Genomic DNA, 109,092 nt, shown 5'->3' on the forward strand with positions numbered 1-109,092 from the left:
AGAAGGCGGCCGTCATACGCCGTTCTTCACGAACTACCGTCCGCAGTTCTACTTCCGCACGACGGACGTGACCGGCATCGTTTCGCTGCCGGAAGGCACGGAAATGGTCATGCCTGGCGATAACGTCACGGTTTCGGTCGAGCTGATCGTTCCGATCGCGATGGAAGAAAAGCTGCGCTTCGCTATCCGCGAAGGCGGCCGCACCGTCGGCGCCGGCATCGTCGCTTCGATCGTCGAGTAAGACGTAAGGCCTGAGGCCGCTGAAAATGGAAGGGCAGGGGTTCAACCCTGCCCCTCCGGTCTTTGAAAATTTAGCGGACTGGCCTTTCGGCAATTGTGTTTTCGTGTGCGTTCCGTTATGGAACCGCCAGAATCAAAAAGCGCGTATTCCCAGGAGAATCGCGCGGGTAACGAACTAAGGAAAAGTCGTATGAACGGCCAGAACATCCGCATCCGCCTCAAGGCGTTTGACCACCGGATCCTTGATGCCTCCACGCGCGAAATCGTGTCGACGGCAAAGCGCACCGGCGCAAGTGTCCGCGGTCCCGTTCCGCTCCCGACCCGTATTGAAAAGTTCACGGTCAACCGGTCGCCCCACGTCGACAAGAAGAGCCGCGAACAGTTCGAGATGCGCACGCACAAGCGCCTGCTCGACATTGTAGATCCGACCCCGCAGACCGTCGACGCTCTCATGAAGCTCGACCTTGCGGCCGGTGTAGACGTAGAGATCAAGCTCTAAGTCCGGCGTAAGCCGAAATAACAAGGAAGGTACGTGGCGTAAGCCGACGTCTTCTAAAAACGGGAAACCCGACGGCTCCAAAGCCCGAGTGGAATCCTTAAACCAAGAGGCATGACGGGACGTCACGATCCCGCCAGGACTTCTAAGAGGATTGAACCATGCGTTCAGGTGTGATTGCACAGAAAGTAGGGATGACTCGCGTCTATAATGACGCAGGTGAGCATATCCCCGTAACAGTATTGCGACTGGACAACGTCCAGGTCGTTGCCCAGCGCACGCAGGACAAGAACGGCTACACGGCCGTCCAGCTCGGCGCCGGCACCTCCAAGGTGAAGAACACGGCAAAGGCACTGCGCGGCCAGTTCGCCGCTGCAAGCGTCGAGCCGAAGGCGAAGCTCGTCGAGTTCCGCGTCTCGGAAGACAACCTCATCGACATCGGCGCGGAACTGACCGCGAGCCACTTTGTCGCAGGCCAGCTCGTCGACGTTACCGGCACCACGATCGGTAAGGGTTTCGCCGGTGCCATGAAGCGCCACAACTTCGGTGGTCTTCGTGCAACGCACGGCGTGTCCGTTTCGCACCGTTCGCACGGTTCGACGGGTAACAACCAGGACCCGGGCAAGGTCTGGAAGGGCAAGCGCATGGCTGGTCACATGGGCCAGACGCGCGTCACCACCCAGAACCTCGAAGTCGTCTCGACCGACGAAGAGCGTGGTCTCATCCTCGTCAAGGGCGCTGTCCCGGGCTCCAAGGGCGCCTGGATCGTCGTTCGTGACGCCGTCAAGTCCGGCACCCCGTCCGACGCGCCGCGTCCGGCCGCCGTGCGCGCCGCAGTCAAGTAAGGGAGCCTGATCATGGATCTCAAAGTCACGACCCTCGAGGGGAAGGACGCCGGCAAGGTCTCCCTCTCCGACGCGATTTTCGGCCTCGAGCCGCGCGAAGACATCATTGCCCGCGTCGTTCGCTGGCAGCTTGCCAAGAAGCAGCAGGGCAGCCACAAGTCGCTGACCCGCGCCGAGGTTTCCCGCACCGGCGCCAAGATGTACAAGCAGAAGGGTACGGGCCGCGCCCGTCACCATTCGGCACGTGCACCGCAGTTCCGCGGCGGCGGCAAGGCTCACGGCCCGGTTGTTCGCAGCCATGCCCACGACCTGCCCAAGCAGGTTCGCGCGCTCGGCCTGCGCCATGCGCTCTCGGCCAAGCTGAAGGCGGAAAACCTGATCATCATCGACGATCTGGTTGCTGCCGAAGCAAAGACGAAGGCTCTGGCTGGCGTTTTCGCCTCGCTCGGCCTCACCAATGCCCTCATCATCGGCGGCTCGGAACTTGACGGCAACTTCAAGCTCGCAGCCCGCAACATCCCGAACGTGGATGTTCTGCCGATCCAGGGTATCAACGTTTACGACATCCTGCGCCGCGGCAAGCTCGTGCTCTCCAAGGCTGCTGTAGAAGCCCTCGAGGAGCGGTTCAAATGACGGATCTTCGCCACTACGATGTGATCGTATCTCCTTCGATCACCGAAAAGTCGACGCTGGTCTCCGAAAACAACCAGGTCGTCTTTAACGTTGCCAAGCGCGCTTCCAAGCCTGAAATCAAGGCTGCGGTGGAAGCACTCTTCGGCGTCAAGGTCACGGCTGTGAACACGCTCGTCCGCAAGGGCAAGATCAAGCGTTTCCGCGGCTTCGCCGGCCGGCAGGGAGATGTCAAGAAGGCTATCGTCACGCTTGCTGACGGTCAGTCCATCGACGTCTCCACCGGGCTCTAATCGGGCAGTCGGCTGAAAGGAAACAGAAAAATGGCATTGAAACACTACAATCCGACCACCCCGAGCCAGCGCCAGCTGGTCATCGTCGACCGGTCGGGCCTTTACAAGGGCAAGCCCGTCAAGGCTCTGACCGAAGGTCTTTCCAAGAGCGGTGGCCGTAACAACCTCGGTCGCATCACTGCCCGCTTCATCGGCGGCGGTCACAAGCGTACCTATCGTCTGATCGACTTCAAGCGTCGCAAGTTCGACGTCGAGGGCACGATCGCGCGCCTGGAATACGACCCGAACCGCACCGCGTTCATCGCTCTGGTGAGCTATGCCGACGGCGAGCAGGCCTACATCCTGGCGCCGCAGCGCCTGGCAGCCGGCGACAAGGTCATCGCGTCCGACAAGGCCGTTGACGTGAAGCCCGGCAACACCATGCCGCTGCAGTACATCCCGGTTGGCTCGATCGTCCATAACGTCGAGATGAAGCCGGGCAAGGGCGGCCAGATCGCCCGTTCCGCCGGCACCTTCGTCCAGCTGGTCGGCCGCGACCAGGGCATGGCGATCCTTCGCCTGAACTCGGGCGAACAGCGCCTGGTTCACTCGTCCTGCCTCGCGACGATCGGCGCCGTATCCAACCCGGATCACGGCAACATCAACGACGGCAAGGCTGGCCGCACGCGCTGGCGCGGCAAGACCCCGCACAACCGCGGTGTCGTCATGAACCCGGTCGACCACCCGCACGGCGGTGGTGAAGGCCGCACCTCCGGTGGTCGTCACCCGGTATCCCCGTGGGGCAAGCCCACCAAGGGCAAGCGTACCCGCTCGAACAAGTCGACCGACAAGTTCATCATGCGCTCGCGCCACTTGAAGAAGAAGTAAGAGAGGTAGTCAGGAATGGCTCGTTCAGTATGGAAAGGCCCGTTTGTTGACGGCTATCTTCTCAAGAAGGCTGAGAAGGTTCGTGAAGGCGGTCGCAGCGAAGTGATCAAGATCTGGAGCCGTCGCTCCACGATCCTGCCGCAGTTCGTCGGATTGACCTTCGGCGTCTACAACGGCAGCAAGCACATCCCGGTGGCCGTCAACGAAGACATGGTCGGCCACAAGTTTGGTGAATTTGCTCCGACCCGGACCTATTACGGTCACGGTGCGGACAAGAAGGCGAAGAGGAAGTAACGATGGGCAAGGCTAAAGCCGAACGTCGGCTGAAGGATAACGAGGCGCAGGCCATCGCGCGCACGATCCGCGTCAGCCCCCAGAAGCTCAACCTGCTTGCTGCGCTGATCCGCGGCAAGAAGGTCGACCGGGCTCTCGCTGAACTTGAATTCTCGCGCAAGCGTAGCGCCGAGACCGTCAAGAAGACGCTGGAATCTGCAATCGCCAACGCAGAAAACAACCACGACCTCGACGTCGACAGCCTGATCGTCGCGGAAGCGTATGTCGGCAAGTCGATTGTCATGAAGCGTTTCCACGCTCGTGGCCGCGGCCGCGCATCGCGGATCGAGAAGCCTTTCTCGCATCTGACGATCGTCGTCCGTGAAGTCGAAGCCAAAGGGGAGGCCGCATAATGGGCCAGAAGATTAATCCAATCGGTTTCCGCCTCGGCATCAACCGTACCTGGGACAGCCGCTGGTTCGCCGACAACGCCGAATACAGCCAGCTGCTTCACGAAGACCTGAAGATCCGCGCTTTCGTCATGGAAGAGCTGAAGCAGGCCGGTATCGCCAAGGTCGTCATCGAGCGTCCGCACAAGAAGTGCCGCATCACGATCCACTCGGCTCGCCCGGGTCTGATCATCGGCAAGAAGGGTGCGGACATCGAGAAGCTTCGCAAGAAGCTTGCCGCGATGACGAACTCCGAAACGCACCTCAACATCGTTGAAGTTCGCAAGCCCGAAGTCGACGCGACGCTGGTTGCCCAGTCGATCGCCCAGCAGCTCGAACGCCGCGTGGCTTTCCGCCGTGCGATGAAGCGCGCTGTTCAGTCCGCCATGCGTCTTGGCGCCGAAGGCATCAAGATCACCTGCGGCGGCCGCCTCGGCGGCGCGGAAATCGCGCGTACGGAATGGTACCGCGAAGGTCGCGTTCCGCTTCACACGCTGCGTGCAGACATCGACTACGGTACGGCGGAAGCCAAGACCGCATTCGGCATCTGCGGCATCAAGGTCTGGATCTTCAAGGGCGAAATCCTTGAGCACGATCCGATGGCCTCGGAGCGTCGCGCAAGCGAAAGTGACAGCCAGGGTCCTGCAAGCCGCGAACGCGGCGATCGTGGCGACCGTCGTCGTGAAAACGCGTAACAGTCGCGTTTGGCAGCCAATATCGGAGAAGTAAAAAAATGTTGCAGCCAAAGCGTACCAAGTATCGCAAGCAGTTCAAGGGCCGCATCAAGGGTGTCGCCAAGGGCGGCTCCGACCTCGCTTTCGGCGAGTTCGGCTTGAAGGCTCAGGAACCGAATCGCGTTAACGCTCGCGAGATCGAAGCGGCCCGCCGCGCGATCACGCGCCACATGAAGCGTGCCGGCCGTGTGTGGATCCGTGTGTTCCCCGACGTGCCGGTCACCGCCAAGCCTACCGAAGTCCGCATGGGTAAAGGTAAGGGTTCGGTCGAATACTGGGCGGCCAAGGTCAAGCCCGGTCGTATGATGTTCGAGATCGACGGTGTCTCCGAGGAGATCGCCCGCGAGGCGCTTCGTCTCGGCTCGGCCAAGCTCTCGGTCAAGACGCGCTTCGTACAGCGCATTGCAGAGTAAGGAGCGAGTAGGATGAAATCCGTAGACGTTCGCGCGCTCAGCGCCGATCAGCTCAACGACGAGCTTGCCAAGCTGAAGAAGGAGCAGTTCAACCTGCGCTTCCAGAAGGCGACCGGCCAGCTCGAAAAGACCTCGCGCATCAACGAAGTCCGCAAGGACATCGCGCGCGTCAAGACCATTGCCCGCCAGAAGGCGGCAGAAGCCAAGGCCTAAGGACCGGAAAAATATGCCTAAACGCATTCTGCAGGGCACTGTAGTCAGCGACAAGAACGACAAGACCATCGTCGTTCGCGTCGAGCGCCGCTTTGCTCATCCCCTGCTTCAGAAGACCGTTCGCCGGTCCAAGAAGTACAAGGCACATGACGAAGCCAACCAGTTCAAGGTCGGCGACGTCGTTTCCATCGAGGAATGTGCACCGATCTCCAAGGACAAGCGCTGGACCGTCGTACTGGCCCAGGCTTAAAAACTCGAGATTTAGCGCCAGGCCCTTGCGTCTGGCGCGAAAATCTATATGAAGCAGCGCAAGGACGCTCGGAATCGCGAGCGTTCTTTTGCTTTTAGCGCACGGAAGGTCCATCGGTTTGCTGACGTCAGTCGGTTCATCGACGTGGAAACCACCCTGGCAACACACCGTCCCGCGCGAAAACACGAATTTCCATAAGCTGGAACAGGGGGCCCCTCCTCAATCAAGAGAGGCCCAACCGGTCCGGTAAAACAAGAAGGCGACCTGACATGATTCAGATGCAGACTAACCTCGACGTCGCGGATAATTCCGGCGCACGTCGTGTCATGTGCATCAAGGTGCTGGGCGGCTCCAAGCGTAAGTACGCTTCGGTCGGCGACATTATCGTCGTCTCGATCAAGGAAGCCATCCCGCGCGGCCGCGTGAAGAAGGGTGACGTGATGAAGGCGGTTGTCGTTCGCACCGCCAAGGACATCCGTCGCGCCGACGGCAGCGTGATCCGTTTCGACAACAACGCAGCCGTCCTGATCGACAACAAGAAAGAGCCCATCGGCACCCGTATCTTCGGACCGGTTCCGCGCGAACTTCGCGCCAAGAACCACATGAAGATCATCTCGCTGGCTCCGGAAGTACTCTAAGGAGCGATGGCTATGCAAAAGATTCGTAAGGGCGACAAGGTCGTCGTACTCACCGGCAAGGACAAGGGTCGTACCGGTGAAGTTGTTCAGGTCATGCCGAAGGAAGACCGTGCGGTCGTCAAGGGTATCAACCTGGTGAAGCGTCACCAGCGTCAGTCCCAGACCCAGGAAGCCGGCATCATCACCAAGGAAGCTTCGATCCACCTGTCGAACATCGCGATCGCCGACCCCAAGGACGGCAAGCCGACCCGCGTCGGTTTCAAGGTCGAGGGCGACAAGAAGGTTCGTGTAGCAAAGCGTTCGGGAGTGTCGATCGATGGCTGACACCAAGTATGAGCCGCGCCTCAAGAAGGAATACGTCGAGCGTATCCGCAAGGCGCTTCAGGAGCAGTTCTCCTTCGCCAACGAGATGCAGATCCCGCGTCTCGACAAGGTCGTCATCAACATGGGTGTTGGTGAATCGACGGGCGACTCGAAGAAGCCGACCGTAGCGGCCGGCGACCTCGCAGCGATTGCCGGCCAGAAGCCGGTCATCACGCGCGCCCGCAACTCGATTGCCGGCTTCAAGCTGCGCGAAGGCATGCCGATCGGCGCGAAGGTTACGCTGCGCGGCGCCCGCATGTATGAATTTCTGGATCGCCTCGTGAACATCGCGCTGCCCCGCGTACGCGACTTCCGTGGTCTGAACCCGAAGTCCTTCGATGGCCGTGGCAACTTCGCCATGGGTATCAAGGAGCACATTGTGTTCCCGGAGATCAACTACGACAAGGTTGATCAGATGTGGGGCATGGACATCATCGTTTGCACGACGGCAAAGACGGACGACGAAGCACGGGCTCTTCTGAAAGAGTTCAACTTCCCGTTCCGCGCCTGATCCGTAACGACAAGCGTAAAGAAGGATACTTGTTATGGCGAAAACGAGCGCAGTTGAAAAGAACAAGCGCCGCCGCAAACTGGTCGCCAGCCAGGCCGCCAAGCGTGCCGGCCTGAAGGCCATCATCCAGAACCAGTCTCTTCCCATCGAAGAGCGCTTCAAGGCGACCTTGAAGCTTGCCGAACTTCCGCGCAATGGTTCCAAAACCCGCATCCGCAACCGTTGCGAAGTAACGGGCCGTCCGCGCGCCTTTTACCGCAAACTCGGAATGTCGCGTATTGCGCTTCGTGAACTCGGCAATTCCGGCAAGGTGCCGGGCATTGTCAAGTCGAGCTGGTAAGGAGACGGGCACATGTCTATGACTGATCCTCTGGGCGATATGCTCACCCGCATCCGCAACGGCGCCGCACGCCGCAAGTCCAGCGTTTCGACGCCGGCTTCCAAGCTGCGCGCCCGCGTTCTGGACGTCCTTCAGTCCGAAGGTTACATCCGCGGATATTCGGAAGTCGAATTCGGCAACGGCAAGGCCGAGCTGAACATCGAACTCAAGTACTACGAAGGCGCATCCGTGATCCGCAAGATCGCTCGCGTCTCCAAGCCGGGCCGCCGGGTCTATGTCTCGGTCAAGTCCATCCCGCAGGTCGCGAACGGCCTCGGCATCACCATCCTTTCGACCCCGAAGGGTGTGATGGCCGATCACCAGGCACGCGAACAGAACGTTGGTGGCGAGGTTCTTTGCTCGATCTTCTAAGATCGAGCATGGATCTCCATAACGAACAGACAGGATAAAACAATGTCTCGTATCGGTAAGAAGCCCGTTCCGGTTCCCGCTGGTGTCACCGCGACCGTCGATGGTCAGAAGGTCACCGCGAAGGGCCCGAAGGGCGAACTGTTCTTCGTCGCAAACGACGAAGTTTCGGTGAAGCTCGAAGACAACGCTGTTGTCGTGCAGCCGGCAAACGACTCCAAGGATGCTCGTTCCAAGTGGGGCATGTCCCGCACGATGGTCGAGAACATCTTCAAGGGTGTGAAGGACGGCTACGAGCGCAAGCTCGAAATCAACGGCGTCGGTTACCGCGCGTCGCTGCAGGGCAAGAACCTGCAGCTGGCACTCGGCTTCAGCCACGACGTGGTCTACCAGACGCCGGAAGGCATCTCGATCGTTGTGCCGAAGCCGACGGAAATCGTCATCTCCGGCATCGACAAGCAGAAGGTCGGCCAGGTCGCAGCGGAAATCCGCGAATACCGTGGCCCCGAGCCCTACAAGGGCAAGGGCGTCAAGTATGCCGAAGAGCGGATTGTCCGCAAAGAAGGCAAGAAGAAGTAAGGATCACGCGAAATGGCTAGCAGGAAAGAAGCTCTCGTGCGCCGCGCCAACCGCGTGCGCCGTTCCATCAAGGCGGTCGCCAACGGCCGTCCGCGCCTGTCGGTTCATCGCTCGTCGAAGAACATCTACGTACAGGTCATCGACGACGTGGCCGGCACGACGCTTGCGTCCGCCTCCACGCTCGACACCGATCTGCGCTCGTCCTTGAAGACGGGCGCCGACACGGCAGCAGCCGCTGCCGTCGGCAAGCTCATTGCAGAGCGTGCCGTCAAGGCCGGCGTCAACGAGGTCGTTTTCGACCGTGGCGCCTTTATCTATCACGGCCGCATCAAGGCTCTCGCCGAAGCTGCCCGTGAAGGTGGTCTTAGTTTCTGATCTTTCGGCTGGGCGCGTAAAGCGCCTGCCGGTCAGCTCAGTGGGGTATTGGTCGCTTCCATTCCCTGAATGGGGGCGACTTTCGTCAATCTGCCGATTGCACCCGGAAAAGAAAAAGGAAAAGGACAATGGCACAGGAAAAGCGCGGTCGTGATGACCGCCAGAACCGCGAAGAGCGCGACAGCGAGTTTGTCGACAAGCTCGTCGCGATCAATCGCGTCGCGAAGGTCGTCAAGGGCGGCCGTCGTTTCGGTTTCGCAGCTCTCGTCGTCGTCGGCGACCAGAAGGGCCGCGTCGGCTTCGGCCATGGCAAGGCTCGTGAAGTTCCGGAAGCGATCCGGAAGGCCACCGAAGCCGCCAAGCGCGACCTCATCTTCGTACCGCTGCGCTCGGGCCGCACGCTGCACCATGACGTGCACGGCCGCCACGGCGCCGGCAAGGTTCTGCTTCGCTCGGCCAAGGCCGGTACCGGCATCATCGCCGGTGGCCCGATGCGCGCCGTCTTCGAAACGCTCGGCGTTCACGACGTCGTCGCCAAGTCGACCGGTTCGTCGAACCCGTACAACATGATCCGTGCGACGTTCGATGCTCTCAAGAGCCAGATGCACCCGAAGGACATCGCGGCACAGCGCGGCATGAAATACGCCACGCTGCAGGCCCGTCGTGTGTCCGCCGGCGTCGCTTCCGAAGAATAAGGGAGTTTGAACAATGGCTAAGAAAGAAACCGCAACGAAGACGGTGACTGTCGAGCAGATCGGCAGCCCCATTCGCCGTCCGGCCGTACAGCGCGCAACGCTGGTCGGCCTGGGCCTTAACAAGATGCATCGGGTTCGCACGCTGGAAGACACTCCGTCTGTCCGCGGCATGATCCGTGCCGTCCAGCACCTCGTTCGCGTCGTCGACGGGAAGTGAGGGGATAGATCATGAAGCTCAATGAAATCAAAGACAACGAAGGCTCCACCAAGAACCGTAAGCGCGTCGGTCGCGGTATCGGTTCTGGCTCCGGCAAGACCGGTGGTCGCGGTGTAAAGGGTCAGAAGGCACGTTCGGGTGTGGCCATCAACGGCTTCGAAGGCGGCCAGATGCCCATCTACCGTCGCCTGCCGAAGCGCGGCTTCAACAACATCTTCTCGTCCGACTTCGCCATCGTGTCGCTGGGCCGCATCCAGGTCGCCATCGACGCCGGCAAGCTCGACGGCAAGGCGACGGTTGATGCAGCAGCCCTCAAGGCAGCCGGCGTTATCCGCCGCGTCAAGGACGGCGTCCGCATTCTTGCTGACGGCGACCTGACGGCCAAGGTGACGTTCGAAGTCGCCGGCGCCTCCAAGCCGGCGATCGAAAAGATCGAAAAGGCCGGCGGCTCGATCAAGCTGCTCCTGGCAGCTGCGGAAGCCGCCGAATAATTCGACGAAATCTTCGCCCGGTGTGCTTCACACCGGGCGATTTTGCTCCCATATGTGAGCCTCACAACGATGGCCGGGAACCCCATCCCGCCGTTGTCCGGAATTTAAAACCAGCGTGAGGCCGGGATTGCTTGACAATCCGCGTTTCAACCGGTTTAGGCTCCATCCGCCGGGTTTGCCGCAATGGCAGACGGGCACGACGAATTTCAGCATGTGCAGTCGGTCCGAGGAGGGCCGGGCGCAAATGCCAAACGGATCAGCCATTCCGGACCTGGCCGGGCTCCCCGCCGCCGGATCGGCTTCGCGGAGAAATGCATGGCTTCGGCAGCGGAACAACTTGCCTCTAATCTCAACTTCTCGACTTTCGCCAAGGCGGAAGATCTGAAGAAGCGTCTCTGGTTCACGCTGGGCGCGCTGCTCGTCTATCGCCTCGGCACCTATATCCCGTTGCCGGGCCTCAATCCCGATGCCTTCGCCCAGGCCTTCCAGGGCCAGTCCAGCGGCATTCTCGGCCTCTTCAACATGTTCTCCGGCGGCGCCGTCGAGCGCATGGCGATCTTCGCGCTCGGCATCATGCCGTACATCTCCGCGTCGATCATCGTGCAGCTGATGACGTCGGTCGTTCCCTCGCTGGAACAGCTGAAGAAGGAAGGCGAACAGGGCCGCAAGATCATCAACCAGTACACCCGCTACGGCACGGTGCTGCTCGGCACGCTGCAGGCCTACGGCATCGCGGTGGGCCTCGAAAGCGGGGCAGGGCTGGTCAACGATCCGGGCTGGTTCTTCCGCATCTCCACCGTCATCTCGCTGCTCGGCGGCACCATGTTCCTGATGTGGCTCGGTGAGCAGATCACCTCGCGCGGCATCGGCAACGGCATTTCGCTGATCATCTTCGCCGGCATCGTCGCCGCCCTTCCGGGCGCGCTGGCCGGTACGCTCGAACTCGGCCGCACCGGCGCTCTGTCGATCGGTGTGATTCTCGCCGTCGTCGTCATGGCCGTCGGCGTGATCGCCCTCATCGTCTTCGTCGAGCGCGCCCAGCGCCGCCTTCTGATCCAGTATCCGAAGCGACAGGTGGGCAACCGCATGTTCCAGGGCGATACGTCGCACCTGCCGCTGAAGCTCAACACCGCGGGCGTCATCCCGGCGATCTTCGCGTCCTCGCTGCTGCTGCTGCCGGCAACGCTGGCGGGCTTCTCCAACACCGCGGAACTGCCGGCCTGGGCGACGGCGATCATCGCCGCCCTTGGCCACGGCCAGCCGCTCTACATGCTGCTCTATGCGGGCATGATCGCCTTCTTCGCCTTCTTCTACACGGCCATCGTCTTCAATCCGAAGGATACGGCCGACAATCTGAAGAAGCACGGCGGCTTCATTCCGGGCATCCGCCCGGGCGAGCGCACCGCCGAATATATCGACTACGTGCTGACCCGCATCACGGTGGTCGGCGCGGCCTACCTGATGTTCGTCTGCATTCTTCCCGAAATTCTCATCGCTCAGACAGGTGTGCCGTTCTACCTTGGTGGTACGTCGCTTTTGATTGTTGTCAGCGTGACCCTTGATACTGTAGCACAGATTCAGGGTCACCTGATTGCTCAGCAGTATGAGGGGCTGATCAAGAAGTCGAAGCTGCGTGGAGGAAAGAGGGGACGATGAGACTGATTTTTCTGGGGCCGCCGGGTGCTGGCAAGGGAACGCAAGCCAAGCTCCTGACGGAGAGGCACGGTATTCCGCAGCTTTCCACGGGTGACATGTTGCGGGCGGCCGTTGCCGCCGGCACGGATGTCGGCAAACGCGCGAAGGCCGTCATGGATGCCGGCCAGCTCGTCTCCGACGCCATCGTCAACGAGATCGTGTCCGACCGAATCGATTCGGCCGACTGTGCCAGGGGCTTCATCCTCGACGGTTACCCGCGCACGGTTCCGCAGGCCGAAGCCCTCGACCGGATCCTCGCCGGCAAGGGCATCGCACTCGATGCCGTCATCGAGCTGAAGGTCGACGAGGACGCGCTGGTCAAGCGCATGGAGAATCGTGTTGCCGAAACGGTCGCCGCCGGCGGCACCGTTCGCTCCGACGACAATCCGGAGGCCTTCAAGCGCCGCCTGACGGAATACCGCGAAAAGACCGCGCCGCTGTCGAAGTACTACGCATCGACCGGCAAGCTCCAGACGGTCGACGGCATGGCCAATGTCGACGTGGTGACGGCAGAGATTGCCGGAATCCTGGAGAACGCCTGATATCAGGTTAAAAAGGATTAGCCGGGGAGTTGACTTTTTAGCCGATTCCCCCTTATGACAGCGCCAACTCGCGACATACCATTGCGATCGGCGCGGACTTCCAAGAACGAAGTCCGGGTGCGGTCGTTTTCGACGTGTCACGGACATCAACTGAGCGACGCGGCTTTGAAGCCGCTTCAAATGAAGAAGACCACTTGCCGGATGGCAACTGGAAGCAAGGAGAACAGGCGTGGCACGTATCGCTGGCGTCAACATCCCGACTGCGAAGCGCGTTGTCATCGCGCTGCGTTACATTCACGGGATCGGCCCGAAGTTTGCACAGGAAATCATCGAGAAGGTCGGTATCCCGGCTGATCGTCGCGTTCACCAGCTGACGGACGCAGAAATCCTGCAGATCCGCGAAGCCATCGACCGCGACTACCAGGTCGAAGGCGACCTGCGTCGCGAGACCTCGATGAACATCAAGCGTCTCATGGACCTCGGTTGCTACCGTGGTCTGCGTCACCGTCGTGGCCTTCCGGTCCGCGGTCAGCGCACGCACACCAACGCCCGCACCCGCAAGGGTCCGGCGAAGGCAATCGCAGGCAAGAAGAAGTAATTTCCCGGAAACGGGGAATGGGAGGCTGGCGCGTTGCGCCGGCCTCTTTTGAGTTTCGAGCGGGGCCTTGCATCGTGCATGGGTCCCGGTCGGTGGAGCTGCTGGCACTACGGCAGTGACGATATCGCCGCATGCAGCGCCTTCGGGCCGGCGTGCAAATTTTATACAGGGCAGGGGGTAAGCCTCCGCCCGGTGGAGCCGCTGGAACTACGGCGGTGTCGAGATCAACGAAAGGACTACCCATGGCCAAGGAAGCCGCACGCGTCCGCCGTCGCGAACGCAAGAACATCACCTCGGGTGTTGCTCACGTCAATTCTTCGTTCAACAACACGATGATCACCATCACCGATGCACAGGGCAACGCCATTGCCTGGTCGTCGGCCGGTGCAAAGGGCTTCAAGGGATCGCGCAAGTCGACCCCGTTCGCTGCCCAGATCGCTGCTGAAGACTGCGCCAAGAAGGCCCAGGAACACGGCATGAAGTCGCTGGAAGTCGAAGTCTGCGGCCCGGGTTCCGGCCGCGAATCGGCTCTGCGCGCCCTCCAGGCTGCCGGCTTCATGATCACGTCGATCCGCGACGTGACCCCGATCCCGCACAACGGTTGCCGCCCGCGCAAGAAGCGTCGCGTCTGATCATCGCATTCGAATTGCTGCGGAAGCCGGCTTTCGGCTTTCGCAGATCTTCAGGGCTCGGCCGTCACGATTGGATGGTGGCGGCGAACGGAAGGCAAAACATATGATCCAGAAAAACTGGCAGGAACTGATCAAGCCGAACAAGGTGGAGTTCTCCTCCTCCGGCCGCACCAAGGCAAGCCTTGTTGCCGAGCCGCTGGAGCGTGGCTTCGGCCTGACGCTCGGCAACGCGCTGCGTCGCGTCCTCCTGTCGTCGCTGCGCGGTGCGGCTGTTACCGCCGTGCAGATCGACGGCGTACTGCATGAGTTCTCGTCGATCCCGGGCGTCCGCGAAGACGTGACCGATATCGTGCTGAACATCAAGGAAATCGCCATCAAGATGGATGGCGACGATTCCAAGCGTATGGTCGTGCGCAAGCAGGGTCCGGGCGTCGTGACGGCTGGTGACATCCAGACGGTCGGCGACATCGAGATCCTGAACCCCAACCATGTGATCTGCACCCTCGACGAGGGCGCCGAAATCCGCATGGAGTTCACGGTCAACAACGGCAAGGGCTACGTCCCGGCCGACCGCAACCGTTCCGAAGACGCGCCGATCGGCCTCATCCCGGTCGATAGCCTCTACTCGCCGGTCAAGAAAGTGTCCTACAAGGTGGAAAACACCCGTGAAGGCCAGGTTCTCGACTATGACAAGCTGACGATGTCCATCGAGACCGACGGCTCCGTCACCGGCGAAGATGCGATCGCGTTCGCGGCCCGCATTCTTCAGGACCAGCTCTCGGTCTTCGTCAACTTCGACGAACCGCAGAAGGAAGCCGAAGAAGAGTCGGTCACCGAGCTCGCCTTCAACCCGGCGCTCCTCAAGAAGGTCGACGAACTGGAACTTTCCGTCCGTTCGGCGAACTGCCTGAAGAACGACAACATCGTCTACATTGGCGATCTCATTCAGAAGACCGAAGCCGAAATGCTTCGCACCCCGAATTTTGGTCGCAAGTCGCTGAACGAAATCAAGGAAGTTCTCGCTTCCATGGGCCTGCATCTCGGCATGGAAGTGCCCGCATGGCCGCCTGAGAACATCGAAGATCTCGCCAAGCGCTACGAAGACCAATACTAAGACCGCACGCGCCCCGCGAGGGGCGCGTAAAGCTGGCCTTAGCATCTATAAACTGCGCATGTACCTGACATGCGCCACCATCAAACGGCAGGCAACTGCCTGCATGTGAAGGAGAACCGAGATGCGCCACCAGAATTCGGGCCGCAAACTCAACCGTACTGCCAGCCACCGCAAGGCGATGTTCGCCAACATGGCTGCCTCGCTCATCGAACATGAGCAGATCGTCACCACGCTGCCGAAGGCGAAGGAAATTCGCCCGATCGTCGAAAAGCTTGTCACGCTCGGCAAGCGCGGCGACCTGCACGCTCGCCGCCAGGCGATCTCGCAGATCCGTGACGTTGCCGTCGTCGCCAAGCTGTTCGACGCCATCGCAACCCGTTACGCCACCCGCAACGGCGGCTACCTTCGCATCATGAAGGCCGGCTACCGTCGTGGCGACAATGCTCCGCTCGCCGTCATCGAGTTCGTTGACCGCGACGCGTCCGCAAAGGGCGCGAAGGACCTCGCTCGCGTGGAAGCCGAAGCGCAGGCCGAAGCAGCCTGATCACCGGTTTACGGAATTGAATAAAAAGGCCGGGGCATGTCCCCGGCTTTTTCTTTGCGGCTATGTCGGCTTTCGCGCCCGCGCCATCAGCGTCCAGCCCCAGTCGCGCCGTTCCATGATGCTGCGCCAGGCATGGCCTATGGTGGGCCCCAGAAGGGCATTCAGCCGCCGGCCGGCGAGGATGTGGCGAAAGCCCTTGTGGGCGATGGGCGTGACCGAGACGAGGTTCTCGACGTTGAAATGCGGGCGCAGCAAGGCGTCGAGCTGCCACCGGTCCACCCAGTTTCGCAATTGTCCGGGGGCGGGCGGCGGTATCTCGCAATAGGTGCTGAGCACCGCCCTGTTTTGCGTGGCGAGCAGCAGCAGGCCGCCCGGGCGCAGGAGCTGGGCGATCCGCGCGATGAAGGCCTCCTGGTCGGCGACATGGGAGAGCACTTCCAGGCTGACGATGACATCGAAACTGGCCTCGCCAAGCGGCAAGGTGGCGAAGTCGCCGGCGATAAAACCGACGCCCGGCCAACGGGCCTGCGCGCGCCGCAGCACGTCGTCCGAAAGGTCCGTGCCGGTGACGCGGCCATACCGGGTGAGTTGCGGGCAGAACCAGCCCGTGCCGCAGCCGACTTCGAGAATATCGAGATTGCGGCCCGGCTGCTGGTCGAGCCAGCCGGTGACGACTTCCGCCTGGCGCCGCGAGACCTCGCTGATCCGGTCTTCCCGGTTGTCGGCGTTCCAGGTATTCCAGAACGTGCGCTGGCTTTCGAGCGTTTCCATCGCGGCAGGATGGAGCCGGTGGCTCTCCGGCGCCAGCTATCCATCTGTAGCCCGGAATATTCCATTGGTGGTAGGCGTGTCGGCTAGGCCGAGCGTTCCTGTCCGCGAACGGTGGTCGCCTGCGGTCTCGCCCGTTTCTTGCCGCGCAGGATTGGCCGTATCAGTCGGTAGGCGAGAAGCATCGCGACGAGGACGATATAGAGCCATTGCTCCGGCCCGACGACTTTTACGGCCATGGCGAAGTGCAGCGCGCCCGCAGCGGCGATGATATAGATCAGCTTGTGCAGCTTCACCCAGCGCGGCCCCAGCCTGCGGATCGACCAGTTGTTCGACGTCAGCGCCAGCGGGATCAGCATTACGAAGGCTGCCATGCCGATGGTGATGAACGGCCGTTTGGCGATGTCGGTGATGATGGCCGCGAAGTTCAGGTACTGGTCGAGCACCATATAGGTCAGGAAGTGCATCAGCACGTACCAGAAGGCGAGCAGCCCGAGCGCGCGCCGGTAGCGCACCCAGTTGATGCCGACGAGATCGCGGATCGGCGTGATGGCGAGCGTTAAGACGAGGAAACGCAGCGCCCACAGGCCGAGCAGGTGCTCGAATTCCTTGACCGGATTGCCGGGGAGGCGGCCCGTCGCGCCGAGATAGAAGCCATAGGCCGCCGGCAGCAGGCCGGCGGCATAGAGCAGCCAGATCGACGCCGCATGATATTTGCGGGGCAGGGCAGGCAGGCCAGCCATCAGAAATTCGCCCGAAGGTCCATGCCGGAATAGAGGCTTGCAACCTCCTCGCCATAGCCGTTGAAGGGCAGCGTCGGGCGGCGGTTCGCGCCGAAGAAACCGCCTTCGCCGATTCGGTTCTCGCTCGCCTGGCTCCAGCGCGGATGGTCCACCTCCGGATTGACGTTGGCGTAGAAGCCGTATTCGTTCGAGGCGGAGAGGTTCCAGGTGGACGGCGGCTGCTTGTCGGTGAGCGTGATCCGGACGATCGACTTGATACCCTTGAAGCCATATTTCCACGGCACGACGAGGCGGATCGGCGAGCCGTTCTGGTTGGGCAGCGTCTTGCCATAGACACCGACGGCGAGGATCGCCAGCGGGTGGCGCGCCTCATCGAGCCGGAGACCCTCGACATAGGGCCAGGGCAGCGGCTGGAAGTAACCGGACTGTCCCGGCATTTCCTCCGGCCGGACGACCGTCTCGAAGGCAACGTATTTCGCGTCGCCCAGCGGCTCCACCTTGTCGAGGAGGGCGGCAAGCGGAAACCCGATCCAGGGGATCACCATGGACCAGGCTTCGACGCAGCGCATGCGGTAGACGCGCTCTTCGAGCGGCAGGGCCATCAGCTCTTCCAGCCCGAATTCCTTCGGCTTGCCGACGAGTCCGTCGACCTTCACCGTCCAGGGCGTCGGTTTGAAGCCCGTCGCATTCGCCACCGGGTCGCCCTTGCCCGTGCCGAATTCGTAGAAATTGTTGTAGCTGGTCACATCTTTTTCGGGCGTCAGCGTCTCATCGACCATATATTGGCTTTTGGACGCCGTCAGGGACGCTGCGAAGGCGGACGAGCCTCCGGTCGCCAGCGCGCCACCCGCCGCAGCGGCGAGAAAGGTACGGCGGTTGAGGAAACAGTGTTCCGGCGTGATTTCCGAGGCGGCGAGGCGTGGCGGGCGGTAGAGGGACATGGCGGGGCTCGATCTGTTGGTTGCTTTCCCTGGTTCCTACGTAAACAAGGCTCGTGTTGTTTCAACGGCCGCAAAAGATTTCTCGCGACCACTTTTTCGTGTGTTGCGCATGCCGCCAATCATTCGGTGCGGCGCCGCGCGGTTTGCCTTTTTTCCTGCGAAATCCTATCTGATCGTGGCGCAGACACGAAGGAGACTCGTCCAATGCTGAAAGTACGCATCCTGCTTGCCGCCCCGCTGGTCGTTGCGCTTGCGTTGGTCACGCCCGCAACCGCTCAGGAGCGCACCGTGCCGCAGTCGCGCACGGAGATGCAACTCTCCTTCGCGCCGCTCGTCAAGCAGGTCGAGAACGCCGTCGTGAATGTCTATGCCGAACGCGTCGTCGAGCGCCGCTCGATCTTCGAAGGCGATCCCTTCTTCGAGCAGTTCTTCGGCCAGCGCATGCCGAACCGCAGCGAGAAACAGTCGTCGCTGGGCTCTGGCGTCATCGTCAGCACCAAGGGTTTCGTGGTGACGAACAATCACGTGATCGAAGGCGCCAGCGACATCAAGATCGCGCTGGCGGACGGCCGCGAATATGAAAGCACGGTGGTGCTGAAGGACGAGCGCATCGACCTCGCCGTGCTGAAGATCAAGGCGGACGCCGACTTCACGTCGCTACCGCTCGGTGACAGCGATGCGGTGCAGGTCGGCGACCTGGTTCTCGCCATCGGCAACCCGTTCGGCGTCGGCCAGACGGTGACGAGCGGCATCGTCTCGGCGCTGGCGCGCAACCAGGTCCGCTCCGGCGATTTCGGCTTCTTCATCCAGACGGATGCCGCGATCAATCCCGGCAATTCCGGCGGCGGCCTGATCAACATGAACGGGGAGCTGATCGGCATCAACACCGCGATCTTTTCGCGCGGCGGCGGCTCGAACGGCGTCGGTTTCGCCATCCCGGCCAATCTGGTGAAAACCTTCGTGGCGAGTGCCGAAAACGGCAGCGCCAGCTTCGACCGGCCGTTCGTCGGCGCGACCTTCGACGCGGTCACCTCGGAAGTCGCCGAGGCGCTCGGCCTGGAGCGGGCACGCGGCGCGCTGATCTCGCAGGTGCAGCCCGGCAGCCCGGCGGAAAAGGCCGGCATGAAGGCTGGCCAGGTCGTCACCGCCGTCAACGGCGTGCCCGTCGAACATCCCGATGCGCTCGGCTATCGCCTCACCACCGTCGGCATTGGCGGCACGGCGCGCATCACGGTCGTCAACAACGGAAAAGAAGAGGAACTGACACTCTCGCTCGACCGCGCGCCGGAAACGACGCCGCGCGACGAACGGCTGATCGAAGGCCGCAATCCCTTCTCCGGCGCCGTCGTCGCCAACCTGTCGCCGCGTGTAGCCGAGGAACTGCGCATGCCGTCCAACCGGGTGGCGGCCGGCGTCGTCGTCACGGAGATCAACCGCGGCTCGCCGGCCGCGCGCATCGGCCTGCAGCCGCGCGACATCATCATCGAATTGAACGGCACCGCGGTCGCCAGCACCGAAACGCTCGCCTCGCTCGTCAACGAGGATCCGTCCATCTGGCGCGTCGAAATCGAGCGTGACGGGCAGCGCATCCGGCAGTTCTTCCGATGAGCGATCTCTTCGCCCCGCGTGAACCGGAGGACATGGCGGCGAAGCGGCCTCTTGCCGATCGCCTGCGCCCCCGCACGCTCGGCGAAGTCTCCGGCCAGGAACACCTGACCGGCCCGGACGGCGTGCTCTCGCGCATGATCGAGGCGGGCTCGCTCGGCTCGATGATCTTCTGGGGGCCGCCCGGCACCGGCAAGACGACGGTGGCGCGCCTTCTCTCCGGCGAAACCGGGCTCGCCTTCGAGCAGACGTCGGCGATCTTCTCCGGCGTCGCCGAGCTCAAGAAGCTGTTCGACGCCGCCCGGGCGCGCCGCATGGGCGGGCGCCAGACGCTGCTCTTCGTCGACGAGATCCATCGCTTCAACCGCGCCCAGCAGGACAGTTTCCTGCCGGTCATGGAGGACGGCACGATCGTGCTCGTCGGCGCCACCACGGAAAACCCGTCCTTCGAGCTCAACGCCGCTCTTCTCTCCCGTGCCCGCGTGCTGACCTTCAAGCCGCATGACGAGGCCAGCCTGGAGGAGCTTCTGAAACGCGCCGAGGCGAGCGAGGGCAAGCCATTGCCGCTCGACGAGGAGGCGCGCATGTCGCTGCTGCGCATGGCGGATGGCGACGGGCGGGCGGTGCTGACGCTGGCGGAGGAAGTCTGGCGGGCGGCGCGCGCCGACGAAACCTTCGGCCAGGACGATCTCTTCCGCATCGTGCAGCGCCGCGCGCCGGTCTACGACAAGTCGCAGGATGGCCACTACAATCTCATCTCCGCCCTGCACAAGGCGGTGCGCGGCTCGGATCCGGATGCCTCGCTCTACTACCTGACGCGGATGCTGGATGCCGGCGAGGACCCGTTGTTCCTCTGCCGCCGCATGGTGCGCATGGCCGTCGAGGATATCGGTCTGGCCGATCCGCAGGCGCTCGTCGTCTGCAATGCGGCGAAGGACGCCTATGACTTCCTCGGCTCGCCGGAGGGGGAACTGGCGCTGGCGCAGGCCTGCCTCTATCTCGCCACCGCGCCGAAATCCAACGCCGTCTACACCGCCTACAAGTCGGCGATGCGCGCGGCGAAGGAAAACGGCTCGCTGCTGCCGCCAAAACACATCCTCAACGCGCCGACCAAGCTGATGAAGGGCGAGGGCTACGGCGACGGCTATCGCTACGACCACGACGAGCCGGACGCCTTTTCCGGCCAGGACTATTTTCCGGAAAAGATGGGTCGCCGGACCTTCTATGATCCGGCGGAGCGCGGTTTCGAGCGGGAATTGCGCAAGCGGCTGGAATGGTGGGCGAAGCTGCGCAAGGAAAGAGGCTAGGAGGCCGCGTTGAAGCGCGGCGCCGGCTTCTGCGGCGCCAGCGGCACGATCTTGATCGACGATTCCGCCTTGCCCGTATGCCCTTCCATGTCGATCACCACATGCCAATGGCCGCTCTCCGGTATCTTCAGCCGGATCGGCGATTGTTTGGCGACGCCGCCCAAGAACTTGTGCTGGCGGGCATTCTTGAACAGGTCGAAATTGGCGTGGCTCATCAGGCGCACATTGGCGACCGTCGAAAGCGTGATTTCGATCGTCGTGCCGCCGCGCTGCATGTCGAGATCGTAATGCGTGTAGGAAAAGCTGTGTGCCATGGCCTGCCCGGATGTATCTGGTTTTGCGCTAATGTTCGCACGCACCGGTTAATCTTCTCTTCCGCGCAGGCGGCGGCGAGTGCGCCTTGATTGCCTATTCTTTTCAATTGATTGCCAGGCAAACCGGATTCAATCCGGCAGCCGCTTGATTCCGTTTCTCAGGCTCCTTGCAAAAAAAATCACGCCGCTCTGTCGGCGCGGGCATGGGGCCGTCGTCCTTGAGGCATGAAACCGGCGGGCATGCCGGCCAGAACCCCGAGGAGAGAGACATGCCGAAAATGACCATCATCACCCTGGTGACCGCCGCCCTTGCCGCCTTCGTACCGGCGGCCGCCGTGCAGGCCGAGGAGATCAAGGAAAACCCGTTGCAGGGCGAGGCCGGCATGCCGGACAAGGCGGGCCATCTCGAGGTGAACGGCATCAACTATTATTATGAGATCCGCGGCGAGGGCGAACCGCTGCTGCTGCTGCATGGCGGCCTCGGACAGATCGAGATGTTCGGCGCCAACCTCAAGACGTTGCAGGACAAGCGCCAGGTGATCGGCGTCGATCTCCAGGGCCACGGCCGCACGCCGCTCGGCAATCGGCCGATCGATATCCCGGCGATCGGCGCGGACATGGCCGAACTGGTGACAAAGCTCGGTTATGACAAGGTCGATGTGCTCGGCTATTCCTTCGGCGGCGGCGTCGCCTTGCAGATGGCGGCGCAGGCGCCGGACAAGGTGCGCCGCCTCGTCATCGCCTCCGCGCCCTTCGCCCGGAACGGCTTCTTCCCGGAAATGCTGCCGCAGCAGGCGGCTGTCTCCGGCGCCATGGCGGAGATGATGAAGGAGACGCCGATGTACAAATCCTACGCCGCCGTAGCGCCGGATGTCTCGGAATTCCCGAAACTGCTCGACGCCATGGGTGCGGCGATGCGCGGCGACTATGACGCCTCCGATGCGGTGGCGAAACTCTCCATGCCGGTCATGCTGATCTTCGGTGACAGCGACATGATCCGCCCGGAGCACATCGTCGAATTCTACCAGAAACTCGGCGGCGGGCTGCGGGATGCCGGCTGGATGCGGGAGAACATGGCGAAGAACCGCCTTGCCATCCTGCCGGGCCTGACCCACTACGAGACCTTCGCGGCCCCGGCGCTCGTCAGCACCGCCTTGCCGTTCCTCAATGGTGAGACCAGCACGCAGAGCTGGGCCGGGCAGGTCGATAACAATTAATCTGGAAAAGAGAGAGAAGCCCGGATGCGAGGATCGCATCCGGGCTTCATCACGTCCGTGAGGCCGTCTGCCGGCGGCAGCCGCGCTCCAATCGACCCCAGATCGGGGCAGCGCTCAGTGGCAGACGCGGACGCGTTTGATGATCAGGTTGCCGTAATAGTCGTAGCTCTTGATCTTCTTGATGACGCAATAGGGCTGGTAGTCGTAGCTGTAATAGCCGGCCTGCGAGGGGGCGGCGAAGGAAGCGACGGCGGTGAGGGCGACGGCGGCGGCGAGAATGAAGTTGCGCATGGTGGGGTCCCTTCTGGTTCGGTTGGGATGGTTCGTTCCATCCAGTGACCGAACAATCCCATGGGACCGTTTTGCCCGCTGTTCCGCATGGAACAGGGTCTAGCCAAGTGTCTCCGTCCAGGCCTTGACCGTCTTCGCCATGGTGGCGAGATGGTCGGCGGCGGAGAAGCCGGAGATGCTCTTTCGCGGCTTGAGATCATGGTCGCCGTCTTCCAGCCAGAGCATGCGGATGGTGTCCGGCAGGCCGTAACCCGGCACCTCCTCCTTCGTGCCGAAGGGGTCGCGGGTGCCCTGGCAGATCAGGGTCGGCGTCTTCAGGCCCATCAGATGAGCGGTCCGCAGCTGCGCGGGTTTCTCCGGCGGATGGAACGGATAGCCGAGGCAGAGAAGGCCGGCGATGCGGCTCTCGGTGAAAAGATCGTCCGCCACCATGCTGGCGACGCGCCCGCCCATCGACTTGCCGCCGATAACGAGCGGCCCCTTCGCCCCGAGTTCCGCGATGGCGCCGAGAAATTCCGGGTTCAGCGTCTCGGCCTTCGGCGGCGGCCTGCGGCTGCCCTCGTTGCGCCGGGCGGCCATGTAGGAAAACTCGAAGCGCGCGACCCGCAAGCCCTCTGCCGCAAGCGCCGTGGCCGCGGCGGTCATCGCCGGCGAATCCATCGGCGCGCCGCTGCCATGCGCGAGAATCAGGGTGGTCGCGGCGTCTTCCGGGCCGGTGAACAGGAAGCGGGTGCTCATCGCTGCCTCACTTCGCATGGTCCTTCACGTCGCCGGGCGCGATCGGATCGCTTGCCGGAAAGGTCTCTTCGAGCGCCTCTTCCAGATAGTCGTCCTGCTCGGCCTTGGCGTCCTTGTTCTTCTGCCGGGCGCGCTCCGCTTCAAGCGAGGTCTTCGGGCTGTCCTTCTCGGTCGGCATCGTCATCTCCCGTGTTGGTTTCTTCCAAGATAGGGCATTTTCCCGTCGAGACGAGAGGCTTTCAGGTCTCCGGCAGGGTGAGTTCGGCAATGACGGGCAGGTGGTTCGAGCCGAAGGCCGGGCCGACGCGGCGCGCGCGCACGGAAATATCCGGCGAGACGGCGACATGGTCGATCGACGCGCCGATATAGGCAAGAGCGTCGAGTTTCAGGCTGAAACGCGTCACCGGCTGCAACCAGCCGCCAGCCGTAGAAGCGAGGCCGGCCTGTTTCAAAAAATTGCGGAAGAAGGGGGACCAGGTCGGCGTGTTCCAGTCGCCGGCGACGATGACCGGTGCCTTTTCGAGATCGCCCTTCACGGCGTCGGCGGCGGCCGAAAGATAGTCGTTGCGGTCGCGCCACTGCCAGAGCCGGCGCGGCGTTTCCGGGTGAAAGGCATAGAGGAAGAGCGGCTTGCCGCCCATGTCGAGCTCGAGGCGGAGTGGCTGCTTGTAGGCGCGCTCCTCGGTAAAGGCGCGTTTCAGCTCGGTCTCCGCCCGGATCGGCAGCGTGGAAAACACCTTCAGGCTGTCGCGGATGCGGGTGTCGACACCGCTTTCATAGGCGAACAGGCCGGAGGCGGAGAGCGCCTGCTCCCAGCGCGCCGTCGTTTCCTCCAGCACGACGATGTCGGGCTTTTCGCGGCGCAGCAGCTCGATGAAGACGGCCGGGTCCTCGCGGTTGTGCACATAGAGATTGGCGGTCAGCACCTTCAGGCCGCTCGTCGCAGAAGAGGCGCGGGCGGTCGGCACGTCGGCGGCCGGTATGAGGGCGATGGCAAGCCCGGCAAGCGCGATCACGATCGCCTTCAGGCGTCGCGTCACGACAGCGGCCACGACCAAGAGCGCGCCGGTGGCGACGATATAGGGCCAGGCGAAGGTGAGCAGGTCGACGAGCCAGAACCGGTCCCCGGCAAGCACGACGATGCTGACGGCGAAGAGATAGGCGATGACGCCCGGCAGGACGAGGACACGGTAGGCAAGGGCGATGGGTCCACCGCGCGGTACTGTCGGCATCGACTGTTCCTTCTGCATCACGGGATTCGCGGGAGGTCGATTCCCGTAACGGGAGGTTTGCATGTACCCCGCACATCCCGACGCTGCAATGACATCGTGCCCTGACAGCTACGCAGCCGACCCGAAATGCCGCACGGCCCAGCGCCGGCCATCGCTCGTCAGCGAGAGCAAACCGAGCGGCTCGACGTCGACACGCCAGACCGAGGTCAGCGGTGCGCCGAGAACATGCGCGAGAACGATCTTCAGGACGATACCATGCGTGACGGCCAGCCGGCGCCCTCCGGTCCCATGCAGCCCATCCAGCCAGGCGGCCGCGCGTTCGCGCACCTGTTCGAAGCTTTCGCCGCCATGCGGCGCCGCAGACGGGTCCGCCATCCAGCGCTGGAGATCGTCGGCCGCGACATCGGCCACCGCCAGCCCGGTCCAGCGCCCATGGTCGACATCCCGGAGCGCATCACAAACTGTCGGCTTCGACGAGAAGGCGGCCGCCGTTTCGGCCGCGCTGATCTCTGGGGCATGCAGCACGTCTTCGAATGCGGGAAGGGTGCGCGCGAGCTGCGTTGCGCGTTCGCGTTCCTTGGCGAGGATCGGCTCGTCGGAGGAAAACCGCTGCTGCTGGTTGGAGGCGGTCGCGCCGCGGCACAGCAGCGTCAGGCGGGTCGCCCGGATGCGGGTTGTTTTTCCGCTCACGTCTTGCACGGCTTGCCTGTCGTCGTCGGGTTTCTGCTTTGTTCCAAAAACACCTTCCGGGCAGTTGCCTGCCCGGAAGGAAATGTCATGGAGGTTCCGATCAGCTGCAGCCACTCGTGGCGCCGCAGGTGTCGCACTTCTCGCAGGTGCCGTTGCGCACCATCGTGAAGTTCTGGCACTCGGAGCACATGTTGCCCGTATACCCTTGCGCGATCGAGCGCATGCGGCGTTCGGCTTCGAGCTTCTTGGCGTCGGCCTTGGCGCTGGCGGCTTCGGCGGCGGCCTTGTCGGAGAACAGGGCGGTGATGCCCTGGTTCGCCTCTTCGGCGACATCGCCTGCGGCCTCATCGGCAGGTTCCGCCGCGCGCTCCTCGTAATCGCGCTTGAAGGCGACGATTTCGGAGGTGGAGACGGCGACGGCCGGCTCCAGCTTGCGCGCGGCATTGCCGGCAAACGAGGTGATGTTGCTGGCCGAGGATGCCTTGGCGGGGGCAGCGGTTGCGGCACCCTTCGGCTCGCCGAGCGAGCGTTCGCCGTTCTGTACGAGCGTCGGCTTGTGGCCGCGCGTCCAGCCGGTGGAGATCAGGTTGGTCTTGCCTTCCTGGATGCCCTTGCCGAGCGCGGTGTTGGAGAAGTCCGACGTATCGACATGGGCGAGGTCGTGGCGGCCGAGATAGGAGACGGCGAGTTCGCGGAACACGTAGTCGAGGATCGACGTGGCGTTCTTGATCGCGTCATTGCCCTGCACCATGCCGGCCGGCTCGAACTTGGTGAAGGTGAAGGCCTCCACATATTCTTCCAGCGGCACGCCGTACTGGAGACCCAGCGAGATGGCGATGGCAAAATTGTTCATCATCGCCCGGAAGGCAGCGCCTTCCTTGTGCATGTCGATGAAGATCTCGCCGAGACGGCCATCGCCGAATTCGCCGGTGCGCAGATAGACCTTGTGTCCGCCGACGACGGCCTTCTGGGTATAACCCTGGCGGCGGTTCGGCAGCTTTTCGCGGTCGCGGACCAGGCGCTCGACGATCCGCTCGACGATCTTTTCCGTGACGGTGACGGCCTGGGCGGCAGCCGGGGCCGCGATCAGCGCCTCGACGGCATCATCCTCGTCGTCCTCATCCTCGATCAGCGAGGAGTTGAGCGGCTGCGACAGCTTGGAACCGTCGCGGTAGAGGGCGTTGGCCTTGAGCGCGAGCTTCCACGACAGCATGTAGGCGTTCTTGCAGTCCTCGACGGTCGCCTCGTTCGGCATGTTGATCGTCTTGGAGATGGCGCCCGAGATGAACGGCTGGGCGGCCGCCATCATGCGGATGTGGCTTTCGACCGAGAGGTAGCGCTTGCCGATCTTGCCGCAGGGATTGGCGCAATCGAAGACGGCGAGGTGCTCGGTCTTGAGGAACGGCGCGCCTTCCAGCGTCATCGCACCGCAGACGTGGATGTTGGCGGCTTCGATGTCCTTCTTCGAGAAGCCGATATGCTCCAGCAGGTTGAAGGACATGTCGGAAAGCTGCTCGTCGGAAACCTTCAGCGTTTCCTTCAGGAAGTCGGCGCCGAGCGTCCACTGGTTGAAGGCGAACTTGATGTCGAAGGCCGCCTTGAGACCGGCGCTGACCGCTTCGATCTTCTCGTCGGTGAAGCCTTTGGCCTTCAGCGAGCCGGGGTTGACGGCCGGTGCCTGGTTCAGGTTGCCGTGGCCGACGGCATAGGCCTCGATCTCGGCGATCTGGCTTTCCGAATAGCCGAGCGTGCGCAGCGCTTCCGGAACGGCGCGGTTGATGATCTTGAAGTAGCCGCCGCCGGCGAGCTTCTTGAATTTCACCAGCGCGAAGTCGGGCTCGATGCCGGTCGTGTCGCAATCCATGACGAGGCCGATCGTGCCGGTCGGCGCGATCACGGTCGTCTGGGCGTTGCGGTAGCCGTGCTTCTCGCCGAGTGCGACGGCCTTGTCCCAGGCGGCCTTGGCGTGGACGATCAGGGTCTGGTCCGGGCAATCGCCATGGATGAGAGCGACCGGGTTGACCGAGAGAGCCTCGTAGCCGGTGGTTTCGCCGTAGGCCGCGCGGCGATGGTTGCGCATGACGCGCAGCATGTTGTCGCGGTTCGGTGCGAAATTCGGGAACGGGCCGAGCTCGCTCGCCATTTCGGCCGAGGTCGCATAGGAGACGCCCGTCATGATGGCGGTGAGCGCACCGGCAATGGCGCGGCCTTCCGTCGAGTCGTACGGGATACCCGACGACATCAGCAGGCCGCCGATATTGGCATAGCCGAGGCCGAGCGTGCGGTATTCGTAGGAGCGTTCGGCGATCTGGCGCGACGGGAACTGCGCCATCATCACGGAGACTTCGAGCACGATGGTCCAGAGGCGGACGGCGTGTTCGTAATCGGCGATGTTGATGTTCTTGGTGGCCGCATCCTTGAACTGAAGCAGGTTCAGCGAGGCGAGGTTGCAGGCCGTGTCGTCGAGGAACATGTATTCCGAGCACGGGTTCGAGGCGCGGATCGGGCCCGCGGCCGGCGAGGTGTGCCAGTCGTTCATCGTCGTGTTGAAATGCAGGCCGGGATCGGCCGATGCCCAGGCGGCATGCGAGATCTGTTCCCACAGGTCGCGCGCCTTCAGCGTCTTCATCACGCGGCCGTCCTTGCGGGCGGTCAGGTTCCAGTCGCCGTCATTCTCCACTGCGCGAAGGAAGTCGTCCTTCAGCGAGACGGAGTTGTTGGAGTTCTGGCCCGAAACGGTGAGGTAGGCTTCCGAATCCCAGTCCGTGTCGTAGGTCTTGAACTCGATATCCTTGTAGCCCTGCTTGGCGAACTGGATGACGCGCTTGACGTAGTTTTCCGGAACCTGGTCCTTTTTGGCAGCGCGGATTTCGCGCTTGAGGGCCGGGTTTGCCGCCGGGTCATAGCACTGGTCGCCATCGGCCGAGCAATTGATGCAGGCCTTCATGATGGCCTTGAGGTGCCTGGCGACGATCTTCGAGCCGGTGACGAGCGCCGCCACCTTCTGCTCTTCCTTGACCTTCCAGTTGATGTAGGCCTCGATATCCGGATGGTCGATATCGACCACGACCATCTTGGCCGCGCGGCGCGTCGTGCCGCCGGACTTGATGGCGCCGGCCGCGCGGTCGCCGATCTTCAGGAAGCTCATCAGGCCGGAGGACTTGCCGCCGCCGGAAAGCTTTTCGCCTTCGCCGCGCAGATAGGAGAAGTTGGAGCCGGTGCCGGAGCCGTATTTGAAGAGGCGCGCTTCACGCACCCACAGGTCCATGATGCCGTTTTCGTTGACGAGATCGTCTTCCACGGACTGGATGAAGCAGGCATGCGGCTGGGGATGCTCGTAAGACGACTTGGATTTCGTCAGCTTGCCGGTGAAGGGGTCGACATAGAAATGGCCCTGGCCGGGGCCGTCGATGCCATAGGCCCAGTGCAGGCCGGTGTTGAACCACTGCGGCGAGTTGGGCGCGACGCGCTGGGTGGCGAGCATATAGGCAAGCTCATCCTTGAAGGCGGCCGCGTCTTCCTCGGAGGCGAAATACTTGCCCTTCCAGCCCCAGTAGGTCCAGGTGCCGGCGAGGCGGTCGAAGACCTGGCGTGCGTCGGTTTCCGAGCCGTAACGCTCACCCTCGGGTAGAGCCTTCAGGGCGTCGGCATCGGCAACGGAACGCCACAGGAAGGAAGGAACGTCGTTCTCTTCGACCTTCTTCAGGCGCGCAGGCACGCCGGCCTTGCGGAAATACTTCTGGGCCAGGATGTCGGCAGCGACCTGGGAGAATTGCGCGGGCACGTCGATGTCCGCGAGCCGGAAGACGATGGAGCCGTCCGGGTTCTTGATCTCGCTCACGGCCTTGCGGAATTCGATCTCCGCATAGGCCGATTGATCGGGTTTGGTGAAACGACGTTCTATGCGCATTGTCCGTTGTCCTTTGCTGCCGCATCCTGCCTCAAAAACAGGGCGCAATTATTCCCGTCCGGCCGCAATGCCCTGCAGCCAGCTCAAATCTTTCAGTCCGTGCGGGAAACCCGATCGATCTCGAGTGTCCTGTATCTTGTGCTGAGTATGGCTGCAAAGACTAAATATAGTATCAACAGCTTCTTTTTTCCAGCCCCATCTGCTGCAATGGCGCGTCAGGAAATCGGGCGCAACAACCCTCGTGCGGCGAGTGGATCATCCACCCGGCCACATGCGCAGGAAACGCGATTTCGTGATGAGAACCGACCTCGTAACACTACGGTCCAGCCGCCGCCGCAACTTGGATTTCATTAACCTCATCCGGGCGATTCCCGTCAAGGGCTGGTTTGTGACGGAAGATTGAACCCTATATCTTGTGCCTGTCCCTGTGGAAAATGGGGACATCCTGCGAAGCCTGCAAAACCAGCAGGTTCACCCCGAACGGCGGTGCGCCGGCAGGCGTAACTGTGGACAAGTGAAAAAAATAATAGGTAAAATTCAGGGGTCTTTAAGGTCTCCCGACTTCCTGGAATAGCGGTCCCGGCCGAGTTGTGATCGGTGGATAAAGTGATTCTCTGCCGTGCACGTCAAAGCGCGTCGAGGTTCACACCGACGGTGATCGTGCCGATGACCGCGCCGGTCTTCGGGTCCGTGATCGGCAGGCTCGCCTGCGCCTGCATGAGCTGCGTGGACTCGTCGCGCTCCGCGTCCTCGATATAGAGCGTGCCGGTGGCAAAGCTCTTCTGCCACTTGGCCTCGTCGCCCTGCCAGTAGTCGGAGGTGATGTCGCTCTGGCCGACATTGAGGCCGCGATTGTCCATCACGAAGATTTCGGTGATCAGCCCCTCGGCCGCGCGCTGCCGGCCCTTGAGGATAAGCGAGAGCGTGTTGGAAAGCTGCGCCTCGATCATCGGCCGCTCGGCGTTTGAAAGCTCGGCGCGCCAGCGCGCATCGAGCGCGTCGATCTCTGCTTGGTCGAGTTCCGCATGCGCGGCGTTCTGCGCGACGAGGGCGTTGAGGATGGCCGGCTCGGTCAGCCAGGGCCGCACGTTGTTCTCGACGAATTCCGTGACGGCTACGGTGCGGATATCCTCGGCCGTCGCCTGACCCGGGCAGAAGAGGGTCGCGAGGAGAAGGGTCGCCGATGCGGACATGGGAATTCGCAGACCGCGCATCTACCCGCCTGAAGGGATCGAAAGGGCACGCCACGCCGGCGGGCCATATCAGCACTATCTGTTGGAGGCATTGCGGAATGATTAAGCCGGCGGGCAGGCTTGGCCCATCCGCCGGCTTTCCACGAAAAAATCGTCAAATCAGTCTGTTGCGACGCAGCATTGATTCTGTTTCAAGCGGCCCGCACAAACGATCTCAGCCGCGCTCGCCCTTGGCGATCGGCTCCTGGTAGGTGAAGCCCATGTCCCAGGGGAAATAGATCCAGGTGTCCTGGCTGACCTCGGTGACGAAGGTATCGACCAGCGGGCGGCCCTTCGGCTTGGCGTAGACGGCGGCGAAATGCGCCTTGGGCAGCATGGCGCGCACTTCGGCCGCCGTCTTGCCGGTATCGGTCAGGTCGTCGATGATGAGGATGCCTTCGCCGCCCTGCTGCGACAGCTCGGGCGAGATGCCCTTCAACACATGCATTTCGCCCTGCGAGACATAGTCATGGTAGGAGGCGACGCAGACCGTCTCGATGACGCGGATATTGAGCTCGCGTGAGACGATGGCCGCCGGCACCAGGCCGCCGCGGGTGATACAGACGATCGCCTTCCATTCTCGGTCGCCATCCGCCAGCCGCCAGGCGAGCGCGCGCGCATCGCGGTGGAACTGGTCCCAGGATACGGGGAAGGCTTTGTCGGGCAACGACATGGGGTGGCTCCTGATGGCAGAAAAACAGAGATTCCCTCTGTCTAAAGCACTTCGCCGCCCAAAGAAATCACCGCCCGGCCCTGGAGCCGGGCGATCCACAGCGAAGTCGGGTTACCTCGACATCAGCGTCGGCACGCGCGCGCCGCGCATCATCGCGACGGTGACGCCGCCGAACAGGCGCTGACGCAGCCGCGAATGGCTGTAGGCGCCCATGACGATGAGGCCGGCATCGATCTCCGTCGCCCGGCGGTTCAAAGCCTCGGCCACCGAATGGCCGTCGGAAGAGCCGGAGGCGACCGTCGTCTTGATGCCGTGGCGGGCAAGCGTCGCGGCAAGCTCGGCCCCGCAGAAATCACGCGACTGCGTGGCGTTTTCCGGCGGATCGATGGTGAAGATCTCGACATCCCTGGCGGCCGTCAGGAAGGGCAGGGCGTCGAAGGCGGCGCGCGCCGCTTCGCGCGAGCCGTTCCAGGCCAGAAGCACGCGTTCGATGGTTTCCGGGCCGGCCGGCGCATTGGCGACGAGATAGACCGGGCGGCCGCTCTCGTAGAGCAGATCCTCGATGTCTTCACGCGAGGGGCCTTCGATATCCGGATCGAACTGGCCGGCCAGCACGATGTCGGCGCCCCGGGCGCTGTCGATGATGCCGGCGGAAGCATAACCGGCGGTGCCGGTGAAAAGCCGCCATTCATAGGAAATGTCGTCGCGCTCGCAGCGCGACCGGAAGGCCTGCTCGACCTCGCGCGACTGGCGCTGGGCGCGCTCCTGCAGGTCCAGCACGGCGTTCGGATCGGGATATTCCATGGGCGCGATCAGCGTCACGACGACCGGCGCCTCGGCGTGGATGCCGATGACATGGCCGCCGGTCTTGCGCGCGAGCGCAAGCGCGTGGTCCGTCACCTTGCCGGCGTCATCGGCAGCGCTCAGCACTGCCACGATGGTCTTGTAGGTCATTTGGGCCTCCTGTCTGGTTCGTCGGAAACCTGCGCCTGCCGCCGCGGCAAAACCTTGATCCGGATCAAGAGGCGGCCTTGGCCACGGCGATTTCGGCGATCATCTGGAGTATATCACGTTCGGCCGCTTCCGCCGGTGCTTCTTCTCGGCTGCGGATGACGATCTCCGTCGAGAAGCGGTTTTCGGAAAAGCGCGGATAGGAGCCGATGCTGGTTTCCGGATGGTTCTTCTGGATCGCGGCGAGCGCGCTGCCGATATCGCCTTCGCCGAAGGGCGAGGCGACGGAGCGCGACAGCATGGGCACGCCGCCCGAAAGCGTCGGCACGACGGCGCTCAGCATGGCGGTAAAGACCTGCGGCACGCCGGCCATCACATAGACATTGCCGATGTTGAAGCCCGGTGCGGTCGAAACCGGATTTTCGATGTGCACGGCGCCCTCGGGCATGCGGGCCATGCGCTTACGGGCCTCGTTGAACTCCACGCCGCGCCGCTCGTACATGGCGCCGAGCAGCTGCATGGCGAGCGGATCGTGCAGGCAGGGCACGCCAAAGGCCTTGGAGATCGCGTCCGCCGTGATGTCGTCATGCGTCGGGCCGATGCCGCCGGAGGTGAAGACATAGGTGTAGCGGGCGCGCAGCGCATTCAGCGCCTCGACGATCGCCTCTTCGTCGTCGCCGACGATGCGCACTTCCTTCAGGTCGATGCCGACGAGGAAGAGCACGTCGGCAAGCTGGCCGATATTCTTGTCCTTGGTGCGCCCGGAGAGAAGCTCGTCGCCGATGGCGAGCATGGCGGCGGTGGCGATGGGGCTGGAACTCATGGGCGCTCTCTGGATTTAGGCTGGCAATGCGACCGGATCGCATGGCATTGTCAATGGCGGGTGAACAGTCTGTCGACCGTGCGGCTTCTGTCGCCGATCCCTCAAAGTGCTACATCCAAGCCGACGCCGCGATCAAGCGGAAAGCAACTTCGACCAGAGGAGACCACGATGGCGAAAGTACTGGTTCTTTACTACTCGGCCTACGGCCATATCGAGAGCATGGCCTATGCCGTGGCGGAAGGCGCGAAATCGGCCGGTGCCGAAGTGACGGTCAAGCGCGTTCCCGAACTGGTCTCCGAAGAGGTCGCCAAGGCCTCGTACTACAAAATGGACCAGAAGGCCGAGATCGCCACCGTGGCCGAACTCGCCGACTATGACGCGATCATCGTCGGCGCCGGCACGCGCTTCGGCACGGTCGCCTCGCAGATGCGCAACTTCTGGGACCAGACGGGTGGCCTCTGGGCACAGGGCAAGCTGGTCGGCAAGGTCGGCTCGGTCTTCACCTCCTCGGCAACGCAGCACGGCGGCCAGGAATCGACCATCCTCGGCTTCATCCCGACGCTGCTGCACCACGGCCTCGTCGTCGCCGGCCTGCCTTACGCCTTCCAGGGCCAGATGGGTGTTGAGGCCGTCAAGGGCGGCTCGCCCTACGGTGCCTCCACGATCACCGACGGCGACGGCTCGCGCCAGCCTTCCGAAATCGAACTCGAAGCCGCCCGCTACCAGGGCGCCCACGTCGCCAAGATCGCCGGCAAGCTTTCGGCCTGACGTTTTCCTGGAGCGTCACCGAAAAATGGGGGTGCGGTCCTGTAAGGGCCGCGCCCTTTTTGTTTGTGAAGTTTTAGATGCTGGTGCGGGCGGCGGGGATCGAACCCGCACAGCCAAGGCCGAGAGATTTTAAGTCTCTTGCGTCTACCAGTTTCGCCACGCCCGCTTGGCTCGCTTTTCAGTCAGTTGGGCCGGTTCGTCAAGGCGGCGTTTTGCAAAACCGCCTGTTTGCGAAAACCTTATTTGGTCGGCCTGACGAGCGAGATAACCCGTGGCTTGGAGGGCGCGTCGAGCCATTCGATCCACTTGTCGCGCTCCTCTATCGTGTCGAAGAACCGCCAGAGCTTGAATTCTTCCTCGGTGGTCTCCAGCATCTCGCCGATGGAGGCGAGTTCCAGGGGCAGCGTCACTTCGTTGCCGTCGAAACGCACGAAATAGACCCCCTCGGCCGCAAGACGGATGACCTGACCGGTGCCATAGCTGCCATCGGCGGCGTCGACCGTGAAGTACATGCCGGTGAGGGTGTCGAAAACCTTGTCGTTCATAGCTTTCCAATGCCAGTTCTGAAAAAACCGCGCGGGTTCCATCAGTCTCATTTAATGGACCGTGCCGGAACGTCAATCGCCCGCCTCTCTCCGCCGCGGCGACTTAGCCTCCGATAGCGCTGAACGTCAGGTAGAACAGCGCCGAAATCGCGGCGGCCGAGGGCAGCGTGACGATCCAGGCGATGACGATGTTGCCGGCGAGGCCCCAGCGAACGGCCGAGACGCGGCGGGCGGCGCCGACGCCGATGATGGCGCCGGTGATCGTGTGCGTCGTCGAGACCGGAATGCCGAGCCAGGTGGCGGCGAAGAGGGTGATCGCGCCGCCGGTTTCGGCGCAAAATCCCTGCATCGGGTTGAGGCGGGTGATCTTCGAGCCCATCGTGTGCACGATGCGCCAGCCGCCCATCAGGGTGCCGAGCGCCATGGCCGCCTGGCAGCTGATGACGACCCAGAAGGGGACGTGGAACTCGCTGCCGAGATAGCCTTGCGAGAAGAGCAGAACGGCGATGATGCCCATGGTCTTCTGCGCATCGTTGCCGCCATGGCCGAGCGAATAGAGCGAGGCCGAGATGAACTGCATGACGCGGAAGGTGCGGTCGACGGCGAACGGCGTCTGGCGCACGAAGAGCCAGGAGACGAGGAGCACGAGGACGAGCGCCAGGAAGAAGCCGATCGCCGGCGACAGGAAGATGGCGCTCGCCGTCTTGATGAGGCCGCTCCAGACGACGGCGTCGAAGCCGGTCTTGGCAAGGCCGGCACCGACGAGCCCGCCGATCAGCGCGTGCGACGAGCTCGACGGGATGCCGAAGATCCAGGTGACGACATTCCAGATGATCGCGCCCATCAGGGCCGCGAAGATGACGAGGGGGCTGACGATGCCGGGATCGATGATGCCCTTGCCGAGCGTTTCGGCGACATGCAGGCCGAAGAACAGGAAGGCGATGAAGTTGAAGAAGGCCGCCCACATCACGGCATATTGCGGGCGCAGCACGCGCGTCGAGACGATGGTGGCGATGGAATTCGCCGCATCGTGCAGGCCGTTCAGGAAGTCGAAGAGCAGCGCGATGCCGACGAGCGCGACCAGCAGGGGTAGGGCGAGGGTGGCCTCCATCAGACGTTCTCGATCACGATACCGCTGATCTCGTTCGCCACGTCCTCGAAGCGGTCGACCACCTTTTCCAGTTCGCCATAGATCTCGCTGCCGATGATATAGGCCATCGGATCGGTCTTGCCGTATTGCCTGAAGAGGTTCTTCAGTCCCTGCTCGTGCAGCTCGTCCGAGCGGCCCTCGACGCGGGTGACCTCTTCGGCGATCGCGCTGAGGCGCGTGGCATGCACGCCGACCTTGTCGAGCAGCGGAATGGCCTCGGCGATGAGATGCGCGGCCTTGACGACGGTCTCGCCCATGTCCTGCATGCCGGGCTCGAACTGCGTCTGCTCGTAGAGGCGGATGGTTTTCACCGTCTTGTGCATCATGTCGATGGCGTCGTCCATCGACTGGATCAGGTCCTTGATGTCGCCGCGGTCGAAGGGGGTGATGAAGCTGCGGCGCACGGCGAGCAGCACGTCGCGGGTAATATCGTCGGCCTGGTTTTCCAGTTCGACGATGCGGTCGCAATGTTTTTCCAGATCCGGCCCGCCCGCGAGCACCGAACGGAGGGCTTCGGCGGCGCCGACGACGGTGCGGGAATGCTGCTCGAAATAATCGAAGAAGCGGTCTTCGCGCGGCATGAGTTTGCGAAACAGCGAAAGCATGGAGGCCCCTTACCTGGCTGGGGTTGTCATGCGGCTGTCATAATTCACCGTCAAGGCGCTGGAAAGCCTGGATTCCGGCTTGTCACAATTCTCTGCCTGCCTGTGGAAAACTTGTTACGGTACGATCTTGAACGGCTGTTCGCTGATCGCCACGGCGCCGCTTGCGGCATCGCGGAAGCGGTAGCGCAGCACGTAGTCGCCGGCCGGCGGGCCGCTCAGGTTGAGCGTCAGCTTGGCAAAGACTTCCTGGTTGCGCACGCTGCCCTTGAAGTCGAAGGAGCCGAAGGCCTTCTGCTCGGCGAGCAGGGTGCCCTTGGGGTCGAGAAGTTCGAGATCGACGGTGAAATGCGATTCGAGCAGGCCGCCGTCGCCCGGGCGCCAGGTGAGGCCGACGGGTTCGACATAGGAGATCAGCGCCTCGCCGACCTTGAAGTCGGAGGCGGGGCGGACCGCGTACATGCCGTAGCCTTCCGGCGGGGCGGAAACGAAGACGGCCTTGCCGATGGTGAAGGGCAGGGTGGCGGCGAAGGTGCCGAAGGCATCGCGGATCGTGTTGTGCGCGCCCACCGTGTCGCCGGCGGCGGCCTGTTCCTCCGCCTTCTTCGCCGCGTCCGTAAGCGGTCCGGCAAAGGCGAAGGCCGGCGCGAGCGCGGCGATAAAGGTCAAACGCAACAGGGACTTCGACGCAAACATTCAGTCTTCCTCCAGCCTGATGGCGGCAGGATGCGGAGAAGCGTGACAACAGTCAAGAACGCCAAAGGCGGTACGCGGTCAGCTCTTCCAGAACAGCGGCGTCAGGATGACGAGCACGGTCAGGATTTCGAGACGGCCGAGCAGCATCAGGAAGGAGAGCAGGTAGAGCGCCGCATCGTGAAAAATCGCGAAGGTGCCGGCCGGGCCGATCGCCTGCGTGACGCCGGGGCCGACATTGGAGAGCGAGGTGGCGGAGGCCGAAATCGCCGTCAGCACGTCATAGCCGGCGAGACCCAGCAGGATCGCCCCGATGGCCGAGATCGCCACATAGGTGATGAAGAACAGGAAGACGCCGCGCTGAAGATCGACATCGACCGTCATCGAGCCGTAGCGCACGGCATGGATGCCGTCCGGATAGAGCAGGCGGTAGAGGCCGGTGCGGATGAAATTGAACAGGATGATCAGGCGATAGGCCTTGAGGCCGCCCGCCGTCGAACCCGAACAGCCGCCCATGAAGGTCGCGACGAAGGCGAGCGCCACGATGAAATGGCCCCATTGCGTATAGTCGTCGCTGGCAAAGCCGGTCGTGGAGAGAATGGAGGAGACGGTGAAGAAGGAATGCGCCAGCGCCTCGTGGAAATCGACGCCGTTTTGCAGCCGCTGGAACACGCTTGCGGCAATGGCGAAGGCCACGAGATAGCCGAGGAACACGCGGATCTGCGGATCGCGCCAGGCATCGATGCGCCCGCGCACGACGAAGAGGATGAGCACCGAGAAGGGCAGGCTGGACAGCGTCATGAAGAAGGTGGCGGCCCAGAGCAGCGGCAGGCTCTTGAAATAGCCGAAGGAGGCATCGTGCGTCGAAAGCCCGCCGGTCGCGACCGTCGACATGGCGTGGTTCAGCGCGTCGAAGCGGCTCATGCCCAGCGCCGCATAGGTAATGGCGCAGATGAGGGTGATCGCCACATAGATGGCGAGGAAGGCGCGCGTATAGCTCGCGATGCGGGCGAAGGGCTTGTCGGCGGTATCGGATGATTCGAGCTTGAAGAAGGACATGCCGCCGACGCGCAGATAGGGCATGATGAAGAGGCCGAGCGCGAGAATCCCCACGCCGCCGAGCCAGTGCAGCAGCGAGCGCCACATCAAGACGCCGGGCGGCGCATCGTCGAGGCCGACGATGACGGTGGAGCCGGTCGTGCTGATCGCCGAGACCGATTCGAAGAAGGCCTGCGCGAAGGTGAGGTTCAGCGACGACAGCCACAGCGGGATCGCGCCGATGATGCTGCCGGAAAGCCAGAGCATGTTGACGACGAGGAAGCCCATGCGCTTGTTGAAGGGCGGCGGGCCGGCCCGGGTCGCGGCGGCGGTGGCGAGCGACAGGCCGCCGGTCATGAAGGCGGAGAGAAAGAACACCTCCGAATCGGGATGGCCGTAATAGACGTCGATGAACGCCGGAACGAGCATCGCCACGGACAGGTAGATGCCGCTAATGGCGGCAATGTTGATGGCGGATCGGAAGATGGTGGCGTTCAAGTTCTGGTCTCGAAGAGGCCATGGGCGGCCAGGGCGGGTGGTAACCGTCGCGTCGATATGCCATAGCCTTTGCATTGTCCAAACTCAAGGATGGCTTCCGGCGCGGTCCACCTTGGTTTGGACCGGTTCTGCTGCGCGGCGTCGGAAAGGTTTGAAGAATGATCGGCTTCCCCTGCATCTGTCCTTCCTGAGGCAAGACAAGCAGCTTTCCATCGAACCCAGATCCCTATCGAACCCAGACTCCTATCGAACATGGACCAGAGCATGACATCCGACGTCGACGCGGCCATGGCGGCCTTGCGCGAGCTGTTTCCCGAAACGCCGCTCCAGCTGAACGAACATCTCTCCGCCCGCTACGGCGCGGAGATCTATCTCAAGCGCGAGGACCTCTCGCCGGTGCGCTCCTACAAGATCCGGGGGGCGTTCAACTTCTTCCGCAAAGTCCTTGCCGACGAGAACGGTGCGCGCAGCTTCGTCTGCGCCTCGGCCGGCAACCATGCGCAGGGCTTTGCCTTCGTCTGCCGCCATTTCGGCGTGCCGGGCGTGGTCTTCATGCCGGTGACGACGCCGCAGCAGAAGATCGACAAGACGCGCATTTTTGGCGGCGAATTCGTCACGATCAAGCTCGTCGGCGACTTCTTCGACCAGTGCTACAAGGCGGCCCGCGAGCATGCGGAGGCGACCGGCGCGCTGATGGTGCCGCCCTTCGACCATGTGGACATCATCGAAGGGCAGGCGACGGTGGCGGCCGAAATCGTGGCACAGCTTCCCGATGGCAAGCTGCCCGACCTCGTGGTGCTACCGGTCGGCGGCGGCGGGCTTGCCTCGGGTGTCACCGGCTATCTTGCCGACAGGATCGGCCCGTCCAGCTTCCTGTTCTGCGAACCGGCCGGCGCGCCGAGCCTCAAGCGCAGCCTCGAAAGCGGTGCCGTGGTGACGCTCGACCAGGTCGACAACTTTGTCGACGGTGCCGCGGTCGGACAGATTGGCGCCCTCAATTTTGCAGCCCTCAGCCGGTTTTCGGCCGATCAGGTCATGCTGCTGTCGGAAAACGCGATCTGCGTGACGATGATCGACATGCTGAATGTCGAGGGCGTGGTGCTGGAACCGGCGGGCGCCCTGTCGCTGACGGCGCTGGATGCGCTCGGCCGCGAGGCGCTGGAGGGCAAGACGGTCGTCGCCGTCGTCTCGGGCGGCAATTTCGACTTCGAGCGCCTGCCGGATGTCAAGGAACGCGCCATGCGGCATGCGGGGCTGAAGAAATACTTCATCCTGCGCCTCGCCCAGCGCCCCGGCGCGCTCAAGGATTTTCTCAACATGCTCGGCCCGGACGACGACATCGCCCGCTTCGAATACCTGAAGAAGTCCGCCCGCAACTTCGGCTCCATCCTCATCGGCATCGAGACGAAGGCGCCGGAGAATTTTGCGGCGCTGAAAAAGGCCTTCGACGGCGCGGGCATGCGCTACCAGGACATCACGGAAAACGAAATTCTCGCAAACCTCATCATCTAGGGGCAGGGGCTGGCCGCGCTCTCCTCTTGGAGGGCGCGGCGGCCTGTGTTAGCAATCGGCCATGGCATCGTTCTTTTCAAAACTCTTCGGTCGCGGCGGCGACTCGGCGGCCCCCGCGAAAATCGCGGAGGAAACCGAGGCCTACAACGACCTCACCCTCGTCGCGGCTCCCATTCCGGAAGGCGGCCAGTATCGGCTCGCCGGGCGGATCGAAAAGCGGGACGGCGACCGGGTCTTCACCCGCAGCTTCATCCGCGCCGATCTGTTCTCCTCGCGGGACGACACGGTCGCCTCGACCTTGCGCAAGGCGAAGCAGATCGTCGACCAGCACGGGCCTTCGCTGTTCAGCGACGGCGTGGACAGCCGGCAGGTCTGACCGCTGCCTGGCGATTTGTCGCCCGGGTCTGTGAAGAGTCGAACAAAAGAACGTGAACGCGCTGGAGAACCGGTGCGATTGCCTGTATCCGCAGGAAAAGACTTGTTGCGACTCTTGCCCTGCGTTTAGCTGTCGGGCCAGTCGAAGAATCTGCGGATCGCCCATGGGTACTGAAAATCTGATCCTGCTTCTCATCGAGGCCGGATTCTATTTCGTCTTCATGGTGGGAATCCTGCATCTGCGCCACCAGATCGGCATCGGCGTCTTCATCGCCGCGCTCGGCGTGATGCACTTCCTCGAAACCTATCTCGCTGCCGTCTTTTACATCGAGCTGCCCTTCGGCGTCATCTCGCCGGGCTCCTCCGTGCTGTTCTCCGGCAAGCTGATGATGATTCTCCTTCTCTATGTGAAGGAGGATGCCGCCGTCGTGCGCGCGCCGATCTACGGCCTGCTCGCCGGCAATTTCCTGACGGTCGGCCTCGGCTTCTTCCTGCGCCACCACCAGACGATCGGCGTGGTGCCGGGCCGCGTCGCGGATCTCGCCTTCATCGACGAGATGGGCTGGCTGATGCTCTGGGGCACGACGCTGCTCTATATCGATGCGCTGGCGATCATCCTGCTCTACGAACGGCTGGGGCGGGTGTTCAGGAAGCGCACGGCCATGCGCTTCTTCGTCGCCGGCGTCGTGGTGCTGACCTTCGACCAGATCGGCTTCTTCGCCGCTCTGCATTTGCTCAACGGTGCGCCGGTCGAAGTCTTCTGGGGCGGCTGGATTGCGAAGATGATGGCGGCCTGCGCCTATGCGGTGCTGATCACCATCTATCTCTCCTATTCGCGCATTTCCGCCATTCCCGTCTCGCCGCGGCCGATCTCGGACATCTTTGCCGATCTCACCTTCCGCGAACGCTACGAGGACCTGCTGGACCGGTCCGGCCGCGATGCGCTGACCGGCGTCTACGATCGCAGCCGCCTGGAATTCGAGGCGCCGCGCATGCTTTCCGCCATGCTGGTGGCCGGCAAGCCGATGGCTTTGATGATCATCGATGCCGACCATTTCAAGGACGTCAACGACCGCTTCGGCCACCTCGCCGGCGACGGCGTGCTGAAGGAGACGGCCGCCTGCCTGCAACGGGCGCTGCGCGGCACCGACCGCGTCTTCCGCTTCGGCGGCGAGGAATTCGTGGTGATCTGCGAGGATGTCACGCCAGAGGTCGGCGCCGAGCGCGCGGAAGCCCTGCGCCGCATCGTGGAGGTGGAGGTCCGCCGGCCGGACGGCGTGCCGGTGACGGTCAGCATCGGCATCGCCAACAGCTACAACGACGGCACGACGCTGAACGCCCTGCTTTCGGCCGCCGATGCCAGGCTCTATGCCGCAAAGAACGCCGGTCGCAACCGGGTTATCGCGAGCTAAATGCCGACATTCGGCCGGTCGATGATCTCGCGCAGCGCAAAGCTCGAATTGATCTTCACCACATGCGGCAGCGCCGACAGCCAGTCGCGGTGGATGCGCTCGTAGTCTTCCAGGTCCTTGGCGGCGACGCGCAGGATATAGTCGTATTCGCCCGACATCAGGTAGCAGACGAGCACGTTGGGGCAGAGCTTCACCGCGGATTCGAACTCGTTCAGCGTCTTGGCGAACTGGCCGGAAAGCGAGATGTGCACGATGGCGATCATCTTGTAGTCGAGCGCCTTCGGCGAGACGCGGGCGTGATAGCCGTTGATGACACCGGATTTTTCGAGAATGTCGAGCCGGCGCGAGCAGGCCGACGGCGACAGCCCGACGCGCTCGGCAAGCTCCGCATTGGAGATCCGGCCGTTCTGTTGGATAACCCTCAGGATCGCAGTATCGATTGCATCCAGATGCGCCATTCGAATTTCTTTCGAAATTTCCGCTGATATTCGCAGAATATTCGACAATCGTGCATTTCGCAAACCTGCTTTGCAAGGACATTGCACGCGTCCTCTGCTTCCATAGTGGTCCCCGCCGGCAAGCGGCGGCAATGAACGGGAACAGCACTGGGAGAGGAACGCGCATGCGTATCGGTTGTCCGAAGGAAATCAAGAATCACGAATATCGGGTGGGCCTGACGCCAGGGGCCGTGCGCGAATATGTGGCCCATGGCCATGAGGTTCTCGTCGAGACCAAGGCCGGCGCCGGCATCGGCGCAGACGACGACACCTACCGCGCCGCCGGCGCAAAAATCGTGGCCACCGCCGCGGATATTTTTCAGAAATCCGACATGGTGGTGAAGGTCAAGGAGCCGCAGCCCTCCGAATGGGCGCAGCTGCGCGACGGACAGATTCTCTACACCTACCTGCATCTGGCACCCGATCCGGAACAGACCAAGGGCCTGCTCGCCTCCGGCGTCACCGCCATCGCCTATGAGACGGTGACGGACGAGCGCGGCGGCCTGCCGCTGCTCGCACCCATGTCCGAAGTTGCCGGCCGTCTCTCCATCCAGGCGGGCGCCACCGCGCTGCAGAAGGCCAATGGCGGCCGCGGCATCCTGCTCGGCGGGGTGCCGGGCGTGCTGCCGGCCAAGGTCGCGATCATCGGCGGCGGTGTCGTCGGTCTCCATGCCGCGAAGATGGCGGCCGGCCTCGGTGCCGACGTGTCGATCGTCGATCGCTCGATCCCGCGCCTGCGCCAGCTCGACGACATTTTCGGCGGCCGTATCCACACGCGCTATTCGACGATCGATGCGCTGGAAGAGGAAGTCTTCTCCGCCGATCTCGTCATCGGCGCCGTGCTGATCCCCGGTGCCGCCGCGCCGAAACTCGTCACCCGCGAAATGCTCTCGGGCATGAAGAGGGGCGCGGTCATCGTCGATGTCGCCATCGACCAGGGCGGCTGCTTCGAGACCTCGCACGCCACCACCCATTCCGACCCGACCTACGAGGTCGACGGCGTCGTGCACTATTGTGTGGCCAACATGCCGGGCGCGGTGCCCGTCACCTCCGCCCATGCGCTGAACAATGCGACGCTGCATTACGGCCTGCAACTCGCCGACAAGGGCCTGAAGGCGATCGCCGAGGACCGGCACCTGCGCGCCGGCCTCAACGTGCACCGGGGCCGCGTGACCAACCGTCCGGTCGCCGATGCGCTCGGCTACGAGGCCTATGCCCCGGAAGCAGTGCTGAACGTCGCCTGATCCGGCCTGCATGCAATGAAGGAAGAAAGCCCGGAGCGATCCGGGCCTTTTTCATGCGCGCTCGACGCGGCACTGGTAACAATTGTTGCGCGCCGAGCGGATGTGGAGATAGGCGACATCCGCGCGCGCCAACAGCGCGGCGGCATAGTCGGGAATATCGCCGGTCGGCACCACGGCGCCGGTGCCGTAGAGGATGCGGTCTCTCGCCGAATAGCCGCGCACGATATAGTCGCGGCTGGTCAGCATCGGCGGCAGGTCCTGCGACGGACCATGGGCGGCGCAGGGCTCGGCATGCAGGAAGATCGGGCCGGTTTCCGCATAGGGCTGGAGGGCCGGGAAGGGGCGGTGCGCCAGGACGAGATAGGTCTCGCCGGCCCCCACGAGCCGCAGGCAGTGGCGACAGGGCACGCCGTCGCCGTCGGAGACATGCCGCTCCGGCACCATGCCATAGGCATCCTTGCCACCGCTCCAGTAGGCGGTCGCGGTTTCGGTCGGCATGGGCAGGAAACGAAGGGACATCTTTGGCGGCTCCGGTTGCAAGGTGCCGCAATCCTTCATCATTGGCCGCGATTGCGACACCCGATTCCCGTCAGACCGGTTTGCGAAACGCCTTGTCGCATTGCTCGAGCAGCCGGATCGGGTCGATCACCGGATCGGCAAGGCAGAGGCCCACCATGGTTTTCGCGATGTGCTGGTAGTAGGCCTCGTTCGCCTCGGCGGACGTGATGTTTTTCGCGATGGCCTCGCGCCGGTCTTTCAACCGCTTGCGCAGCGATGGCAGCGGCACAACCTCGGCGACGGAAAAAAGCCGGTCGCGGATCTTCAGGTGCCATATCCGCTGCCGCCGTGCGGCGAGCAGCCGGGTGGTGGCGGTGAAGACGAGATCCGGCGCGTGTGCCAGCCAGGTCGCGCGCAGGTCGGCGGCACAGGTGCCGAGATAACCGTCGAGCAGGCTGCGGCGCTGTGCGGTCTGCCGACAGAAGGGTCGCATCATCGTTGCGGCAAGCTCTATGCCCGAAATGTCATAGGTCATCAGTTCATAGTCGATCAGGCCGATCGCATGCTCGTCCTGCTCGATGATATTGCTGCCGTAGAGGTCGCCATGGGTCAGCTGGGTGGCCGGCAGGCGTCGCATGCGTGCCAGGCTCTCCTCGATCCAACGCCGCTCTTCCGGGCTGTGCAGGGCGCCGGACCGGGCGAGGTAACCCTCATGCGGCAGGACCGGCCGGCGGCGTTCGAAGAGCGCCCCGGTGGCGGCCCCCTCGATCGTGTTGAGCCTGGCGAGCGTGCGGCCAAGCGCTGCGAGCGCTGCCGGATGCGCCTTCTGGGTCAGCGGCTTGCCGGGCAGGTAGGAGAGCGCCAGCCAATGGCCGCCGGCCTTGATGGCGTCGGCCCACGACGCGGTGCCGGCACAGACATGCTGGGCGGATATGCCGGCCGCCTCCAGCCGTCCGACCGCGTCCTCGAAGCGGTCCTTCGTCGATTTCAGCAGGAAGAAATGCAGCACATAGGTCTGCTGCTCGAAGACGACGATGCGCTTCTGGATGCTGAGGCGCCGCTTGGTGTGCAGGACGCGCACCCGCTTGCCAAGCAAATCGCGAAGATCGGGGGTGGGGCTGTCCATGCGAGCGAAAAATTCCGTTTGTATGCCGATCGATCCGTCCACGGCTCCATCGCCTTCGGGAAATGCTCGTGACAGTCATATGACATAGTTGCCCGGTCGTTTCCAGCGCCGAAGTAGGCCGCCAAAACGACATCACCGCGAGAGCCTGCCGGCGCCCGCGGTGATGCTTTCAGGAGGGGAAATCAGCGCACGAACTCGTCGATGCGGCGCAGCGTCACGCGCCGGTTGCGCCATTCCTCGTTCTGCGTCGGCACCAGCAGGTAGTCCTCGCCGTAGCCGACCGTTTCGAGCGCGCGGTAGGGGATATAGAATTCCTGCACGAGCAGCCGCTTCAGCGATTCGGCGCGGCGCTCCGACAACACCTGGTTGGATGCGGCCGAACCGATGGCATCGGTATGGCCTTCGATGAGGAAGACGGCGCGGCGGCGGCGCTTGAGGAGTTGCTCCATGGCCCGCGCGATCTGGCGCACCTTGCCATATTCCGAGCGCGGAATATCCGCCGAACCGAAGGCGAAGTTGATCGACTGGATGTTGATCGAGGGTGCGGCACCGCGCAGGTCCGGACGGCGCTTGAATTCGCGCACGGTCACCCGTTCCTCTTCGCGCAGGCGGCGCGAGGGTGCCGCGTCGAGACGGCGCAGGATGATCTCCGAGGACGGGGTTTCCTGCGCGACAGCGAGGCCCGAAAAGGCGGGGACGGCAAGGGCGGTGGCGAACGCGGTCAGAAAGGCGCGGCGTTGCATGGCGATGTTTCCTGTTCGTTTGATCGTCTGTTGAACGGAAATTGCCATGGGCGGTCTGAAAGGGAGCTGAACCGGCTGTTGGCTCCCGTTCAGATTGATTAACGCGGCTCCGGCGGCAGCAGACAATCCCGCTTGGCGAGCGCCAGCAGCTCGGCGTCGGAGAGCGGAACGATCTCGGCATCCCGCGTGCCGACCGGCGAGAAGCCGAACATCTGGTAGAGCTGGAGGGCGCGCGGATGGTCGAGGTTGTTGGTGGTGACTGTCACGCGCTTCGGCCCGAGCGACCAGGCGGCATAGAGCGTCTGGAGCAGGAACCACTTGCCGATGCCGAGCCCGAGCGCGCGCTCGAACAGGCCGAAATGCGAGAGCTCGACCACGTCCTCGTCGATCTGCGACAGCTCGAAGAAACCGGCGGGCGCGCCGTTGACATAGAGCACCGTCACGCTGTTGCGCTTGTCGTAGAGCGTTTTGGCGAGCGTCTCGTCGTTCATGCGCAGCCGGTCGACCCAGTGCCAGCGGCTGCCGACCTGCCGATAGAGGAAGCGGTAGAAGGCGAGCGGGATTTCCGGCGCATTGAGGATCGCGGTGTGCACGTTGACCGGCACCGGCAGGCTCTGCTTCGGCGGCGCGGTCATTTCGAGCGCCGTGATATGCACGGCGATCGGTGCGGCCTGGGTCTTCTTCGCCATCAGTCTTTTCCCGTCACGACCGGCGTATCGTCCCGGCCACCCCACTCGGACCAGGAGCCGTCATAGAGCGTATTGTTGTCATGGCCGAGCGAGGTGAGCGCCAGCGTGATGATCGCCGCCGTGATGCCCGAGCCGCAACTGGTGACGACCGGCTTCGAAAGGTCGATGCCCGAATCCTCGAAATGTTTTCGCAGGCTTGCGAGGTCCTTGAACTTGCCGTCGACCGAGAAGGTGCCCGACGGCAGGCTCTTTGCGCCCGGCATGTGGCCGGAGCGCATGCCGGCGCGGGGTTCGGCTTCCTCTCCGGTGAAGCGCCCGGCGCCACGGGCATCGGCGATCTGCTTCGACCCCGTCGAGACGATGCCGCGCATCTCCTCGAAGGAGGTGTCGGCATAAGGATTGAAGTTGGTGTGGAAGACGGCGGGGGCGGGCTCCGGCAGGTCGGTCTGCAGGGGCCGGCCTTCATTCTTCCAGCCGTCGATGCCGCCGTCCATGACGAAGACGTTCTTGGCCCCCATCGTGCGGAACAGCCACCAGACGCGCGGCGCCGTGAAGATGCCGGGGCCGTCATAGACGACGATCGTATCCGTATCCGAAATGCCGAGCTTGCCCACTTCTGTGGCGAAGTAGGCCGGCGAGGGCACGGTATGCGGCAGGGGGCTCGAATGATCGGCGATCACGTCCTGATCGAAGAACACGGCGCCGGGAACGTGGCCGGCGGCATATTCCAGAGCGCCGTTGCGGTTCTGCGCCGGCAGATACCAGGACGCATCGACGATGCGGAATTCCGGCGCGCCGAGCTGCTTTTCCACCCAATCCGCCGAGACGACGAACCTGCTCTTGTCATTGGACATGGTTTTCTCCTTCAGGCCTCGGATCCGGGCGCACCGAAGCGGATGCGGAACCGGCGGTTCTCCTTGCCCTTCTTCTCGATCTTGCCGATGTGGATGGCGCCCACTTCCTGCGTTTCGGAGACATGCGTGCCGCCGCAGGGCTGGCTGTCGACCGAAGAATTTTCGCCGATGCAGACGAGGCTGACGCGGCCGAGGCCCATCGGCGGGCGCACGTTCTTCGATTTCACAATGCCGGGATTGGCGGCGAGTTCCGCATCGGTGATCCACTGCACGAAGATCGGATGGTTTTCCTCGACGAGCTTCATCAGCTTGTCCGTCACCTCCTGCCTGTCGATGGTCTCGCTCATGTCGAAATCGACCCGGCTGTCATCCTCGCCGACGGCGGCACCGGTGATGGGGTAGGGGCAGACGACGGAGAGCAGGTGGCAGGCGGTGTGCATGCGCATCAGCTTGTAGCGGCGCGCCCAGTCGATATGGGCGACCACCGTCTCGCCGACGATCGGCGACGCCTCGCCCTCCAGCGGGCGGTGGATGATGATCTCTTTCGTGCCGCCATTGACGGCCGGGCCGAGCGCGATGCGGGAACCGTCGGCGCGCTCCAGAAAGCCGGTATCGCCCGGCTGGCCGCCGGAGGTCGCGTAGAAACAGGTCTGGTCGAGCTCGATGCCGCCGTCCTCGTGCACCGCCGTCACCACCGCCTCGTTTGTCGAAAGATAAAAATCGTCGCGAAAGAGGGCAGTGGTTGGCAGGGACATGAGACCTATTCGACCGGCTGATAGGGGACCTTGATCCCCGATTTCGCCTTCAGCCACGCCGGAACCGGCAGGCCCTTCGAATCGAGGAAGTCCGCGTTGAAGAGTTTGGACTGATAGCGGTTAGCATAGTCGCAGAGGATCGTCACGATCGTGTGGCCGGGGCCGAGGTCCCTGGCAAGCCGGATCGCGCCGGCAATGTTGATGCCCGACGAGCCGCCAAGCGCGATGCCTTCCTTCTCGATCAGGTCGAAGACCAGCGGAACCGCCTCGGAATCCGGAATATTGTAGGAATAGTCCGGCGTGAACCCTTCCAGGTTCGCCGTGATGCGGCCCTGGCCGATGCCTTCGGTGATCGAGCTGCCGGCGGATTTCAGTTCGCCATGCGCATAATAGTTGTAGAGTGCCGCGCCATCCGGATCGGCAAGCGCGATCTTGATGTTCGGGTTTTTCGCCCTCAGGCCCGCCGCCACGCCGGCCAGCGTTCCGCCGGAACCGACGGCCGAGACGAAGCCGTCCACCTTGCCATCCGTGTCGCGCCAGATTTCCGGCGCCGTCGTCTCGATATGGGCGTCGCGGTTGGCGACATTGTCGAACTGGTTGGCCCAGATCGCGCCGTTCGGCTCGGTCCTGGCAAGCTGCTCGGCAAGCCGCCCGGAAAGTTTTACGTAGTTGTTCGGGTTCTTGTAGGGAACGGCAGGCACCTCGACGAGCTCTGCGCCGAGCAGGCGCAGCGCGTCCTTCTTTTCCTGGCTCTGGGTTTCCGGGATGACGATGACGGTGCGGTAGCCGAGCGCCTGCGCGACGAGCGCCAGCCCGATGCCGGTATTGCCGGCCGTGCCCTCGACGATGACGCCGCCGGGACGCAGTGCTCCGGAGCGTTCCGCCGCGCGGATGATATAGAGTGCGGCGCGGTCCTTGACCGACTGGCCGGGGTTCAGGAATTCCGCCTTGCCGAGGATTTCGCAGCCCGTCGCATCGGACGCCCCCTTGAGCCGGATCAGCGGCGTATTGCCGATTGCATCCAGAACGGACGGAAGAATTGCCATGGGACCCGAGCCTCGCGTTTTAAACCTAGATTAGGAAACGTCTTTTCGGCCGGCAAGCGGCGCTTTGCAAGAAATCGTGTTCCCTGAGAGTGAGCTTCCAGAGGGATTTTTTTTAACCTGCGCGTGTCAGGCGAGGGGACGGGTATAAACCACCTGCCGCACGTCGATGTTTCGCGCCCGAAAACCCGCTTCGCAATAGTAGAAGTAGAACTCCCAGAGTTTCCGGAAGCGCTCGTCGAAGCCGAGCGGCACGATGCGCTCCCAGGCCGCCCAGAAGCGGTGGCGCCATTCGGCAAGGGTGCGGGCATAGTCGTGGCCGAAACCGATGTCGGAGGCCGTCGACAGCCCGAACTGCCGGCCGAGTGACGCCAGATGCTCGCGGGTCGGCAGCATGCCGCCGGGGAAGACGTATTTCTGGATGAAATCCGGGTTCGCCCGGTAGTCGGCATAGGCTTCCTGCAGGATGGTGATGATCTGCAGGCCGGCGCGCCCGCCCGGCTTCAGGCATTCGTTCAGCTTGGAAAAATAGGCCGGCCAGTATTTCTCGCCGACCGCCTCGAACATCTCGATCGAGACGATGCGGTCGTAGGTGCCCGTCTCGTCGCGGTAGTCCTGGAACTTCAGCTCGACCCGGTCGGTGAGACCGGCTTTGGCCATGCGCTCGCGCGCAAAGGCGAGCTGCTCGCGGCTGATCGTCAGGCCCGTGACCTTGCAGCCGATCTCGCCGGCGGCGAACTCGGCAAAGCCGCCCCAGCCGCAGCCGATTTCCAGCACATGGTCGTTCGGGCCGATGCCGGTCGCCTCGGCAAGGGCGCGATATTTCGCGACCTGCGCGGAGGTGAGGTCGTTTGCGCCGCGCGAATAGAGCGCGGAGGAATAGGTCATCGTCGGGTCGAGCCACTGGGAATAGAAGTCGTTGCCGAGATCGTAATGCGCCGAGATATTGCGCTGCGAGCCGCGGCGGGTATTGGCGTTCAGCCAGTGGCGGAATTTTTCGACGAGCAGGAGCAGCCCGCGCGGGCCGTTCGTATAGTTGCTGACGATGTTCGTATTGACCAGGACGAGCTCGAGGAAGGTGCCGGCGTCCGGGCTTTCCCAATCGCCGTCCATATAGCTTTCGGCGACGCCGATCGTGCCACCGCTGACGGCGCGGTACACCAGGTTCCAGTTGTTGAGTTTCACGATTGCGTTCGGGCCGGGCGTCGTGCCGCGGATCACGAAGGTCTGGCCGCTCGGCACCGTTATGGCGAGCGCACCGGTTTCCAGTCCGAGCAGGCCGCGCAACACCATTTTCGCGCGGAACGGCAGTCCCTTCGCGCGGGTGGCGAAATTGGCCGTCGTCAACAGGTCGTGATCTGAAAATGTCTGTCCCGAAATCAACTCAGTATTCATCGATTGCCCCTCTGCCAACCCGACGCAAGGGTAAGCTAGCGTCAATGGTCCTGAACGCAAGACGTGAATCATGACAGGTCGGATCACAAAATTGCGCAAGGCCGGCCGAAAAGGCGTCGGGCTTTAACGACCTGTTAGGAAACATGGTTAATTTTGCGTCTATTCGGCGCGCGGGCGGGAACCGAAATCCTGTCTGGCCGTTCGGTGGGAAACGGGAGATACCATGATGCTTTTCGGATTTTTTCAGGTGAACCCGGTCGACCGCGACAACGACATGGCCACCGGCACCTATGCGGACGGGATAATCGGAACGCCGCTCGCCGACACCTCGGTGCGGCCGCGCGATCGCAGCCAGACCTTCCGCCGCGCAATGCCCGATCGCGATTATGGCCTCGCCCGCAGCGCCGGCCAGGCGGGTGCCGGAATGGTGGCCTGAGGGACCAAGCGCCGGGAACAAAGAACTGCCCGGCGCGTTTCTTCTCTGCTTGAATGCCGAAGCGAGGAGCCCGCCATGACGCACCACATCGACAATCGCCAGTTCAGTCCCCGCCAGACCCGCAATGTCCTGGACGTCATCGAGCATTGCCGCAAGAACGGATTGGACAAGGCGGAGGAGCGCAAGCTCCTGCTGCTCTTCGGCCGCTTCGCCAGCCGCCACGAATTGCAGATGAACGTGAAGCGCCCGCCGGCAAACCTGCGCTAGGCGGAAATCTCGAAGCACTGTTGGATCGATGAAAGAGGAGCCCGGTCCCGGCCCGGACGGCTCCTCGAATTTGCATGTGAACAAAAGCAGAAAGGCCGCGCTTTTCAGCGCAGCCCTTCTTGAATCTGGCTCCCCGGGCCGGATTCGAACCGGCGACCTGTCGATTAACAGTCGAATGCTCTACCGCTGAGCTACCAGGGATCATCCGCTCGCTGCGGAGTGAGCGCGTAATACAAATGCTGGATCGATTTGCCAAGCGCTTTTTGACAAAAAAATGCACCGGACTTGATTGATTGTGGAGAAGTCTCCAACTGGGAGGCAGGCAAGCCCTGGAAAACCGGGCTTTACAGCAAGTGGAAGCCGGATGACGACGCGAAAAACAAACATGCATTTCGGGATCGACCCGCGCACGCGGGAGATCGTGATCGGACGTTTTCGCATGAAACTGCCGGAATCCCGCTGGCTGCGCACCCTGATCGGCATTCTCCTCATTGTCGGCGGCATTCTCGGCTTCCTGCCGATCCTCGGATTCTGGATGGTGCCGCTCGGCCTGCTCGTGCTGTCGCACGATTCCCATTTCGTCCGTCGCCAGCGCCGCCGCCTTGCCGTCTGGTGGGCGACCCGCAAGGCCCGCCGCAACGCACGCTGACGTGCCCTCTCTCTTTATTGCATCGACGCTGCGGACCTGCTCTAAACCCCGGCAGGGCTTTTAAGGGTGAGGGAAGCATATGGAATTGTTGTTGAAGGGCGTCGCGATCGGCATCGGCGCGACCGTGCTGATGGATATCTGGGCGATCGTGCTTTGGAAAGTTTTTCGCCAGTCGCGGCCGAACTGGGCGCCGGTCGGCCGCTGGTTCTGGCACCTGAAGAACGGCACGGTCTTTCATGACGATATTAGCAAGGCGTCGCCCTATGCCAACGAGCTGGCGCTCGGCTGGATCGGCCACTACGCAGTCGGCATTCTCTATGGCGTGATCCTGGCGCTCCTCGTCGGAGAGGCATGGTTTGCCGCCCCGACCTTCCTGCCGGCCTGGATTCTCGGCATCGTCACCGTCGGGGCGGGCTGGTTCCTGCTCCAGCCGGGCCTCGGCATCGGCGTGGCGGCATCGAAGCTGCCGAATGCCAATACGGTGCGGGTCCTCAATCTGGTGGCACATACGGTTTTCGCGCTCGGGCTCTATGGGACGGCGCTGCTCATCCGTTGAAGGCTTAACAATGAAAACCCCACCGCAGATCGTCTGCGGTGGGGTTTTGTTCATTCAGCGGGCCGCTGAGACGCCGAGAATGACGCCCGTGGCGATGCTCAGCAGCAGGTAGTTGTTGTCGACCTTGACCCATTGCTGGCCGCGGTTGGGCTTGCGCAGGCCGTGGCGGTGATAATCACGCACGGCCGGCCGGCGCTTCCAGTCGGAATAACGCTCGCCCTGGTGCCAGGCGCGCCGCGTCACGACCTTCTTCCTGGTCTCGACTTTCTTCTTGTAGGTCTGCGAATAGCCGGGCTTGCGATCATGGCCGTATTGCTGCGCGGCCTGTGCCATCGGTACGGCCGCGACCGAGAGGGCAACAGTGGCAAGAAGCGTGCGGATGAAGATTTTCATGGGGTAGTTCCTCGTTGTCGATGCGCAGAGCCTAGGTCCGCGCCGATGAACGAGAAGTGAATGCAAGATTAAACTTCTGTAATGAAAACAGTTGCTTAATTGCCGAGTTTGCGCGAGCGACTTGGCGGCGCGTATCTCTCAAAAGGATGTTTGTTTCCCGGCGCCGGCAGGTCAGCAAGACGCCAAAACACGATGTCACGACGGGCAGGAAGTGGAATGGCCTGCCCCAAGGGAAGGTTCCATAAGCAAGCGACGTAAGTCTATGATAAATTGGGAATTGGAGGCCTCGCCGAGAATCGAACTCGGGTGCAAGGATTTGCAGTCCTCTGCGTCACCACTCCGCCACGAGGCCGTCCGTTTTGCTATAAAGCGAGTGATGCCGGGCGTTTAGAACGAATTTAGAAAGGGCGCAAGGGGCTTCCGGTGGATTGTGAATTTTTTCCCGCCGGCATGCGTGTCGTTCGCTCCTTTGGTGGAACAAAGGCTCCGCCAACCCCATCTACAGTCTGACGAAATCGATACGAACAGGAGAATGTCCGATGCGCACGATAAAGACCCTGGCGGCCATAGCGATGACGTTTGCGGTCATAAACTCCACCGCCTATGCCATAGAGCCGATCCCGGGCAGCATCACCTATAACGGCCAGCCGCGGAGCAAGCTCACGAAGGCGCCCATCGGCAGCACGTTCGAGCATTTGTTCCGCGACAATTTCGGGGATCGTTATGTCGAGACCTATCGGATCGCGCCGGACAGGTCACTACAACTGCTTTCCAGGCACAAGATCGATATTTTCCAGCGGTAGCAACCGGCCCGGACAACGAAGACAGGCGGCGCGCCCGAAGGCGCGCCTCGCTCCTATTGGGCTGCAGCCGGGGCGGCGCCTTCGAGGCCGACGAGCGCGATCTTGCCATAACCGGCGGCGCGCAGCAGGTTCATGACATCCATGACATTGCCGTAATCGACGGACTTGTCGGCGCGCAGCAGGATGCGCGTATCCTTGTTGCCGTCCGTCACTTCGTCGAGCTGCGGGCCGAACGTGTCGCGCCCGATCTCGCCATTGCCGATCGAGACCGTCAGGTCCTTCTTCAGCGTCATGAAGACCGGCTTGTCCTCGCGTGGCGTCGGCTGGGCGACGGAGGAGGGCAGGTCGACATTGATATCGACGGTGGCAAGCGGTGCTGCCACCATGAAGATGATGAGCAGCACCAGCATGACGTCGATGAACGGCGTCACGTTGATTTCGCTGTTCTCCTCCAGGTCGTCGCCGCCGCCTTCCTTGATCTTGCTCGCCATGGCGTCACCCGATCTTCACGACGGAGCCGCCGGCCCGCTCGCTGCGCGGCGCGGCGTGACGCACGGCACGGCGCACGTCGAGATCGCGGCTGGCGAGCCGTTCGATGGCGGCCGAGGCGTCGGCAAGGTTCTGGCGGTAGCCGGTGATGGCGCGCGCCAGGAAGTTGTAGATCACCACGGCGGGAATGGCGGCGACGAGGCCGATGGCCGTCGCCAGCAGCGCTTCGGCGATGCCGGGTGCGACGATGGCGAGATTGGTGGTTTGCGCCTTCGAGATGCCGATGAACGAGTTCATGATGCCCCAGACGGTGCCGAACAGGCCGACGAAGGGGGCGGTCGAGCCGATCGTAGCGAGCAGGCCGGTGCCCTTGGCGATGCGGCGGCCGGCATGAACTTCCATGCGGCCGAGACGCGAGGCGAGGCGTTCCTTCACGCCGCCGTCGGAAACGTGGTCGAGAACGGCCTCGGAAGCCTCCATTTCCTCGCGCGCGGCGCGGGTCATGCGGGCGACCACGCCGCGGTTGCGGCCGAGCGCCTCTTCGCCATCTTCCAGGCCGCGGGCGGCAACGAGCCGGCGCACGGCCCGGCTGGCGGAGCGCTGCGCGGCACCGAGTTCGGCAAGCTTCACGAGCAGCACGGTCCAGGTGACGACGGAGGCGAAGGCGAGGCCGATCATCACGCCCTTGACGACGATATCGGCCGCCATGAACATGCCCCAGGGGGAAAGGTCGTGCGGCAGGCCGGCCTGGCGCTCGCCCGCGGCGTCATCGACGGCGTCGAGCTCGGTCGCGTCTTCCTCGGCGGCCATGGCATCCGGGTCCGTCGCGGTTTCGGCGGCGCCTTCGGTCGTCGTCGGGCGTGCGGTCGTGTCCGTCGTCGAAGCGCCGCCTGTTGCAGCGCCCGTGGACTGGCCGGTCGTGCCCGGCTGGCCGACCGTCTGGACCGATGGTGTCTCCTCTGTCTGCGCCGGAACGGCGTGCGGGGCGGCAAGCGCCATCAGGAAGATCGCGAATAGCAGGCGAGACCGTTTCGGCACGGCGTATTCCTCTTACATATCTTACTTCAATCGAAGCCCGTTCAACAGAAACGGGCATGGTGCGGCTGCCTTGGCATCCGTAAAACCTGAGTGCTCAATACGACATTTACCATGGCGCAGGCAATAATATGTTGAGTATTTTATTCATGATAACCCTTGGAAATTCCGGGGGCACATGGTTCGAACCGGGCGGGCCGCGGTTTTTGCGCGCAACCCGTCGCCGCCACTGGACACCCGGCCCGAAACCGCACTAAGAGAATTGCGACGCATCCGGCATCGCAACCGGGCCTTCGTGCCGCGGTCTGCCGCTTACTCACAGGGCTAGAGATGATTGACTACAAAGCAGCGCGCACGAAGATGGTGGACAACCAGATCCGTACGACGGACGTGACGTCGCACGAGGTGCTCGACGCCTTCCTCACCGTCGCACGCGAAGAGTTCGTGCCTTCGGCGGTGAAGCCGCTTGCCTATATCGACAACGATATCCAGCTCGTGCCCGGCCGCTACCTGATGGAGCCATCGCCGCTCGCCAAGCTGATCCAGCTCGCCGAGATCGCCAATACGGACGTGGTGCTCGAAGTGGGCTGCGGCACGGGGTATGCCTCCGCGATCCTGTCGCGCCTCGGCAGCTCCGTCGTGGCGCTCGAAAGCGATGCCGACCTTGCCGCCACCGCGACGGACGCGCTGTCGCGCCTCGGCCACGACAATGTCGCCGTCGTCACCGGCGATCTCGAGGCAGGCTACGCGCCGGAAGCGCCCTATGACGTGATCTTCGTGCACGGCGCCGTCGAATTCGTGCCCGACGCGATCTTCGCGCAGCTTCGCGATGGTGGTCGCCTGGTCGTCGTCGAAGGCTACGGCAACGCCTCGCAGGCCCGACTTTATATCAAGGAGGGCGGCCGGGTTTCCGAGCGCAACGTCTTCAACACGGCCGTCAAGCCGCTGCCGGGCTTCCGCAAGGCGAACGAATTCGTCTTCTGAGAGAGCGCTGACGCGCTTTATGGCGGGCAGGCCCGATTTGTTGCACTTTCGCAACGGGCCTGTCCTATTGTCGTTACCAAATCCTTCCTGATGGGCCTGACGACTGTTCCCGAATGGGCGAAGAGGCATTATCGCGGTCGGCGCGGCACCGTCCGTGAAGGGCTGCCGCTGCCTGAAAGCGTGCCCGGCCTGCGGCCGGTGAGAATTGTGTAAAGGCAGCTCATGCGACGGGCTGGCCAGGATCGGAGTTTCGTACTGTGTCCATTCTTCGTCGAACCGCCCTTGCGCTAGCCTTCGCCACCGCCGTCCACCTCGTGCCTCAGGCGGCCTCCGCAGAAACGCTCGCCGGCGCGATGGCCAAGGCCTACGAGAACAACCCCGACCTGAACGCTGCGCGTGCGGCTCTGCGTGCGATCGATGAGAATGTGACGATTGCCAAGGCGGGGATGAGGCCGCGTGTGACCGGCGTGGCAGAAGCGGATGCCAGCCGGACAGACCTTGACGTAGGGCGTGCGAATCTTATTGGTCAGCACACAGGCAGCCGACGGACCGAGGTGATCACGTCGAGCTACGGCATCACGATCAGCCAGCAGATATTCGACGGTTTCCAGACGCTCTACCGGGTCAGGGCCGCCGAGGCAAATGTGCTGGCAAACCGTGAATCGCTACGCGCCCAGGAGATTTCCATTCTTCTGGCGGCGGTGGAGTCTTATGCCAACATCGCGCGTGACCAGACAGTCGTGTCGATCCGCAAGCAGAACATTGCCTTCCTCAAGGAGCAGGTGAAAGCAGCCAATGCGCGCCTGAATGTCGGCGAGGGTACGCGCACGGACGTCAGCCTTGCTGAAGCCGAACTTGCCGCCGCCAATGCTTTGCTGACCGCAGCCGTCTCGTCGCTGAAGCAGAGCGAGGCGGCCTATGTGCAGATCGTCGGCGAAACGCCGAAAGGCATCAAGCAGCCGTCGTCCGCCAAGAAGGCTATGCCGCGTTCGCTCGACAATGCAGTGGCGACGGGCATGCAGGAAAATCCGAACATCCTTGCCGCGATGCGCGGCGCAGATGCGGCCGGCTTCAACGTGAAGGAAGCGGAAGGCGCCATGTTGCCAGGTGTTTCCTTGCAGGGAAGCGTCTACAAGTCCGTCAATACGGAAGACGGACCGCAGGACAATCTCAGGGGCGCGGTATCCGCTCGCTTGACCGTTCCGATCTATCAGGGCGGTGCCGAATACGGTCAGATCCGCCAGGCAAAGGAACGGCTCGGCGAAAGTCAGTTGCTGGTGGATTCCGCGCGCATGGAAGTCCAGCGCACGATCGCTTCGGCGCATGCGCAATATGAGGCGGCGACCGCCTCCATAGCGGCTATCCGCGTGCAAATCAGTGCGGCCAACGAAGCGCTGAACGGCGTCATCGAAGAACGCAACGTCGGCCAGCGCACCACGCTCGACGTGCTCAATGCCCAGCAGAACGTGCTCGACGCACAGGAAGACCTTGCCGCCGTGCAGCGCAATGCGGTCGTGGCGAGCTATTCGCTGCTCGCCGCTACCGGTAGCCTGACGGTGCGCAGCCAGGGCCTCGACGTGGCGGAATACCGTTCCGAGGTGCATTTCGAGGCGGTCAAGGACAAGTGGTTCGGGCTCAGAACCATCGACGCCCGATAGGCCTTGCCCTTTGCAGGGCAAACAAATCTGTGCATCACTCGTAACACATGATTCGCGGCGATTTAGTTCGCCACCGAACTCGCCTAGGGTTTTCGGGATGTCCGGCAGGCTGGGAGCGGCAGGCCGTGGACGCCGCAGAGAACGGGGATAGAAATGGCTCAGCCAAATGTAGCGCGTGAACCGTCCATGGATGAAATCCTGGCGTCCATTCGCAAGATCATCGAGAACAACGAAGCCATGCCGGATCTTGCGTCCGATGCCGACGGCGACGACGGTTTCCATATCACGACGGACAGCCACCCCGGCAATCTGATGGACCACCCGGGGGTGGTAGAGCGGTTCCACAGCGAGGAGCACCGCCCCTCCGCAATCCAGCCGATCCAGCGCATGGAACCGGGCCAGGGCACGCAGCCGGCGCTGTCGCTTGCCGATGTCGCCGCCCGCGTGCGCGCCGCCTCCGAGCGGCATATTGCAAGCCGCGAGACGGAGGCGGACCCCGTTTCCATCGAGCCGGTGCAGATGCCGCTGCGCGAAGAAAACCCGGTCATGACCGCCCGCATGGCGGCGAATGCCAGCCGCTTCGTGGCGCCGGTCGAAGCCGTCGAGAAGCGCGAACCCTCTGCTGAAAAATACGAGCCCATTGCTGAAAAGCGCGAGCCGTCTTTTGAAAAGCACGAGACCGTGATGCCTCATGCCGAACCGGCGCCCGTCGTGGAAACGCGCATGGTCGAACCGGCCGCGGTCAACCGCGATCTCGCCGCCCTCGTTTCGCCCGCTGTCGGCGAGCGCGTGGCGCAGTCTTTTGGCGCGCTGGCGGAGGCGCTGGATGCCGGCCCGCGCCGGTCCTTTGACGAGATTGCGGAAGAAATGATGCGCCCGATGCTGCAGGAATGGCTCGACGACAACCTGCCGACGCTGGTCGAGCGGCTGGTGCGCGAAGAGATCGAACGGGTGGCGCGCGGCCCGCGCCGCTGACCGACGCCGCCATTCTCCTTAGAAATGGTTTGAGCCGCGCCGGACCCCCGGCGCGGCTTTTCTTCTGATATTGTTGACTTCACGCCGGCCATCCGGTTTAGAAAACCCTGACGACAAACAGCGGGCTTCGCACGAAAATGCTTGAAAAGAATTATGATTCCGCAGCGGTCGAGCCGCGAATTGCCAAGACGTGGGAAGATGCGGACGCGTTTCGCGCCGGCGAGGGCGCAAAACCGGGCGCCGAAACCTTCACGATCGTCATACCGCCGCCGAACGTGACGGGCTCGCTGCATATGGGCCACGCGCTCAACAACACGCTGCAGGACATCATGGTCCGCTTCGAGCGCATGCGCGGCAAGGACGTGCTGTGGCAGCCGGGCATGGACCATGCCGGCATCGCGACCCAGATGGTCGTCGAGCGCAAGCTCGCGGCCGACAAGCAGCCCGGCCGGCGCGAGATGGGCCGTGACGCCTTCATCGAGAAGGTCTGGGAGTGGAAGGCGGAATCGGGCGGCGTGATCTTCAACCAGCTGAGACGCCTCGGCGCGTCCTGCGACTGGTCGCGCGAGCGCTTCACCATGGACGAGGGGCTTTCCGAAGCCGTGCTCGAAGTCTTCGTCTCGCTCTACAAGGAAGGCCTGATCTATCGCGGCAAGCGGCTCGTCAACTGGGACCCGAAATTCGAAACCGCGATTTCGGACATGGAGGTCGAGAACAACGAAGTCGACGGCCACATGTGGCATTTCAAGTACCCGCTCGCCGGCGGGGAGACCTACACCTATGTCGAGAAGGACCCCGACGGCAACGTCGTCTTCCAGGAGGAACGCGACTACATCTCGATTGCCACCACGCGTCCCGAAACGATGCTGGGCGACGGCGCCGTCGCCGTCCATCCTCTGGACGAACGTTATGCGCCGATCGTCGGCAAGCTCTGCGAGATCCCGGTCGGCCCCAGAGAGCATCGCCGTCTCATCCCGATCATCACGGACGAATATCCCGAACGGGATTTCGGTTCCGGCGCGGTCAAGATCACCGGCGCGCACGACTTCAACGACTATCAGGTCGCCCGTCGCAACAATATCCCGCTCTACCGGCTGATGGACACGCAGGCCGCCCTGCGCGCCGACGGCGAACCCTATGCCGTCTATGCGGCGCAGGCGCTGGAAATCGCGAAGTCCGGCAACGTGCCGAACGAGGCGGAGGTCGACGACATCAACCTCGTTCCCGACGAATATCGCGGTCTCGATCGCTACGAGGCCCGCAAGCGCATCATCGATGCGATCAACGCCGAAGGGCTTGCGGTCACCGTCAAGGACGGCGAGGGCAACGACATCCCCTATGTCGAGAACAAGAAGGTCATGCAGCCCTTCGGCGATCGCTCCGGCGTCGTCATCGAGCCGATGCTGACCGATCAATGGTTCGTCGACAACAAGGCGCTTGCAGGTCCCGCACTGGATTCCGTTCGCGAGGGTCGCACCAACTTCGTTCCGAAGAACTGGGAAAAGACCTATTTCAACTGGCTTGAGAACATCGAGCCCTGGTGCATCTCCCGCCAGCTCTGGTGGGGTCACCAGATTCCGGCATGGTATGGTCCGGATGGCCAGGTCTTCGTCGAAAAGAGCGAGGAGGAGGCGCTGCACGCCGCCATCCAGCACTACATCGCGCATGAAGGCCCCTGGAAGGCCTGGGTCGAGGAGAAGCTGGAGAATTTCCAGCCGGGCGACATCCTGACGCGCGACGAGGATGTGCTCGACACGTGGTTCTCCTCCGCCTTGTGGCCGTTCTCGACGCTCGGCTGGCCGGAAAAGACGCCGGCGCTCGAGCGTTATTATCCGACGAGCGTTCTGGTAACAGGGTTCGATATCATCCCGTTCTGGGTCGTGCGCATGATGCAGATGGGTCTGCATTTCATGAAGGACGAGCTCGGCAACCCGATCGAACCTTTTCACACGATCTATATCCACGCCCTCGTTCGCGACAAGAACGGGCAGAAGATGTCGAAGTCGAAGGGCAACGTCATCGATCCGCTCGAATTGATCGACGAATATGGTGCGGATGCGCTGCGCTTCACGCTGGCCATCATGGCCGCGCAGGGGCGCGACGTGAAACTCGACCCGGCCCGCATTGCCGGCTACCGCAATTTCGGCACGAAGCTCTGGAACGCCACGCGCTTCGCCGAGATGAACGGGGTTGCGACCGATCCGAAGTTCGTGCCGGAAACGGCATCGCTGACGATCAACCGCTGGATCCTGACGGAACTCGCCCGCACGGCGCGCGACGTCACCGAGGCGATCGAGACCTACCGCTTCAACGATGCGGCGAGCACGCTCTACCGCTTCGTCTGGAACCAGTTCTGCGACTGGTATCTCGAACTGCTGAAGCCGGTCTTCATGGGCGAGGACGCGGCCGCGAAGGCGGAATCGCAGGCCTGCGCGGCCTATGTCCTGGAGGAGATCTACAAGCTCCTCCACCCGTTCATGCCCTTCATGACGGAAGAACTCTGGGCGCATACCGCCGGCGAAGGCAAGGTGCGCGACAAGCTGGTCTGCCATGCCGAATGGCCGTCGCCGGCCTATGCCGACGATGCCGCCGCCGACGAGATCAACTGGCTGGTCGAGCTGGTCTCCGGCATCCGGTCGGTGCGTGCCGAAATGAACGTGCCGCCGAGCGCCACGGCGCCGCTCGTGGTCGTCGGCGCCAATGCGCTGACGAAGACGCGCCTCGAAACGCACGATTCGGCCATCCGCCGTCTCGCCCGCGTGTCGGAGGTCGGCCTCGAAGACGCGGCGCCGAAGGGTGCTGCGCAGATCGTCGTCGGCGAGGCGACCGCCTGCCTGCCGCTCGGCAGCCTGATCGATCTGGCGGCCGAAAAGGCCCGCCTTGCAAAGGCGATCGACAAGGCGAAGGCGGAGGCCGCGCGCATCGAAAGCAAGCTGTCGAACGAAAAGTTCGTCGCAAACGCCAAGCCCGAAGTGGTCGAGGCCGAGCGCGAACGTTTCGCGGAGCTCGAACAGCAGCTTGCAAGCCTCGCGGTGGCGCTTGGCCGCGTCAGCGAAGCAGGCTGATTCCCCTAAAATTTGCTGGGAAGACGTAAAAACCGCGCCGGAAACCCCGGCGCGGTTTTTTGTTCGATGCTGCGGCCGCAAATTTCCGGCTGTGTCCATAATGTGACAGATCGTCGCCCCTAGGGAATGAATATCCATGGGGTCGGTAAAATCCTCGTGATATTGAAAAAATGTACCCTGGCTTGTTGGTGCTGAGGGTCTTCATAAAAACCTTACGTAATTTTCTGAATACTGTTTGGAAATCACAGGCAAGAACTGGGGTTTGCCAAGGAAGCGCGCGTCTTCGATAGTCATGGCGGAGAGGCGCGCGACAAAGGCAGTTGTCGTTAGCGCAAGACTTTGTGAGGGGGATTGCATGGGTAAGAAAACGATCGGCCGCGGCGTGATGGCTGCGATGGCATTGCTGACCGCGACATCGGCCCAGGCCGGCGGCCTGGAGCGCGGCGGCTACAATATCGACCTTCTGTTCGATCCTTCGGACTATGCGGCCGAGGCGACCGCCACCTATGTCAACCCGCAGCGAGACATGAAGAACGTCCGCGACAACGTGCCCGAGGACGGCGACCTCAACGGCCTGCCCAGGAACGGCATCCGCGATACCGAGGGCTACTGGGTGCCGCGCGTCGGCATCAAGGCGTCGATCGGCGATGCGATCGATTGCATGGCCGACTATTCCGAACCGTGGGGCGTGCACGTCAATCCCGGCCGCAACTGGGCGGGCGCCAACGACAACGTCGAGACCAAGATCGAAAGCCACAACTACGCGACGACCTGCTCCTATTCCTTCGACATGGGACCGGGTCGGTTCCGCGTGATCGGCGGCGGCTTCTACCAGGAAGTCTCCGGCTTCAAGGACCGGCTGGTCTTCGCCATGCCGGCCGGCTCGCCGTTGAACGGCATGGGCCGCCTGGAGCTCGAAGGCGAGGGCTGGGGCTGGCGCGCCGGTATCGCCTACGAGATCGAGGAATATGCGCTGCGTACGAGCCTGGTCTACAACAGCGCCGTGAAGCTTGACGACATTACCGGCACGATGGACCTGCGGCAGGTGCCGGGCGCCGTGCTGCCGGGCATTGCCGGCGTCAACACGCCGGTCTTCGGCTCGGCCGACATGCCGGATTCGCTGGAATTCAAGTTCCAGTCGGGCATCGCGCCGGACTGGCTGGCCTTCGGCTCGGTCAAGTGGACCGATTGGAGCCAGCTCCAGAGCCTGCCGTTCTGCCCGATCGCCACACGCGGCATCGAATGCCGCACCAGCGGCCCGACGGAAGTGACCTCGCTCGACCTGCTGTATCGCGACGGCTGGACCGTTTCGGGCGGCGTCGGCCACAAGTTCAACGACAAGCTGAGCGGCGCGGTGAGCCTCACCTGGGACCGCGGCACGAGCACCGGCATCGGCGCGCAGACGGATACCTGGACCCTCGGCACGGGCATTTCCTACGCTGCCAGCGAAAATGTCGAGTTCCGCCTGAGTGGCGCGCTCGGCATCCTCACCAGCGGTTCCTCCGGCCAGATCGTCAAGGACGGCCGTACCTTCGGCCGGCGCGTTTCCTATGATTTCGACACCGATCTGGTGACGGCAATTTCGACCTCGCTCAAGATCAAATTCTGATCGGCGGACCATCAAGGGATCAGAATCAGGCCCGGCGTCATCGCCGGGCCTTTTTTCTTGGTTAAGACTTCGTTGCTCCGGTTAAAGCCCTCTGGGGAAACCACAGCGAGGCGTCAAATTATGTGACGGAATCGCAACACATTTTTTTCCAGAGTTTGCTACACAGCTAGGCGAGCGACGAGATGTCCATTTCCCGCCACAAACGGGGCGCAGCGATAATGACAAGTAGACGCGTGAAACCGCGCCCAAGGAAACGATGAGCCAGCCGATGTCATTGCCGCCGGAGTTGCCGGAAATCCGCACGAGACCCGTGCCTTTCCGGTTTGGCACAGCGAACCAGGCTGGGCACGGAATTGTAGAAGTGATGCCCAAGTCCGAGTTGTCGCCGATGAAAATAGTGGTAATGGGTCTTTGCCTTTCGCTCTCCTTCGGAGCGGCATCACAGGCCCTCGCATTCGATCCCCAGTCCGGCGTCAGCAGGGAAAGCGGTCCCTTCGACCTCTTCAAGTTCGGTTTCTTCTCCTACAAGAAGGGTCGCAAGGAAGATGCCATCGAGGCCTATCGCTATGCGGCGGAAAAGGGCCATACCGGTTCGCGCTGGGCGCTTGCCAACATGTATGCCGATGGCGACGGCGTGCCGGAAAACGACCTCGAAGCCTTCAAGATCTACAGCGAGATCGCCCAGGCCGGCGTCGAGCCGGGCTCGGAAGATACCGGCTACTTCGCCAATGCGCTGATCGCGCTCGCCAGCTACTATCGTCGCGGCATTCCGGATAGTCCCGTGAAGGTCGACATGACCCAGGCCCGCCAGCTCTATTTCCAGGCAGCGTCCGCTTTCGGCATTCCGGAAGCGCAGTTCCAGCTCGGCCGCATGATGCTTTCGGGCGAGGGCGGCAATGCCAGCGTGCATCAGGCCAAGAAGTGGCTGAACCGGGCGCGCAACAACGGCCATGCAGGTGCTATGGGCCTGTTCGGCAACATCCTCTTCCAGGAGGGCCAGGCGGCCCGCGGTCTCGCCTTCATGACCGCAGCCCTCGATCACTGCCCGCCGAAGGACTGTGCCTGGCTTCAGGCGACGCAGGAGGAAGCCTTCTCCGTCGCAAGCGAAGAAGACCGCCGCAAGGGCGTGGCGCTCGCGCAGAGCATCCGCTTCAATCCCGACGAATAAAGCCTGTTAGGTTTTTGCCTCAGGCCGCGTAATCGAGCACGGCCACGACCGGCACGTGGTCGGACGGCTTTTCCCAGGCGCGCACATGCTTTTCGACCGCCGTCGAGACGAGGCGGTCCGAGGCTTCGGCCGACAGCATGAGGTGGTCGATGCGAATGCCGAAATTCTTCGGCCAGCAACCCGCCTGATAATCCCAGAACGTATAGAGCGGCACGGCATCCGATGTCGCGCGCACGGCATCGGTGAAGCCGAGGTTTTCGAGGCGGCGGAAGGCCTGGCGCGTCGGCGGCAGGTAGAGCGCGTCACGCTCCCAGACCTTGACGTCCCAGCAATCGTGCGGCTCGGGAATGACATTGTAGTCGCCGGCAAGGATCAGCGGCTCCTCGAGCGCCAGCCGGTCCTGCGCAAAGGCGATGAGACGCTCCATCCAGGAAAGCTTGTAGGGATATTTGACCGGATCGTCCGGCGGATTGCCGTTGGGCAAATAGATCGAGCAGACGCGCACGACGCCGCCTTCGACGGAGAACACGCCCTCGATGAAGCGCGACTGCTCGTCGCCCTCGCCACCGGGCAGGCCGCGGTTCACCTCGTCGGGGCGGATCTTCGAGAGCAGCGCGACGCCGTTGAAACCCTTCTGGCCATGCGTCTCGACGTGATAGCCGAGCGCCTCGATCTCGCCGCGCGGAAAAGACTCGTCGACCGACTTGATTTCCTGCAACGCGACGATGTCGGGATTGGATTCCTTCAGCCATGCGACCAGATTGTCGATGCGCGCCCGCACGCCGTTGATGTTCCAGGTGGCAATCTTGATCGGCATGCGGGTTCCGTTTCCGTTGGATAATTAGATCGAGAAGCTGGTGCCGCAGCCGCAGCTTGCAACCGCGTTCGGGTTCTTGATCTGGAAGGACTGGCCGAGCAGGTTGTCGATGAAGTCGATCTCCGACCCGTCCATATAGACGAGGGAGAGCTGGTCGATCAGCACCTTGGCCTTGTCTTTTTCGAGCACCAGGTCGTCGTCCTGCTGGTCCTCGACAAGGTCGAACTTGTAGGAAAATCCGGAACAGCCGCCGCCTTCCACGGAGACGCGCAACGCCTGTTTTTCCGGCGAGGAATTGAGGATCGACGCGATGCGCCTTGCGGCGGCGTCGGAAATACTTACGGACTTGTCGTTCATGTCTGCCTCCTGCCGGGGTCAAGATCCGGAGAGAATCGCTGTCGCGCACGGAAGGCGACTTTGTCGCCGACGGCAGGAGCGGCTGCGGAGCGTCTTGCGCAAATCCCTGAAAAGGCTTGCATTTCAAGCTCAGCTTGCAGCCGGACTTGCCGCTGTGCACACTATAGGTATGAAGGCATTGCGGCCGCGTCAATGGGCGGCGTGAATGCAGGTGACGAATGACACTGGACAGACATGCGCTGGGTTTTGGCGCAGGCCAACGCGCCATCTATGCCTCCGACCCCTGGGCGACCCGCGGGCGGCTTTATCCGGAGCCGGAAAGCCCCACGCGGTCGGACTTCCAGCGCGACCGCGACCGCATCGTGCACACCACGGCCTTCCGCCGCCTGAAGCACAAGACGCAGGTCTTCATCGCCGCCGACGGCGACCATTATCGCACGCGGCTGACCCACACGATCGAGGTGGCGCAGATCGCGCGTGCGCTGGCGCGGGCGCTGAAACTCGACGAGGACCTCGCCGAAGGCGTGGCGCTGGTGCACGATTTCGGCCACACCCCCTTCGGCCATACCGGCGAGGACGCGCTGGACGAGGTGCTGAAACCCTTCGGCGGTTTCGACCACAATGCGCAGTCGCTGCGCATCGTCACCAAGCTGGAGCGGCGTTATGCCGATTTCGACGGGCTGAACCTCACCTGGGAAAGCCTGGAGGGCCTCGTCAAGCACAATGGGCCGCTGATCGGCCCGACGGGCGAATGCACGCACGGCGACGACGTGCCGCGGCCGATCCTCGAATATTGCGCCGTGCACGACCTGGAGCTGGCGAGCTATGCCAGCCTGGAGGCGCAGGTGGCGGCGATCGCCGATGATATCGCCTACAACACCCATGACATCGACGACGGCCTGCGCTCCGGCTACCTGACCTTCGATATGCTGGAGGACGTGCCGTTCCTGGCAGGATTGATGCGCGAGGTGCGTGAGCGCTATCCGGACCTCGAAGCCTCGCGCTTCACCCACGAGATCATGCGCCGCCAGATCACCGCCATGGTGGAGGACGTGATCGGCTATGCGCAGCAGGCGATCCGCGAGGTGCGCCCGGAAAGTGCCGAGGACGTGCGCAAGGCGCGCCGGGTGCTTGCGACCTTCACCGACGAGATGGCCGTCACCGACAAACAGATCAAGCGCCTGCTGTTTTCCCGCATCTATCGCCACCCGGAGGTGATGCGCGTGCGCGCCAATGCGGCGTCCATCCTGACGGACCTCTATCACGCCTATATGGACGACCCGCAGCTGATGCAGGGGCACTATTGGGTGGACCGCATTGCGACCATGCCGGAATCGGCGCGCGCGCGCCATGTCGGCGATTATCTCGCGGGAATGACCGACAACTACGCGGTCAGCACGCACCGCCGGCTGTTTGACCATACCCCTGAATTGCGATAGTCAGCCGCCCACGGATCGCTTCGCGCGGATGGATGAGATGAACCTTTTTACAGACTTCGACAACAGAATCAAAAACGTACTCGAAGGACTTGAAATCGTCCGTGAGAAGCGTGCGGAGCTGGATTTCGGCCGCATCAGCGTCGAGCCGCCGCGCGACCAGAGCCATGGAGACGTCGCGACCAATGCCGCCATGGTGCTGGCAAAGCCGCTCGGCCTCAATCCGCGCGCGCTCGCCGACCTCATCGTCGCGGAACTGAAGAAGGACCCTGAGGTGGCCGAGGTCGGCGTCGCCGGTCCGGGCTTCATCAATGTGCGCCTCTCGGTCGCCTATTGGCAGGCGCTGCTCGCCGGTATGATCGGGCAGGGCGTGGACTATGGCCGCGGCTCGCTTGGCGCGGGGCGCAAGGTGAACGTGGAATATGTCTCCGCCAACCCGACCGGCCCCATGCATGTCGGCCATTGCCGCGGCGCGGTGGTGGGCGACACGCTCGCCAACCTGCTCGCGTTCGCCGGCTATGCGGTGACCAAGGAATATTACATCAACGACGCCGGTTCGCAGATCGACGTCCTGGCCCGTTCGGCGTTCCTGCGCTACCGCGAGGCGCTGGGCGAGGCGATCGGCGACATCCCGTCGGGCCTTTACCCGGGCGAATACCTCGTGCCCGTCGGCAAGGCGCTGGCGGAGGAATTCGGCACGACGCTGCGCGCCATGCCGGAGCACCAGTGGATGCCGCTCGTCAAGGACAGGACGATCGACGCGATGATGGCGATGATCCGCGAGGACCTCGCCGCGCTCAACGTCCGCCACGACGTCTTCTATTCCGAACGTTCTCTGCATGCCGGTAACGGCGCGCCGATCCGCACGGCGATCAACGACCTGACCTTCAAGGGCCACGTCTACAAGGGCGTGTTGCCGCCGCCGAAGGGCCAGCTGCCGGAAGACTGGGAAGACCGCGAGCAGACGCTGTTCCGCTCGACGGAAGTGGGCGACGATATCGACCGCCCGCTGATCAAGTCGGACGGCTCCTATACCTACTTTGCTGCCGACGTCGCCTATTTCAAGGACAAGTACGACCGCGGTTTCGACGAGATGATCTATGTGCTCGGCGCCGACCACGGCGGCTACGTCAAGCGCCTGGAGGCGGTTGCGCGTGCGGTGTCCGAGGGCAGCGCGAAGCTGACGGTGCTGCTCTGCCAGCTGGTCAAGCTGTTCCGCAACGGCGAGCCGGTCAAGATGTCGAAGCGCTCCGGCGACTTCGTCACGCTGCGTGACGTGGTCGACGAGGTCGGCCGCGATTCGGTGCGCTTCATGATGCTCTACCGCAAGAACAGCGAGCCGCTCGACTTCGACTTCGCCAAGGTGACGGAGCAGTCCAAGGACAATCCGGTCTTCTACGTGCAGTATGCCCATGCACGCTGCATGTCGGTGTTCCGCCAGGCGGCCGAGGCCTTCCCGGATCTCGACATCGCGTCGCTCGATCTCGCCGCGGCGATTGCGGGCAATGTCGCCGATCCCAGCGAGTTGCAGCTTCTCGCAAAGCTCGCAGAATATCCCCGTGTCATCGAGGGCGCGGCACTGGCGCAGGAGCCGCACCGCATCGCTTTTTACCTCTATGATCTTGCCAGTGCATTCCACGCGCATTGGAATAAAGGCAAAGAGCAACCGGAATTACGGTTTGTTAACGATAAAAATAGAGAATTGAGTATTGCCAGACTTGGGCTGGTGAATGCTGTCGCGTCTGTTCTTAAGTCCGGCCTGTCGATTACAGGCACGGCCGCCCCGGACGAAATGCGATAACGTCACCATTTCCCCACAATAAGCTGGCAAATGCGTTTTTGTAGCTTGTGAGTGGGAAGTAGCATGGCAGAGAAGAACTTCGCGCGAAGCGGAACCGCTGACACGGATCTCCTGGCGGACGACGATCCGCTGGCCGAACTTGCCCGTCTTGTCGGTTACGAGCCCCGTCCGGTCCAGGACGTCGGCAAGCCTTCCTCCGAACCGGTCGTCGATGCCGTCGAGACTGTCCCGCGACGGGACAATCCGGTGCTCGCCCTCGAGGACGAGCTGATGCGTGCCTTCGAGCAATATGACGCGCCGAGCCGCGTTGCGGTCGAGCGTGCGGCTCCGCGCCATGTCGAGCCTGTCTTCGGCGAGCCGGAGCCGGTTGCGCAAGACCACGACGCCGTTGTCGACGAAGTGCCGACGCGCGACGTCGCTGCGGGCGATATCGGTAGCCGCGAGCCTTCCTTCGAGGAGTCGTCCATCACTGAGCAGGCGTTCGAGCCGTCTTTCGAGGATGCGTTGATCGTCGGCGATCCGCAGTACGGTGCCACGCTGAACGATGTCGACTATCGCGAGCCCGTCTTCGAAGAGCCGGTGGTCGAGCCGTCTCTTGTCGAAGACGAAGTCTTTGCCGATGTCCGTCCGGCCGAGCCTGAGCCGGAACTGGAATTCGATCCCGCCCTGCTGCTGGCCGACGAGCTTGAAACGGCCGTGCACGAAGACGCGCCTTCCGTCGAGGCCGAGCCGACGGCGCATGCGGGCCTGAAATTCGTCGAGAGGCTGGAGCCGCGCTTCGAACAGCGCAGCGAGCCGGTGGTCGAAAGCTACAGCCCCGAGCGTACCGCTGCCGACGAGCGCCAGCCGGCCTTCCTCGGCTTCCAGCCGCATGCCGCGGATGAAAACCCGCTCGATGATGTCGGTCTCGACCTGGAGCGCGAGCTGGAACTTTCGATAGGCGAGGGTTTTGCCGACGACCTTTTGGCCGACGACCGCGCGCCGCGTGAGCACAGCGCCGAAGCCTCCTTCGTCGAGCCGCTTCCGGTGACTGTCGAGGCCGGCAGCGAGCCGAATTTCGACGGCTGGATGCCGGACGAGGCGGCCCGCGAGGATGCCGAGCCGTTCCATGCCGAACCGGTCTACGCCCGCGACGAGCCGCATTTCGTCGCTGAAATGCCCTTCGAAAACCGCGAGGACCGCGCCCGCGCGGTGGCGGAAGCCGAGACCCAGTGGCAGGCCGCAGAGCCCGCGCTCGATGCGGAGCCCGACTACCGGGTGGAATCCGTCGAGCCGGGCCAGAACGATGACCGCGATATGCTGCTGACCGAAGTCGAGCGTTATCCCGTGCCGGAAACCCGTTCCTCGTTTGCCGCCGTGACGGCAACGCCGCGCACCACCGGCAGCCTCTCCTCCATCTTTGGCCGTGCGACGCCCGTCGCACACCGCCAGCCGGTTGTTGAGCACCGCCAGCCGGTTGCCGAGACGGCGCGGACGTCCTTCGTCGGCGAGTCGGTCTTCGAACCCGTCCAGAGCTCGGTCGCCGAAACCCGTCATGAGCCGGTCGCGATCCCGACCCCGGTTGCCGCCGAGCCGGAAGTCGATTTCGAGAACCTGGACTTCGACCTGTCCGACATCGAGCTCGATCTCTCCGATTTCTCGCTGGACGACGAGCCGGTGAAGCAGGAGGTGAAGGCCGAGGTCGCAAGGCCGGTCGAGGTGGTCACGCCCGTGCGCCGCGAGCCTGTGGTTGCCGTTCCGGTTTCCACCTATACCGCGCCGCAGCCCGTCATCACCGAGACCGCCGACGGCGCGCTGCCCTTCGACCCGGCGATGATCGCCGATACCGACGAGGGCGTGTCGCCGGTCACCGAGCTCGACGTGCCGCAGCTTCCCGTCATCGAGAAGGAAAAGCCGCCGGTCTACCAGCCCGACTACGATTTCGACATCGACGCGGAAATGGCGCAGCTCTTCACCGAGCCGTCTGCGAAGGCGCGCACGGAGGACCTGCAGGCCGGCGTTGCCGCCGGCGCGGTTGCCGCGGCGGTCGCCCAGCCGACGGCGCAGATCAACGATGTCGACGATTTCGAGCGCGCGCTGGAAGAGGATTTCCGCCGCTCGCTGAGCCAGCCGGAGCGCATGGCGATCCCCGTCGATCCCGGCCAGGCAAGCACGCTCTATACCGGCGACGGTTATGATGACGAGCAGGCGCGTCCGCGCCGCGGCCTCCTGATCGCCGCCTCCATCGCGGCCCTGCTGCTGGTCGGCGGTGGCGGCGTCTATGCCTGGACCGCCTTTAGCGGCGGTGCGGCCGGCTCCGGCGAGCCGCGCGTGATCCTGGCCGACAAGGAGCCGGTCAAGGTCGTGCCGGAGGAAAAGGGCGGCAAGACCGTTCCGAACCAGGACAAGGCCGTCTACGACCGCGTGGCCGGCGATGCTGCCGCCACGCCGCAGCAGGAACAGCTCGTCACCTCGACGGAGGAGCCGGTCGACGTTGTGCAGCGCACGCTGACGCCGGAAACCCTGCCGTTCGACGGTCCGGAAGACGGCGTCGAAGCGGTCATCCAGGCGGACGATGAAAACCGCCTGCTGCCGGGCGTCGACGAACCCCAGACCGCAACGGCGGAAGGCGGCAAGCCGCTCGTCTCGCCGCGCAAGGTCAAGACGATGATCGTCAAGCCGGACGGCACGCTGGTCGCCCGTGAGGAAACCGTCACCGAGCCCGTCGTGGAAACGGCCGATATCGACGCCAAGGCCACGGCGACCACCGGCACCGCCTCGGGCGAAGCCGTCGCCACGGCAAATGCGACGGTCGATGCGAACGCATCGCTCAGCGCCGAGCAGGCGGCCGGCGAAGGCCAGCCGCGCTCGGCTCTTGCCGAAGTCGCGAATGCTCAGGTCGACGACACCGCGCCGGTGCGCACCGTAAAGACGACGACGATCGGCGCGACGGCGACTTCGACCGACGGCAACACGCCTGTTCCGGAAACCCGTCCGATCGACCAGCCGGTCACCGTCGTCGGCACCGTCACCGAAAACGGCAATGTCTCCGGCACCCAGACCGCCGAAGCAAAGCCCGCGGAAACCCGGCAGGCGGAACAGACGCAGGTCGCCGCCGTCGCCCCCGGCAGCTACGTCATCCAGATCGCCTCGCTGCCGTCGGAAGCCGAAGCGCAGAAGAGCTACAATTCGCTGTCCTCGAAATTCTCGAGCGTCATCGGCGGCCGCGGCGTGGATATCAAGAAGGCGGAAATCCCGAACAAGGGCACCTTCTTCCGCGTTCGCATTCCGGCCGGCTCGCGCGAAGAGGCGAATTCGCTTTGCAGTCGCTACAAGAGCGCCGGCGGCAGCTGCCTCGTCACCCGCTGAGGCTGACGCAGATTTTCCGGAGAGGCGCGGCAGGTCCGCGCCTCTTTGATTCCCGCGAAGGCGCAACCCTTCGTCTTTCCCCACCGAACCACTAAGATTGCGGACATGAGCGAATCGAAATCCTTCCTTTCGGGCTGCAAGGGCCTGAGCCTCACCGCCGACGAAAAGGCCTTCTTCCGCAGCGAGCGGCCCTGGGGCTTCATCCTCTTCGGCCGCAATATCGGCGAGCCGGCGCAGGTGGCCGACCTGACGGCGGAGATGCGCGACTGCATCGGCGGCGAGAGCGACATTGCGGTGCTGATCGATCAGGAAGGCGGCCGCGTCCAGCGCATCAAGCCGCCGCATGTGCAGCAATATCCGAATGCCGCAGCGCTTGGCGCGATCTATCGCGCGGATGCGGAGAAGGGGCTTCGCGCCGCCTGGCTGATGTCGCGCCTGCATGCTTTCGATCTCCTGCGCCTCGGCATCAACGTCGATTGCCTGCCGGTGCTCGACGTGACCGTGCCGGGCGTGCACGACGTCATCGGCAACCGCGCCTACGGCCAGGAACCGGAGATTGTTGCGGTGATGGGCAAGGCGGCGGCGGAAGGCCTCAAGGCCGGCGGACTGCTGCCGATCATGAAGCACATTCCGGGCCATGGCCGTACCATGGTCGATTCGCACCATGACCTGCCGGTGGTGCATGCGAGCAGGCAGGCGCTGGAGGCCTGCGACTTCGTGCCCTTCCGGCGCATGAAGGACGAGCTGATGGCGATGTCCGCCCATATCGTCTTCACCGCCATCGACGGCGACAATCCGGCGACGACCTCGGCCAGGGTGGTGAGCGAGATCATCCGCGGCCATATCGGCTTCGACGGGCTCCTGATGTCCGACGACGTGTCGATGAACGCGCTGAAAGGCGATATTGCTGCAAGAAGCCGGGGAATCATCGCCGCGGGGCTCGACATGGTGTTGCATTGCCATGGCATCATGGACGAAATGATAGCCGTGACCGAAAACGTGCCGCCGCTCACGGGCGATAGCCTGCGGCGGGCGAATGCGGTGCGCGCGGGCTTTCCGACGCCGGACGGGGCGGACGAGCAGGCGCTGCGCGAAGAATTCAACGCGATGATCGCGGTGGCTTAAAAACTCTAGAGGGGCGACGTGCAGGGAACGGGGCCGAAGCCACACAAGAAGGGTCGCGGTGCGGATGCGCCGATGGATGACCTGTGGCAGGAGGGTAGCGAGGAGCGGGGGCTTTCCGAGGAAAGCCTCGTCGTCGACCTTGCCGGCTTCGAAGGCCCGCTCGATCTTCTCCTGCACCTTGCCCGCACGCAGAAGGTGGATCTCACCCGCATCTCCGTGCTGGCGCTCGCCGAGCAATATCTCGTCTTCATCGACCGGGCGCGAAAAATCCGCATCGAGCTTGCGGCCGATTATCTCGTCATGGCGGCCTGGCTCGCCTATCTCAAATCGCGCCTTCTGATCCCCAAGCAGGCAAAGGACGACGGTCCTTCGGGCGAGGAGATGGCGGCAGGCCTCGCCTTCCGCCTGAAGCGGCTGGAAGCGATGCGCGATGCCGCGACACGGCTCGTCAACCGCAACCGCCTCGGCCGCGACGTCTTCGCACGCGGCATGCCGGAACATATCCCGGTCGAACGGAGCTCGACCTTCGAGGCCTCGCTCTACGACCTGCTCAACGCCTATGCCTCGCTGCGCCAGCGCCATGCCATTACGCAGGTCACCATCGAGAAGCGCACCGTCTGGTCGCTCGCCGAGGCGCGGGACATCCTGTCGCTGCTCATCGGCGAGTTCGAGGACTGGACGGCGCTCGACCATTTCATGCTGCGCTACCTGACCGATCCCGCAGACCGCACCACGGCGATCGCCAGCGCCTTCGCGGCGACGCTGGAAATGGTGCGGGAAGGGCGGCTGGAGCTTCGCCAGGACGGCGCCTTCCAGCCGATCTACCTGCGCCGCGGACCGAACCCCGAAGGCGACGAGGACGGGGAGCCGTGAGCGTGACTGAAGGCGAGGACGACGTACCGCACGACGCGGATGGCGGCACGATCGTCGATCCGCGCCGGCTGCACGAGGCCGCGCGCATTGCCGAAGCCCTGGTCTTCGCCTCCGCCGGGCCGGTGTCTACGGCCTATATCGCCGAGCGCCTGCCGCGCGGCGTCGACGTGCTGCATGTCATGCGCGAGTTGAAGGGGCTTTATGCCGGGCGCGGCGTCAACCTCGTGCAGATGGACGACAACTGGGCTTTTCGCACCGCGCCGGACCTTTCCTTCGTCATCCGTACCGACGAGACGGAGGTGCGCAAATTGTCGCGCGCCGCCCTCGAGGTGCTGTCGATCATCGCCTATCACCAGCCGGTCACCCGCGCCGAAATCGAGGATATCCGCGGCGTGCAGACCTCCAGGGGCACGCTCGACGTGCTGATGGAGGCGGGCTGGGTGCGTTTTCGCGGCCGCCGGCGCTCGCCGGGCCGCCCGGTCACCTTCGGCACGACCCGCGATTTCCTCGACCATTTCGGCCTCGAAGACCTGCGCGACCTGCCGGGGCTTGAGGAACTGAAGGGCGCCGGCCTCCTGACCGGCCGAATCCCCGCCAATTTCCAGGTGCCCATGCCGCTTCGCGAAGACGAACTGGCGGAAGACGAGGACCCGATCACCCAGCTCGACCTCGAGGAACTCGGTCTCTTGACACCGGGCGGAAAAGAAGACGAATAGACGAAGCTTATCGTCGGCACCGGTCGCCGGCGACTGGTTAGCGATTGGCCAAGGGACTTGAAAGACTTCGGAAATGGCTTCGGACCCGTCAGGCTCCAACGGTATCGAGACGAGACGGGCATCGGCGGTGATGTTCGGCGCGCGCCTGTCCTTCGATAATATCCATCACAGCTACCACAACAAGCAGACGATCCGCGGTATTTCGCTGACGGCGGAGCCCGGCGAGGTTCTCTGCCTGCTCGGCCCCTCCGGCTCCGGCAAGACGACGCTGCTGCGCATTGCCGCCGGCATCGAGGCGCAGACGGCCGGGCGCGTGCTCCTCAACGATCGCGAGATCGCCGGCCCGACCCTCTTCCTGCCGCCCGAACGGCGCGGCGTCGGCCTGATGTTCCAGGATTTCGCGCTGTTCCCGCATATGTCGGTTCTCGACAATGTGCGCTTCGGCCTGACGGCCCTGCCGCGGGCGGAAGCGGAAGCGGAGGCCCAGGTGGCGCTCGAGCGCGTCGGTCTGTCGCACTATGCCCAAAAGTTTCCGCATGTGCTGTCCGGCGGCGAGCAGCAACGCGTGGCGCTTGCCCGCGCGCTTGCGCCGCGGCCCTCGGTCCTGCTGATGGACGAGCCGTTCTCCGGCCTCGATTCGCGCCTCAAGGATTCGATTCGCGCGGACACGCTGGCGATCCTGCGCCATTCGCGTGCCAGCGCCATCGTCGTCACGCATGATGCCGAGGAGGCGATGCGCATGGGCGACCGGATCGCACTGCTGAAAGATGGCCGCCTTGTGCAGTTGGGCACGGCGGAAGAGCTTTATCTCCGCCCGAAAAACATCTTTGCCGCCGCTTTCTTCTCCGAAATCAACGAATTTCCCGGTCATGTGCGCGGCGGCGTCGTCGAAACGCCGCTCGGCAATGCCGACGGCAAGGAATTTTCGGACGGCCAGAAGGTGCATGTCGCCGTGCGCCTTTCGGGCCTGCATGTCATGGAAACCGGCGGCGACATCCCGGCGCGCATCCTGTCGCGGCGCTTTCTCGGCGTGGTCGAGCTCCTCGATCTCGCCGTGCCCGGCACCGATCGGCCGGTTCGTGCGCGGGTGAGGGCCGATCAATTGGCGGCCGGATTGCGCGACGTCACGCTTTCGGCTAACCAGCGCGACATACTAGTGTTTGAAAAAGACGGCTGAACGTCTTACATCGGGGTTCGAGTTCGAAAGGGAGTTACGCGAATGGGTTCTTTCAGCATCTGGCATTGGCTGATCGTTCTGGTGGTTGTGCTGCTGCTGTTTGGCCGCGGCAAGATTCCGGAACTGATGGGTGATGTCGCCAAGGGCATCAAGAATTTCAAGAAGGGCATGTCCGAAGAGGAAGCGGCCGCCGCTGACAAGGCGAAGACCGTCGATCACAAGGCTGACGAGGTCAAGTGACCGGCGTTGTAGGATGTGGATTTGCCAGGTCACTCCGTGCGGATTGATCTGGCGGCCGCGGGCGGTGGTTCGCGGCCCATGAGGACAATACCCAATGCTTGATGTCGGCTGGACCGAAATACTCGTCATCGCGATCGTCTTGATCATCGTGGTCGGTCCGAAGGACCTGCCGCAGATGCTGCGCACGTTCGGTCGCATGATGACGAAGATGCGTGGCATGGCGAGCGATTTCCGCCAGCAGTTCGACGAGGCGCTGCGCGAAGCCGATCTCGAAGATGTGAAGAAGACGATCGGCGACGCGCAGAAGCTCAATCCGCTGAACACCATCCGCGAGGCGGTCAATCCGCTGCGCCAGATGGGTAACGACATCAAGGCGGACCTGCAGAAGTCGGCCGGTTCCGTTACATCGTCGACAAGCACGAGCACGCCGGCGGAGGGCACACCGCTCGCCGTGCCGTCCGAGGCCAACAAGCCGGCCTCGGCAGAGCCGGTTGCGGCGGTTCCGCTGAAGGCGGGGCCGACGAGGAAGACCACGGCGAAGAAGCCCACTGAGACGGCCGCGAAGACCACGAAGCCGCGCAAGGTGGCCGCCAAGGTCGAGGCCGAGACGAAGGCCGCTGCCAAGCCGGCGGCAAAGGTTGCCGCGGCCAGGAAGGCCGCTCCCGCCAAGGCCAAGACGACGAAGACCAAGAAGGACGAGGCATGAGCGGCGATATCGAAGACAAGCCCCAGCCGCTGATCGAGCACCTGATCGAGCTCCGCCAGCGCCTGCTCTGGGCGGTCGGCGCCTTTTTCGTCGCCTTCCTCGTCTGCTTCTATTTCGCCAAGCAGCTCTTCAACCTGCTCGTCCTGCCCTTCAAATGGGCGGTGGAATGGGCGGGGCTGACGCATCGCAACGTGGAGCTGATCTACACGGCGCCGCAGGAATTCTTCTTCACGCAGATCAAGGTCGCCATGTTCGGCGCCTTGGTCATCGCTTTCCCGGTGATCGCCCAGCAGGTCTATAAGTTCGTGGCGCCCGGCCTCTACAAGAACGAGCGCTCGGCCTTCCTGCCGTTCCTGATCGCTTCGCCGATCCTGTTCCTGATCGGCGCCGCACTCGTCTATTTCTTCTTCACGCCCATGGTCATGTGGTTCTTCCTCGCCATGGAGCAGGGCGGCGGCGAGGGGCAGGTCTCCATTCAGCTTCTGCCGAAGGTTTCCGAATATCTCAGCCTGATCATGTCGCTGATCTTCGCCTTCGGCCTGGTCTTCCAGCTTCCGGTCATCTCGTCGCTCCTGGTGCGCGCCGGTTTCATCACGTCGGACACGCTGAAGGAAAAGCGCAAATACGCGATCGTCATCGCCTTCGTGGTGGCGGCCGTGCTGACGCCGCCCGATCCGGTTTCCCAGATCGGCCTTGCACTGCCGGCCATCCTTCTCTACGAGATTTCCATCTATACGGCCCGACTCATCGAACGGCAGCGGGCGAACGCCTCGAACGCGCAGGACGCGGAAAACGAGGTCGCAGCAACCCCGGGCGAGGCCGACTGAGGCTTTTCCCGCGGCGTTGCCGCAGGTCGCTGCCGGGCGGGGTGAGCCTTCATCCAAAGAACGCCTGGAACGACAATGCTTGATATCAAATGGATCCGCGACAATGCCGACGCCTTCGACGCCGCCCTGGCGAAGCGCGGCGCAAGCCCCCTCGCAAAGGCGCTGATCGATCTCGACGAGAAGCGCCGCAGCGTCATCCAGAAGGCGCAGGACATGCAGTCGCGCCGCAACGCCGCCTCCAAGGAGATCGGCGCGGCGATGGCGAGCAAGAACAGCGAACTCGCCGACAAGCTGAAGGCCGAAGTCTCCGCCATCAAGGACCTGCTTCCCGCAGCCGAAGAGGAAGAGCGCCAGGTCACCGCCGAACTCACCGACCAGCTCTCGCGCATTCCCAACATTCCGTCCGACGACGTGCCGGTCGGCTCGGACGAGACCGGCAATGTGGAAAAGCTGCAATGGGGCAACAAGCCCGGCTGGAACCACAAGCCGCTGGAGCATTACGAAATCGGCGAGGCGCTCGGCTGGATGGATTTCGAGGCCGCGGCCAAGATCGCCGGCTCGCGCTTCACCGTGCTGAAGGGTCAGCTCGCCCGCCTGGAGCGCGCGCTCGGCCAGTTCATGATCGACGTGCACACGGGCGAACACGGCTACACGGAAGTGCATGCGCCGCTGCTGGTGCGCGACGACGCCATGTACGGCACCGGCCAGCTTCCCAAGTTCGCCGACGACCTGTTCCGCACCACGGACGGCCGCTGGCTGATCCCGACGGCGGAAGTCTCGCTCACCAACCTCGTGCGCGAGGAAATCCTCGATCAGGACAAGCTGCCGCTGCGCTTCACCGCGCTCACCCCATGCTTCCGCTCGGAAGCGGGCTCGGCTGGCCGCGATACGCGCGGCATGCTGCGCCAGCACCAGTTCATGAAGTGCGAACTCGTCTCGATCACCGATGCGGACAGCTCGGTCGACGAACATGAGCGCATGACGGCCTGCGCCGAAGAAATCCTCAAGCGTCTCGGCCTGCACTACCGCGTCATGACGCTGTGCACCGGCGACATGGGTTTTGGCGCCCGCAAGACCTATGATCTGGAAGTCTGGCTGCCGGGGCAGGACACGTTCCGCGAGATTTCGTCCGTCTCGGTCTGCGGAGATTTCCAGGCGCGCCGCATGAATGCGCGCTATCGCGGCAAGGACGACAAGGCGACGAAGTTCGTGCACACGCTGAACGGTTCGGGCACGGCCGTCGGCCGCGCGCTGATCGCCGTCATGGAAAACTACCTGAACGAGGACGGCACGGTCACGGTGCCCGATGTCCTGCTGCCCTATATGGGCGGCCTGAAGAAGATCGAGAAGGCCGCCTGAGGCGGCGGGCGGAGACGAGATGCGCATCCTTCTGACCAATGACGACGGCATCCATGCCGAGGGCCTCGCCGCCCTCGAGCGGATCGCCCGCGAACTGACGGACGACGTCTGGGTCGTGGCGCCGGAGACCGACCAGAGCGGCCTTGCCCATTCGCTGACGCTCTCCGAGCCGCTGCGCCTGCGCAAGATCGACGACAAGCGTTACGCGCTGCGCGGCACGCCGACGGACTGCGTCATCATGGGCGTGCGCGAAGTGCTGGACGTGGAGCCGGACCTCGTTCTCTCCGGCGTCAATGCCGGCGCCAACATGGCCGACGACGTGACCTATTCTGGCACCATCGCGGGTGCCATCGAAGGCACGCTGCAGGGCATCAAGTCGATGGCGCTGAGCCAGGCCTACCACCATGCCAGCGGCCGCGTCGTGCCGTGGGAGGTTGCCGAAACTTTCGCGCCAAAACTCATCCGCCAGCTGATGGACGTCGAACTGCCGGACTGGACCTTCTTCAACCTCAACTTCCCGAACTGCACCCCCGCCGAACTGAAGGGCGTCGAGGTGACGAGCCAGGGCAAGCTTGATTTCGGTCTCACGATCGATGAGCGCGCCGATGGCCGGGGCTTTCCCTATTACTGGCTGCGCTTCGGCGAGCGGAAGGGCGATTTCCGCGTCGGCACCGATATCCACGCGGTCAGGAACCACAAGATTTCGGTCACGCCGCTGAAACTCGACCTCACGGATTATACCGTGCTCGATCGCGTGCAGCGCGTGCTCAACGGCGAGGATGCGGATTGAACACGGGACGGGTGATCGAGAAGGAAGGGTTTGCCGCGCTGGCGCTGCGCCTGCGCGGGCAGGGCATCAACAATCTCGACCTCCTGACGGCCGTGGAGCAGACGCCGCGCACGCTCTTCGTGCCGCCGCAGTTTGCCGGCGAGGCCTATTCGCGCCGCGTCCTGCCGCTCGACTGCGGCTCCTTCATGGAGGGCATCGACCTTGCGGTGCGCGTGCTGCATCTCCTGAGCCTCAAGGCCGGCCAGCGCATCCTCGAAGTCGGCACCGGCAGCGGCTTCACCGCCGCCGTCATGGGCCGCCTGACGGAGCGCGTGCTGACGGTCGACCGCTACCGCACGCTCGCCACCAATGCGCAGCAATCCATCGAGAAGGCCGGCATCCGCAACGTCATCGTGCGCCAGGCCGATGGCAGCAACGGCATGCCGGGGGAGGGCACCTTCGACCGCATCCTCGTCACCGCCGCCTTCCAGGCCCTGCCGCGCTTCTTCGCCGAGCAACTCGTCTCCGGCGGCATGCTGATCGCCCCCGTCATGGTCAGCGACACCGAGTGCCGCATGCTGAAGCTCACCAAGACCGGCAGCCGCTTCGACCGCGAAGACCTCTTCGACGTGCCCTACCTGCCGATCGTGCCGCAGATGGCGCAGGCGCTCTAATCAAACTCTCATCCTTGGCTTTTACGGCTTGGCAGGCGGCCGCCTGCTGAGTCTCGTGGCGTTTTTTGCCTGAAAATCAGCACCTCCAGCGCATGCGCCTCGGCGCACCGCCCGGATTCCCGTCGCGATTCCAGCGCGTTAACCTTTTGTTAACCAGCGCAAGCTTCGCGCAAGCTTCGGGGCGTAGGCCGATAGCGAAGCAGAAGTTTCCACACAGGACGCCGGTTTTTTAAGGCTGCTCCGATGGAGAGGGAAATGTACGTCTCGAACAGGATCACCAGCAGTTCGACCAGCGACAGCCTCGCCTATCTCGCGGGCAAGGCTGCGGGCAAGGCTGTCGAGGAGAATGCCGAGGCCGGCTCGACCGCGCATCTCGCCGGCGGCAGCTACGACCCGTCCTCCCATGTCGGCCTGACCGTCGATGCGCTGCTCGTGCTGAGCGTCGCCCGGGAAGAAGCGACCTCCAGCCTGCCGGCGCTGACCGCTGCCGAGCGCGACAACCTCGACACATCAGAACTCGAAAAACGCGAATATGCCGCCTTCGGTCATTTCCTGGAGAAGGGCGACCGAAAGGCCTATTACCGCGCCTATGTCGAATATTTCGACAGCATGTCGGCGCAGGACCAGCGCAGCGCGCGTTATGCCGGGACACGTGAGCCCGCCGTCGCGGCACTGCAAGCCATCGCCTACAATGAAAGCGCCCTCGACATGACGGCGCCCGACGCCGCCCTCGAAAACGCCGCCGTCCTCGGCGAGCGGGCCACACGCCGCGCGACGCCCATTTCGTCGATCTTCCAGCCGAGCCCGGCCGATATCGAGAATGTCGCCCGCGTCAACGGTCGCATCTCGCGCGCCGACAGCATGTACGCGACCGGATTCTGAGGCGTTTTGCCGTGGTGGAGGGCCGCCATGGTTATCAATTCATCAAAAACCTGTTGCGGGTAGCCCGTCTTTAACCGGGCAGTAACTCTAACGCGCTTTAATCGGTCTACATCAAGTAGCGTACCGATTGGGTAGTCTCATGCGTAAGAGTGTATCGCCGAGTTTTGGTAGGACCGCGACCCGCCTCGTGGCTGCCGCCCTGCTGGCAAGCGTAGCGACCGGGTGCAGCTCGGACGCCTCCCGTTTTGGCGGCCTCTTCTCCTCGTCCGGTTCGGACAATATCACTACGAGCTCGGTCCCGCGCCGCACGCTCTTCGGCAACAATGTCGTGCCGCGCGGCTCGGTCGGCAGCGGCCAGCAGGTCGTCATGACCGACCAGACGGGCACCCGCGATCAGGCGCTGAACCAGCCATTCCCGGATCAGGGCACGGTCTCCTACGACCCGATCAACACATCCACCACCGGCGGCTCCGGCACGCGGCTCGCCACGACGCCGATGACCGTCCAGCGCGGCGAACTCAACGACCCGACCGCCGGCGCCCGCCAGGAAGCCGAGCGCGAGGTCGCGATGGCCCAGGAGCTTCCCGAGCGCAAGGCCAGGGACGTCGACACGCTGACGACGGCGACCGTCAAGGGCAAGGCCGGCTGGTCGACGCAGAACGCACCGGTCGTCATGCTGCGCCAGGGCGAAAGCGTGAAGACGCTCGCCAACCGCTACGGTGTGCCGGAAAAGGAAATCCTCGCCGCCAACGGCCTGAAGCGCGCGGCGGATGCCGAGCCCGGCCAGAAGATCGTCATCCCGACCTTCAGCACGACGGCAAGTGCCGCCAAGGCCTCGACGGATCACACGCTGAAGGTCGGCGAAAAGCTGCCGACGCCGGAGCGCAAGGGCGAGCAGAATGTCGCCATCCTGCCCGGCACCTCCACCCGCGACAAGGTGAAGTCGGAAAGCGGCCAGACGAATTCGAAGGTCGCCGAAGCGGGCGAAGGCAGCGGCAAGGCCGGCTACGAAGTGCAGCCGGGCGACTCGCTCGCCAAGATCGCGCGCAGCAACGGCGTTTCCGTCGATGCGCTGAAGAAGGCGAACGGCCTGGAGACCGCATCGATCCGCATCGGCCAGAAACTGACGATCCCGGCCGGCGGCGCCGTTGAAACGACGACGGACAAGACGACGACGGCCTCGGTTCCGGTCAACAAGGAAAAGAAGGTCGAGACGGCGGAAAAGAAGCCGGAAGCCTACAAGGCCCCGGTGAAGACCGTTTCCGTGACGGAAGCGACCGAAAAGTCGGACGTGACGGACGAAGCGCCCGAATCGACCGGCATCGGCAAATATCGCTGGCCGGTGCGCGGTGCGGTCATCGCCGGCTACGGCGCCAATGTCGACGGCAACCGCAACGACGGCATCGACATCTCGGTTCCGGAAGGCACGCCGATCAAGGCCGCCGAAAACGGCGTGGTCATCTATGCCGGCAGCAGCCTGAAGGAACTCGGCAACGCGGTTCTCGTGCGCCACGACGACGGCACCGTCACGGTCTACGGCCATGCCGGCGACCTGAGCGTCCAGCGCGGCCAGAAGATCCAGCGCGGCCAGACGGTCGCCACCTCCGGCATGAGCGGCAGCGCCACCCGCCCGAAGGTCCACTTCGAGGTGCGCAAGAACGCCACCCCGGTCAACCCGATGACCTTCCTGGAATAGGGTTGATCGTCCGTAGGAAAAAACAGCAAGGCCCGGTTCGACCGGGCCTTGCTGTTTTTGATAAAACCGCCCAACCTCTCCTTCGTCATGGTCGGGCCTGACCCGACCATCCATCCACGGCCACCTACCGGATATGGATCCTCGGCTCAGGGCCGGGGATGACGACAGAGGGTGGGGCGAGGTTTACCGACCAAATGACGATGGTTTCGCCGCCTTGCTCACTTCACCAGCGGCTTGCCCAACCGTCCCGCCAGGTCCTGCACATATTGCCAGGCGACGCGGCCGGAGCGTGAACCGCGGGTCGTCGCCCATTCGAGCGCTTCGGCATGGAGCTGTTCCGTAGCGATGCCGAGATCGAAATGGCGGGCATAGCCGTCGATCATCTCGAGATATTCGGGCTGGCTGCACTTGTAGAAGCCGAGCCAGAGGCCGAAGCGGTCGGACAGCGACACCTTCTCCTCGACGGCCTCGGACGGGTTGATCGCCGTCGACTGCTCGTTCTCCATCATGTCGCGCGGCAGCAGGTGCCGGCGGTTGGAGGTGGCGTAGAGCAGCACATTGTCCGGCCGGCCTTCCACGCCGCCGTCGAGCGCCGCCTTCAGCGACTTGTAGGACGTGTCGTCATGGTCGAAGGAAAGGTCGTCGCAGAAGATGATGACCGGGGCGGGCGCGTCCTTTAGGATTTCCATCAGCGCCGGCAGCGTCGAAATATCCTCGCGGTGCACCTCGACGAGCTTCAGCCGGCTACCGGTCTCCTTGGCCGCAAGCGCATGCACCGATTTCACCAGCGACGACTTGCCCATGCCGCGCGCGCCCCAGAGCAGCACGTTGTTGGCCGGCAGGCCGCGGGCGAATCGCACGGTGTTGTCGACGAGGATGTCGCGCACATGGTCGACGCCGCGGATGAGGTCGATGTCGATGCGGTTCGGACGCTTCACCGGCTGGAGGTGCTGGCGCCCCGGCGACCAGACGAAGACGTCGGCGGCGTTCCAGTCGTTGACGGCGGGCGCGGGGCCGGCGAGGCGTTCCAGCGTGGCATTGATACGGCCGATTTCGGCGAGCAAAAGCTTGATGGGATCGTCCTGCAATTTCTCTCTCCTCATGCGTCCCTGCCGGGTAACATGCGGCGGCGGGTGGCGAAAAGGGGGAAAGCGCTTGAAAAGCGCCGGCTTCTCAGTCTCGTGTGTTGCATTCAAGGCCTGCTTGCCTATATTCCGGCAACCGAAATGGCCCCTCAGGCCGCGCAAATTCAAGATTTCAAGGAGTAGCTGATGTTCATTACCGAGGCCTTCGCCCAGACGGCACCCGGCGGAGCAGCTGGCGGCGCAGACATTCTCATGTCGGTCCTGCCGTTTCTGCTGATTTTCGTGGTGATGTATTTCCTCATCATCCGCCCGCAGCGTGCCAACATGAAGCGTCGCGAAGAGCTTCTGAAGAACATCCGCCGCGGCGACCAGGTCGTCACCGGCGGCGGCATCGTCGGCAAGGTCACCAAGGTCATCGACGACAACGAGCTCGAAGTCGAAATCGCCGAGGGCATGAAGGTGCGCGTCGTGCGTAGCGGCATCAGCGAAGTCCGCGTCAAGGGCGAACCCGTCAAGGAATAACTTGACCTGCCGCCTGGCCGGGCAGAAACCCGGCCGGACGGCCCGACTGGTTTTCAGCCGGCGTCCGTGCCGGGTTGTTTTTGTTTTTACGCAATGCCAGCAGGACCGCGTTCCGCCCTTTTGCTGAAGTTGCCGTAGGCGAGACCGCGATGCAGCAATCCGCCCGCTGGAAGACCGTTTCTCTCTGGCTCGTCCTCGTGGCGAGCCTTCTTGTCATTCTGCCCAGCCTTCTGCCCACGCGCACGGCCGCTCTTCTACCGGGCTGGCTGACGATGCACCGCCTCGAGCCCGGCATCGACCTCACCGGCGGCTCCCGCCTGGTGCTGGAGGTTTCGCGCAGCGACATCGCCGCCGACCGGCTGCGCGCTGCCGTGGAAACGATCGGCAATACGCTGCGCGCCGCGCGCGTTCCCTATAGCGACCTCAACGGCGCGGACGACACGATCGACGTGACCGTGACGGCCGCCGATCGCGTCGAGGCCGCCCGCACGGCGCTCGCCGGCCTCGATCTCGGCACGCTCAGCGAGCCGGAAACGAGCGCCTTCCGCCTCGTCCTGTCGGCCGCGGCCATCGACGATTCCGTTCGCGCCGCCTCGCTCGGCGCCGTCGATGCGGTCCGCCGCCGCGTCGAGAGCCTCGATATTCCGACCCTTGCCGTCGGGCGCGGCGAGCATGACCGCATCGTCGTCGCCATGCCCGGCCTCACCGACCCGCAGCGCGTCAAGGATATGCTGGCGCAGGTCGGGCGGCTCTCCGCGCGGCTGGTCGATGACAGCGTGCCGGTCAACACGGCGATGGAGGACGGCGCGCCGGCGGGCTCCGAAGTGCTCTACTCCACCGGCGAGCCGCCGGTCGGCTATCTGGTCCGGCAGGACGATCTCTTCACCGCATCGGATGTCGCCTCCGCGCAGCCGGCCGCCAATGGCGAACCCTTCATCGAATTCGTGCTGAGAGGCGGAGCGGCCGAACGGCTCGCCGCCTTTACGCGCGAAAACAGCGGCCGCACCATCGCCATCCTTCTCGACGGCCAGATCATCTCGACCTCGCGCATCCAGGGCGCCATCACGGATGGCGTCGGGCGGCTTTCCGGCGATTTCGACGCGGAGGGTGCCGGAAACCTCGCGCGCATCATCGCCAGCGGCCCGCTGCCCGCACCGCTCACCATCATCGAGGAGCGCTCGATCGAGCCGGCGCTCGGCACGACGTCGCGGGTCACGATGGCCGCCGCCCTCGTCGTCGCGGTCGGGGCCGTCGTCGCCTTCATGACCTTCTTCTACGGCGTGCTCGGGGTCATCGCCTCGCTGGCGCTGTTCTTCAACGTCATCCTCACCTTCGCCGTGCTGGCGCTGGTCGGCGCGCCGCTGTCGCTTTCCATGATCGCCGGCATTGTGCTCACCGTCGGCATCACGGTGGATGCCAGCGTGCTGATCTTCGAGCGCATCCGCGAGGAGGTGAAGGGCGGGCGCGAGCTCTCACGGGCGGTCCTGGTCGGCTTCCGCCGGGCCCGCGCCACGGTGCTCGATGCCTCCATCACCATGTTCATCGCCATCGCGGTCCTTTTCCTGCTCTCGGCCGCGCCGGTGCGCGCCTTCGCGCTTGCCGTCGGCATCGGCCTTCTGGCAACGCTCGTCACCACCTTCACGCTGACGCGCCGCCTTGTCAGCGCCTGGCTCAACCGCAGCCACGCGACGCACCTGCCGAAGGGCGTGCGCTCCGGCTTCTTCGACAGCCTCAATCTGCGCTTCATGGCGGTACGCAACGTCGTCTTCCTGCTGACCGCCGTCCTGTCGCTCGCCATTGCCGGCATGCTCGTTGCCGGCAAGCTGAAGCCCGGCATCGATTTCACGGGCGGCGCCGCACTCGAACTGCAGGCGAAGGCGGGCAATGCCGATCCCGACGATATCGCCGCGCGCCTGACGGATGCCGGCGTCGACGTGCTGAACGTCACCAAGCATCGCGATGCGCGCCACGCGCTGGTGCGGCTGACGTCGGCCGGCGAAGGCGAGAATGCCGAGCAGACCTCCGTGCTCATCGCCCGCGGCGAGCTTGAGGACGATTATGATTTCCGCCGCGTCGAGGCGGTCGGCCCGGCGATTTCCGGCGAACTGATCGACACCGCGACGCTCGGCTTCGTCGTCGGCCTCGTGGCGCTCGTCGCCTATATCTGGGTCCGTTTCGAGTGGCACTTCGCCATCGGCGCGATCATCGCGCTGGCGCATGACGTGTTCTTCACGCTCGGCTTCCTGGCGCTCGCCAGGATCGAGTTCAACATCACCGCCGTCGCAGCCCTCCTGACCGTCGCCGGCTATTCGTTGAACGACACCATGGTCGTCTACGACCGAATCCGCGAGAATCTCAGGCATTTCAAGCAGATGCCGCTGCCGATCCTGATCGACGACGCGATCAACCGCACGCTGTCGCGCACCGTGCTGACTTCGGCGACGACGCTGATCGCGCTTTCGGCGCTGGCGCTGTTCGGCGGCGAGGCGATCCGCACCTTCGCGCTGACGCTGCTTTTCGGGGTGGCGATCGGCACCATCTCCTCTATCTACATTGCCGGACCGATCCTCATCCTGTTCCGCCTGCAGCCGGAGCGCTATCGCCCCGGCAAGGGTGGCAAGGCACCGGTCACGGAAGCGACGGAAAAAAATGGCTAAAGGCATCGAAATCCGCGAGGCGCACTTCCCCGGGCGTGCGCCGATCGACGCATATGGCAATGGCGGTTTTCGCTTTGCCGACATGTCGCACCGCGGCTCCATACTCTGCCTGCCCTCCGGCATCCACGGCTGGGACAAGGAGGAGGGCGCGGCGCTGACGGTCGACGACCTCCAGCGCGTGCTGGACGAGGCGGGGGATATCGAGGTGCTGCTGGTCGGCACCGGCAAGGACATCCGCCCCCTGCCGGCGGATATCAAGGCGGCGCTCAAGGAGCGCCGGATCAGCTCCGACCCGATGAGCACGGGGGCCGCCGTGCGCACGTTCAATGTCATGCTGGCGGAAAGCCGGGCGGTCGCCGCGGCGCTGATCGCGGTGTGACGCGGAAGGCGGTTTTTTCGACGTGAGCGACAACCCCCATTACGCGCACTGCCTGACGGTGCTTCGCGAGACCGATCGCGATCGCTATCTTGCCTGCCTGCTGGCGCCGGTCGAAAAGCGCGGTGCGCTTGCCGCGCTCTATGCCTTCAATGCCGAGATCGCCCGCGTGCGCGATGTGGTGCGCGAGGCGCTTCCCGGGGAAATCCGCCTGCAATGGTGGCGCGATCTGCTGGAGGGCGAGGCCGACGGCGACGCCATGGCCAATCCGCTCGCCGCCGGCCTGATGGCCTGCGTGAAGGAGCATCGGCTGCCCGTCGCCGTGTTGACGGACATGATCGAGGCGCGCATCTTCGACGTCTATAACGACCCGATGGAGAGCCGCGCGTCCTTCGAAGGCTATGCCGGCGAGACGGCCTCCGCGCTGATCCAGCTTGCAAGCCTCATCCTCGATCCCGCCAGCGCGTCGAAATCGGCGGACGCGGCCGGCCATGCCGGCGTGGCGCAGACGGTAGCGGGAACGCTTCTGCTACTGCCAATCCACCGCCGCCGCGGGCAGGTCTACCTGCCGGGCGATCTCCTGGCCGCGACCGGCCTGACGCCGGAAGCGCTTCTCGGCGGCAGCGATGCCGCTGCGGCAACGCGGGCGGTGCAGGCTTTCGTGGGCCTCGGGCGCGAACATCTGGCCAAGGCGGGGGCGGCGGGCGGGGTCTCACCGGCAAATCGCCCGGCCTTTTTGCCGGTCGCCCTCGTTCCGCACATATTGGACGCCGCCGAGAAGGCGGGCGCTGCGGCGCTGGAACGCTCCCCTCAGCCGGCGCAGTGGCGGCGGCAATGGTGGATGTGGCGGGCGATGCGGCGCGGACCATTCTGAAAAATTGACGGGACGCAAAACTGGCGCAAGCCTTGTCCGCTACAGCGACAGGACGTTTTTCGCGGGGGAGTCGCGCTGATGCTCTGGACCATCACCATTGCCTGCCTGCTGTTGGCCGGTCTGGTCTTTCGTCAACTGTTTCGCCGTGAGGAAGAGCAGGAACTGGCGGGCGAGGATGCCGGCCTGGCGATCCTGGAATTCGGCCGGGCTTTTCCCGACGAGGCGATCCGGGAGATGATCACCACCGCAAACGGCCGCACGGTGTTCCTGCGGCTGCATGACGGCAAGGCCGGCTGCATGAACGCGCACGGCCATCACTATTCCTGCCATCTCATCGAACCCGGCACGGTGCGCGTCAACGGCGCCGGCCCGAAGCGCCTCGACGTCAAGTTCGCCAATGCCGCCTATGAGGGCGGCACCTTCGAGTTCCGCGACGAGCGGGACGCCGCGGAGGTCTCGCTGTGGCTGCTCGGCAGCTTCATGCCGAGCGTTGCCGGTCTCGACCCGCAGGCCGCAGGCCAGCCGCACTAAGTCAGCGGCTGAGCCAGCGCGCGCAGTCTTCCAGCGCCCTTGCGGCGGTCGCGTGTTTCTTGGCGATCGCCTTGTCCTTGCCGCGAAAGCGCTTCATGCCCTCGGGCTTGGTCACCGTGCCCGGCTCCAGCGGCGGAAACAGGCCGAAATTGACGTTCATCGGCTGGAAAGAGCGTTTTCCCGGCTCGTCGTCGGAAACGATGTGGCCGCCGGTAATATGGCCCAGCAGGGCGCCGAACGCCGTGGTTTCCGGCGGCAGCGACGGCGTTTCGCCCAGTCGCTCGGCGGCAGCGAACCGGCCTGCGAGCAGGCCGATGCTGGCGCTTTCCACATAACCTTCGCAACCGGTGATCTGGCCGGCGAAGCGCAGGCCCGGGCGGCCCTTCAGCGTCAGCGAGCGGTCGAGCAGTGTCGGCGAGTTGATGTAGGTGTTCCGGTGCAGGCCGCCGAGGCGGGCGAATTCCGCATTTTCGAGCCCGGGAATCAGGCGGAAGATTTCTGCCTGCGCGCCATATTTCAGCTTCGTCTGGAAGCCGACCATGTTGTAGAGCGTGCCGAGCGCATTGTCCTGGCGCAGCTGCACGACGGCATAGGCCTTGACGGTCGGGTTATGCGCATTGGTCAGGCCCATCGGCTTCATCGGGCCGTGGCGCAGCGTCTCGCGGCCGCGCTCCGCCATCACCTCGATCGGCAGGCAGCCGTCGAAATAGGGCGTGCCTTCCCATTCCTTGAAGCCCGTCGTGTCGCCGGCGATCAGCGCGTCGATGAAGGCGTTGTACTGCGCCTCGTCCATCGGGCAGTTGATATAGTCCTTGCCCGTGCCGCCGGGGCCGACCTTGTCGTAGCGCGACTGGAACCAGCAGATATCCATGTCGATGCTCGCCGTGTGCACGATCGGCGCGATGGCATCGAAGAAGGCGAGCGAATCGGCGCCGGTGCGCGCCTGGATCGCTGCGGCAAGCGATGGCGCAGTGAGCGGGCCGGTCGCGATGATCGCCTGGTCCCATTCCTCCGGCGGCAGCCCGGTCACTTCCTCGCGCGTGATGGTGATCAGCGGGTGGCTTTCGAGCGCGGCGGTGACGGCGGCGGAAAAGCCGTCGCGATCGACCGCAAGCGCGCCGCCGGCCGGCACCTGATTGGCATCGGCCGAGCGCATGATCAGCGAACCGGCCAGCCGCATTTCGGCATGCAGCACGCCGACCGCATTGCTGGTCGCGTCGTCGGAGCGGAAGGAGTTGGAGCAGACGAGCTCGGCAAGGCCGTCCGTCTTGTGGGCATCCGTGCCGCGCACGCCGCGCATTTCATGCAGGATGACGGGTACGCCGCGTGTCGCGATCTGCCAGGCGGCTTCGGAGCCGGCAAGGCCGCCGCCGATGACGTGGATGGGGGCTGGGGAGGAGGTGTTGGTCATGGCCGGTTCGTTACCACGGCGGCGTGCGGCTTTCCATCACCCCAAACTCAAAAGCCTGAATCAAAAACGGCACCAGATGGTGCCGTTTGAAGCGTTCCTCGCGCGTCGCCGTTTCCGGCCGCAGCGGGAAACCGGCTATGTCTTAGCGGAAGGAACGGGCTGCGATGTCGCGGATGTCGTAACGCGTCAGGCCGATGTCGGACAGCGTGTGGTTCGACAGGTTGCCGAGTTCGTTCATCGTGCGGCGGTAGGAAATCCAGTTCTTTGCAATGCGGATCGGGTTCATCGTCTTTGCTCCTCGAAGCGGTTGTCCGGGACGTCTGTCAACCGGTTTGTGATGCTTATATACGCGACACTCTTGTTAATGTGCAGTGCAAAGAAAATGCAGCTGCTATGCATTTGTGCAATAAGACGATCACGGATCGAGCAGTTGCGCCGCATGCGAGCAGAATAGGCAGAAAGTGCCGCTATTCCAGGCGGATAGGGATTTTCGCCGCTTTCGGAGCTGAAAAGCAGGCGCGTCGCAGGCGATGAATCGCGACATTGTGCGCCGCAATAAGTCGCGCACGGCAAAACGCCCTCCGGCGGGAACCGAAGGGCGTTCGAAAAGGACCGTTAAAGGTCGTTCGGCTTAGTTGGAAGCCTTGCGAGCGATGTACGGGATATCGCTGCGGCCGATGCCGAGGTCGCGAAGTTCACGGTCCGTCATACGGCCGAGTTCGCTGACGGTCTGACGATACTTGCGCCAGTTGTTAAAAGAGCGTGCCAGGTTCATGTGATTACCCCTTTCTTGGGCTTCGTACTGGGCGGCCGCTCGTCTTTGGCGCCGCCCTGATCTGATGAAACGGAATATACGCTGCGGCGCCGAAAAGAACAGCGCTGTTCCAGCACGGCACCCATGCGTTTTGTGCATGTCAAGCGGAAAGTTTGGCGAAATTCTGGCCAAAATCCGGGCTTTCGGCCACAAAGGTTAAAGCCGGTATGCATCTGTGCTGGTGCAGCGCAAAAAGAAACGCCTGCCGGGGAGGGAGATCCGGCAGGCGTTTCTGGTCTCGACCGGCAACCTGGGAGGAGGAAGAGGAGTGCCGATCCTGTCGGGGACGTTGGGAGGAGGAGATCGTCGCCCGACCGATGATCGAGATATAGGATGCCGCTGCCGCGTACAAAAGAGCCGGCTGGGAATGGCACCCATGCGCCGTGCGCATGCGTTCAGCGCCAGGTGCGCAAATCTACGGAGCGTCGGAGGATTTTGCCGGGAAAAGGCGGGGCGCCATGCGTCTGGCGTAAATAATAACGCCCGCTGGGGGAGGAGATCCAGCGGGCGTCATTGAAGGTGACTGGCAACTGGGAGGAGGAGTGTTGCCAATCGTATCGAAGCGACACTGGGAGGAGGAGTGCGTCGCTTCGAATTCATGTCGATCTCCGTTTCCGGATATCGGGTCTTCAGGCATCATGCCCGGCGTACAACCAGTTCGCCCTTCCGGTCCTCTGTCGCCTTACGATACGCGGCGCCTTGATTTCCGGGCCGGACCATCTTTGATCCGATGTCTGAACTATAACCGTGCACGTCGAATTTGTGCAGTGCAATATGGGCATGGATGATATGCGCCCGCTGCATGCCCGAAATCGCCGAGCCGATCGGCTCTTGAGGGCTAGAATTACCATGCGTTTCTTTATTTCTCGTTAATCTTGGTGGCCGCTCGCGCTCTTTCAAGAGGTTTTGCCACGAAGAATTGCCCATTTTCCGAATTTTCGCCCCGATTGCGAATTTCTCCGCAACCTATATCGTCCCTGTTGACAAGGCCGAAGTCGACTCGATCCGACGCCATTTTCCGAACGGAGCAGGAACGCATGTACAGGGGCAGGCTGGAGCGCGACCTCACACTCTGGACGGAGCAGGGCCTGATCGACGCTTCGACGGCGGGACGGCTGCTGAAAGAATACGATTCCCGCCCGAGTTCCTTCAGCCTCGGCCGCGTGCTGATGATCATCGCAGCGCTTCTCGTCGCCGCCGCGGTGCTGCTGCTGGTCGCCGCCAACTGGGATGCCATTCCGCGCCTCGTGCGGCTCGTCGGCATCGTCGGGCTGATCTGGGGTGCCTATCTCGCCGGCGCGGTGCTCATCACGCGTGGCGCGGAGCGGCTGGCCGCCGCCTTCCTGGTGTTCGGCACGCTCGCCTTCGGGGGCGCGATCGCGATGGTCGGGCAGATGTACCATCTGTCCGGCGATACGTTCCAGGCAATGCTCGTCTGGTTTGCGGGGGCGGTGGTGGCCGCGGCACTCTTCCGTTCCGGCGCCGTCACCGCCGTTGCGGGGGTCCTTGCCTTCGTCGTTTCCGGCGCGGACTGGTCGCAATCCTACAATGCCGACGAGACGGTGCTGCTCTGGCTGATGCCGCTGATGGCCGTCATCATCATTCTTCTGGTGCGCTACACGGATGCCGGGCGGGTCCGCCATCTCGCCTATCTGCTGCTCGTCGCCTGGCTCGCCTTTATCTATAGCGAATACGAGACGCCGACGACCGCCATCGCAATCGCCGCCTTCGGCGCGGTCGCCTATCTGCTGGCCGCCGTGCCGCAGTCGCCGCTTCATGCCTTCGCCCGCAGCGCCGGCGCCGCACCGGCCTTTTATTCCTACCTGGTGCTGATGGTCGGCCTTTTCGGCCTGCATGCCGAATTCGACACGGTCGGGGACCGGCTGTTCCTCGGCATCATCACGCTCGCCGCCGCCATTGCCGGCATCGCGCTGTCGGGCAAGGAGAACGGGGCGGTGCGCTATCTCGGCTACATCGCCTTCGCCGTCGAGACGCTCTATCTCGCCTCCGAAACGATCGGCTCGATCATCGGCACGTCCGGCTTCTTCCTCGTCTCCGGCCTGGTGGTCGCGCTGATCGCCTGGGGCGTCATCGCGCTGGAGCGGCGTTTTTCCAAGGCTGAAACCCAGGTGGAGGCGTAACCATGGCGATGTCCGGTTTCTTCCGCATTCCCCCGATCGCCGCCGCCATCGTCGCCGCGGCCCTCCAGACCGCCGTGCTCGGTTATATGGTCGAAAGCCGCGCCTCGATCCTGCGCAGCGGCGAGGATATCAAGCTGAAGACACTGCCCGTCGATCCGCGCGATCTCCTGCGTGGCGACTACGTCATCCTGTCCTACCCGATCTCGACGATCTCGAAGGATATCGTCACGGGCGAGATACCGAAGGACAGCCAGCAGGTGCGCATGGCGGTGCGGCTGAAGCCCGGCGCGGACGGCCTGTGGACGGCGAGCGAGGCGAGTTTCGGCGATCTCGCGCCGGCGGAAGGCAGCGTCGTGCTGCGCACGCTGCCCTTTGAATATTACTCGTCGGTGGACAATGTCCTGCCGGAAACGCTCTTCGTCAGCTACGGCATCGAGCGCTATTATGTGCCGGAAGGCGAGGGCAAGGTGCTGGAGGACGCCCGCAACCAGGAGGAACTGGAAGTCGAGGCGCGCGTCTCGAAAGACGGCACGCCGCAGATCGCCCGGCTCATCCTGAAGGGCGAGCCGATTTATGACGAACCGCTCTATTGACGAGAACGGGCTGGATCACGCCGATTTGCCCGCATTTTTCCTTTGATCCGCCGGAAACGGGTGATATAGAGACGCCGCGCTCGGAGGGCGCCACGGCAGCGGCCAGGCCGCCCGAGGCACCCTGGTTTCTGAGACGCGGGTATGGTGAAATTGGTAGACACGCCAGATTTAGGTTCTGGTGCCGCAAGGCGTGGGAGTTCAAGTCTCTCTACCCGCACCAGAGCCACGAACCGTGGAAATGGAGGTTTCCGCGGCTGTGGGTCATTGTAGAGCGCCATTTTGCTTGCCAAAAGGCCACGGAATTCAGTAAAGCCACCGCTGGCACATGGACCGGCGGGGTGCTCGCCATAACCGGCAGGCCGGTTTGAGCACCGCCAACTCGAAATTGAAGGTTTGAACATGCAGGTTATCGAAACGCTCGCTGAAGGGCTGAAGCGCGAAATCAAGGTCGTTATCCCGGCCAAGGACATGGAAGCTCAGATGAACGAGCGTCTTGAAGACGCCAAGGGCCGTGTCCGCATCAACGGCTTCCGTCCGGGCAAGGTCCCCTTCGCCCATCTGAAGAAGATGTACGGCAAGTCGATCATGGCTGAACTCGTCAACGAGATCATCCGCGACCGTCCGTCGGCGATCCTGTCCGAGCGCGGCGAAAAGTCGGCGACCCAGCCGGAAATCGCGATGACCGAGGACCAGGCCGAAGCGGAAAAGATCCTTGCCGCGCAAGCCGATTTCGAATTCACCCTGTCCTACGAAGTCATCCCGGCGATCACGCTGAAGGACGCTTCCGGCATCGCCGTCACGCGCGAAGTCGTTGAAGTCGACGCTTCCGAGGTCGACGAGCAGATCCTGAAGATCGCCGAAAGCGCCCGTACCTACGAGACCAAGAAGGGCAAGGCCGCCGACGGCGACCGCGTCACGATCGATTACCTCGGCAAGGTCGACGGCGAAGCCTTCGACGGCGGCAAGGACGAAGACGCGGAACTCGTCATCGGTTCCAACCGCTTCATCCCGGGCTTCGAAGAGCAGCTCATCGGCCTCAAGGCTGGCGACGAGAAGGTCATCACCGTCACCTTCCCGGCCGACTACCCGGCTGAAAACCTCGCCGGCAAGGAAGCCACCTTCGACATCAACGTCAAGGAAGTCGCTGCTGCCGCCGCCGTCGAGATCAACGACGAACTCGCCAAGACGCTCGGCCTCGAATCGGCCGACAAGCTGCGCGAAATCGTCCGCGGCCAGATCGAAAGCCAGTACGGCTCGGTCACCCGCCAGAAGGTCAAGCGTCAGATCCTCGACCAGCTCGACGAGATGTACAAGTTCGATTCGCCGGAACGCCTGGTCGACGCCGAATTCGAAAACATCTGGCGCCAGATCAACACGGACCTCCAGCAGTCCGGCAAGACGTTCGCTGACGAAGACACGACGGAAGAGGCAGCCCGCGAAGAATACCGCAAGCTCGCCGAACGCCGCGTCCGCCTCGGCCTCGTTCTCTCGGAAATCGGCGAAAAGGCCGGCGTCCAGGTGACCGACGAAGAGATGCAGCAGTCGCTTTACCAGCAGCTTCGCCAGTTCCCGGGCCAGGAAAAGCAGATCCTCGACTATTTCCAGAAGACCCCGGGTGCCGCCGCCTCGCTGCGCGCCCCGATCTTCGAAGAAAAGGTCGTCGATCACCTGCTCGGCGAGATCAAGGTGACGGACAAGGCCGTCTCCAAGGACGAGCTGATGGCCGAAGACGAAGAGGGTTCCGAAAAGGCAACCAAGAAGGCTGCGCCGAAGAAGAAGGCCGCTGCCAAGGCTGAAGCTGCGGACGGCGAAGAAGCCGCTCCGAAGAAGAAGGCCCCGGCCAAGAAGAAGGCCGCCGAAGGCGACGCCGAATAATCGGATCGACCCCATTGAATACGAAGAGGCCGCCCATTGGGCGGCCTTTTTGTTTGGCCGGATACCGCACGGCGATCTTGCCGTTTTTCACACCACCATCCACGCAGCGGTTTCCGCCCGTGGTTTTTCAAAGAACATCGGACGGGGCGCTGGAAGCTGCCTCGTTTGATAGTAAGTATGTGACACCTTTCAGCGCCCCGTTCGGCGGTTTTTGCCTGCGACTTCGATCCCTCTGCGATGGCGGGGTTTGTGGGAACAGTGGCGTGCCCTTCCGAGGAAGGCGCCATGCACGCTCTCAGGCTTACGATGCCGCAGCCATGGCTGCCGGTCGGCACCGTCTTCCACCTGCGCCGCGCGTCCGGGTCCTCAAAACCCGCGAACGCCGCGTGACGCTGTCCCGCCATCCTGTGTGCCGCACAGACACGCCCGGCTTTTCGGGAGAAACGACGGGTCGGTCCGACACCCCGTCATTCCCCTTGTCACCGGAAGGAGACCATTTTCCGCAGGCCCTTCGGGTACGGGCCTACGTCCGTCCCGTACCAAAAGCGCCGACCCCGCCTTACTGCCACGCCTGGCAGCGTATCCTTCGGCGGGATGGGGAGATTGTAGGCATGGATTTGATGGGCGGGGAAAATGGTGTGTGAAAAAAGGGCGACGGCGCGGTCGTCAGCCTATGGTCAGAAGCAGCGCCCGGTGATCGGAAACCTCGGGCGTTTCCACGACCGTGAACTCGGCGACCGGCACTTCCGCATTCACCAGCATGTAGTCCGCATGGCGGCCGGGCTTCTTGTAGAGCGAGGTTCGCGTGTCGGTGAAGCCGCGGGTCGTGACGAGGTCGGTGAGGCCGAGCTGTGCAAGTGTTTCGAAGGTGCGGCTGCCGGGCAGCAGGTTGAAGTCGCCGCAGAGCACGAGGGCTTCTTGCCCGCGATGCAGGCGCTCGATGAGCGCGACGAGGGTTTTTGCTTGCGCATCACGGACGGGAGAATCGCCCTTGCCGTCCTCGGTCCGCAGGCCGTGAAACTGCACGACGGAAAGCGCGCGGTCGGTCTTGTAGTCGTAAAGGCGGAAGGCTTGGGCGTTGCGGGCGCGGGGATGCGCGCCGAAACCGTGCGGGGAAAACGCGCCGTGCACGAAATCGACCGCCTGGCCGATGACCGCGATGTCCTGCCGGATGAAGGTGGCAAGGCCGAATTCCTGCCAGCAGGGCTGGTCGCCGTCCATCAGTTCGCCGCGCATGGCCGGTGCGAAGAAACCGTCATGGGCGGGAAGGGCTGTGGCGATTTCCCTATAGAGATTGCCGCGCTGCTGGAGTTCCACCGCGCCGTCGCGATAGGTGAGCCAGTCCGACCGCGCGGTAACCGCCCGCGGCACTTCCTGCAGGCAATAGACATCGGCATCGACCGCCGCGAGATAGTCGATGAGCGGCGCATGCAGCATGCCGCCCCAGACGTTCAGCGACAGGATCTTCATGCCGTCTGCGACAGGTCGCCCATACGGTTCCAGGCGTCGAGGCCGGCGATCTTGTAGGCTTCCGCGAGGGTGGGGTAATTGAAGGTGTTTTCGACGAAATATTCGACGGTGCCCTTCAGGTTCAGCACGGCCTGGCCGATATGCACGAGCTCGGTGGCGCCTTCGCCGACGATGTGCACACCGAGCAGGCGGCGGGTCTTCAGCGAGAAGATCATCTTCAACAGGCCGGAATTGAGCCCCATGATGTGGCCGCGCGAGGTCTCGCGGAACCGCGCCATGCCGCATTCATAGGGGATGCCGCGTTCCTTCACCTCTTCCTCGGTCAGGCCGCAGGTGGAGATTTCCGGCACGGCATAGATGCCGTAGGGGAAATATTTCGGCGGTTCCTTGGCGATGACGCCGACGGCGACGCGGGCGGCGATGCGGCCCTGTTCCATCGAGGTCGAGGCGAGGCTCGGGAAGCCGACGACGTCGCCGGCGGCGAAGATGTGCGGCACCTCGGTCTGGAACGTCTCCGGATTGACGCTGAGGCGACCGCGCGAATCGGCGGTGAGGCCGGCGGCGGCAAGGTTCAGGCTGTCCGTCGCGCCGACGCGGCCGGCGGCATAGAGCACCATGTCGCAGGTGACGTGGCGGCCGTTGTCCAGCGTGATCTCGCACTTGCCGTTGGGCAGTTTTTCCACCTTGTCGGCCTTCTGGCCGAGGATGAGCTTCATGTTGCGGTCGCGCAGCTCATAGATGAAGTCCTCGACGATCTCCTTGTCGATGAAATCGAGGATGGTCGGCTTCGGATCGATCACGGTCACCTGCGTGTCGAGCGCGCTGAAGATCGTGGCATATTCGATGCCGATGACGCCGGCGCCAATGACGGCCATGGAACGCGGCAGGTCCTGGATGTCGAGCAATTCGTCGCTGTCGAGCACGCTGACGCCGTCGAAGGGGATGCTCTCCGGACGATAGGGTTTCGTGCCGACCGCGAGCATGATGCCGGCGCCCTTGACATGCACGGTCTCGCCGTCGTCCTTGACGATCTCCATCGTGTCGGGCGTGACGAACTTCGCCTTGCCGCGGATGTGCTGCACGCGGTTGCGCGCGAACTGGTGCTCCAGCACGTCGACCTCGTGGTCGAGCGTGATCAGCAGGCGGCGGCGCAGGTCGTCGGCGCTGATTTCCTGCTTCACGCGATAGGAGCGGCCGTAGAAGCCGCGCTCGCGCCAGCCGGAAAGGTTCAGCGCGGTCTCGCGCAGCGTCTTGGACGGGATCGTGCCGGTGTGCACGGAAACGCCGCCGACTCGCTTGCCCTGTTCGATGACCAGAACCTTGCGCCCGAGCTTGGCGGCCTGGATGGCGCCACGGCGGCCTGCGGGGCCGCTGCCCACGACAACGAGATCAAATTCCTGCATGTGAGCGTGCCCCAGTCTTGTGCGGGAAGAATCATATTGCATCGCAGCAATTGTCTTCGCCTCGCATTTTTACGTCAACTCCATGTGACAGCGAACCGTTTCAATCGGATGAAAGCCGGTTCACCCGATCTTGGGATTTCACATAAGTCTCAGTCCCTTGAGACTGGCATGCCCATCCTTGCCTATGATGATGTGGTCATGCACCGTGATACCAAGCGGCCGCGCCGTTTCCACGATCGTTTTCGTCATGTCGATGTCCGCCCGCGACGGGGTGGGGTCGCCGGACGGGTGGTTATGCACCAGAATGATCGCCGTCGACGACAGTTCGAGCGCCCGGCGCACCACCTCGCGCGGATAGACCGGCGTGTGATCGACCGTGCCGTGCCCCTGCACCTCGTCGGCGATCAGCGTGTTGCGCTTGTCGAGGAAGAGGATGCGGATGTATTCCTTCGTTAGAAAATATCATTGAGTTTCATGGCCTTGGCGGGAACGTCCCCCAAACGTCCCCGCCGCGTCCCTTAGTCGTCGTTCTCGGTCCGTTTCTCCAGACGCATCATAGCCACGCGGCTGGTCTGTTTAATAGTGCCGCGGTTATACCGGGCGCTCGTCTGGCGGTTTTTGTGACCGGCCGATTTCATGACGTCTGTCTCAGTCGCCCCAAGGTCGTAAGCCTCAGTGATCGCTCCAGCACGCGCGTCCATGTTCCAGACGGTCTTTGGGATTCCCGCCTTATCAGCAACTTTCCGCCAGCGCTCCGTGAACTTGCGGTTCTTATACGGGACCCCGGTGCCTTCGGAAATGATCATTGGGCCTACCCTTTTCTCGGGCGGTACGAGCGCGATTTCTTCGAGGACAGAGGGATGCAACTTCAAATCATGTTCCACCATAAAACCGGTTTTCGTGTGCGCCTTGCGGAGGATGAACGCCTCGTCGATATCGGACCACAACAGGCCATTCTCCCACCGCGTGAGCTTGTAAGCGATGCCGCCTTCCTCCTTGTCGTTAGTCGGCACCCATTCCCCAACGACGTCCTTCTGCCGCATGGTCAGTGCGAATTGCAGGGCCGTCGCCAGTGAGATCGAGGGATAACCCTCCGCGTGGCCAGCATTACGGATCGCTGCAACGTGGTCCGCTGTCATCACCGACGTGCGAGCCGGTGGGGTCTTGAAGCGGATCTTCGACAGTATTGTATCCGCACGGAAGCAATCATCGAAGCCGAGAGTGACGCCGTAGCTGATTAGCTGGCGGGTGGCATCCATAGCGTGTTTGGCTCGCCAGGGGCGAGGGGGCTTTTCCGCCGATTTCGGCAATCCCCATGTCGTATGCCATCGCTTGAAGTCGGGGCCAAGCAACTTGCCAACCTGCCGATCGCCCACCGTGCGCTCTATGATGACAAGGGACTTCAGGACGTTTTCCCGGCTGTTCCACTTCATCGTTTTAAACGGAGAGTCGTCGTTCATCTGAAATAGGCGGGACAGGCTCTTAAGAGTGCCATCGTACCCCGGCTTCGATTTCCCTCCTTCTGTCGCCCACGACAACATTTCCGCCTGCAGGATCTGGCACCGCGCGGCAAGCTGTCTGCGGCCCTCCGGGGTGTCAGGATAATGAAGCCGGACAGAAGAAGGGCGGTAGCCACGTTTCGCGAGGTCGGCACGCGCTTCCCAGTATTCGCGGTATGTGCCGTCCTTATTGTGCTTTCGCTTGAGGCCCGGCGTTTCCGTCACGTCCAATTCTCCACACCATCGACAGATGCGGGCAGGGCAGTCTGGTGGACCCCGTGCCGGCGATCCAGCCATGTTCGGACTGCCGGCCAGTAACGGCATCCCGTCATGGGATCAATACGGGGCAGGCCTTCACGTTCCCAGGCGGCGGCGAGGGCGGCCCATTGCGTTTTCGCCTTTGCGCCAAGGACACGCGCAGCAATTGACGCCTCTGAAAGATAGAGCGGGTTGTTGTCGTTGGCTGCGCGCACAGGTTACCTCCGTTTTAGACAATGGAAAGCCGCCCGCCTTCGCTGGCGGGCGGCTCTAGTACCGTAAGAGGCCGCCCCCGCGGTGTGGGGCGGGTGGTGATGGGCGGCCTCCGGTGACTGCGAATAAAGGCCCCGCGCAGCCTATGGGCGCGCTGGGGCAAGGTGCCAGCCGAAACATGCGGTGAACGGCTGGCAGGAAAGTGTTAGGCCGCTTCGAGCTCTTCCTCGAGATCGACCACGGCGAGGGCCGCCATGTGCCTTTCCGCGGCCGCCCTCATCATGCCGGCTACCATTTCAAACCAAGCCGCGCCGCCAGAGATATTCTCGATCAGATCAAAGCCGGCGTCGGGTGTCGCGCGGTATCTCGCGATCATCGCGTCCTTGGTTTGGAACATGGATTTGTATGCAAAGTAGGCGTAGACGAACGGGCCGCTGTTCGCTGCTTCGGAGAGGTTGGCCGGCGTCATCTCGGCCTCCATGCCCGGCACCCATGGCTTGAAGTCGATCGCCGCCAGTTCGTGGAGCTTGGCGAGGGTTTCGGCGTCGTTTGTCATGCCGCCACCTGCATCTGTTCGGTGGCCTGAAGGCCGTCTTCCATCACGTGGCGCGTGCCGGGCTCGCCGGCCAGTTGAACCACGTAGAGGGCACGGCCGGCGGCTGTTCGTAATCTGGAGCGCACCGCGGCCGGATAGCCGCACAGGCTCACAGGCTGGCCCACCGCAAAGCGGTAGGCGGCAGTGTAGCTTCGTCTTAATCTTGGGTTTTGGGACATGGGTAATGGCCTCCTTGTTGATTTGATATTTTGTATTATGCGCAAAATAAAAATACCGTCAACCAAAAAATGCGTAGCGCGCAAAATTAACGAGTGATAGGGAAGATCTGGCGCTACCAACGCCGCTCACCACATGAGGAGAAAAGGATGGCCACGCCGAAAGAGCTGGTGGCAATGATATCGCTTCAAACCGGCGTCCCTGAAGGCACAGTGGTACTACATGACCGGAATTTGATGACGGCGGGATTGCGAAGCGAGGGACAACGCGGACGTGGAAAGTCTCGTGTCACCTTCACTGACGCAGCGAACCTTCTGATAGCTGTCGCCGGGAGCAGGAACGTAAAATCAAGCGCCAAGACCGTAGAGGAGTATGCGAAACTGAAAGCCTCCGACCCGCTTCGTTTTGGGGAAGTCGAACGCGGGCATACGTTCGGTGACGCGCTGGCGACCCTTCTCGAAGCGGTACCGGCTGATCGGGAAGCATACGCCGGCCGGGATCATGGTACTATTGAGGTCTGGCTATTCGGCCCCACCCCCTCCGCGCGCATTGAATGGGATGTGAGGAAAAGCTCTGGCCGGGTGGATTATCGTGGGGGGAAGCGCGAGGGCTTCGCGGACCTGCAGTTCATCGCGAAGTTCTCGCAGGTGACGATTGGGTATGTCGGGGAACTTGTGGCAGAAAAGGATGCAGGGTGAGGACCACCACTTCAGGGCTTCACCAACCCAGCTTGCCGTCGCACCAAACCGCTCGCCATAACTGGCGGGCGGTTTTTCGTTGTCGTGTGGAAACAACCAGCCGTGACTCATGCGTGACTCGGTGCGCCGAGAAAGCGTCGCCATTAACCGTGCTGTGTCTTCACAGTTACTTTCTCCGCCTTGGACTGCTATACTTAGCACCAAGGCGGAATATTACATGGACTGGCAAACTAAAGAGACCTCGCTTCTCGAAACGACGCCAATCCTGGTTGGCGATGCCGTCGAACTTGCAGCACACTTCAGACAGCTTGCTAACGAGATCGAACAAGGCATTCGCGTTGTTGAAGGAGCGCCATCCCAACTAGGGCCGCCGCTTCAACTTAACGGACGCATCGTGTGCCTCTGCATAATGTCGCAAGCGCGCGTTGCTGCAGCGAGGACAAGTGACGGCTTGCTGGCTAGACTGACTTCCCGACAGCGGGAAATCCTGCTGGCTTTGATGAATGGCCATACCGCGAAAGCCATCGCAACTATGCTAGGCATCCACCCGAGAACGGTAGAGACGCATGTGCACCATATCCATAAAAAGGCCGGCACCCACCGAACGGTCGAACTGATGGAAATCGCTTTCTCCCAGTTAGACTGATCGCCACCAGAAATCGGCTGACGAAAGATGCCGACACCAGCATCTTCCCGTTAACGCCGCCGTGCGCGGCCGATCACCAATGCGAAATCCGTGGACACTCGCCGCGCGGCATTACCGTCGCCGACGCTAGCGCGAGCTGGCCGCCCGTACTGGGCGGTAACCGGCGCAAAGCGTCGGCATTAACATTCCCAAAGCTTAGACTGACCGCAACCAGTTATGTCCATCGACTTCCCACGCGCGAAATGCAACATCACCGACGTCGAACTCACTACTAATCTGGGAAATGAACATGAATTTTAATAGCGCACGCTTGGGTTTTGTTGCTCTCGCCTTTGGTATCGCAGGAAATGCAACGATTGCCACTTCCGCAGGTGCGGCCGAGTTTTCCTTTACAGCAACAAACACCACCAATACAGGTATCACTGAAATATTGGTTTCCGAGAACAAAAAGGACTGGGGCTATTTTGATATCGGAAGCGGTATCAAGTCTGGAGCAACTGCAAATCTTGTGTGGGACCAAAGCACAAACAGCGAAAACTGTTCTCAGTGGGTCAAGGCAAGCTACGCGGACGGATCGGAATCCGAGCCTGCCAAGTTCGATTTCTGCGAAGACGGTCTTGAGATCAACTTTTAATCGCCTCACTGAATGACGGTGTACTCGGCAGGTCATTTCAGTGGCCTGCCGTTTATGTGTTCTCAACCGTAACGCGGCGGTGGAACCTACGTCCAAGATCTTCGTTTCGCCTCCGTTATTAAAACGGAGCTCATTATGAGAAATTTGATATTCGGTCTGGGTGCCGTCGCCCTCTGCGCGTTGCCAGCACAAGCCCAACAGCAGGCTGACAAGTCCTCTCCGCAGGCCGGGAAAAAACCATCGGAGATTTTGTCCCTTATCGAGGCCAGGCCCGACTTTGCGCGCCTCGACGAAATGTCGTGGAGCGATCGCGGGTATTACGAGATCCAGTACCGCACGAACGACAAGGCCCGTGTCGAAATCAACATTGATGTTGGCGGGAACCCAGTGGAGCAAGAGTAGGCCGCCTCTCTGTAGGAACAACCTGCTACCTTCGCGGTTAATTAGTGCGGCCTTGCAAGCCCGTTCGTATGAGCGTCTGTTTGCTGCGCGCGAAGGTCGTATTGGGGCCGCTTACCGCACGTCGGCGGCCCCTTTTAGCGCAACAGCCGCACCCGATTTCCGCCGACGTATTCGAGGCGCTTGTCATAGGCCAGGCTGTCCAGGGCGCTGACAATCTGCTGTTGGCTGTAGCCAGCCGCAACTAAGGTAGGACCAATGAGGTAAAGATCGACGGGCTTGTCGACAGTAGCACCGACTGCGATGGGCTCCGCGAGCACGGCGTCCTTACAGGGTTGGGTAGGTGGCATGATTCGTTCCTGAGACCCCGTCGGTGAAATAGCGCGACCGAGGCAGGGAACAAGTACGATGTTGCGAGGTTAGGACAACGCGGCCGGAACAGTGCTTCCCACCAAGCCCCTCCCAGCCGGCCGCTTTAGGGGCTGCGTCACATTGCGGGCGCAGCCCCTTTGTCGAAGCCGCAGGGCCGCTGGACTATCCAAAGCAACCCTGACCACATCGCTAATGGCGGCGGCGTGTGAACTGATTAAGCAGGATCGACCAGGTCTCGGCGTCAGCCTTTGCCATTTCCCACAGAAGACACAGCTTCCCGTCGACCTGTATCTCGACTGGGCCTTTCGTCCTGGCATCCACAACATGCCAAGTGCCGTTTTCGTCTTGATCCAGGTGATAGCGCGACAAGCTTTCCATACGGGAACTATACTCCCGGCACGGCGAAATCCAGAATGAATATTACTGCAGTCTAATGTAAAGTGAACGACAACTGAACGATTAGAGAGCGATTAGGGAATTGCCGCGGTGCACTACGTCTTTCGGACGAGGCGCACAAGGTGAGCTGGGTGACGCGTCATGCCATTTCGGGACATTCATCTCCGCGTCTTTCGCTAACGACTTCGTGCTCGCGAAGATGGGGCGGGATTGAGTGGCCTCGACAACATGCCTCTCTCGCCATAGGGTTGTAAATCGGAGAACGCAGACATTTGCCGACGAAGGCGTCCTTCCGCTTAACATCTTTTAACGGGACGATTGATCACCCATGAAACAAGAAACCCCACCGCAGCGCCTTCGCGAACTCAGGGACATGACAATTAGGTTCGCGTACGACAACGGCGCGGCACGTCCTCACTTTTTTGTCACTGAAGACGAATTGAGCAAGGGTATTGGCATTTCCCGCGACGAAATGTCGAAAGTTGCTATGTTGATGATGAACCAAGGTCTCATAGCTAGGTATGCGCCCGCGGGCACGATTGGTCTAAGCGACCTAGGACAAGCGGAGGCTGAACGACTGGGGCCGGCAGTCCTGATGCGCGAGCCTTCGCAAACTGGGGCTGTGGTTGTAAATGCCAGCTATAGTGTTGTTCAGATTGCAGGACATAACAGTACCCTGACAGCAAACTATAGCCTGAAGCAGTCTGAGATAGCGTCGGTTTTAGAAGAGATTGAACAGGAGCTGCCCCGTCTTAGTCTCTCGCCCGTAGCCGTGACCGAAGCCAAGGGGCTGATCGATGATTGCCGAAAAGGCATGGTCGGAAAAGTGGGATCGGCAGGTCTTCGGGCTATGGGCGCTTCACTATCGAGCTTGCTCACAAGCGGCGGCAGTGAATTGGGGAAGCGCCTTATCAGCCTGCTCGGCATTGGCAACTGACGAAAAGTCGTGCGGAAACGTGAGGACGCCACCGTCGAGATATGCGATCGACTTGAGCTCACGCCGGAATCCTGTCGCTGGGCAGTCTAGAAATGCCCTGAAACCACGCGATCCGTTTTCGAATACCATCTTGGTCATGCCCCCTCCTTTGACGCTTCTTCACAATGCTCAACAGCCACCCGCAACAATTCCGCCTCCATCACGGCTGACAGCGGCGCCGCCCTGGTCTCGCCCGGAGCGCCTATCCGTGGCACCGACAACCCATAGCCATCGCCACGTCGAATAAGCGCACAACCGGGCAGCACCAAGCCGCCAACCTCGGCCGTGAACGTGCAGGCAAGCCGGCCGGGCAGCCGGTTCATGTTCGTGATTTTAATCAAGACCCCTCCCATCTCAAGGATCGTACCGCCCCGCAAACCGCCACGCGGGTCGTGACGCCCGGCACCCGTCCAGGCACAGAGTCAAAAGTTCGGCAACGGGTTGCCGCCGAGCCAAAATGCTGAATTCAAGGCATTTGCGGTGTTGCCGTCTCCACGACCTGTCCGCCCCGGATGTCGGCCTTGCCGGCAAAGAAGATCGCAATATCCGACTTTGAGCCGTCCTCATGGATAAGCTGAATGTCGAGCGTGTCGTATCCGCGCTTCTCGTCGACAATTACCTTGACGTCGGCATGCGTGATGTCGTGAAAATACTGCGCGTGTGCTAGCTTCATTCAGGAACCTATGGGGGAAATGATGGCGGGAGATGGCGGGTACGCCAAGGCTTGGCGGCACTATGTGAGCGTCGCGAATTTCGTCGATGCCGGTAGCTACGTAAGAAAGGTCTCGCTTGATCTGGTAAACCTCCAGCATCAGGTTGATCTCGACGGAACAATGCGAGCAGCCATCGACTCTGCAGCGAAATCCACCGTCCGCTACCTAACCAGCCTGGATCCGCTAAAGCTGGCTGGCGACACCCCGTTGCGAGACGCTGCCCTGGTCGCAATCGATCACATGGAGGCAACGCTAAAGGTCGCCACCGGGCGCTACGACTAATTCTCGTCCGTGCGCCCATACCGACGGGTATTCGTCCACTCGGTAGGCGTTGCCGGCGTACCGTCCGGCGCGTTGTCGGCGACCTTGTCTTCGGTGGCGGAACCAGTGGTCCCACCCTCTCCGTCCGACGCACCGCTTTTCGAGCCACCCGACTTCCCGTCGTAGAGCTTGGCGCTGATCGCGGTGCGGTAGCCTTCGCCCTTGCTGTAGGAGTGCGTCGCCGTGTCGATGATGTAAGGCACTCCGTCCAGGCCAGGCCGCACGCCCTCGAAGAGCAGCGGAGCGCCGGCGACGATTGCCGTGTCCCCGATGACCGTGACGGACGCCGCACCCTCTCCGCGCTTTAGGTCCTTCGCCTTGGACTGCGCGGCCTTGTCGGCCTCCGCCGCGTCGGCGTGGGGCTCAGCGATGCGATAGACGCTGTCGCCATCTGCATCGCTGTCGGCTTCGACCTCAACGCGCTTCGCCTTGTCCTTGTCCTCGTAATACGAGACGACCTTCTTGTACTTGGTCCGGTCGTTCGCTTCGAAGGTGCAGGTGCCCTGGATGATCCGTGGCGGCGTGACGACAACCGAGCCCATGAATGAGCCGGAAGCTGCATTGCCGGAGCCGCGGGCGGAGAAGACGAGCTTGCCGTCCTTGACCTTGAACAGACCGTTATGGCGCTCGGCCAGGCGCCGCAGGACATGGATAGGGGTTTCGTCCTGCTGGCCGAACCACTCGTATTCATGCTCGCCGATCTCGCTGTCTACGGACGCGGACAGGCCCATGTCGCCGGCGAGGTCAGACACGATGTCCTTGACCTTCTTCTTGTCCCAGTGCCGCTCCTTGCGCTCCTTCGCCTTGCTGTCCCGCATATCGCGAGCCTTGCCGGAGATCGAAAGCGAGTACGGCAGGCACTTCCCGCTGACCTTGTCGACGACATAGGTGCCCAGACTGCGGGCGGCGCCGTAGCCTATCCGGATATCGACGATGGCGCCTTTTCGCGGGATGGCGAGAAACTGCGGCGGGCCGTCGTTCAATTCCATCTGGAACGTGTCGGACGCCAGCCCCTCCTTGTCCGTCACCGAAATGGAGACAAGGCGTTCGTAGAAACCGCCGGCAACAGGATTGCCGTCGACGGTGATTTCGACTTTGGGGTTCATGGTGTACCTCGAAGGGGGGAGTTGACGACCGACGGCCGACGCTGTTTTCTACGCGCCGAGTGGGAGATCTAGTATGAGTTACGATTGGACTGGAGAGCGCACTAGGCGCATGAGGACCGCGCGACGGGCCGTTGCAGCGACGTTTTTCCTGATGCCGCTGCTTGCCGTAGCGGCCGCGATGTTGAATTTCGCCGGTGGGTGAGCAGCTAGTCCGTATCGGCCGCTTCGACGGCGGACTTCACGGCACCACCAAGATCGGCCATCACCTCGGCGGCCACGCCTTTTCCGCTGCTGGCTTCCGTGATGTTGAAGTTATTCGTGATCTTGATTTCCGGCGGTTGCTTATTTGTCACGCGGACGTCGGAAACGCCGCGAGTGGGGCCTAGCAACTGCCCGATGGTGCCGCTGTCCAAGGTGATGGGCCTATCGCCTGGCTGTGGACCAGCGCCAAGACCTGCACGGTGACGGCCGCCCTCGAAGTGGGTGCCTTCCCACTGCCGGCGCTCTCTATCGAGATTAGGCAGCAGATCGGGGTTGCCCCGTGTCGCCGACTCCATCGTCGCGTGAGGGACCGCATCAAGGGCGCGGTACGTGACCTCCCCAACCATGGCGGGCGTGCCGGCAATTCGTGCCGCGCCCTTGCCGAGCCATCCAAGGGCCGTGCCGAACTTGCCCGTGAACTTCCCGATCTGCTCGAATGCAGTTAGCCCAGTGGACTTCCGCCCCGAACTCACGAGGTCTTGCACACCCTGTCCGCCGAGCCAGCGGGCAAGCCAGCCTCCGCCTTTTGAGGCCGCTGCGGTGGCGGCGCTGGCACCCCTGCCTTTGCCGGTTGTGGCAACGGCGGTAGCGGCGGCTCCACCACCAACGCCGAGGGCTGCGGCTACGCCGCCGATGCCCTTGATGGCCGCCAAGATGGTCGATGCGCCGGACAGCAACATCATCGCGGACGCCAGCTTGCGGATAGCGCCAGCGACCAGGATGAAGCCCAGGCTCCATTTTAGAGCGCTCACATAATAAGGACCAAGATCCTCAAAGAACTTCACGATCGGGTTTTCGCGAACGTCTTCCCCGAACTTCTTGATGGAGCGCCCATATTCTTGGAACTGGCCGAACAGCCTGCCGTATTT

Annotated in this window: 123 protein-coding genes, 4 tRNA genes and 2 pseudogenes (1 of these 129 only partly in view); 77 read left to right on the forward strand and 52 right to left on the reverse strand. The window is 63.1% G+C overall.

Annotation, left to right across the window (positions count from 1 at the left end):
• From tuf to rplQ, 28 genes and pseudogenes are all read left to right on the forward strand, one after another.
• Positions 1-241, forward strand: a pseudogene (tuf, locus tag VGN93_RS06625) (elongation factor Tu); the annotation flags it as partial.
• A gap of 189 nt (positions 242-430) precedes the next feature.
• Complete coding sequence (rpsJ, locus tag VGN93_RS06630; RefSeq protein WP_003507767.1) at positions 431-739, forward strand: 30S ribosomal protein S10; 309 nt, start codon at positions 431-433, stop codon at positions 737-739.
• A gap of 158 nt (positions 740-897) precedes the next feature.
• Positions 898-1,581 (forward strand): 50S ribosomal protein L3, encoded by a 684-nt coding sequence (rplC, locus tag VGN93_RS06635; protein WP_256116162.1) that lies wholly within the window; start codon positions 898-900, stop codon positions 1,579-1,581.
• A 12-nt stretch (positions 1,582-1,593) separates the two neighbouring features.
• Positions 1,594-2,214 carry a 50S ribosomal protein L4 gene (gene rplD / locus VGN93_RS06640; RefSeq protein WP_256116161.1) on the forward strand — a complete coding sequence of 207 codons (621 nt, stop codon included), beginning with the start codon at positions 1,594-1,596 and terminating at the stop codon, positions 2,212-2,214.
• Complete coding sequence (locus VGN93_RS06645; RefSeq protein ID WP_256116160.1) at positions 2,211-2,504, forward strand: 50S ribosomal protein L23; 294 nt, start codon at positions 2,211-2,213, stop codon at positions 2,502-2,504. Before rplD ends, VGN93_RS06645 begins: the two co-directional genes overlap by 4 nt.
• Positions 2,505-2,534: 30 nt before the next feature.
• Positions 2,535-3,371, forward strand: coding sequence for a 50S ribosomal protein L2 (rplB, locus tag VGN93_RS06650; RefSeq protein WP_319319483.1), 837 nt, complete (start codon positions 2,535-2,537; stop codon positions 3,369-3,371).
• 15 nt (positions 3,372-3,386) lie between these two features.
• A complete protein-coding gene (gene rpsS / locus VGN93_RS06655) occupies positions 3,387-3,665 on the forward strand; it encodes a 30S ribosomal protein S19 (protein WP_023517272.1) in 279 nt (92 codons plus the stop codon).
• Positions 3,666-3,667: 2 nt separating this feature from the next.
• A complete protein-coding gene (gene rplV / locus VGN93_RS06660; RefSeq protein WP_117372288.1) occupies positions 3,668-4,057 on the forward strand; it encodes a 50S ribosomal protein L22 in 390 nt (129 codons plus the stop codon).
• Positions 4,057-4,788 (forward strand): 30S ribosomal protein S3, encoded by a 732-nt coding sequence (gene rpsC / locus VGN93_RS06665; RefSeq protein ID WP_319319473.1) that lies wholly within the window; start codon positions 4,057-4,059, stop codon positions 4,786-4,788. The genes rplV and rpsC overlap by 1 nt, the downstream gene beginning before the upstream one ends.
• Positions 4,789-4,826: 38 nt before the next feature.
• Positions 4,827-5,240, forward strand: coding sequence for a 50S ribosomal protein L16 (gene rplP / locus VGN93_RS06670; protein WP_319319470.1), 414 nt, complete (start codon positions 4,827-4,829; stop codon positions 5,238-5,240).
• A 12-nt stretch (positions 5,241-5,252) separates the two neighbouring features.
• The gene (gene rpmC / locus VGN93_RS06675) at positions 5,253-5,453 is read left to right on the forward strand and encodes a 50S ribosomal protein L29 (protein WP_319319467.1); all 201 of its coding nucleotides are present in this window, start codon (positions 5,253-5,255) and stop codon (positions 5,451-5,453) included.
• Between the two features lie 13 nt (positions 5,454-5,466).
• Positions 5,467-5,703 (forward strand): 30S ribosomal protein S17, encoded by a 237-nt coding sequence (gene rpsQ, locus VGN93_RS06680; RefSeq protein WP_319319464.1) that lies wholly within the window; start codon positions 5,467-5,469, stop codon positions 5,701-5,703.
• Positions 5,704-5,972: 269 nt separating this feature from the next.
• Positions 5,973-6,341 carry a 50S ribosomal protein L14 gene (gene rplN / locus VGN93_RS06685; RefSeq protein ID WP_003495199.1) on the forward strand — a complete coding sequence of 123 codons (369 nt, stop codon included), beginning with the start codon at positions 5,973-5,975 and terminating at the stop codon, positions 6,339-6,341.
• 12 nt (positions 6,342-6,353) lie between these two features.
• Entirely contained in the window at positions 6,354-6,665 is a 312-nt protein-coding gene (rplX, locus tag VGN93_RS06690; RefSeq protein ID WP_069059026.1) for a 50S ribosomal protein L24, read from the forward strand.
• Positions 6,658-7,215: a 50S ribosomal protein L5 gene (rplE, locus tag VGN93_RS06695; protein WP_023517484.1), complete on the forward strand. Its 558-nt coding sequence runs from the start codon at positions 6,658-6,660 to the stop codon at positions 7,213-7,215. Before rplX ends, rplE begins: the two co-directional genes overlap by 8 nt.
• A gap of 34 nt (positions 7,216-7,249) precedes the next feature.
• Positions 7,250-7,555, forward strand: coding sequence for a 30S ribosomal protein S14 (gene rpsN, locus VGN93_RS06700; protein ID WP_319319274.1), 306 nt, complete (start codon positions 7,250-7,252; stop codon positions 7,553-7,555).
• Positions 7,556-7,567: 12 nt separating this feature from the next.
• Entirely contained in the window at positions 7,568-7,966 is a 399-nt protein-coding gene (gene rpsH / locus VGN93_RS06705) for a 30S ribosomal protein S8 (RefSeq protein WP_319319272.1), read from the forward strand.
• A gap of 42 nt (positions 7,967-8,008) precedes the next feature.
• A complete protein-coding gene (gene rplF / locus VGN93_RS06710) occupies positions 8,009-8,542 on the forward strand; it encodes a 50S ribosomal protein L6 (protein WP_319319268.1) in 534 nt (177 codons plus the stop codon).
• 12 nt (positions 8,543-8,554) lie between these two features.
• Positions 8,555-8,917 (forward strand): 50S ribosomal protein L18, encoded by a 363-nt coding sequence (gene rplR, locus VGN93_RS06715; RefSeq protein ID WP_319319266.1) that lies wholly within the window; start codon positions 8,555-8,557, stop codon positions 8,915-8,917.
• Between the two features lie 128 nt (positions 8,918-9,045).
• Complete coding sequence (gene rpsE, locus VGN93_RS06720; protein WP_319319263.1) at positions 9,046-9,612, forward strand: 30S ribosomal protein S5; 567 nt, start codon at positions 9,046-9,048, stop codon at positions 9,610-9,612.
• Between the two features lie 13 nt (positions 9,613-9,625).
• Positions 9,626-9,829 carry a 50S ribosomal protein L30 gene (rpmD, locus tag VGN93_RS06725; RefSeq protein ID WP_319319260.1) on the forward strand — a complete coding sequence of 68 codons (204 nt, stop codon included), beginning with the start codon at positions 9,626-9,628 and terminating at the stop codon, positions 9,827-9,829.
• Between the two features lie 11 nt (positions 9,830-9,840).
• Positions 9,841-10,320, forward strand: a complete 480-nt coding sequence (gene rplO, locus VGN93_RS06730; RefSeq protein WP_319319258.1) for a 50S ribosomal protein L15 — start codon at positions 9,841-9,843, stop codon at positions 10,318-10,320.
• A gap of 315 nt (positions 10,321-10,635) precedes the next feature.
• The gene (gene secY, locus VGN93_RS06735; RefSeq protein WP_319319254.1) at positions 10,636-11,976 is read left to right on the forward strand and encodes a preprotein translocase subunit SecY; all 1,341 of its coding nucleotides are present in this window, start codon (positions 10,636-10,638) and stop codon (positions 11,974-11,976) included.
• On the forward strand, positions 11,973-12,557 hold the full coding sequence (locus tag VGN93_RS06740; RefSeq protein ID WP_319319252.1) for an adenylate kinase: 585 nt from the start codon (positions 11,973-11,975) through the stop codon (positions 12,555-12,557). The genes secY and VGN93_RS06740 overlap by 4 nt, the downstream gene beginning before the upstream one ends.
• 229 nt (positions 12,558-12,786) lie before the next feature.
• A complete protein-coding gene (rpsM, locus tag VGN93_RS06745) occupies positions 12,787-13,155 on the forward strand; it encodes a 30S ribosomal protein S13 (RefSeq protein WP_064329867.1) in 369 nt (122 codons plus the stop codon).
• A gap of 242 nt (positions 13,156-13,397) precedes the next feature.
• On the forward strand, positions 13,398-13,787 hold the full coding sequence (gene rpsK / locus VGN93_RS06750; protein ID WP_023513823.1) for a 30S ribosomal protein S11: 390 nt from the start codon (positions 13,398-13,400) through the stop codon (positions 13,785-13,787).
• Between the two features lie 103 nt (positions 13,788-13,890).
• On the forward strand, positions 13,891-14,901 hold the full coding sequence (locus VGN93_RS06755; protein ID WP_256116145.1) for a DNA-directed RNA polymerase subunit alpha: 1,011 nt from the start codon (positions 13,891-13,893) through the stop codon (positions 14,899-14,901).
• A gap of 121 nt (positions 14,902-15,022) precedes the next feature.
• Positions 15,023-15,445 carry a 50S ribosomal protein L17 gene (gene rplQ / locus VGN93_RS06760; RefSeq protein ID WP_319319226.1) on the forward strand — a complete coding sequence of 141 codons (423 nt, stop codon included), beginning with the start codon at positions 15,023-15,025 and terminating at the stop codon, positions 15,443-15,445.
• A 60-nt stretch (positions 15,446-15,505) separates the two neighbouring features.
• On the opposite strand, the gene VGN93_RS06765 is transcribed toward rplQ, so the two are convergent.
• The 3 genes from VGN93_RS06765 to msrP all read right to left on the reverse strand — a co-directional run bounded on the left by VGN93_RS06765 (position 15,506) and on the right by msrP (position 17,897).
• The gene (locus VGN93_RS06765; RefSeq protein WP_327506856.1) at positions 15,506-16,216 is read right to left on the reverse strand and encodes a class I SAM-dependent methyltransferase; all 711 of its coding nucleotides are present in this window, start codon (positions 16,214-16,216) and stop codon (positions 15,506-15,508) included.
• Between the two features lie 83 nt (positions 16,217-16,299).
• The gene (msrQ, locus tag VGN93_RS06770; RefSeq protein WP_327506857.1) at positions 16,300-16,956 is read right to left on the reverse strand and encodes a protein-methionine-sulfoxide reductase heme-binding subunit MsrQ; all 657 of its coding nucleotides are present in this window, start codon (positions 16,954-16,956) and stop codon (positions 16,300-16,302) included.
• On the reverse strand, positions 16,956-17,897 hold the full coding sequence (msrP, locus tag VGN93_RS06775; protein WP_327506858.1) for a protein-methionine-sulfoxide reductase catalytic subunit MsrP: 942 nt from the start codon (positions 17,895-17,897) through the stop codon (positions 16,956-16,958). The genes msrQ and msrP overlap by 1 nt, the downstream gene beginning before the upstream one ends.
• A gap of 204 nt (positions 17,898-18,101) precedes the next feature.
• On the opposite strand from msrP, the gene VGN93_RS06780 reads away from it, so the two are divergent.
• Together VGN93_RS06780 and VGN93_RS06785 are read left to right on the forward strand one after the other, a co-directional pair.
• A complete protein-coding gene (locus VGN93_RS06780) occupies positions 18,102-19,505 on the forward strand; it encodes a DegQ family serine endoprotease (RefSeq protein ID WP_327506859.1) in 1,404 nt (467 codons plus the stop codon).
• The gene (locus tag VGN93_RS06785) at positions 19,502-20,809 is read left to right on the forward strand and encodes a replication-associated recombination protein A (RefSeq protein ID WP_327506860.1); all 1,308 of its coding nucleotides are present in this window, start codon (positions 19,502-19,504) and stop codon (positions 20,807-20,809) included. The genes VGN93_RS06780 and VGN93_RS06785 overlap by 4 nt, the downstream gene beginning before the upstream one ends.
• On the opposite strand, the gene VGN93_RS06790 is transcribed toward VGN93_RS06785, so the two are convergent.
• A complete protein-coding gene (locus VGN93_RS06790; RefSeq protein WP_327506861.1) occupies positions 20,806-21,123 on the reverse strand; it encodes a DUF1883 domain-containing protein in 318 nt (105 codons plus the stop codon). The two genes, VGN93_RS06785 and VGN93_RS06790, sit on opposite strands and share 4 nt — an antisense overlap.
• A gap of 269 nt (positions 21,124-21,392) precedes the next feature.
• Between VGN93_RS06790 and VGN93_RS06795 the strand changes: the two genes are divergently transcribed.
• Positions 21,393-22,340, forward strand: coding sequence for an alpha/beta fold hydrolase (locus VGN93_RS06795; RefSeq protein ID WP_327506862.1), 948 nt, complete (start codon positions 21,393-21,395; stop codon positions 22,338-22,340).
• Positions 22,341-22,454: 114 nt separating this feature from the next.
• Here VGN93_RS06795 and VGN93_RS06800 read toward each other — a convergent pair whose 3' ends face one another.
• From VGN93_RS06800 to VGN93_RS06845, 10 genes are all read right to left on the reverse strand, one after another.
• On the reverse strand, positions 22,455-22,631 hold the full coding sequence (locus VGN93_RS06800; protein WP_256116135.1) for a hypothetical protein: 177 nt from the start codon (positions 22,629-22,631) through the stop codon (positions 22,455-22,457).
• Between the two features lie 99 nt (positions 22,632-22,730).
• On the reverse strand, positions 22,731-23,369 hold the full coding sequence (locus tag VGN93_RS06805) for an alpha/beta family hydrolase (protein WP_327506863.1): 639 nt from the start codon (positions 23,367-23,369) through the stop codon (positions 22,731-22,733).
• Between the two features lie 7 nt (positions 23,370-23,376).
• Positions 23,377-23,547, reverse strand: a complete 171-nt coding sequence (locus tag VGN93_RS06810; RefSeq protein WP_319319195.1) for a hypothetical protein — start codon at positions 23,545-23,547, stop codon at positions 23,377-23,379.
• Positions 23,548-23,608: 61 nt separating this feature from the next.
• On the reverse strand, positions 23,609-24,601 hold the full coding sequence (locus VGN93_RS06815; protein ID WP_319319192.1) for an endonuclease/exonuclease/phosphatase family protein: 993 nt from the start codon (positions 24,599-24,601) through the stop codon (positions 23,609-23,611).
• Positions 24,602-24,709: 108 nt separating this feature from the next.
• The gene (locus tag VGN93_RS06820; RefSeq protein ID WP_327506864.1) at positions 24,710-25,291 is read right to left on the reverse strand and encodes a histidine phosphatase family protein; all 582 of its coding nucleotides are present in this window, start codon (positions 25,289-25,291) and stop codon (positions 24,710-24,712) included.
• Positions 25,292-25,391: 100 nt separating this feature from the next.
• Positions 25,392-29,201 carry a vitamin B12-dependent ribonucleotide reductase gene (locus tag VGN93_RS06825; protein ID WP_327506865.1) on the reverse strand — a complete coding sequence of 1,270 codons (3,810 nt, stop codon included), beginning with the start codon at positions 29,199-29,201 and terminating at the stop codon, positions 25,392-25,394.
• Between the two features lie 626 nt (positions 29,202-29,827).
• Positions 29,828-30,415, reverse strand: coding sequence for a PDC sensor domain-containing protein (locus VGN93_RS06830; protein ID WP_327506866.1), 588 nt, complete (start codon positions 30,413-30,415; stop codon positions 29,828-29,830).
• A 193-nt stretch (positions 30,416-30,608) separates the two neighbouring features.
• The gene (gene gpt / locus VGN93_RS06835) at positions 30,609-31,106 is read right to left on the reverse strand and encodes a xanthine phosphoribosyltransferase (RefSeq protein WP_319319182.1); all 498 of its coding nucleotides are present in this window, start codon (positions 31,104-31,106) and stop codon (positions 30,609-30,611) included.
• Between the two features lie 111 nt (positions 31,107-31,217).
• The gene (locus VGN93_RS06840; protein WP_327506867.1) at positions 31,218-32,060 is read right to left on the reverse strand and encodes a universal stress protein; all 843 of its coding nucleotides are present in this window, start codon (positions 32,058-32,060) and stop codon (positions 31,218-31,220) included.
• A gap of 64 nt (positions 32,061-32,124) precedes the next feature.
• Positions 32,125-32,880 carry a competence/damage-inducible protein A gene (locus tag VGN93_RS06845; protein WP_327506868.1) on the reverse strand — a complete coding sequence of 252 codons (756 nt, stop codon included), beginning with the start codon at positions 32,878-32,880 and terminating at the stop codon, positions 32,125-32,127.
• A 168-nt stretch (positions 32,881-33,048) separates the two neighbouring features.
• On the opposite strand from VGN93_RS06845, the gene wrbA reads away from it, so the two are divergent.
• A complete protein-coding gene (gene wrbA / locus VGN93_RS06850; RefSeq protein WP_319319174.1) occupies positions 33,049-33,648 on the forward strand; it encodes an NAD(P)H:quinone oxidoreductase type IV in 600 nt (199 codons plus the stop codon).
• An 81-nt stretch (positions 33,649-33,729) separates the two neighbouring features.
• On the opposite strand, the gene VGN93_RS06855 is transcribed toward wrbA, so the two are convergent.
• The 6 genes from VGN93_RS06855 to VGN93_RS06880 form a co-directional block, all read right to left on the reverse strand.
• A tRNA-Leu gene (locus tag VGN93_RS06855) sits at positions 33,730-33,814 on the reverse strand.
• A gap of 73 nt (positions 33,815-33,887) precedes the next feature.
• Positions 33,888-34,193 (reverse strand): hypothetical protein, encoded by a 306-nt coding sequence (locus tag VGN93_RS06860; RefSeq protein ID WP_319319170.1) that lies wholly within the window; start codon positions 34,191-34,193, stop codon positions 33,888-33,890.
• Positions 34,194-34,296: 103 nt separating this feature from the next.
• Positions 34,297-35,304, reverse strand: coding sequence for an inorganic phosphate transporter (locus tag VGN93_RS06865; protein WP_327506869.1), 1,008 nt, complete (start codon positions 35,302-35,304; stop codon positions 34,297-34,299).
• Entirely contained in the window at positions 35,304-35,948 is a 645-nt protein-coding gene (locus tag VGN93_RS06870) for a DUF47 domain-containing protein (protein ID WP_327506870.1), read from the reverse strand. Before VGN93_RS06870 ends, VGN93_RS06865 begins: the two co-directional genes overlap by 1 nt.
• Before the next feature lie 114 nt (positions 35,949-36,062).
• Positions 36,063-36,641 (reverse strand): hypothetical protein, encoded by a 579-nt coding sequence (locus VGN93_RS06875; protein WP_327506871.1) that lies wholly within the window; start codon positions 36,639-36,641, stop codon positions 36,063-36,065.
• 78 nt (positions 36,642-36,719) lie between these two features.
• Positions 36,720-38,174, reverse strand: coding sequence for a TrkH family potassium uptake protein (locus VGN93_RS06880; protein WP_319319159.1), 1,455 nt, complete (start codon positions 38,172-38,174; stop codon positions 36,720-36,722).
• A 264-nt stretch (positions 38,175-38,438) separates the two neighbouring features.
• Here VGN93_RS06880 and ilvA point away from each other — a divergent pair, with 264 nt between their 5' ends.
• The 3 genes from ilvA (at position 38,439) to VGN93_RS06895 (ending at position 41,473) form a co-directional block, all read left to right on the forward strand.
• On the forward strand, positions 38,439-39,686 hold the full coding sequence (gene ilvA, locus VGN93_RS06885; RefSeq protein ID WP_327506872.1) for a threonine ammonia-lyase: 1,248 nt from the start codon (positions 38,439-38,441) through the stop codon (positions 39,684-39,686).
• 61 nt (positions 39,687-39,747) lie between these two features.
• Positions 39,748-40,062: an HlyU family transcriptional regulator gene (locus VGN93_RS06890; protein ID WP_319319154.1), complete on the forward strand. Its 315-nt coding sequence runs from the start codon at positions 39,748-39,750 to the stop codon at positions 40,060-40,062.
• A 163-nt stretch (positions 40,063-40,225) separates the two neighbouring features.
• Positions 40,226-41,473, forward strand: a complete 1,248-nt coding sequence (locus VGN93_RS06895) for a GGDEF domain-containing protein (protein ID WP_319319152.1) — start codon at positions 40,226-40,228, stop codon at positions 41,471-41,473.
• Here VGN93_RS06895 and VGN93_RS06900 read toward each other — a convergent pair.
• Positions 41,470-41,931 carry an Lrp/AsnC family transcriptional regulator gene (locus VGN93_RS06900; protein ID WP_256116110.1) on the reverse strand — a complete coding sequence of 154 codons (462 nt, stop codon included), beginning with the start codon at positions 41,929-41,931 and terminating at the stop codon, positions 41,470-41,472. The two genes, VGN93_RS06895 and VGN93_RS06900, sit on opposite strands and share 4 nt — an antisense overlap.
• A gap of 164 nt (positions 41,932-42,095) precedes the next feature.
• On the opposite strand from VGN93_RS06900, the gene ald reads away from it, so the two are divergent.
• Positions 42,096-43,214, forward strand: a complete 1,119-nt coding sequence (ald, locus tag VGN93_RS06905) for an alanine dehydrogenase (RefSeq protein ID WP_319319148.1) — start codon at positions 42,096-42,098, stop codon at positions 43,212-43,214.
• Between the two features lie 51 nt (positions 43,215-43,265).
• Here ald and VGN93_RS06910 read toward each other — a convergent pair whose 3' ends face one another.
• The 8 genes from VGN93_RS06910 to VGN93_RS06945 form a co-directional block, all read right to left on the reverse strand.
• Entirely contained in the window at positions 43,266-43,733 is a 468-nt protein-coding gene (locus tag VGN93_RS06910) for a DUF1203 domain-containing protein (RefSeq protein ID WP_327506873.1), read from the reverse strand.
• 70 nt (positions 43,734-43,803) lie between these two features.
• Entirely contained in the window at positions 43,804-44,838 is a 1,035-nt protein-coding gene (locus VGN93_RS06915; protein ID WP_327506874.1) for a phosphotransferase enzyme family protein, read from the reverse strand.
• Positions 44,839-45,020: 182 nt separating this feature from the next.
• Complete coding sequence (locus tag VGN93_RS06920) at positions 45,021-45,581, reverse strand: OmpA family protein (protein ID WP_327506875.1); 561 nt, start codon at positions 45,579-45,581, stop codon at positions 45,021-45,023.
• Between the two features lie 98 nt (positions 45,582-45,679).
• A complete protein-coding gene (locus VGN93_RS06925; RefSeq protein WP_327506876.1) occupies positions 45,680-46,270 on the reverse strand; it encodes a GNAT family N-acetyltransferase in 591 nt (196 codons plus the stop codon).
• On the reverse strand, positions 46,270-47,124 hold the full coding sequence (gene sseA / locus VGN93_RS06930) for a 3-mercaptopyruvate sulfurtransferase (RefSeq protein WP_327506877.1): 855 nt from the start codon (positions 47,122-47,124) through the stop codon (positions 46,270-46,272). Before sseA ends, VGN93_RS06925 begins: the two co-directional genes overlap by 1 nt.
• 11 nt (positions 47,125-47,135) lie before the next feature.
• Positions 47,136-47,873 carry an alanyl-tRNA editing protein gene (locus tag VGN93_RS06935; protein WP_319319825.1) on the reverse strand — a complete coding sequence of 246 codons (738 nt, stop codon included), beginning with the start codon at positions 47,871-47,873 and terminating at the stop codon, positions 47,136-47,138.
• Between the two features lie 11 nt (positions 47,874-47,884).
• On the reverse strand, positions 47,885-48,925 hold the full coding sequence (locus VGN93_RS06940; protein WP_319319132.1) for a cysteine synthase A: 1,041 nt from the start codon (positions 48,923-48,925) through the stop codon (positions 47,885-47,887).
• Between the two features lie 126 nt (positions 48,926-49,051).
• Positions 49,052-50,317, reverse strand: coding sequence for a cyclopropane-fatty-acyl-phospholipid synthase family protein (locus tag VGN93_RS06945; RefSeq protein ID WP_327506878.1), 1,266 nt, complete (start codon positions 50,315-50,317; stop codon positions 49,052-49,054).
• A gap of 223 nt (positions 50,318-50,540) precedes the next feature.
• On the opposite strand from VGN93_RS06945, the gene VGN93_RS06950 reads away from it, so the two are divergent.
• Both VGN93_RS06950 and VGN93_RS06955 read left to right on the forward strand, forming a co-directional pair.
• Positions 50,541-50,753, forward strand: a complete 213-nt coding sequence (locus VGN93_RS06950; protein ID WP_327506879.1) for a hypothetical protein — start codon at positions 50,541-50,543, stop codon at positions 50,751-50,753.
• Positions 50,754-50,828: 75 nt separating this feature from the next.
• A complete protein-coding gene (locus VGN93_RS06955; RefSeq protein ID WP_319319125.1) occupies positions 50,829-51,020 on the forward strand; it encodes a hypothetical protein in 192 nt (63 codons plus the stop codon).
• 126 nt (positions 51,021-51,146) lie between these two features.
• Here the strand turns inward: VGN93_RS06955 and VGN93_RS06960 are convergent.
• Positions 51,147-51,221, reverse strand: a tRNA-Asn gene (locus tag VGN93_RS06960).
• 163 nt (positions 51,222-51,384) lie between these two features.
• Here VGN93_RS06960 and VGN93_RS06965 point away from each other — a divergent pair.
• A complete protein-coding gene (locus VGN93_RS06965; protein ID WP_327506880.1) occupies positions 51,385-51,669 on the forward strand; it encodes a hypothetical protein in 285 nt (94 codons plus the stop codon).
• Positions 51,670-51,748: 79 nt separating this feature from the next.
• Positions 51,749-52,225 carry a DUF2938 domain-containing protein gene (locus VGN93_RS06970; RefSeq protein WP_327506881.1) on the forward strand — a complete coding sequence of 159 codons (477 nt, stop codon included), beginning with the start codon at positions 51,749-51,751 and terminating at the stop codon, positions 52,223-52,225.
• Positions 52,226-52,279: 54 nt separating this feature from the next.
• Here VGN93_RS06970 and VGN93_RS06975 read toward each other — a convergent pair whose 3' ends face one another.
• Positions 52,280-52,618, reverse strand: a complete 339-nt coding sequence (locus VGN93_RS06975; protein ID WP_327506882.1) for an RcnB family protein — start codon at positions 52,616-52,618, stop codon at positions 52,280-52,282.
• 278 nt (positions 52,619-52,896) lie between these two features.
• Positions 52,897-52,970: transfer RNA gene (locus tag VGN93_RS06980), tRNA-Cys, on the reverse strand.
• Between the two features lie 187 nt (positions 52,971-53,157).
• On the opposite strand from VGN93_RS06980, the gene VGN93_RS06985 reads away from it, so the two are divergent.
• A complete protein-coding gene (locus tag VGN93_RS06985; protein WP_327506883.1) occupies positions 53,158-53,421 on the forward strand; it encodes a hypothetical protein in 264 nt (87 codons plus the stop codon).
• A 53-nt stretch (positions 53,422-53,474) separates the two neighbouring features.
• Here VGN93_RS06985 and exbD read toward each other — a convergent pair whose 3' ends face one another.
• On the reverse strand, positions 53,475-53,912 hold the full coding sequence (gene exbD, locus VGN93_RS06990; protein WP_327506884.1) for a TonB system transport protein ExbD: 438 nt from the start codon (positions 53,910-53,912) through the stop codon (positions 53,475-53,477).
• Between the two features lie 4 nt (positions 53,913-53,916).
• Positions 53,917-54,909, reverse strand: coding sequence for a tonB-system energizer ExbB (exbB, locus tag VGN93_RS06995; protein WP_414714060.1), 993 nt, complete (start codon positions 54,907-54,909; stop codon positions 53,917-53,919).
• Between the two features lie 369 nt (positions 54,910-55,278).
• On the opposite strand from exbB, the gene VGN93_RS07000 reads away from it, so the two are divergent.
• The 6 genes from VGN93_RS07000 (at position 55,279) to exoR (ending at position 64,404) form a co-directional block, all read left to right on the forward strand.
• Positions 55,279-55,929, forward strand: a complete 651-nt coding sequence (locus VGN93_RS07000) for a protein-L-isoaspartate O-methyltransferase (RefSeq protein WP_327507003.1) — start codon at positions 55,279-55,281, stop codon at positions 55,927-55,929.
• A 353-nt stretch (positions 55,930-56,282) separates the two neighbouring features.
• Entirely contained in the window at positions 56,283-57,587 is a 1,305-nt protein-coding gene (locus VGN93_RS07005; protein WP_414714057.1) for a TolC family outer membrane protein, read from the forward strand.
• 153 nt (positions 57,588-57,740) lie between these two features.
• A complete protein-coding gene (locus tag VGN93_RS07010; RefSeq protein ID WP_327506887.1) occupies positions 57,741-58,562 on the forward strand; it encodes a PopZ family protein in 822 nt (273 codons plus the stop codon).
• 137 nt (positions 58,563-58,699) lie between these two features.
• Positions 58,700-61,627, forward strand: coding sequence for a valine--tRNA ligase (locus tag VGN93_RS07015; protein ID WP_327506888.1), 2,928 nt, complete (start codon positions 58,700-58,702; stop codon positions 61,625-61,627).
• Between the two features lie 355 nt (positions 61,628-61,982).
• Entirely contained in the window at positions 61,983-63,236 is a 1,254-nt protein-coding gene (locus VGN93_RS07020; protein WP_327506889.1) for an OmpP1/FadL family transporter, read from the forward strand.
• Between the two features lie 364 nt (positions 63,237-63,600).
• Entirely contained in the window at positions 63,601-64,404 is an 804-nt protein-coding gene (gene exoR / locus VGN93_RS07025; RefSeq protein WP_319319014.1) for an exopolysaccharide production regulator ExoR, read from the forward strand.
• Positions 64,405-64,423: 19 nt separating this feature from the next.
• Here exoR and xth read toward each other — a convergent pair whose 3' ends face one another.
• Positions 64,424-65,215, reverse strand: coding sequence for an exodeoxyribonuclease III (gene xth / locus VGN93_RS07030; RefSeq protein ID WP_327507004.1), 792 nt, complete (start codon positions 65,213-65,215; stop codon positions 64,424-64,426).
• A 30-nt stretch (positions 65,216-65,245) separates the two neighbouring features.
• Positions 65,246-65,578 (reverse strand): iron-sulfur cluster insertion protein ErpA, encoded by a 333-nt coding sequence (erpA, locus tag VGN93_RS07035; RefSeq protein ID WP_327506890.1) that lies wholly within the window; start codon positions 65,576-65,578, stop codon positions 65,246-65,248.
• A 218-nt stretch (positions 65,579-65,796) separates the two neighbouring features.
• Here erpA and VGN93_RS07040 point away from each other — a divergent pair, with 218 nt between their 5' ends.
• The 15 genes from VGN93_RS07040 to VGN93_RS07110 all read left to right on the forward strand — a co-directional run bounded on the left by VGN93_RS07040 (position 65,797) and on the right by VGN93_RS07110 (position 83,207).
• A complete protein-coding gene (locus tag VGN93_RS07040) occupies positions 65,797-67,017 on the forward strand; it encodes a deoxyguanosinetriphosphate triphosphohydrolase (protein WP_327506891.1) in 1,221 nt (406 codons plus the stop codon).
• 37 nt (positions 67,018-67,054) lie between these two features.
• A complete protein-coding gene (gene argS, locus VGN93_RS07045; RefSeq protein ID WP_327506892.1) occupies positions 67,055-68,815 on the forward strand; it encodes an arginine--tRNA ligase in 1,761 nt (586 codons plus the stop codon).
• A gap of 63 nt (positions 68,816-68,878) precedes the next feature.
• Entirely contained in the window at positions 68,879-72,163 is a 3,285-nt protein-coding gene (locus tag VGN93_RS07050) for an SPOR domain-containing protein (protein ID WP_327506893.1), read from the forward strand.
• 105 nt (positions 72,164-72,268) lie between these two features.
• Positions 72,269-73,288, forward strand: a complete 1,020-nt coding sequence (nagZ, locus tag VGN93_RS07055; protein WP_327506894.1) for a beta-N-acetylhexosaminidase — start codon at positions 72,269-72,271, stop codon at positions 73,286-73,288.
• A gap of 72 nt (positions 73,289-73,360) precedes the next feature.
• On the forward strand, positions 73,361-74,161 hold the full coding sequence (locus tag VGN93_RS07060; protein WP_327506895.1) for a ScpA family protein: 801 nt from the start codon (positions 73,361-73,363) through the stop codon (positions 74,159-74,161).
• A gap of 2 nt (positions 74,162-74,163) precedes the next feature.
• Positions 74,164-74,877, forward strand: a complete 714-nt coding sequence (gene scpB / locus VGN93_RS07065; RefSeq protein ID WP_327507005.1) for an SMC-Scp complex subunit ScpB — start codon at positions 74,164-74,166, stop codon at positions 74,875-74,877.
• A gap of 73 nt (positions 74,878-74,950) precedes the next feature.
• Positions 74,951-76,054, forward strand: coding sequence for an ABC transporter ATP-binding protein (locus tag VGN93_RS07070; protein WP_413818667.1), 1,104 nt, complete (start codon positions 74,951-74,953; stop codon positions 76,052-76,054).
• Between the two features lie 42 nt (positions 76,055-76,096).
• On the forward strand, positions 76,097-76,294 hold the full coding sequence (locus VGN93_RS07075; RefSeq protein ID WP_256116053.1) for a twin-arginine translocase TatA/TatE family subunit: 198 nt from the start codon (positions 76,097-76,099) through the stop codon (positions 76,292-76,294).
• Positions 76,295-76,388: 94 nt separating this feature from the next.
• Complete coding sequence (tatB, locus tag VGN93_RS07080; RefSeq protein WP_327506896.1) at positions 76,389-77,000, forward strand: Sec-independent protein translocase protein TatB; 612 nt, start codon at positions 76,389-76,391, stop codon at positions 76,998-77,000.
• Positions 76,997-77,827, forward strand: coding sequence for a twin-arginine translocase subunit TatC (gene tatC / locus VGN93_RS07085; RefSeq protein ID WP_319318989.1), 831 nt, complete (start codon positions 76,997-76,999; stop codon positions 77,825-77,827). The genes tatB and tatC overlap by 4 nt, the downstream gene beginning before the upstream one ends.
• Positions 77,828-77,902: 75 nt before the next feature.
• Complete coding sequence (gene serS / locus VGN93_RS07090; protein ID WP_327506897.1) at positions 77,903-79,186, forward strand: serine--tRNA ligase; 1,284 nt, start codon at positions 77,903-77,905, stop codon at positions 79,184-79,186.
• Between the two features lie 19 nt (positions 79,187-79,205).
• Positions 79,206-79,976, forward strand: a complete 771-nt coding sequence (gene surE, locus VGN93_RS07095) for a 5'/3'-nucleotidase SurE (RefSeq protein WP_327506898.1) — start codon at positions 79,206-79,208, stop codon at positions 79,974-79,976.
• Positions 79,973-80,629 (forward strand): protein-L-isoaspartate(D-aspartate) O-methyltransferase, encoded by a 657-nt coding sequence (locus VGN93_RS07100; protein WP_319318981.1) that lies wholly within the window; start codon positions 79,973-79,975, stop codon positions 80,627-80,629. Before surE ends, VGN93_RS07100 begins: the two co-directional genes overlap by 4 nt.
• Before the next feature lie 255 nt (positions 80,630-80,884).
• Positions 80,885-81,511 carry a hypothetical protein gene (locus VGN93_RS07105; RefSeq protein WP_319318978.1) on the forward strand — a complete coding sequence of 209 codons (627 nt, stop codon included), beginning with the start codon at positions 80,885-80,887 and terminating at the stop codon, positions 81,509-81,511.
• Between the two features lie 139 nt (positions 81,512-81,650).
• Entirely contained in the window at positions 81,651-83,207 is a 1,557-nt protein-coding gene (locus VGN93_RS07110; RefSeq protein WP_327506899.1) for a peptidoglycan DD-metalloendopeptidase family protein, read from the forward strand.
• Positions 83,208-83,425: 218 nt separating this feature from the next.
• Here the strand turns inward: VGN93_RS07110 and VGN93_RS07115 are convergent, their stop codons facing one another.
• Positions 83,426-84,295: an ATP-binding protein gene (locus tag VGN93_RS07115; protein WP_319318972.1), complete on the reverse strand. Its 870-nt coding sequence runs from the start codon at positions 84,293-84,295 to the stop codon at positions 83,426-83,428.
• Positions 84,296-84,478: 183 nt separating this feature from the next.
• On the opposite strand from VGN93_RS07115, the gene yajC reads away from it, so the two are divergent.
• From yajC to VGN93_RS07140, 5 genes are all read left to right on the forward strand, one after another.
• Positions 84,479-84,814: a preprotein translocase subunit YajC gene (gene yajC / locus VGN93_RS07120; RefSeq protein WP_327506900.1), complete on the forward strand. Its 336-nt coding sequence runs from the start codon at positions 84,479-84,481 to the stop codon at positions 84,812-84,814.
• Positions 84,815-84,963: 149 nt separating this feature from the next.
• Positions 84,964-87,471 carry a protein translocase subunit SecD gene (gene secD, locus VGN93_RS07125; protein WP_327506901.1) on the forward strand — a complete coding sequence of 836 codons (2,508 nt, stop codon included), beginning with the start codon at positions 84,964-84,966 and terminating at the stop codon, positions 87,469-87,471.
• Positions 87,464-87,850 (forward strand): Mth938-like domain-containing protein, encoded by a 387-nt coding sequence (locus tag VGN93_RS07130; RefSeq protein ID WP_319318963.1) that lies wholly within the window; start codon positions 87,464-87,466, stop codon positions 87,848-87,850. The genes secD and VGN93_RS07130 overlap by 8 nt, the downstream gene beginning before the upstream one ends.
• 22 nt (positions 87,851-87,872) lie before the next feature.
• Positions 87,873-88,721, forward strand: a complete 849-nt coding sequence (locus VGN93_RS07135) for a phytoene/squalene synthase family protein (protein WP_327506902.1) — start codon at positions 87,873-87,875, stop codon at positions 88,719-88,721.
• 78 nt (positions 88,722-88,799) lie between these two features.
• On the forward strand, positions 88,800-89,252 hold the full coding sequence (locus VGN93_RS07140) for a hypothetical protein (protein WP_327506903.1): 453 nt from the start codon (positions 88,800-88,802) through the stop codon (positions 89,250-89,252).
• Between the two features lies 1 nt (position 89,253).
• Here the strand turns inward: VGN93_RS07140 and trmFO are convergent, their stop codons facing one another.
• The 3 genes from trmFO to VGN93_RS07155 form a co-directional block, all read right to left on the reverse strand.
• The gene (gene trmFO, locus VGN93_RS07145) at positions 89,254-90,663 is read right to left on the reverse strand and encodes a methylenetetrahydrofolate--tRNA-(uracil(54)-C(5))-methyltransferase (FADH(2)-oxidizing) TrmFO (RefSeq protein WP_327506904.1); all 1,410 of its coding nucleotides are present in this window, start codon (positions 90,661-90,663) and stop codon (positions 89,254-89,256) included.
• Between the two features lie 142 nt (positions 90,664-90,805).
• Positions 90,806-90,949 (reverse strand): DUF1127 domain-containing protein, encoded by a 144-nt coding sequence (locus tag VGN93_RS07150; RefSeq protein WP_023511883.1) that lies wholly within the window; start codon positions 90,947-90,949, stop codon positions 90,806-90,808.
• A 345-nt stretch (positions 90,950-91,294) separates the two neighbouring features.
• On the reverse strand, positions 91,295-91,438 hold the full coding sequence (locus tag VGN93_RS07155) for a DUF1127 domain-containing protein (protein ID WP_242222746.1): 144 nt from the start codon (positions 91,436-91,438) through the stop codon (positions 91,295-91,297).
• A 1,076-nt stretch (positions 91,439-92,514) separates the two neighbouring features.
• Between VGN93_RS07155 and VGN93_RS07160 the strand changes: the two genes are divergently transcribed.
• From VGN93_RS07160 to tig, 4 genes are all read left to right on the forward strand, one after another.
• Positions 92,515-93,618, forward strand: coding sequence for a DUF2157 domain-containing protein (locus tag VGN93_RS07160; RefSeq protein ID WP_327506905.1), 1,104 nt, complete (start codon positions 92,515-92,517; stop codon positions 93,616-93,618).
• A 2-nt stretch (positions 93,619-93,620) separates the two neighbouring features.
• Positions 93,621-94,211, forward strand: coding sequence for a GDYXXLXY domain-containing protein (locus tag VGN93_RS07165; RefSeq protein WP_327506906.1), 591 nt, complete (start codon positions 93,621-93,623; stop codon positions 94,209-94,211).
• A 135-nt stretch (positions 94,212-94,346) separates the two neighbouring features.
• A tRNA-Leu gene (locus tag VGN93_RS07170) sits at positions 94,347-94,431 on the forward strand.
• A 179-nt stretch (positions 94,432-94,610) separates the two neighbouring features.
• Positions 94,611-96,086, forward strand: coding sequence for a trigger factor (gene tig / locus VGN93_RS07175; RefSeq protein WP_327506907.1), 1,476 nt, complete (start codon positions 94,611-94,613; stop codon positions 96,084-96,086).
• Positions 96,087-96,752: 666 nt separating this feature from the next.
• Here the strand turns inward: tig and VGN93_RS07180 are convergent.
• From VGN93_RS07180 to VGN93_RS07210, 7 genes and pseudogenes are all read right to left on the reverse strand, one after another.
• Complete coding sequence (locus tag VGN93_RS07180) at positions 96,753-97,556, reverse strand: endonuclease/exonuclease/phosphatase family protein (protein WP_327506908.1); 804 nt, start codon at positions 97,554-97,556, stop codon at positions 96,753-96,755.
• Complete coding sequence (gene sthA, locus VGN93_RS07185) at positions 97,553-98,959, reverse strand: Si-specific NAD(P)(+) transhydrogenase (RefSeq protein WP_327506909.1); 1,407 nt, start codon at positions 98,957-98,959, stop codon at positions 97,553-97,555. Before sthA ends, VGN93_RS07180 begins: the two co-directional genes overlap by 4 nt.
• A 138-nt stretch (positions 98,960-99,097) precedes the next feature.
• Positions 99,098-99,412, reverse strand: a pseudogene (locus tag VGN93_RS07190) (JAB domain-containing protein); the annotation flags it as partial.
• Positions 99,413-99,477: 65 nt separating this feature from the next.
• Positions 99,478-100,683 carry an integrase gene (locus VGN93_RS07195; RefSeq protein WP_327506910.1) on the reverse strand — a complete coding sequence of 402 codons (1,206 nt, stop codon included), beginning with the start codon at positions 100,681-100,683 and terminating at the stop codon, positions 99,478-99,480.
• Complete coding sequence (locus tag VGN93_RS07200) at positions 100,680-100,931, reverse strand: hypothetical protein (RefSeq protein WP_327506911.1); 252 nt, start codon at positions 100,929-100,931, stop codon at positions 100,680-100,682. Before VGN93_RS07200 ends, VGN93_RS07195 begins: the two co-directional genes overlap by 4 nt.
• Before the next feature lie 203 nt (positions 100,932-101,134).
• On the reverse strand, positions 101,135-101,485 hold the full coding sequence (locus VGN93_RS07205) for a hypothetical protein (RefSeq protein ID WP_327506912.1): 351 nt from the start codon (positions 101,483-101,485) through the stop codon (positions 101,135-101,137).
• The gene (locus VGN93_RS07210; protein WP_327506913.1) at positions 101,482-101,703 is read right to left on the reverse strand and encodes a hypothetical protein; all 222 of its coding nucleotides are present in this window, start codon (positions 101,701-101,703) and stop codon (positions 101,482-101,484) included. The genes VGN93_RS07205 and VGN93_RS07210 overlap by 4 nt, the downstream gene beginning before the upstream one ends.
• Before the next feature lie 147 nt (positions 101,704-101,850).
• On the opposite strand from VGN93_RS07210, the gene VGN93_RS07215 reads away from it, so the two are divergent.
• The 4 genes from VGN93_RS07215 to VGN93_RS07230 all read left to right on the forward strand — a co-directional run bounded on the left by VGN93_RS07215 (position 101,851) and on the right by VGN93_RS07230 (position 104,081).
• Complete coding sequence (locus VGN93_RS07215) at positions 101,851-102,399, forward strand: hypothetical protein (RefSeq protein ID WP_327506914.1); 549 nt, start codon at positions 101,851-101,853, stop codon at positions 102,397-102,399.
• Between the two features lie 217 nt (positions 102,400-102,616).
• Positions 102,617-103,045, forward strand: a complete 429-nt coding sequence (locus tag VGN93_RS07220) for a helix-turn-helix transcriptional regulator (protein ID WP_327506915.1) — start codon at positions 102,617-102,619, stop codon at positions 103,043-103,045.
• Between the two features lie 289 nt (positions 103,046-103,334).
• Positions 103,335-103,679 carry a hypothetical protein gene (locus tag VGN93_RS07225; protein ID WP_319319058.1) on the forward strand — a complete coding sequence of 115 codons (345 nt, stop codon included), beginning with the start codon at positions 103,335-103,337 and terminating at the stop codon, positions 103,677-103,679.
• 135 nt (positions 103,680-103,814) lie between these two features.
• Complete coding sequence (locus tag VGN93_RS07230) at positions 103,815-104,081, forward strand: PepSY domain-containing protein (RefSeq protein ID WP_319319060.1); 267 nt, start codon at positions 103,815-103,817, stop codon at positions 104,079-104,081.
• 134 nt (positions 104,082-104,215) lie between these two features.
• Here VGN93_RS07230 and VGN93_RS07235 read toward each other — a convergent pair whose 3' ends face one another.
• Positions 104,216-104,428 carry a hypothetical protein gene (locus tag VGN93_RS07235; RefSeq protein WP_319319063.1) on the reverse strand — a complete coding sequence of 71 codons (213 nt, stop codon included), beginning with the start codon at positions 104,426-104,428 and terminating at the stop codon, positions 104,216-104,218.
• 746 nt (positions 104,429-105,174) lie between these two features.
• On the opposite strand from VGN93_RS07235, the gene VGN93_RS07240 reads away from it, so the two are divergent.
• Positions 105,175-105,783 (forward strand): hypothetical protein, encoded by a 609-nt coding sequence (locus tag VGN93_RS07240; RefSeq protein ID WP_327506916.1) that lies wholly within the window; start codon positions 105,175-105,177, stop codon positions 105,781-105,783.
• Positions 105,784-105,917: 134 nt separating this feature from the next.
• Here VGN93_RS07240 and VGN93_RS07245 read toward each other — a convergent pair whose 3' ends face one another.
• The gene (locus VGN93_RS07245) at positions 105,918-106,163 is read right to left on the reverse strand and encodes a hypothetical protein (RefSeq protein WP_327506917.1); all 246 of its coding nucleotides are present in this window, start codon (positions 106,161-106,163) and stop codon (positions 105,918-105,920) included.
• 125 nt (positions 106,164-106,288) lie between these two features.
• Positions 106,289-106,495 carry a hypothetical protein gene (locus tag VGN93_RS07250; protein ID WP_327506918.1) on the reverse strand — a complete coding sequence of 69 codons (207 nt, stop codon included), beginning with the start codon at positions 106,493-106,495 and terminating at the stop codon, positions 106,289-106,291.
• A gap of 19 nt (positions 106,496-106,514) precedes the next feature.
• Between VGN93_RS07250 and VGN93_RS07255 the strand changes: the two genes are divergently transcribed.
• The gene (locus VGN93_RS07255) at positions 106,515-106,817 is read left to right on the forward strand and encodes a hypothetical protein (RefSeq protein WP_327506919.1); all 303 of its coding nucleotides are present in this window, start codon (positions 106,515-106,517) and stop codon (positions 106,815-106,817) included.
• Here VGN93_RS07255 and VGN93_RS07260 read toward each other — a convergent pair.
• Positions 106,814-107,962 carry a phage late control D family protein gene (locus VGN93_RS07260; RefSeq protein WP_327506920.1) on the reverse strand — a complete coding sequence of 383 codons (1,149 nt, stop codon included), beginning with the start codon at positions 107,960-107,962 and terminating at the stop codon, positions 106,814-106,816. The genes VGN93_RS07255 and VGN93_RS07260 overlap by 4 nt on opposite strands.
• 206 nt (positions 107,963-108,168) lie before the next feature.
• Positions 108,169-109,092, reverse strand: partial view of a phage tail tape measure protein gene (locus VGN93_RS07265; protein WP_327506921.1) — the 3' end only. It continues 1,281 nt past the right edge of the window; the window shows 924 of its 2,205 coding nt (coding positions 1,282-2,205); its start codon lies beyond the right edge, outside the window; the stop codon is at positions 108,169-108,171.

The sequence above is a fragment of the Shinella sp. genome (genome assembly GCF_035998705.1).
Classification (GTDB): Bacteria; Pseudomonadota; Alphaproteobacteria; order Rhizobiales; family Rhizobiaceae; genus Shinella.

What these genes read in the sequence shown, in the direction of transcription:
- rpsJ (WP_003507767.1), top strand. Translation starts at nt 431, where the DNA reads ATGAACGGCCAGAACATCCGCATCCGCCTCAAGGCGTTTGACCACCGG.
- rplC (WP_256116162.1), top strand. Translation starts at nt 898, where the DNA reads ATGCGTTCAGGTGTGATTGCACAGAAAGTAGGGATGACTCGCGTCTAT.
- rplD (WP_256116161.1), top strand. Translation starts at nt 1,594, where the DNA reads ATGGATCTCAAAGTCACGACCCTCGAGGGGAAGGACGCCGGCAAGGTC.
- VGN93_RS06645 (WP_256116160.1), top strand. Translation starts at nt 2,211, where the DNA reads ATGACGGATCTTCGCCACTACGATGTGATCGTATCTCCTTCGATCACC.
- rplB (WP_319319483.1), top strand. Translation starts at nt 2,535, where the DNA reads ATGGCATTGAAACACTACAATCCGACCACCCCGAGCCAGCGCCAGCTG.
- rpsS (WP_023517272.1), top strand. Translation starts at nt 3,387, where the DNA reads ATGGCTCGTTCAGTATGGAAAGGCCCGTTTGTTGACGGCTATCTTCTC.
- rplV (WP_117372288.1), top strand. Translation starts at nt 3,668, where the DNA reads ATGGGCAAGGCTAAAGCCGAACGTCGGCTGAAGGATAACGAGGCGCAG.
- rpsC (WP_319319473.1), top strand. Translation starts at nt 4,057, where the DNA reads ATGGGCCAGAAGATTAATCCAATCGGTTTCCGCCTCGGCATCAACCGT.
- rplP (WP_319319470.1), top strand. Translation starts at nt 4,827, where the DNA reads ATGTTGCAGCCAAAGCGTACCAAGTATCGCAAGCAGTTCAAGGGCCGC.
- rpmC (WP_319319467.1), top strand. Translation starts at nt 5,253, where the DNA reads ATGAAATCCGTAGACGTTCGCGCGCTCAGCGCCGATCAGCTCAACGAC.
- rpsQ (WP_319319464.1), top strand. Translation starts at nt 5,467, where the DNA reads ATGCCTAAACGCATTCTGCAGGGCACTGTAGTCAGCGACAAGAACGAC.
- rplN (WP_003495199.1), top strand. Translation starts at nt 5,973, where the DNA reads ATGATTCAGATGCAGACTAACCTCGACGTCGCGGATAATTCCGGCGCA.
- rplX (WP_069059026.1), top strand. Translation starts at nt 6,354, where the DNA reads ATGCAAAAGATTCGTAAGGGCGACAAGGTCGTCGTACTCACCGGCAAG.
- rplE (WP_023517484.1), top strand. Translation starts at nt 6,658, where the DNA reads ATGGCTGACACCAAGTATGAGCCGCGCCTCAAGAAGGAATACGTCGAG.
- rpsN (WP_319319274.1), top strand. Translation starts at nt 7,250, where the DNA reads ATGGCGAAAACGAGCGCAGTTGAAAAGAACAAGCGCCGCCGCAAACTG.
- rpsH (WP_319319272.1), top strand. Translation starts at nt 7,568, where the DNA reads ATGTCTATGACTGATCCTCTGGGCGATATGCTCACCCGCATCCGCAAC.
- rplF (WP_319319268.1), top strand. Translation starts at nt 8,009, where the DNA reads ATGTCTCGTATCGGTAAGAAGCCCGTTCCGGTTCCCGCTGGTGTCACC.
- rplR (WP_319319266.1), top strand. Translation starts at nt 8,555, where the DNA reads ATGGCTAGCAGGAAAGAAGCTCTCGTGCGCCGCGCCAACCGCGTGCGC.
- rpsE (WP_319319263.1), top strand. Translation starts at nt 9,046, where the DNA reads ATGGCACAGGAAAAGCGCGGTCGTGATGACCGCCAGAACCGCGAAGAG.
- rpmD (WP_319319260.1), top strand. Translation starts at nt 9,626, where the DNA reads ATGGCTAAGAAAGAAACCGCAACGAAGACGGTGACTGTCGAGCAGATC.
- rplO (WP_319319258.1), top strand. Translation starts at nt 9,841, where the DNA reads ATGAAGCTCAATGAAATCAAAGACAACGAAGGCTCCACCAAGAACCGT.
- secY (WP_319319254.1), top strand. Translation starts at nt 10,636, where the DNA reads ATGGCTTCGGCAGCGGAACAACTTGCCTCTAATCTCAACTTCTCGACT.
- VGN93_RS06740 (WP_319319252.1), top strand. Translation starts at nt 11,973, where the DNA reads ATGAGACTGATTTTTCTGGGGCCGCCGGGTGCTGGCAAGGGAACGCAA.
- rpsK (WP_023513823.1), top strand. Translation starts at nt 13,398, where the DNA reads ATGGCCAAGGAAGCCGCACGCGTCCGCCGTCGCGAACGCAAGAACATC.
- VGN93_RS06755 (WP_256116145.1), top strand. Translation starts at nt 13,891, where the DNA reads ATGATCCAGAAAAACTGGCAGGAACTGATCAAGCCGAACAAGGTGGAG.
- rplQ (WP_319319226.1), top strand. Translation starts at nt 15,023, where the DNA reads ATGCGCCACCAGAATTCGGGCCGCAAACTCAACCGTACTGCCAGCCAC.
- VGN93_RS06765 (WP_327506856.1), bottom strand. Translation starts at nt 16,216, where the DNA reads ATGGAAACGCTCGAAAGCCAGCGCACGTTCTGGAATACCTGGAACGCC.
- msrQ (WP_327506857.1), bottom strand. Translation starts at nt 16,956, where the DNA reads ATGGCTGGCCTGCCTGCCCTGCCCCGCAAATATCATGCGGCGTCGATC.
- msrP (WP_327506858.1), bottom strand. Translation starts at nt 17,897, where the DNA reads ATGTCCCTCTACCGCCCGCCACGCCTCGCCGCCTCGGAAATCACGCCG.
- VGN93_RS06780 (WP_327506859.1), top strand. Translation starts at nt 18,102, where the DNA reads ATGCTGAAAGTACGCATCCTGCTTGCCGCCCCGCTGGTCGTTGCGCTT.
- VGN93_RS06785 (WP_327506860.1), top strand. Translation starts at nt 19,502, where the DNA reads ATGAGCGATCTCTTCGCCCCGCGTGAACCGGAGGACATGGCGGCGAAG.
- VGN93_RS06790 (WP_327506861.1), bottom strand. Translation starts at nt 21,123, where the DNA reads ATGGCACACAGCTTTTCCTACACGCATTACGATCTCGACATGCAGCGC.
- VGN93_RS06795 (WP_327506862.1), top strand. Translation starts at nt 21,393, where the DNA reads ATGCCGAAAATGACCATCATCACCCTGGTGACCGCCGCCCTTGCCGCC.
- VGN93_RS06800 (WP_256116135.1), bottom strand. Translation starts at nt 22,631, where the DNA reads ATGCGCAACTTCATTCTCGCCGCCGCCGTCGCCCTCACCGCCGTCGCT.
- VGN93_RS06805 (WP_327506863.1), bottom strand. Translation starts at nt 23,369, where the DNA reads ATGAGCACCCGCTTCCTGTTCACCGGCCCGGAAGACGCCGCGACCACC.
- VGN93_RS06810 (WP_319319195.1), bottom strand. Translation starts at nt 23,547, where the DNA reads ATGCCGACCGAGAAGGACAGCCCGAAGACCTCGCTTGAAGCGGAGCGC.
- VGN93_RS06815 (WP_319319192.1), bottom strand. Translation starts at nt 24,601, where the DNA reads ATGCCGACAGTACCGCGCGGTGGACCCATCGCCCTTGCCTACCGTGTC.
- VGN93_RS06825 (WP_327506865.1), bottom strand. Translation starts at nt 29,201, where the DNA reads ATGCGCATAGAACGTCGTTTCACCAAACCCGATCAATCGGCCTATGCG.
- VGN93_RS06830 (WP_327506866.1), bottom strand. Translation starts at nt 30,415, where the DNA reads ATGCGCGGTCTGCGAATTCCCATGTCCGCATCGGCGACCCTTCTCCTC.
- gpt (WP_319319182.1), bottom strand. Translation starts at nt 31,106, where the DNA reads ATGTCGTTGCCCGACAAAGCCTTCCCCGTATCCTGGGACCAGTTCCAC.
- VGN93_RS06840 (WP_327506867.1), bottom strand. Translation starts at nt 32,060, where the DNA reads ATGACCTACAAGACCATCGTGGCAGTGCTGAGCGCTGCCGATGACGCC.
- VGN93_RS06845 (WP_327506868.1), bottom strand. Translation starts at nt 32,880, where the DNA reads ATGAGTTCCAGCCCCATCGCCACCGCCGCCATGCTCGCCATCGGCGAC.
- wrbA (WP_319319174.1), top strand. Translation starts at nt 33,049, where the DNA reads ATGGCGAAAGTACTGGTTCTTTACTACTCGGCCTACGGCCATATCGAG.
- VGN93_RS06860 (WP_319319170.1), bottom strand. Translation starts at nt 34,193, where the DNA reads ATGAACGACAAGGTTTTCGACACCCTCACCGGCATGTACTTCACGGTC.
- VGN93_RS06865 (WP_327506869.1), bottom strand. Translation starts at nt 35,304, where the DNA reads ATGGAGGCCACCCTCGCCCTACCCCTGCTGGTCGCGCTCGTCGGCATC.
- VGN93_RS06870 (WP_327506870.1), bottom strand. Translation starts at nt 35,948, where the DNA reads ATGCTTTCGCTGTTTCGCAAACTCATGCCGCGCGAAGACCGCTTCTTC.
- VGN93_RS06875 (WP_327506871.1), bottom strand. Translation starts at nt 36,641, where the DNA reads ATGTTTGCGTCGAAGTCCCTGTTGCGTTTGACCTTTATCGCCGCGCTC.
- ilvA (WP_327506872.1), top strand. Translation starts at nt 38,439, where the DNA reads ATGACATCCGACGTCGACGCGGCCATGGCGGCCTTGCGCGAGCTGTTT.
- VGN93_RS06890 (WP_319319154.1), top strand. Translation starts at nt 39,748, where the DNA reads ATGGCATCGTTCTTTTCAAAACTCTTCGGTCGCGGCGGCGACTCGGCG.
- VGN93_RS06895 (WP_319319152.1), top strand. Translation starts at nt 40,226, where the DNA reads ATGGGTACTGAAAATCTGATCCTGCTTCTCATCGAGGCCGGATTCTAT.
- VGN93_RS06900 (WP_256116110.1), bottom strand. Translation starts at nt 41,931, where the DNA reads ATGGCGCATCTGGATGCAATCGATACTGCGATCCTGAGGGTTATCCAA.
- ald (WP_319319148.1), top strand. Translation starts at nt 42,096, where the DNA reads ATGCGTATCGGTTGTCCGAAGGAAATCAAGAATCACGAATATCGGGTG.
- VGN93_RS06910 (WP_327506873.1), bottom strand. Translation starts at nt 43,733, where the DNA reads ATGTCCCTTCGTTTCCTGCCCATGCCGACCGAAACCGCGACCGCCTAC.
- VGN93_RS06915 (WP_327506874.1), bottom strand. Translation starts at nt 44,838, where the DNA reads ATGGACAGCCCCACCCCCGATCTTCGCGATTTGCTTGGCAAGCGGGTG.
- VGN93_RS06920 (WP_327506875.1), bottom strand. Translation starts at nt 45,581, where the DNA reads ATGCAACGCCGCGCCTTTCTGACCGCGTTCGCCACCGCCCTTGCCGTC.
- VGN93_RS06925 (WP_327506876.1), bottom strand. Translation starts at nt 46,270, where the DNA reads ATGGCGAAGAAGACCCAGGCCGCACCGATCGCCGTGCATATCACGGCG.
- sseA (WP_327506877.1), bottom strand. Translation starts at nt 47,124, where the DNA reads ATGTCCAATGACAAGAGCAGGTTCGTCGTCTCGGCGGATTGGGTGGAA.
- VGN93_RS06940 (WP_319319132.1), bottom strand. Translation starts at nt 48,925, where the DNA reads ATGGCAATTCTTCCGTCCGTTCTGGATGCAATCGGCAATACGCCGCTG.
- VGN93_RS06945 (WP_327506878.1), bottom strand. Translation starts at nt 50,317, where the DNA reads ATGAATACTGAGTTGATTTCGGGACAGACATTTTCAGATCACGACCTG.
- VGN93_RS06950 (WP_327506879.1), top strand. Translation starts at nt 50,541, where the DNA reads ATGATGCTTTTCGGATTTTTTCAGGTGAACCCGGTCGACCGCGACAAC.
- VGN93_RS06955 (WP_319319125.1), top strand. Translation starts at nt 50,829, where the DNA reads ATGACGCACCACATCGACAATCGCCAGTTCAGTCCCCGCCAGACCCGC.
- VGN93_RS06965 (WP_327506880.1), top strand. Translation starts at nt 51,385, where the DNA reads ATGACGACGCGAAAAACAAACATGCATTTCGGGATCGACCCGCGCACG.
- VGN93_RS06970 (WP_327506881.1), top strand. Translation starts at nt 51,749, where the DNA reads ATGGAATTGTTGTTGAAGGGCGTCGCGATCGGCATCGGCGCGACCGTG.
- VGN93_RS06975 (WP_327506882.1), bottom strand. Translation starts at nt 52,618, where the DNA reads ATGAAAATCTTCATCCGCACGCTTCTTGCCACTGTTGCCCTCTCGGTC.
- VGN93_RS06985 (WP_327506883.1), top strand. Translation starts at nt 53,158, where the DNA reads ATGCGCACGATAAAGACCCTGGCGGCCATAGCGATGACGTTTGCGGTC.
- exbD (WP_327506884.1), bottom strand. Translation starts at nt 53,912, where the DNA reads ATGGCGAGCAAGATCAAGGAAGGCGGCGGCGACGACCTGGAGGAGAAC.
- exbB (WP_414714060.1), bottom strand. Translation starts at nt 54,909, where the DNA reads ATGGCGCTTGCCGCCCCGCACGCCGTTCCGGCGCAGACAGAGGAGACA.
- VGN93_RS07005 (WP_414714057.1), top strand. Translation starts at nt 56,283, where the DNA reads ATGGCCAAGGCCTACGAGAACAACCCCGACCTGAACGCTGCGCGTGCG.
- VGN93_RS07010 (WP_327506887.1), top strand. Translation starts at nt 57,741, where the DNA reads ATGGCTCAGCCAAATGTAGCGCGTGAACCGTCCATGGATGAAATCCTG.
- VGN93_RS07015 (WP_327506888.1), top strand. Translation starts at nt 58,700, where the DNA reads ATGCTTGAAAAGAATTATGATTCCGCAGCGGTCGAGCCGCGAATTGCC.
- VGN93_RS07020 (WP_327506889.1), top strand. Translation starts at nt 61,983, where the DNA reads ATGGGTAAGAAAACGATCGGCCGCGGCGTGATGGCTGCGATGGCATTG.
- exoR (WP_319319014.1), top strand. Translation starts at nt 63,601, where the DNA reads ATGCCCAAGTCCGAGTTGTCGCCGATGAAAATAGTGGTAATGGGTCTT.
- erpA (WP_327506890.1), bottom strand. Translation starts at nt 65,578, where the DNA reads ATGAACGACAAGTCCGTAAGTATTTCCGACGCCGCCGCAAGGCGCATC.
- VGN93_RS07040 (WP_327506891.1), top strand. Translation starts at nt 65,797, where the DNA reads ATGACACTGGACAGACATGCGCTGGGTTTTGGCGCAGGCCAACGCGCC.
- argS (WP_327506892.1), top strand. Translation starts at nt 67,055, where the DNA reads ATGAACCTTTTTACAGACTTCGACAACAGAATCAAAAACGTACTCGAA.
- VGN93_RS07050 (WP_327506893.1), top strand. Translation starts at nt 68,879, where the DNA reads ATGGCAGAGAAGAACTTCGCGCGAAGCGGAACCGCTGACACGGATCTC.
- nagZ (WP_327506894.1), top strand. Translation starts at nt 72,269, where the DNA reads ATGAGCGAATCGAAATCCTTCCTTTCGGGCTGCAAGGGCCTGAGCCTC.
- VGN93_RS07060 (WP_327506895.1), top strand. Translation starts at nt 73,361, where the DNA reads ATGGATGACCTGTGGCAGGAGGGTAGCGAGGAGCGGGGGCTTTCCGAG.
- VGN93_RS07070 (WP_413818667.1), top strand. Translation starts at nt 74,951, where the DNA reads ATGGCTTCGGACCCGTCAGGCTCCAACGGTATCGAGACGAGACGGGCA.
- VGN93_RS07075 (WP_256116053.1), top strand. Translation starts at nt 76,097, where the DNA reads ATGGGTTCTTTCAGCATCTGGCATTGGCTGATCGTTCTGGTGGTTGTG.
- tatB (WP_327506896.1), top strand. Translation starts at nt 76,389, where the DNA reads ATGCTTGATGTCGGCTGGACCGAAATACTCGTCATCGCGATCGTCTTG.
- tatC (WP_319318989.1), top strand. Translation starts at nt 76,997, where the DNA reads ATGAGCGGCGATATCGAAGACAAGCCCCAGCCGCTGATCGAGCACCTG.
- serS (WP_327506897.1), top strand. Translation starts at nt 77,903, where the DNA reads ATGCTTGATATCAAATGGATCCGCGACAATGCCGACGCCTTCGACGCC.
- surE (WP_327506898.1), top strand. Translation starts at nt 79,206, where the DNA reads ATGCGCATCCTTCTGACCAATGACGACGGCATCCATGCCGAGGGCCTC.
- VGN93_RS07105 (WP_319318978.1), top strand. Translation starts at nt 80,885, where the DNA reads ATGTACGTCTCGAACAGGATCACCAGCAGTTCGACCAGCGACAGCCTC.
- VGN93_RS07110 (WP_327506899.1), top strand. Translation starts at nt 81,651, where the DNA reads ATGCGTAAGAGTGTATCGCCGAGTTTTGGTAGGACCGCGACCCGCCTC.
- yajC (WP_327506900.1), top strand. Translation starts at nt 84,479, where the DNA reads ATGTTCATTACCGAGGCCTTCGCCCAGACGGCACCCGGCGGAGCAGCT.
- secD (WP_327506901.1), top strand. Translation starts at nt 84,964, where the DNA reads ATGCAGCAATCCGCCCGCTGGAAGACCGTTTCTCTCTGGCTCGTCCTC.
- VGN93_RS07130 (WP_319318963.1), top strand. Translation starts at nt 87,464, where the DNA reads ATGGCTAAAGGCATCGAAATCCGCGAGGCGCACTTCCCCGGGCGTGCG.
- VGN93_RS07140 (WP_327506903.1), top strand. Translation starts at nt 88,800, where the DNA reads ATGCTCTGGACCATCACCATTGCCTGCCTGCTGTTGGCCGGTCTGGTC.
- trmFO (WP_327506904.1), bottom strand. Translation starts at nt 90,663, where the DNA reads ATGACCAACACCTCCTCCCCAGCCCCCATCCACGTCATCGGCGGCGGC.
- VGN93_RS07150 (WP_023511883.1), bottom strand. Translation starts at nt 90,949, where the DNA reads ATGAACCCGATCCGCATTGCAAAGAACTGGATTTCCTACCGCCGCACG.
- VGN93_RS07155 (WP_242222746.1), bottom strand. Translation starts at nt 91,438, where the DNA reads ATGAACCTGGCACGCTCTTTTAACAACTGGCGCAAGTATCGTCAGACC.
- VGN93_RS07160 (WP_327506905.1), top strand. Translation starts at nt 92,515, where the DNA reads ATGTACAGGGGCAGGCTGGAGCGCGACCTCACACTCTGGACGGAGCAG.
- VGN93_RS07165 (WP_327506906.1), top strand. Translation starts at nt 93,621, where the DNA reads ATGGCGATGTCCGGTTTCTTCCGCATTCCCCCGATCGCCGCCGCCATC.
- tig (WP_327506907.1), top strand. Translation starts at nt 94,611, where the DNA reads ATGCAGGTTATCGAAACGCTCGCTGAAGGGCTGAAGCGCGAAATCAAG.
- VGN93_RS07180 (WP_327506908.1), bottom strand. Translation starts at nt 97,556, where the DNA reads ATGAAGATCCTGTCGCTGAACGTCTGGGGCGGCATGCTGCATGCGCCG.
- sthA (WP_327506909.1), bottom strand. Translation starts at nt 98,959, where the DNA reads ATGCAGGAATTTGATCTCGTTGTCGTGGGCAGCGGCCCCGCAGGCCGC.
- VGN93_RS07205 (WP_327506912.1), bottom strand. Translation starts at nt 101,485, where the DNA reads ATGACAAACGACGCCGAAACCCTCGCCAAGCTCCACGAACTGGCGGCG.
- VGN93_RS07210 (WP_327506913.1), bottom strand. Translation starts at nt 101,703, where the DNA reads ATGTCCCAAAACCCAAGATTAAGACGAAGCTACACTGCCGCCTACCGC.
- VGN93_RS07215 (WP_327506914.1), top strand. Translation starts at nt 101,851, where the DNA reads ATGGCCACGCCGAAAGAGCTGGTGGCAATGATATCGCTTCAAACCGGC.
- VGN93_RS07220 (WP_327506915.1), top strand. Translation starts at nt 102,617, where the DNA reads ATGGACTGGCAAACTAAAGAGACCTCGCTTCTCGAAACGACGCCAATC.
- VGN93_RS07225 (WP_319319058.1), top strand. Translation starts at nt 103,335, where the DNA reads ATGAATTTTAATAGCGCACGCTTGGGTTTTGTTGCTCTCGCCTTTGGT.
- VGN93_RS07230 (WP_319319060.1), top strand. Translation starts at nt 103,815, where the DNA reads ATGAGAAATTTGATATTCGGTCTGGGTGCCGTCGCCCTCTGCGCGTTG.
- VGN93_RS07235 (WP_319319063.1), bottom strand. Translation starts at nt 104,428, where the DNA reads ATGCCACCTACCCAACCCTGTAAGGACGCCGTGCTCGCGGAGCCCATC.
- VGN93_RS07240 (WP_327506916.1), top strand. Translation starts at nt 105,175, where the DNA reads ATGAAACAAGAAACCCCACCGCAGCGCCTTCGCGAACTCAGGGACATG.
- VGN93_RS07250 (WP_327506918.1), bottom strand. Translation starts at nt 106,495, where the DNA reads ATGAAGCTAGCACACGCGCAGTATTTTCACGACATCACGCATGCCGAC.
- VGN93_RS07255 (WP_327506919.1), top strand. Translation starts at nt 106,515, where the DNA reads ATGATGGCGGGAGATGGCGGGTACGCCAAGGCTTGGCGGCACTATGTG.
- VGN93_RS07260 (WP_327506920.1), bottom strand. Translation starts at nt 107,962, where the DNA reads ATGAACCCCAAAGTCGAAATCACCGTCGACGGCAATCCTGTTGCCGGC.